Origin of the sequence: Thioclava atlantica (assembly GCF_000737065.1) — a bacterium.
In the GTDB taxonomy this organism is placed as follows: Bacteria; Pseudomonadota; Alphaproteobacteria; order Rhodobacterales; family Rhodobacteraceae; genus Thioclava; species Thioclava atlantica.
Genome location: NZ_AQRC01000007.1, coordinates 1 through 114,338 on the forward strand (window position 1 = coordinate 1; position 114,338 = coordinate 114,338).

A 114,338-nucleotide genomic window follows, 5' to 3' on the forward strand; every position below is an offset into this window, starting at 1 on the left:
GATATCCGGAACACCTGACCGGATGTTGTCGGAATGCCCGACCGGATGCGTCGGTGTGCGCAGTTGGACACACGCCTGCCTCGCTCGACGCTGCGATCCGGGCGGCGAAATCCGAAGCTAGGCACAGTGGCCGAATGCTCGATGCACCGATGCTGCGGACGTTTCTGGGGCATGGGGAAGAGACATCGGGAGACCTGAAGCGTATCGCCATGCACGAGGCTGGGCACGCTGTTGTCGCCGAACTTCTTCGTCCCGGCTCAGTTCGCAGGGTCCAAGTTTCGCCACTTCATGGCTTTATCGAGCGTGCGCCCGCCCCCGTTTCGATGCTGCTTGCTGACATCGAAGACCAAGTCGTAGCACTCCTTGCCGGCCGAGCCGCAGAGCACGTCCTTCTCGGCACAGTGTCGAACGGATCCGGAGGTGGGGATCGATCTGACCTCGCGCATGCAACCGAACTCTGCATGGCTATCGAGCATAGATACGGAATGGGAAGCGACGGCTTACTGTGGAGCCCTGAAGACGTTCTCACCGTTGGGAGCCCGCGCGCGCTTCGTTCGCACGTCCGAAAGCGGCTGGACACCGCATGGCAACGCGCATGCGATTTGGTTCGTGAGAATGTCCTAGCGGTGGAGAGGGTAGGAAATGCGCTTATCGGCGAACGCGAGCTTTGCGGCGAAACCCTTCACGAGCTCACTACTGAAACAAGCGAGCCAGACAGACCAGAGCGCAAACAGGCTCGGCCTGGTGTTGAATAGTCAGCGATCACCCAGAATGGGAAAGGTTGCCTAACAAGGCCGAGGCCGGGTGGGACCCGTCCTATTTTTTGACCGGTTCGGCCCGAAAGAGACATTGATCCCAAGGCGGACCGCTACGGCGCAGCGTCACCGAACCGGTCATCTGCCCTTTGCTCAGCAAACCGGTTCCGGCGGAGGTCAGCTGAGCGGACGCCACTGCCGTTCGCCTCTACCGCCTTGATGCTCGCTACCTGCGCATTTCCGCGTTTGGGCGCGTGGCCGGATCTGGGCGCGTTCGCGAACAATCCCGTTACACCAACCGACGTCGTGGAACTCCGCTGTGGGACCGCCTCAAAGTTGACATCGTGCAACAAGAACTGCACCCTCGAAAGTTGAAATGGGCCGACGAGGAGCCATGCATGTCGGATGTTTCGGTTCGGATGGCAGAAGATCCTGGTGATTTCGAAGTTGCCCAGAGGTTGTGCCGGGAATGGCTGGATTGGCATTGGCGCCACTACCCGAGCGATTGGCCGCGCGGGGCCGACAACCCGATGGACCCCATGAAATTCGAGGCGATTGTGCAGAGATTGCCAACGCTCCATGAGCGGCCCGGTGGCGGCATCATCATCGGGTCGGTGGATGGGCAAGCCGTTGGGTGCGTGATGTATCGTGAAGCGACAAAGGAAGCAGGCCTCGCAGAGTTCAATCGGATGTTCGTGAGCGAGAGCGGCCGGGGCCACGGACTTGGGCAGAAGATGCTGGAGCACATGTTTGAGCAGCTAATAGCAGACGGCTACCGCAAGGTATTTTTTTCCTCTGCAAATTGGCTGACTCACGCGAGAGCGATGTATGAAGCGGCCGGCTTCTCGGATATTCCGCATCCTACGGGTTTTCCGGACACATGGCGAAACCATGTCTACTTCATGGAGCGCACCCTCATTTAGCAGCTGCAGACCGGTCATTCGACGCTGACCAGTCATCTGTGCGTTTCATCTGGATGTCCGCAAGGTCCCAAACCACCTGTTCATACCATCCGCAGCATTTGTCACTCTGGGCTTCTGCCTAGCGCCGCATTTTTTCCGCCGTTGTTCCGGCAGAGAAGGACCAACGGGGCAGAGAAGCCCGCCGCGCGGCGAAGATAGCAGGCGGACCTTTTTCTCCGAAGGTTCAGACCGCTTGAAATCGAGGCTACTGGTCGAACCGGGATGGCCGACGGCAGAGCGCAGGGGCGGGGTTTATCCTTGATGAGCTGGGTAAGCACGACGAAGACGCGTCCTCGGGCGCTGCGCGGGCTCAGTCGATCTGGATCGGCACCCGGAGTGTCACGCGATAGCCCGGGGCCGCATCGCCGGTGCTCATGGAGGCGCCGAGCTGGCCGACGAGGCCGTCGATGATGCGGGTGCCCAAGCCCTGTTCGGTGTCCTCGGCCTTGCCCGTGCCATTGTCGGCGACGTTGAGGACCAGATCGCCGTCTTCCAAGGTCGTCACCACCTCGATCACCCCGTCCGAACGCCCCGCGAGCCCGTGCTTGATCGCGTTAGTTGCCAATTCATTCACGATCAGGGCGAGCGGGATGGCCTTGTCGGCGGGCAGGTCGACCGCGACCGGATTGCTTCGGACTTCCACGCCGGCGCTCCCGGCATCGCCTTCCGCGAGGTGGTCGCATAGCTGCTGCAGGTAGTTCCCGAAGGCGACAGTCGATAACGCGTTCGAACGGTAGAGCATCTCATGCACGGAAGTGACCGCATAGACCCTGCGCGCCGCCCCTTCAAGCCGGGCGCGAACCTCGCCTTCTCCGGCCCTGCGGGCGTCCGTATTGAGAATGCTCGCCACCAGTTGGAGGCTATTCTTGATACGGTGATTCACCTCGCCCAGCAGAGCTTCCATCTGCGCGAGCAACCGATCTCGGTGCTCCAGTGTCTCGGTCAGCTTTTCCTCCCGCTCCTTCGAGATGGAGACGTCGAGGCTGACAACCAGGAAGCGCGGCAGCGCATCGCGATGATCCCGCACGAGTTCGCCATGCGCGGCCAGCCAGCGCGTCGTGCCGTCCTCGAGGACCAGGCGGTGCGTGAACGACACGGAGGTATGGTCCGGGGCGTCGATTTCCCGCTCGAGGGTCGCGCGCACATCGGCGCGGTCATCGGGGTGGACACGTGCGAAGAATTCAGGCGCTGGTAGGGTGCCTTCGCGTTCCGGAAGCCCGAGCAGGGTTGAGAATGCCCGCGACATGTAGATCGTCTCGGTCTTGGGGTCGTATTCCCAGAACGCGAGATCGTTGACCCGCTGGGCCGACCGAAGTCGGATCGCCTGATCGCGGCGGAGGGTCACCTCTTCGGTGACGTCCCGGACATGATGGATGAGCGCCACGACCTCGCCGTCGCGCAGGACAGGCGTGTTCAACGGCTTCCAATAATGCTCCTCGAAGCCGCCCCGGCCATCTCGAAGCTGAATGTCATATTTCTGAACCGCCATCGCGTGCGGGCGGCCGGTCGAGCGCGCGGTTTCCAGCGACGCGCGCAGGTTGCGCACCCCGTCGGCGGTCGGATCCTCGGGATTGTCGGGAAACGCGTCGAACAGGGGGACGCCGACGAGGTCCTCCCGCCGGTTGCGGGTCAGGTTCAGGTATTCCTGATTGACGTCGATGATGTTGAATTGCGGGTCGAGGATCAGATACCCGTGCGGGGCGGCCTCGAACACGGCATCGCGCAGAAACTCGGTTCTCAGCTCTTCCGAAGTCTCAGTCATATCGTCCCCCAATGCATGCCTTGCGAATATTGGACGCTGTTCTCCGGACCTCTTTAGAGGCGCCGCTTTAATAACTTTCAGGCGAGGGGCATGCTTTCGCATGCGCTCCGCCGAAGCTCGCAAATCTGTCCGCCTGCATCTGAAGCAGCCCCTCCCGTTGCGCGAGCTATGATCGCAGCATACAGCCTACCACGTGTGCGGCAACCGCAGAGCGATACTCAGCGACAAGGTCGGGCACCGGCATCTCTCCGGTGAGCGCCTCGCAGGCTTGAACACCTCCAAGCGGCAACTCTGCAAGACTTGCGATCTCTTCCTAGCTTAGGTTGGCTGCGTCGCGCAGAACACCGAGTTCCATCGCGAGATCGATCTTGACCGGAAACTCAGCCTCGCGCTCCGCGATCTCCGGGCGCACCTCTAGCATTTTTTCGCGAAAGTTCTCCATCTGTCTCTCAGAGCATGGTTCGGGTATTTGTGGGAGCTTCGAGTTGTCAGGCTTGGGGGCGATCGGCCCAGAGCTGCCGCTGAAGTTGACGCCAAATGCTGCGATGCAGCTTCCCCAAAGTGGACGTCCACCACTTAAGCCAAGGCGCGTTGGTTCAGGGCAACCATGATGGGTCGCAATATCGTAACCGTCATTCCCGCTTATCGGTTGCTAGACTGAGTACAGGTGAACGTGACTCGTAGGAGTATCGGGACAAACAACAGTCCTGCGGGCGCTCATTCGCCGTCGACGATATTATGCTCCTCCGGTAGATTTCCCGGTTTCCGACCTCCTTCGAAAACCGAATGATGGATGCACGAGCCTGAAGGGATGCGCCGAGGTTCCATTCTCGGAATGATCCACCCAAAGACGTCACGCCTCTTGGAGTCCGAAGGCTTTCTCCGCGGAACGAATTCCAGCAGACGCCAGCCAACGCTCATGGAGTCATGCTCGTCCGAGGTCGGATCCGGACCAACGTATTGTCCGTGATCGGCCTTTCCGAGAACCAGTTCATTTACGGTTCGTGTCTTGTAAAGCAGGCCAAAGTCTTTCGTTTCTTCGATCATCCAATGTAGGGGGATCTTGGCCAACCCAGCCTCCTCCTCCGGATACCCGCCTCCGATATCGCCGTGAACACCGGCAAACCACACTTCCTTGAAATCTTGCGGCGTTCCGTCAGTATCATCAAATCTGTTCGCGCTGAATGTTTGACCCTCGCTCCAAAGCTGAGGCCTGAACATCGTTCGTCGATCGGAAATAGCCACGGCATGACGCACTGCCTCAACGGAGGAATTGTTGCGGGTATGGGCATGGCTGCGCAGGCGAGGCAGAGTGCGACCGCTCTCGATGACAGATGCGACAGTATCAAAAAGTCCGAGCAGTCGTACGGGTGGACGGTCCGGTCGCATGATCCTCTCGAACAGACGCATTTCGGCGAAGGCATCCTCGCCGCTGGAGCCAATGCGCTTGTAGGCCCTGTAAGCGTAGTCGAGAAGATTAAGGTTCCTCGCTTCCATCAAACCGAACGTGTGAATGAAACCCGACAGGACGCGGGCCGAGTACGCACCGCGCGAGAACCCGAAAATGTAAATCCTATCGCGCTCCCCGCCATCGTTGCGCTCGTAGTTCTCGACAAGAAATTGATAGGCTTCCTTCACATTGGCATCGAGCCCCCACCCCGTTGCCATTCCCCAGATCTCAACCGCCTTTCGCCAAAGATGAGACCAGGCCCCTTCAGCGCCGAAGGTTCCCACGCCTGGATCATAGTAAACGAGCTGCTCTTCGTTCTTCTTCAGCGTCCCATATAACCGAAGGATGTTGGTCCGATCAGCTGATATTTCATTTGATGTGCCGTCGAGCAGAATGACGATATTCTTTGGCATATGCGTTCCTCATACTACCGCTTCGAGCCGTTCTTGAAACTCGCGCATCCAGGACTGCGCCATGGCGGAGTAGGGCTGATCTTCGGCACACATCTCTATCAGCTCGACAAGCGTTCGGTCCCCGAACCCGTCCACCTGCACCCCCGCGCGTTTGATGTCCGGGTCTGCACTCCCCTTCAACTTTTCAGCCAGGAGTTTCAGATCGATTGCGAGATCGGCCAGAAATTCCAGCCGACGAAGAAGGCGCGTGCGGGCTTGTACGAGCCTCAGACGATTGAGGCCATAGACATGAACCGACGTGGCACCCTTCGAACTCAAGCCGTCCGCACCCGTAAAGTCCGGATCGCCGGCGAGTTCATTGGCTAGGACGAAGGAGACAGGCCTCTCTCTGTCAAAGAAGTATCTGATATGAAGTTTCGGGTCGTCCTCGCACGGGTTCAACAGAAGCGCCTTCTCGGCCGTTATCTGGTCGGTGCGCTTCGAAGCACGAACGCCCGTCTCTGCGAGCGGAAAACTGTCCTTCTTTCCTGATCCGACGGTGGCCGATGCCGAATACCCAGCCGTTTCCTCCAGCAGTCGCACTTGGGACGTATCCCCTTTAGGGGTGACCTGGTTCCGCTTTCGATTGCAATCGATGCAACTTGGAAGCAGGTTCTCCCACACCATCGCCAGCCACCAGTAGCCCCTGTGGTCGCTTTCGCCAGCCACGGCGCCCTTGGGACGGAAGTGTTCAACGTCGAGCGGCTGAGAACTCGCATAGAAGGTTTCACAGTAGGCACACTTGCCATGAAACATCTTTTCGAGCGCGTCTTTGACAGACTTGAGCTTGTAGCGCTTGAAGTCAAAGCTCTCTGGGTTTGCAGGATTGCCTTCGAAGTGCGTAATCGCATCAAGAAGCTCCTGACCGCCCTTCTCACTCAGATCCTCGGGCGCAGCTTCTGTTCGATCGACCTTTCTCATCCGACGCTCCGCAAGGCTTCGAGAATGGATTGGCGGGTTTCGTCTCGCAGCTGCCGCAACTTTTCGTCGCTGGCGTCGCGACGCTCACGCAGGAAAGTCGCTATCGCCTCCTGGACCAGTCTCTGGACTTCCGTGTGGCCAATCGGCAGATCAGCAGAGAGTTCCGTAAGATAAGCAGACAGCTCCGGATCATCCGAAGGTTTGGTACCCTTGGCCAAACGGTCCTCCATTTCCGCCGCGCGCCGTTCCGCGGCGAGGCTTTCTGTTGTTCGCATCTGGAAGAAATCGGCGGTCAAAAGCTGCTCCACTGTCCAGTTCTCGTTGTCGGGCAGATCGACGAGGCTATGTGTAAATACTGGAAGGTCGGTGCGGGCCTGATCGCCGGATATCCGCTCCAGCACCATAACTTCGCCTTTCTTCATACCTCTAAGACAAAGCGGATCATGCGACGTCGCAATGAATGTGACACCCGGCAACGCCTTTCTCAAACCGGTCATGATCGACATTTTCCAGCGAGGATGAAGGTGGGCCTCGACCTCGTCGACCAAGACGAGTGCCGTCGCTCCATCGAGGGACTCAAAGCCCGGGTTCACCCGCGGGTCCATCAATCCCTGCATGATGTCGCAGAGCATGGCGAGCACGGCGCGAAATCCGGATGACACCAGCTCAATGGGTGTTCTGAGGGGACTTTCCTGCTCCTTGCCGGACGGCTCTGCGACGACGAAAATCTTACCATCACTTCGCTCAAGGACTTCGAACGCACCCTCGATACTGAAGACCTCTCGCAGGGCACGTACCACCATATCGAAGTTCGCATCATCCAATTTGAGCAACCAACGTTCCGGATTGGAGAGGAGCTCGTCTGAATGAAAGAGCGACCTCACGTGCTTGTGGACCGCGAAGTTGCGCTCGCCTTTCAGGAATTGCCTGTAGGCGCCGTACGCAAAAATGGGTAGATGAACTGAGCCGCTTTGCGTCATGTGGCCGCCCTCTCCGCGCGACAACATGAGCGATATGGGCGGTTGCTCAGTAAACTCTGCCGATATCTCGGCATTGGGCGGCGCCGCCTGATCGGGTGCCCCAAGATATTTTGGATCGAGCACGGCGTTCGAGACTGGAAAACGCATTCTTGTCCGCGCAGCCGCCGGCATGATCGCTAGGGCAACAGCTTCCAGAATTGTGCTCTTGCCCGTAGCATTCTCGCCCAGAATCAGCAGTGCCGGTGCAGGCTGATTTGGTTCCGATGGCGGCAGATCGAAGTCAATTTGTTCGAGTGACTTGAAATTGCGTATCGACACCGATCGCAGCGATGCCGGTTTACCACGAAGTTCGAACAATGGGGCCGCAGCCTCTTCGTTGTCCCCACGCGTGTCGATGCTTTCAATCGCAGCACGGAACCGATGGATTCCGTCGTCCGTTCGAGCAAGCGCTGCGATCTGACCGCGCCGGTCGCGGGACGCACGACGGCCCAACGCTTCATGAAGAACCTCGCGTAGGAACAGATCACAGGCGCCCTCGTGTCCAAAATCTGTCGGATCTGGCCTTTCGGTCTCGCGCCGTAACTGGAGTTCTGTTTGTTGGATCGAGTGTCTAATTGCGCGTTCGCGGCTTTCTTGGAGCTCAGTCCGATCGAGTCGGAAATGCCGGATTGTCTCGTGACCGCGTCGACTGAGACCAACGACCTCGCCGGTTGAGCGAAAAAATAGACTTCTCCAAAGTTGTTTGTCCTTGCAGGGATCGAGAAGCACGTGTCGTTCTTCCAACGGATAGTCCGGCCAACGCCCATCGTTGCGCTCGACAAAGCTCTCCAGCATCTGAAGGTCAGGTATGTTTGTCCGTCGCCCATTTACCGGAAAGAAGCTTGGGTTCTCTGGCCTACAGCCATGGCAAATAGGGTAAAGGTTTTCCCAGGCTTCCGCGAGCCAAGCATAATACAGGTGAGACGCGCTGGCATCTTCGACCGGTTCGGCATTTGCACTTGGTCGAAAACGATAGATCAAGGGCTCGGTGAGAGGTCTTTCGCAGAACGCACATCTGCTCTTGAAAAGTGTCTCCAAAGCATTCCGAACATCCTCACTTGTGCTCGGCCCCTTGGGATCAAGAACAGATTCGAGGCGCGTTTGATGCAATTTTCGGACATCCTGGCGGAACATTTCCAACAAATTGCGACGTGCTTCATGTGCGGTTGGGCGAGAGAACGCTGCCGGGACAGAGATGGCATTACGATCGACAAACCTCACATTGAAATCCTTTCGGCGTGCGGGGTCCTGGAGCAGCTCCTGACCGGACAGAACGAGTGCGTCGAATGCCAGTGTCGGTAATTGGCATGCGTTGAACCAGCAAAAAAATAGTTTCTGAAGACGCGCGTAGCTTCACATCTGCAAGTCACACTGTCAAAATCGGTCCTGACCAAGTCCGAAGATGTTCCACTCCGGCGGATTGGACGGCCTGGTTGCCGTTCGCGTGTGCCATTTCGCATACGCAAATTGAGGTGCCCCTAGATTTGTAGACACTTTGCTCGCTAACTTTGAGGCAAGAAGGCCGACAGCCTCGTCTTCCAACGCATGATTGCGATCGCGCTTGGGTAAATCATCGAACGACTTCATCTCATATCATCTACCCGTTCCGCTAACGGTGCGCAGAGGCCTGCCGTCTTCTATGTGCTACATATCATTCGAAATTTTGATGCGAAGGTATCAACAACGAATGACTCCGTTGAGGCTAAGACTTGTGAATGTGTACTATTCTTGGCCGCGAGCGAGTACCCTGGCTGGACCACAAAGATCTCGAATTGGTATTCGAGCTGGTTTCGCTGCGAGCGCAGGGCCTTCAAATCGTCAACTCCGCCTTCTTCGAAGCGACTTGGGTTGCCAGCTCGCAGACGATCACCTTCACGCCTAAGCAACCGATCGATCAACCTCTGTGGTCGTTCGCACCTTCGAACTGACCGTTGGGCTTGACCACACACCTCGTAGAGGTCGCCGACCCTCGCACCAGGCGCATCCGAAGACGAATATTTGCAGTGATACAATCGCACCGTGACGTGATTGCCATCTTGCTCGAAAGCCACGACATCAGCGACCTCACCGGTCCCATCATCATTAAATATGATGTGGCTTCCCGTAGCTGAGCGAACCTGCTCGATTGTCCTCGCTTGAACACTATCGGCCCGCCGCTCAAGTCCGAGCGATTCAACGCGGATATCCACTCCGGTCCAATCCCAGACCTCGAAATGGTCATCTGGGAAGTACGGCACTTCCGTATCGGGAAGTGGAAAGAGTTCATCCGCCACAAGGGAATCACCGTCGGCGAAGTAGATCGTCGGGGGATACTCATGAAACCAGCGTGACAACGGGACAGGCGCCGCACTCTTTTCGGCTGACGCAGATTGACCTTCCTTCAACGCGTACCGCACGCCTTCGTCGTTGATCGTCATCGTAAACTCTGCACGCGCAGTACCTGCCACTATCGAGAACTCGATGCGGTTCTGTGCGTCATGCGACGAAAGTTCCAGTTCGCAGTCATAAATGGAGCGTTGTTCGCCGTTGATTGTGAAAACCCAACTATCTTCATCAAGGACAGACATCCCCTCATACCAATCGACAGCGACTGGAGACTTTTGGGGAACCTCCGAGACAAGCTCGGGCTGAATGAGGCGATCAATGATGCCGGCCGTCGAGATCGTCTCATCGAGAAGTGAACGACCAAGGTCGTGGCACCAGTCCATCCAGCGTCCGAAATCATTGGTACGCTCTTGCGCCCAGATCTTTCCCTTTCGCGAACAGCCGAGCGACACCCTACCATCGTCAGTGAAGCCGACAACCATCAGGTTTGTCTTGCTGCGCGTCCTGTTCCCACTTCGGCTTCGCAATTCATCAGCAATATCGCTGCCTTGATATTGCGAATAACGTATCTTGCGGCGACGCGTTTCACTCAAGCCCAACGTATTCAGCACCGGACGCCGCAAAGGATCGAGCGCCCGAAAGATATCTTCGCCCCGAATTCGTTCTGCATCGTCGCCGCATAGCGCTTTGGCCAAATCGTCCAAGCGATCATCATGCGAAGCCGAGACATAAAGCAGACCGGCCTCTTGATCCCAATGCACCATGAAGAGATCGTAGGTAACATCGGCGATGCCTTTGAAGCGGCTCCATTTCGGTAGGTCGGCGCGTTCGGTGATGAAGATTGCCAGCGCGTCGTGGTGGTTAATGTGTGGACCATCGACGATCAGCTGTCGGTGGTCGAACCTTTCAATGCCACCAATTGGGTCCCAAGGCGATTGGGTTGTCTTGTAGACAATCGTCCCCAAGGTCGGGCGCAATGTTTCCAAAGGTATCTCTGCATCAATTCCCCCAAAGCCCTCGAACACCTCTTCGCGTCGGACGGCACGCTCGGTTGCTTTTGAACCAATCTGATTGATGAGCTTGTTCCAATCCGCATCCTCAGCAAACAAACTTGCCAAGGGGCTTCCTTCATCTCGCGTCACCGCAGCGATAACTGTTGCCTCACCCAGATCGTCGCGAGTGCGCGTGAAACGACCAACGAACTGCAGCGTCACGGCCTCTGACTTCTTCGGATCATGCAATCCCGCTATCTTGAGCTCGGGCAGATCAAAACCCTCACCGAGCATATCGACACAAACGACGATGCGATGCTTGCCTGCTCGTAATTTCGTGATCGCATCAGCTTGCTCAGATGCGCTCAAACCGCTGTGTAGAAGAACTGGATTGTATTGAGGCCAACGACGCCGATACTTCTCATGCAACTCTTCCGCTCGGGTCCGCTTGTTTCCCCGCGCCATCGCAAGGTGGCGATATCCGTTCGCCTCGTCCGCTTCGAGAGCTTCACCGACTTTCTCAATGATTTGTTCGTCGATATCGTCGCGGTCGAGCCCATCGACGGGCTGATAGTCGATTTTTCTGAAATAGCCCTCCGCTTGAGCCAGTCCCAGCGGGTAAACAAAAATGAACTTGCCATCGACCCGCATTCCATCATTGCGGAACGGCGTTGCTGTGAATTGAACGATCTTGACGTTACCGAACGCTTCCCTGAATTCGCGCCAGGTTCTCGCAGCCACGTGGTGAGCCTCATCGATGAATAGATGCGACGTACACTCAGCCATTGCCGCTTGAATTTCTGACGACACACCAGCGGCGATAGACATCGTTGTGATAACGACGTTCGAGATGGCGAACAGACCACGTGCTTCCTCGACACTCGTTGGTCGCTTGCGCAGCAACGATACCACTGGGTATTGCGCGCCTTCATCAATCAAGCCAGCTTTAGGCAGTATACCCAGTTGCTCGAACGCATTTGCAATCTGTGTTCTGAGCGCGTCGCTTGGCACGATCACCAGAATGCAATTTGCCCGTTCTTGAAGACCTGCTGCAATCATCGTCTCCGTCTTACCGGTTCCCGTCGGCATAACGACCGTGGCGATCTTCGCGGACACAGTCCAATGGGCTTGCAAAGCGTGTAGAGCGCCAATCTGAGGTGAGCGGAAACCTGGTTTGATGACCTGATCGCCATCCGTTTGCTCGCTTGCGAAAGAAACGCCATTAGTCCAGCTGGAACCGATCTCATTGCAAAGCTTCGAAATTTCGTCAGCATCTTTTTTCGGGTTCAGCGGCAACGGCGCTAGAAGGGTGAGTGGTGCATCAGAGGCCCTCGTGACGAAGGTCTCGACGTCAACTGCCGTGGGGCACACATACACTTTGTCGAACGGAACAGATGAGGTTGTCTTACGCGGAAGAAACAGGATTTCGTGTCCGTCCTGATCTTCGCCGACGACACCGACGAGATGTCGTTGTGAAAACGGTCTTATTCTAAGCCGCCGGGTAATGGCCGGTTCTGCAATTGCCTCAATACTAGCGCCAAACTGCGCTCCAAAAACGGCTAGCCTGCGATCAAACTCGATATCGATCTCGGGCGCGGATTCATCTATATCGAAGAGCGTGCCGACATTATTTCTTCTACCCGTCAATCCCCTTACGCCTTTTCTGCTTCTTTATGCTTAAGAGCTTCAGTATACGAACGACCTGCTTTGGACTATGCCGGTTTAGATAACGCGATTCCGGAAGCCCGGTTACAGTCTCCCTCTTGCTGTACCAATTTCTCTGCCGAATGTCTGCTTTTGCAGGAAGCCGTCCCATACCATGCTATAGCAGCGAAGGTCCGCTTCTCTAATTGGGTGTCTGGGTCAAGCTCGTTTTCCTTCTTATGAGGGATCGCGTATCCGGGTCACGCTTCTCTTCGCAGTCTGGTTTGGCGTTCGAAGGGCGCCGCTGCATGCATGTGTCGGATTGGTAGTGGAGAGCCCCGCTTTCCGGCGCGCTTCAAGTTGCGCAGCAGACATTTTCGGCTTCATCCACACACCTCGTCCGGATGGACGATCCCGTTCAGGTTAGGTGGTGGGCTATTGGGTCATGCCTGGCCTCCCACTTTTTCCTGACGGAACTCTGTGCCGTCGATCCACATCCGATGTAAAAGGACGGCCAGTTTGCGAGCCACCGCGACGACGGCACGGCGGCGGCCTTTGGTGCGCATGAGGCGCATGCCCCAAGACTTGATCTGCGATCCGGCCATCGTTCGCATAAGCAACGCATTTGCGGCAGCGTAGAGCGTCGCTCGGACATTCTGATCACCGGCTTTGGAGATGCGACCTGGGTTGTCGTGTTCGCCGGACTGGTATCGCCTCGGCGTGAGACCAAAGTGCGCGGCTACTGTGCGAGACCGTTTGAACCGATTGGGATCATCGACCGCTGCTTTGAAAGTCAGAGCAGCGATCGGGCCTACACCAGGCACCGTCATCATCCGCATGCAGACCTCGTCTTGCGACGCCGCACGCTTCACCCGTCGATCCAGTTCAAGATAATGCTGGAACAGGACGGCACGTGCATCGAGCAACGGAATGACCGCGTGCGCGAGAACTTCATCCATCTCGATCATGGGCCTCACGAGACCGTCGAAGCTACCGTGCTTGACGGTCCGGGGAAGGCGAACACCGAATATCTTCAGCAATCCACGCACTTCGTTTGCCAAGTCCATTGTTTTCTTCAGCAAGGCCTTTCTGGTGCTCAGCAGGGCCCGTAGCCCGTGCGCCTCCCGGCTCTTCATATGCACCGGGCTGAACCAACCCGTCCGCAAAATCTGGGCAATGCCCTTGGCGTCCGTCTTGTCTGTCTTGTTCCGCATCGCTGAAAGTGCGGCACTGACCTGGCGAGCTTCCATGCACACGATCTCGAAACCCATGTTTTGCAGGCCGAAGAAAAGGTGCTGGCTCAGCGCGCCAGCCTCAAAGCCGATCCGCACGATTGGGGCGCCGAACGCATTCAGGAAGTTGGCGATTTCGTCGACCTCACACGGGAGCTCTCGCTCCATGCAAACCTTGCCACGACCGTCCACAATGCAAAGCGCGCAAGACCGAAGCGACACATCCAAACCAACGAAGTATTCCATTTTCTGTCTCCCTATTCTCACAGCAATGCTGAGATATTATCGGGAGCTCGACCTTAGAGCAGGGTCAGCCCAATTACGCATGCTTCCCGCCCCTAGTGTAACTTCCAACCTCAAGGTGAACTAAGAACACTTGGTGAACTTGGCTAGGCGACCCCTTCTGTCAAGCCGAGCGACTTATCGGCTTGATCACGTGAGCGGACTACCGAAAATGCCTTGCCGCGCCGAATTCGAACACCTATCCTCGGGGACATCCAAATGTGGCAACAACCACGGATCTACGCAGAAAAGTCTTAACGACTTCAACACCTTAAGACTGAAGACAAGATAGCTCCGTTCCCTACCGCCGGAGCCAAATCCCCCTGATAAATCAGAGATTTGCGAGCAAGCCCCTTCGGGGGCTTTTCTCGTTTCCTCCCTAGGGTAACAACTGGGGTAACGAAAATGCCGCCAAGTTTTCAGCATGGCGGCGGGCGCTCTAGGTTGTCTTGCCGTGGTCATTGATCTCTTCTCGCGTCGTGTCGTCGGCTGGGCAATGCAGAGCCGCCAGACGACAGACGTTGTCCTGCAAGCGCTGCTCATGGCGACATGGCGGAGAAAACCCCGGGCAAAGGTTCTGATCCACTCGGACCAGGGCAGCCAATTCACCGGCATGGACTGGGCTGCGTTCCTTCGGGCCCACAACCTGGAGCACTCGATGAGCCGCCGTGGAAACTGCCATGACAACGCGGTCGCTGAGAGCTTCTTTAACCTGCTGAAGCGTGAGCGGATCAGACGACGGACCTACCGAACGCGCGAAGAAGCCAGGCAGGATATGTTCGACTACATCGAGATGTTCTACAATCCAAAGAGCAAGCACGCCCAGAACGGAATGCTGTCGCCCGTCGACTTCGAGCGACAGCAGAGACTGAGACAAGACGGCGTCTAAGAAATGCGGGGCTATTCAGTGCTTCATGTCGACGCCGCCGGCCTGCATGCATCCGGGCATGACTTCTTTCAGTCTGACAACGGCGTCTGGCTCGTCGATGAAGTGCAGACGGGGTACTTCTCTCTGTAACTGCCAACTCGGCCCGCGCTTTCATGCACGCGGGCCCAGGCGCCAGCTTTCGAGAGAAGCTCTGGATGGGCTTTTGTCGTGAGCCGGTGGCTGCATCTATCGCACCCGCACTGCATCTATTTTGCATCTACACTGAGCGATACTTGCCGAAAATCAGCGATATTTCACGACACTTGCATGATATTGTATGCAGCCCTTAATACCTCAAGGCATTGTTTTTACTTAATTACCCGATCCGGTAGTTCGGGCTCTCGCGGGTGATCTGCACGTCGTGGACGTGGCTTTCCTTGAGCCCCGCCCCGGTGATGCGCACGAAATTGCAGTTTCCGCGCATCGCGGTCACGGTCGGATGGCCCGTATAGCCCATCGCCGCGCGCAACCCGCCCACGAGCTGGTGGATCACCGCGCCGGCCGGGCCCTTGTAGGGCACCTGCCCCTCGATCCCCTCGGGCACGAGCTTGTCGGACGCCGCGTCCTTCTGGAAGTAGCGGTCAGCCGAGCCGCGCGCCATCGCGCCGAGCGACCCCATGCCGCGATAGGATTTGTAGGAGCGCCCCTGATAGAGGATGACCTCGCCCGGGCTCTCGTCGGTGCCCGCGATGGCCGAGCCGACCATGGCGCAGCTTGCGCCCGCCGCGATCGCCTTCGCGAAATCGCCCGAGAACTTGATCCCGCCATCGGCGATGATCGGGATGTCGCCGGCCGCGCTGGCCGCGTCCATGATCGCGGTGAGCTGGGGCACGCCGACGCCCGCCACGACCCGCGTGGTGCAGATCGAGCCAGGACCGATGCCGACCTTGACCGCATCCGCGCCCGCGCCGATCAATGCGCGCGTCGCCTCGGCGGTCGCGACGTTGCCCGCCACGACCTGCACGTCCGAGCGGAACGCCTTCACGCGCTCGACGGCTTTCGCGACGCCCTCGGAATGGCCATGCGCGGTGTCGATCACGATCAGGTCGCAGCCCGCCTCGATCAGCGCCACCGAGCGCTCATAGCCCGCATCGCCCACGGTCGAGGCGGCAGCGACCCGCAGCCGCCCCTTGTCGTCCTTGCAGGCGAGCGGATGGAGCACGGCCTTCTCGGTATCCTTGAGCGTCAGGAGCCCGGTCAGCTTGCCCTTGCCGTCGGTGACCAGCAGCTTCTCGATCCGGCGCTCCTTCATCAGGGCGCGGGCCTCGTCGCGGTCGGCGGGCTCGGTCAGGATCGCGAGATTGTCCTTGGTCATCATCGCCGAAATCGGCGTCTTGTCGTCCGAGGCGAAGCGCATGTCGCGATTGGTCACGATGCCGACGAGCTTGCCCGCCGCGTCCACCACCGGGAAGCCGGTGAAATTGTAGCGTTCGATCAGAGCCTTGGCATCGGCAAGGGTCTGGTCGGGGCGCAGGGTGATCGGGTTGTAGACGATCCCGCTCTCGAAGCGCTTCACCCGGCTGACCTCGGAGGCCTGCTGCTCGGTGGTGAGGTTGCGGTGGATCACGCCCATGCCGCCCGCCTGCGCCATCGCGATCGCCATGCGCGCCTCGGTCACCGTATCCATCGCCGAGGACAGAAGCGGGATATTGAGCCGGATGGTTTTCGTCACATGGGTCGAGACATCCGCGTCCGAGGGCAGCACCGAAGAGGCTGCGGGAACAAGAAGGACGTCGTCGAAGGTGAGCGCCTCGCGAATCTGCATGGGGGGATCTCCGGGACCAGATGCGTTTGGCAGTTCCCTGTTTCACGCAATGGACCCGAAGGCAACCCCCTAGCGCGGCAGGCGCATCTGTGCGTGCCCGCTCAGGCGATCGCGGCGTTCGTCTTGAGCGCGAGCTGCCCCTTCGCCCAGAGCTGGAGTACCTTCACCGCGATCGGGATCACGATCACAGTCGCGGCGATCAGCACCACCGCACCGGGTATCGTCCAGTCGCCGCCCTGCGCCAGGAAACACCCCGCCGCGGCCGTCGCCGGGAAGGTGAACGCGCCCCAGAGCGGCGAGAATCCCGCGGCGGTGAGCCAGCGCACCGAAAGCAGCAGAACCAGAAGATAGGCCGCGGCCAGCCCGGCCATCACCGCCGCGATCCCCGAGGCCTCGAAACCCGTGGCGACGGTTCCCAGAAGGGCCGCGGGCGCGAGATGGATCGCGAGCAGCGGCCGCAGAGGCGCGGGCACCCTTTCGCGCGCGAATTGCCCGATCGAGATCACCCAGATCGCCGAGGCCGAGATCAGCGCGACCCAGAACATCACCAGCGCGGGCGTCGTCAGCCCGAGCGCGAGCCCCGCGATCGCGCCCACGATCCAGCCCGAGAAGGTGAGCTGCCAGACCGGATTGACCCGGCGCTGCTCGGCCGGGCCGGTGGCGAAGACGCGGATCACCGTGGCGATCAGCGCCAGGTGCAGAAGAGCGGCACCCCAGAAGATCCCCTGCGCGAAGCCGCCATAGGGCCCGAGCGCCGCGGCAACGAGGTAGAGCGTGAGCACCGCCGCCGCCAGCCCCGCCCGCCCCGGCAGGATCCGCAGATCCTCGATCACCACGCCGGGCCGGCGCGCGATCTTCACCCCATAGGCGAGAAGCGCGAAGAGCGCGATCAGGGTCACCCCTCCGAGAAAGAGCTCGACGGCACCGGAAGGCAGCGCGAAGGCGCCGACGCCGCGCCGCCAGGCGATCCCGAGCCCCATCAGACCGAGGATCGGCGGAAAGATCGCCGGAGGCGTGCGGCGAAACAATCCCTTGGGCGTGGGCTTCGAGGGGGCGAAGGTCATGTCGGGCTCTCCTGCATAGAGTTCTGACACCCCCGTGATAGCCGCGACAGACAGGCGCTTGCAATCGCGCGCGCGCCGCGAAAAGCTGCCCTGGGCTGCGGCACTTTGTACGAGGGGGGCTTATGGCGGGACATGGCTACGAGACCGGGCGGCTGAACCTGCCCTTCGTGGGGATCGCGACCTTCGGCAAACGCCCCCTCGTCACGGATTGGGACGCGATCGAGGCCGATGTCGCCGTGATGGGCGCGCCGTTCGATTTCGGAACCCAGTTCCGGGCCGGTGCCCGCTTCGGTCCGCGCGCGGTACGCGAGGCCTCGACGCTGTTCTCCTTCGGCCATGCCGGGGCCTATGACCACGAGGATGACGCGACCTATCTCGGGCCCGAGGTAAGCATCGTCGATATCGGCGACGCGGATATCGTGCATACCGACACGGCCAGATCCCATGCCAATATCGAGACCGGAGTGCGGGCGATGCTCGCGCGCGGCGCGCTGCCGGTGGTGATCGGCGGCGATCATTCGGTCAACATCCCCTGCATCCGCGCCTTCGCCGAGGATTGCGCCGAGAAAGGCCCGCTCCACATCCTGCAGATCGACGCCCATCTCGATTTCGTCGACGAGCGCCACGGAGTCACCGAAGGCCACGGCAATCCGATGCGCCGCGCGGCCGAACGCGATTACGTCTCGGGCATCACCGCGCTCGGCATCCGCAACGTCTCCTCCACCGCGAAGGACGGTTACGAAGCGGCGCGGAAGATGGGCGACGATTTCCTCTCGGTGCGCCAGGTGCGCAAACTCGGCACGCAGGGCGTGCTCGACCGGATCCCCGAAGGTGCGCGGCTCTATGTGACGATCGACATCGACGGTTTCGACCCCTCGATCGCGCCCGGCACCGGCACCCCGAGCCATGGCGGCTTCCTTTATTACGAGGTGCTCGAGATCCTGCAGGGCGTGGCACGGCGCAACGAGATCGTCGGCATCGATCTGGTGGAGGTCGCCCCCGATTACGACCCGACCGGCGCGACACCGATCCTCGCCGCCCAGATCCTGCTCAACTTCCTCGGCTTCATCTTTCACGCCCGCGAGAACGGGCGCGTGTGAATCTTCGGCTCCCGGCAGGAAACGGCGCCGGGTCTCCGGAAGAAGGCGATTTTTGCCTGCAAATTCGTCGGGTTCTGAACTCTTCAGTTCAAAAGTTGACGTTAACGTCAAAAAGCGTGACCCGCAGGCCACAAGAGCCCCGGCCTCGCCGCGATGCGACGTCACGTAAGCGCAACGTAACGATTGATTTACACCCTTCGGCTGATAGCGTCGCGTCAGGGAACCAGCTTCGGCACGTTAGGGAAGAGGACTAGCATGAAACGTGTTTTGACATCTGCGGCAGTTCTGGCGCTTTGCGCCGGCGCCGCGCAGGCGGGCGGCGTCGAGCGTTCGAGCCAGTCGGTCGGCATTCTGTTCGAAAAAGGCAATTACGCCGAATTCAGCATCGGCGGCTTCAATCCGGATGTTTCGGGGACTTTCCCCACGAACGGCGCGCAATCGGGTGACATGGCCCCGGGCTACGGCACGTTCAGCCTTGGCTACAAGCAGGCGCTTAGTGACAAACTGGATCTCGCAGTGATTGTGGACCAGCCGCTCGGCGCGAATGTCCATTACCCCAGTGGGACCGGCTATCCGTTTGCCGGGTCGACCGCAAAAATCAAATCGACTGCGATCACAGCACTCCTGCGCCATAAGCTCGAAAATAACGTCTCGATCTATGGGGGCATCCGTTCGCAGACGGTATCCGGCAAGGCGGATCTGAGCGTCTACTCGACCGCGGCAATGGGATACGTCCCCTATAAGCTCGACACCTCCACCGAGACTGATTTCGGCTACGTTGTCGGTGTCGCATGGGAAAAGCCCGAGATCGCGGCACGCGTGGCCCTGACCTACAACTCGAAAATCACGCACAACTTCAGTGCCACGGAAGTGCTACCGACCACGGCGACTCTGAACTCGACCTTCGAGACCGTTTCGCCTGAATCTGTCAACCTTGAGTTCCAGACCGGCATCGCTGCGGATACTCTTCTTCTGGGCTCCGTTCGCTGGGTACACTGGACCCAGTTCCAGATCGCTCCCGACGGCTATCGTGCGACACTGGGCGGTGGTGCCGCCGGCAAAGACGGCGCGCTCGTGTCTTATGACGACAACACCATCACCTACAATCTCGGCGTCGGGCGCAAGTTTACCGATCAATGGTCGGGTGCCGTGATCTTCGGCTACGAGAAGCACACCGGAAAGCCGACGGGCAACCTCGGGCCGACCGATGGTTACAAATCCGTGTCGCTCGCGGCGAGCTACCAGGCCACCGACAATATCAAGGTCACCGGCGGTCTGCGCTATGTCGATATCGGCGATGCGACCACGAAGAGCATCAACGGCGACTTCTCCGGCAACTCCGGTTGGGGCGCGGGCCTGCGGGTCGGCATCAGCTTCTGATCCAACGCGTATCAGATCTCCGGAAAAGCCCTGCCCCTGCGGCGGGGCTTTTTCATGCGTGATCCGCAAGTTCCGGGTGGCGCGGGTCCCTCGGCGGCAGTAACGCTCATCCCATGAAAAACGCGCCCGCCCCCCTCTCGCTCTCGCCCCTCGCCTGGTCCCTGCTGGGCGGGCTCGCCTTGATCTGGGGCTCGTCCTTCCTGTCGAACCGCGCGGCCCTCGAGGGCGCGGGCGTCTTCACCGTCGTCTTCGTGCGGGTTCTGGGCGGCGCGCTCCTGCTCTGGCTCTGGGTGGCGCTGCGCCGCCTGCCCGTTCCGCGCGCGCCGCGCTATCTGGGGCATTTCCTGATCATGGGATTTCTCAACAACGCGATCCCCTTCTCGCTCATCGTCTGGGGCCAGCAGCATATCGAGTCCGGCCTCGCCTCGATCCTGAACGCCTCGACCGCGATCTTCGGCGCGCTGGTCGCGGCGCTGGTCTTTACCGACGAACGGCTGAGCGCACGCAAGCTCGCCGGGATCTCGGTCGGCTTCGCGGGCGTCGTGCTGGCGATCGGGCCCGATGCGCTCAAGGGGTTCGATCCGACCTCGGCCGGGCAGCTCGCGATCCTCGGCGCCTCGCTCAGCTATGGCTTCGCCGGGGCCTATGCGCGCTTTGCCGTCAAGGGGTTGCGGCCCGAAGTTGCAGCGGCCGGGATGCTGACCGGGGGCGTCGTCTGGATGACCCCGATCCTGCTTGCGACCGAGGGGCTCCCGCGTCTCGACTACGCGCCCTCGGTCTGGGCGGCGATGCTCTGGCTCGGTTTCGGCTGCTCGGCGCTCGCCTATCTGCTCTATTACCGGATCCTCGCACTGGCGGGCGCGGCGAACCTCGCGCTGGTGACGCTGCTGATCCCGCCGGTGGCGATCGTCGCGGGCTGGGCGGTCTATGGCGAACGTCTGGGCGCGGCCGAGCTGGCCGGCTTTGCGCTGCTGGCCCTCGGACTGGTCATCCTCAACCGCCGCCCCGCCGCAAAACCCCGTGACGCGCGCGCCCGGCCAAGCTAAACCGGGGCGACAGGACAAGGGGGACCGATGATCTATTCCAATCGTGCAGAATGGCTGGCGGCACCGAAGAAACGCGTGCTGCTCTTCGGCATGTCGGGTCTGGGCAAGACCTGGGCTGCGAACCTGCTGCGCGAGGCGGGCTGGTTCCACTACTCGGTCGATTACCGGATCGGCACCCGCTACATGGGCGAGTTCATCTCCGACAACTTCAAGCGCGAGGCGATGAAGAACCCCTTTCTTGCCGAGCTGCTTCTGTCGGACTCGGTCTATATCGCGTCGAACATCACCTTCGACAATCTCGCGCCGCTCTCGACCTATCTGGGCAAGCCGGGCGATCCGGCCAAGGGCGGGTTGCCCTTCGAGGAATACATGCGCCGCCAGCGCCAGCACCGCGAGGCGGAAACCGCGGCGCTGCTCGATACCGCGCATTTCATCGACCGCGCCGAGGATATCTACGGGATCGAGAATTTCGTCTGCGATTCCGGGGGGTCGATCTGCGAGGTCGTCGATCCCGAAGACCCGGAAGATCCGATCCTAACGGCGCTGTCGCACAACCTGCTGATGGTCTGGATCGAGGGTTCGGACGCCCATACGGCAGAACTGGTGCGCCGCTTCGACCGGGCGCCGAAGCCGATGTATTACCAGCCCGAATTCCTCGCCGAGAAATGGGCCGAGTATCGCGATCTGAAGGGGCTGGACGAAGAGGCTGTCGATCCCGATGATTTCGTGCGCTGGACCTATGCGAAGGCGCTTGCCCATCGCCAGCCGCGCTATGCGGCGATGGCACGCAACTGGGGTGTGAAGATCCGCGCCGAGGATCTCTATCTTGTCCGCGACCTCGAAGGGTTTACATCGCTGATCGCGGAGGCCCTTCCCGCCTGAGAGCGCAAAGCTCGCTCATCACTTGAAGAACAAACCATAAGAGACTGAAAACAATGCCGATCAAGCTGCCAGAAAACCTCCCCGCCTTCGACATCCTGTCGCGGGAAGGCGTGATGGTGATGTCGCCCGAACGCGCGATGCGGCAGGAAATCCGTCCGATCCGGATCGGTCTTCTCAACCTGATGCCGAAGAAGATCCAGACCGAGAACCAGTTCGCCCGGCTGATCGGCGCGACGCCGTTGCAGATCGACTTCCAGCTGATCCGGATGAGCGAGCACCAGACCAAGAACACCGCCGCCGAGCATATGGAGGAATTCTATCGCTCCTTCGCCGAGGTCGAGGCGACGGGCGAGAAATTCGACGGCCTCGTCATCACCGGCGCCCCGGTCGAGCAGTTGCCTTTCGAGGAGGTGACTTACTGGGACGAACTCACCCGGATCTTCGAGTGGACGCAGAGCCACGTCTTTTCCACCTTCGGCGTGTGCTGGGGCGGGATGGCGATGGCCTATCACTTCCACGGCGTCGACAAGCACATGCTCGATCACAAGGCCTTCGGATGCTTCCGGCATCGCAATTGCGCCCCCGCCTCGCCCTATCTGCGCGGCTTCTCGGATGACCTGCTGATCCCGGTGAGCCGCTGGACCGAAATGAAGCGCGACGAGCTGGAGGCGGCCGGGATGGTGACGCTGATCCATTCCGACGAGACCGGGCCCTGCCTGGTGGAGGACCGCGCCCATCGCGCGCTCTACATCTTCAACCATCTCGAATATGACAGCGGGACCCTGAAGGAAGAATACGACCGCGACGTCGCGGCCGGAAAGCCGATCAACGTGCCGAGGAACTACTATCCCGACGACGATCCGAGCCGCGCGCCGAGCAATCGCTGGAAGAGCCACGCGCATCTGCTCTACGGCAACTGGATCAACGAGATCTACCAGGAAACCCCCTATGATCTGGCCGAGATTGGTCGCTAGCCTGCTGCTCTTCGCGCTGGTCCTCAGCGCGGCGACTTGGGGGCTGGCGTTGTGGCGCGCGCGCAAGGCCGAGGCGCGCTACCCGCCCGACGGGATCTTCGTCGAGGTGGATGGCCAGAGGGTGCATCTGGTGGTGATGGGCGATCGCGGCCCCGATGTCGTGCTGATCCACGGCGCGTCGGGGTCGGCGCGCGCTCTGACCTTCGATCTCGCTCCCGAGCTTGCGAAACGCTACCGGGTCTTCGTGCCCGACCGGCCGGGCTTCGGCTGGTCGGATCCGCTCGAGACGGACACGATCGCGGCGCAGGCCGCGCATCTGCAAGAAGCGGTGCACCGGGCGGGCGCGCGCGATCCCATCGTGCTGGGCCATTCCTATGGCGGCGCGGTCGCGATCGCCTGGGCGGTGACACGGCCCGGAACGCTGTCGGGACTGGTCCCGGTCTCGGCGCCCTCGCATAGCTGGGACGCGCCCCTGCCTGCCCTCTATCAGATCACCGCGCCGCCGCTCGGCCAGGCGCTCGCCGTGCCGCTGATCTCGGCCTGGACGCCTCCCGCGACGCTGCATGGCGAGGTGGCGGCGGTCTTCGCCCCGCAGGAGATGCCCACGGGCTATGCGGAGTGGTTCGGCCCGGGCATGACCCTGCGGGCCCGGACCATGCGCATCAATGCCCGCCAGCGCGCGGAGCTCAAGCCGCAGATCGAGGCGCTGATCCCGCATTACGCCCGGCTCGACCTACCCGTGGTCTCGCTGCACGGCACCGCCGACACCATCGTCGCGCGGCAGATCCACGCCCTGCCCTTCACCGAGACCGTGGCGGAGGCCGAACTGGTCACGCTCGCCGGGCTGGGACATATGGTTCCCCATGTCGCACTCGAGGAGACGGTCGCGGCGGTGGACCGGGTGGCCCTGCGCGCGGGCCGGTTCTGACCCGCCGTCGCGAACCGGGGCCGGCGGGCGCTTGCGCGCTCATCGGGTGCGCCGCATACTGCGCGAAAAGAGGAGGCAGGGATGGCCAAGGACAAGTCCGACACCCCGTTCGAGATCCCCTTCGTGGGCGACATCACCAAATATCTTCGCGACGAGGCGCCGTCGGAGATCCGCAAGGCCATCGAGGGCGCGGACAAGGACGAGATCCTCGCCGCCTCCTATCCCTATGACGAGGAAATGAAGCGCAAGGCCTATGACCGCCACATGGAGGCGCTCCAGGTCGAGCTGGTGAAGATGTTCTGGGACGTCAAGGAGACCGGCAAGCGGCTGGTGGTGCTCTTCGAGGGGCGCGACGCGGCCGGCAAGGGCGGCACGATCGGTCGGATGCGGCAGAATCTCAATCCGCGCTCGGCCTATGTCGTGGCGCTGCCCAAGCCGACCGAGACCGAGGTCACGCAATGGTATTTCCAGCGCTACGTGGACTGGCTGCCCGCGGCAGGCCAGATCGCGATGTTCGACCGCTCGTGGTACAATCGCGGCGTCGTCGAGCATGTCTTCGACTTCTGCACGCCCCAGCAGCGCGAACATTTCTTCTGCCAGCTTCCCGATTTCGAGAAGATGCTGATCGATGACGGGATCATCCTGGTCAAGCTCTGGCTCAATGTGGACCGCGCCGAACAGCTGCGCCGCTTCCTCGCGCGCGAAAACGACCCGCTCAAGCAATGGAAGCTGAGCTGGATCGATGTCGAGGGGCTGAAGCGGTGGGATGCCTATTCCGAGGCGATCCAGGAAACGCTGGAACGCTCGGACAGCGCGCAGGCGCCCTGGACCGTGATCCGATCCGACGACAAGAAACGCGCGCGGATCGCGGCGATCCAGACCGTGCTGCATGCGGTCGATTACGCGCGCAAGGACCCCAAGGCGATCGGCGCGGTCGACGAGAAGATTTGCGGCGGCATCGACGTATTGAATGTCTAAGCAAGGCTATCACCACGGCAATCTGCGCCAGGCGCTGGTCGCCTCGGCGCTCGCGCTGATCGAGGAGAAGGGTCCCACGGGCTTCACCCTCTCCGAGGCGGCCAAGCGCGCGGGCGTCACCCCGGCCGCCGTCTATCGCCATTTCGAGGGGCGCGAGGACCTGATCGCGGAATGCGCGCGGCAGGGCTATCTGATCTTCGGCGATCTGCTCGATCACGCCTGGAACGGGGGCAAGCCCTCGGCGCTCGCCGCCTTCTCGGCGGTGGGGCGCGCCTATCTTGCCTTCGCGCGCAAATATCCCGGCCATTACATGGCGATGTTCGAAAGCGGCATCTCGCCCAACCGGTCGCCGGAGCTGGCCGCGGTGGCGGCGCGCTCGAATGCGGCGATGGAACGGGCGACCCAGGCGCTGATGGAGCATGTGCCTCCCGAGAAGCGCCCGCCGGTCGCGATGGTGGCAGCCCATGTCTGGGCGATGAGCCACGGCGTCGTCGAGCTTTACGCGCGCGAGGGCAACCGTGCCCCCTTCGCGCCCGCGGACCTGCTCGAGAGCGGGATCGGGGTCTATCTGCGCGGGCTCGGCCTGATCGCGCCCGACTGAAACGAAAACGGGCGGAGGCCATCGGCCCCCGCCCGCGATTTTCGCGACAGTCCGTGCGATCAGAACTTGTAGGACGCGGTGAGGTTCAGCGTCGTGGTGTCCAGGTCGCTGCCGGTGCTGTCGAAGTCGTTACCCTTGCGGTAATCGAGCTCGCCACCGACCGACCAGTTGTTGCCGATCGCCTTCTTCATGCCGAGGCCGACCATCGGCACGGTGTCGGTGTAGCTGGCACCGCCGATTTCGGCTTTCATGTGCGACGCGCCGAGAGCACCGTAGAACAGCATGTCCTGATAGGGCACACCGCCGATGAACTTGAGGTCGGTCATGTTCTTGACGCGGTCACCGGTGGCGTCGTCCTTCACGTCGGCGCCGCTATAGGCCAGCTCGCCACCCGCGACGAAGTTGCCGAAGTCGTTGAGGTAACCGAGGTGCACACCACCCACGGCGCCGTCGCCGCTGATGGCGCCGTCGGCATTGCCGTAGCCGATCTGGGCACCGCCGTAGAAGCCGCTCCAGTTGAAGTTCGCGGGCGCGGTCATGACCGGGGCCGGGGCGACTTCGGGAGCGGGCTGGGGCGCGGTGTAACCGCCGGCCAGCGCCGCGGTGCCGGTGAGGGCGAGAATGCTCGTGGTAGCGATAATGCGTTTCATTGTTTCTCTCTCCTGTCCTGGGGGCTCATCCCCCGTTTGACATTTCGGATCAGATCCGTGGCCCGGACCTATGCCTGTTTAAGTCCTCGTCAAAGCACTTGGTTCCATGCCTCGGCAGGGAGTTGCCGAAACGTGATCGCGACCGGCGAAATAGCGCGCGCGAAACCCGTTGCGGCATCTGGACAAAGCGCCCCCGCACAGGGCTTAATGAACGAGTGTTCATTTAGGGAGGATCACATGGAGTTGACGGCGCTTCGGGCCGTGGTGACCGGCGGAGCCTCGGGCTTGGGCGCGGCCACGGCGCAATACCTCGCCGGGTCGGGGACGCAGGTGACGATCTTCGATCGCGACCGCGCGACGGGCGAGGCCCTGGCGGCGCAGATCGGCGCGCAATTCGCCGAGGTCGATGTGACCTCGGAGGAAAGCGTGGCCGCGGGGATCGAGACCGCGCTTACCGCGATGGGCGGGATCAACGCGCTGGTGAATTGCGCGGGGATCGCGACGGGCGAGCGGATCGTGGGGCGCGAGGGCCCGCACCGGCTCGAAAGCTTCCGGCGCACCATCGACATCAACCTGATCGGCTCGTTCAACGTGCTGCGGCTGGTCGCGGCCGAGATGGCGAAGAACGAGGGGCCCGAACGCGGCGCGATCATCAACACCGCCTCGATCGCGGCCTTCGACGGGCAGAAAGGTCAGGCAGCCTATTCCGCCTCCAAGGGCGGGATCGTCGGGATGACCCTGCCGCTCGCACGCGATCTGGCCAGCCAGGGCGTCCGGGTCTGCGCCATCGCGCCGGGGATCTTCGCGACCCCGATGATGAAGGGGCTGCCGCAGGACGTGCAGGACAGCCTCGCCGCGGAAGTGACCTTTCCCAAGCGGCTCGGCGAGCCCGAGGAATATGCGAAACTGGCCGCTTTCATCCTCCAGTCGCCCTATCTGAACGGCGAGGTAATCCGCCTCGACGGCGCGCTGCGAATGCGCTGAAACGGGCGCCCCCGCACGCGCTGCGGGGGCGCCGAAAAATTTTGTGAAAAACGGGTTGCAAGCCACCGCGCGGAGCGATAAATCCCGCCCTACCAAAGCGACCACCGATGCGGAGAGGTGCCGGAGCGGTCGAACGGGGCGGTCTCGAAAACCGTTGTGGGTGCAAGCCCACCCAGGGTTCGAATCCCTGTCTCTCCGCCAGATTTCCCCAGTGTGAAATCGGCATTTATCAAGCAAAAACAAGATGATATGGAAATCCGCCGCCCGGCGGGTCCGCTATTATGGCTTGATTTGCTACACATTTTGCCGCACAAATCGCAGCACGGGGCAAAACCGGGAGTCCGGCCATGACCATTATGAAGCGCGGCAGCACATACCACCTGCGGAAGCGGGTTCCGACGCGATACCAGCGGGTTGAAGACCGCAAGAGCGTCTGGATCAGCTTGCACACTGATTCCGAAACCATTGCCAAACAGAAGGCCCCTATCGCGTGGCAACATCTGGTGGAAGCATGGGAAGCCCGGCTGGCGGGCGACACGGCAGACGCGGAACGGCGCTTTGACGCGGCCAAGGAATTGGCGGCGGTGCGGGGCTTCCGATACCTTCCGGCGGTCCGCGTGGCCGATCTGCCCCGTGAAGACCTTCTGGCCCGCGTGGAGGCCGTCACAGGGCGCGACGGTGAGCCGGACACGCGCGAGGCGGCGGCGGTGCTGGGCGGCGTCCCCGAGCCGCAAATCACGGTCTCTCGGGCGCTTGATCTCTATTGGGGCTTGGCCGCCGATAAGACCCTCGGCAAGAGCGATGACCAGCTTCGGCGCTGGAAAAACCCGCGCAAGAAAGCCGTGCGCAATTTCATAGAGGTGGTCGGGGACAAGGCCCTGCCCGACATTACGGGCGACGACATGCTGGATTTCCGGGGCTGGTGGCTTGAGAAGCTGGAGTCCGACAACCTCACCCCGAACAGCGCCAACAAGGACCTGATTCACCTCGGGGACGTGTTTAAGACGGTCAATAAGATGAAGCGCCTCGGGCTGGTGCTGCCCCTGTCCGATCTTTCCTTCAAGGAAGGCGAAGCGCGCCAGCGTCCGCCCTTCTCGGAAAGCTGGATCAAGGACCACCTGTTGAAGCCCGGCGCGCTGGACGGGCTGAACAAGGACGCCCGGTGCATCCTCTTGGCGATGGTCAACACGGGCGCGCGGCCCAGCGAACTGGCGTCCCTGACGGGCGCGCAAATCCATCTGGACGCCCCGGTGCCCCATATCTCCATTGAGCCGGTCGACAGGCAGTTGAAGACCCGCAACGCCCGCCGCGTCATTCCGCTGGTGGGCGTGTCGCTGGACGCCTTCAAAGCCTGCCCCAAGGGCTTCCCCAAATACCGCACCACATCCGCCAGCCTGTCCGCGACGGTGAACAAATACCTTCGCGCCAATGGTCTCATGGAGACGCCGGGACATTCTCTCTACGGGTTGCGGCATAGCTTTGAAGATCGACTCTTGGCGGCGGGCATAGATGAGCGGATCAGGCGCGACCTTTTCGGCCACGCCCTTGATCGTGAGCGTTACGGCAAGGGGGCTTCGCTGGCCCACGTTCGGGACCTGATTCAGCGGGTGGCACTTTGAGCGGCAACCGCGCGAGCGCGGGCCACCACGTCATTCGCCAGCAAGGCTTCCTCTTGCGCGATTTCGGCCTCTAGGCGGCTGAAAATCGGCGCATAGACGGGATCGGCCACCACCAGCTTGGCAACGGTCTCAAGAGCCGCCCGAAGGCGCTCCAAGTCCGTTTGCATGGTGGTGGCCGCCCGCATCGTCTTAGCCGTTCAGACGCACGTTGACGGTGCCCGACGGGTTCCCGGCGGCGGTCACGGCAAGGCCGATCAGTTCATTGTTGCCCGTGTCGTCATCGGCGGTCGCCAGCTTGGCGGTATCGTCCCAATAGACGAAATCGCCCACGGCCAGCACGTCGGTCGAGACTTTCGGCATGTCGAAAACACCGACGGTCACAAGGTCGAGGGAGTCCCCGATTTCGGCATTCCCGGCAGCAATGCCAAAGAGGTTGCCGACAAGGACGCCTTGGCCGGACGTGGCGGCGGCGGTCGCGGTGATGGTGATATTCTCACCGGGTTGGACGTAGTTCTTCATGGGTCAGATTCCCTTGCTCATATTGAAGTGGATCGTGGAGGCGGGCCGGGCCGTCTGGGCGGCGATTTCCGCATCAAGAGCGGCCAGCGCGCGGGCCATCTCGGAGTCGGAGCGGTATTCTACTTCCTCCCCGTTCTGGTCCCGGAAGCGCCGGACGCCGCCAGCGCGAGCGGCCAAGAGGTCCGCCCGCATTTTCTGAAGTTCGGCCACGGTCGCCATATTACGCGCCTTCGTTGAAGTAAGCGCCGCGCCAGTCAGCCCAGCCCGTGCCGAAGTCGAGGAACGCGCGATACTGCATCCCGAGCGTGGTCCACGCTTCCTGACGCTGAATCTGAACGCCCTGCGCCGACGACAGATAGGCGAACTGAAGCGACGGGACCGCCGCCGGATCGGCCATGACATACCAGCCGGTGCCCGTGATCCGGGGTTCCACCACCAGCTTCAGCTTGATCGGCTGCACGTCATCCGTGGTCGCGGCGTAGATCGCGGCCAACAGCTTTTCGGCCTTGGTTTCGAGTTCCGGCCCGATCACCAGATAGCGCGGGGTCACGCCGATGATGGTCTTGCCGTCGAGACCCTTCACGCCGCGCATGGCGAGCCGGGCCGCGTCCAGCGACGTTTCGGTGATGTCAGCACCCGCCGCCGCCATGTTGCCGCGCCCAGTGGCGAAAACAGCCGTGCCGTCGGACAGGTCGGGGTTGCCGATGAAGGTAGCCACCAGTTCTTCGGCTTCGGTCTGGGCCGCCGCCGCACCAATGGCCGCCGTCATGTCGCCCAGCATGTTCAGATCATCGTCGATCAACAGTTTGCGGCTGACATTGATCGCCCGCCCGAAGGTCTTCAGGGCCATCTTCTCGCCCGCTTCGGCGCGGCTGGTCGCTTTGAACTCGCCGTGTTCCGTCATTTCTTCAAGGCGGCCCATCTCACCCAAGCGGATGGAGGTGGATTCCTTGAAGTTCGGAAGCGTCCGCTGGCGGGCCAGCGCCTTCAGCGGGCTTTCGGCGGCGCGATACGAGTCCAGGGCGACTTTGCCCATCGCATTGGAGACCAGCAGAGGGAAGTCAGACGTGCCGTGCGCGGCGGCGCGCTGGAACAGTTCATCCGCCGAAAGGCCACGGGTGGACTCGCCCGCCCGCGTCAGGGCATCGGCGGCCATATCGCGGAGCGACATATTGACGAACTCGCGCGAGGCATCGGGCAGTTCGCCCCCGGCCATGCGGAAAGCCAGCGCGTCGGCCTGACGGGTGCGCAGCGCGGCGGCGTCATCATTGGCCGGGGCGGCGGTGCGGATACGGGCCGGGGTTCGGCGCTGCATCGCCTCAAAGGCTTCGGCGCGGGCTTCGGTGATGGACAGATCACGGTCGATCATGTCATCAGCCTGTTCCGCCGTCATGCCAGCGGAGCGGCAAATCTGGCGGATAGCCGCGCGGGTTTCGGTGGTTTTGTCTTCGGTGTTCTCCACCTGAAGGTCTTCGTTTTCCATGGATTCACCTCGGAATTGGCTGCCGGGATCGGCAGGGATAGGGACGGCGGAGACTTCGGAAATAGACCACGCCGCCGCCGTCCGAACGCGAGCGCGGGAATTGGGATCGGCGGACTCGGCCCAGCGGGTCACGCGGTAGCCGATGGAAACGCCCTTGATGGTGCCTTCGCGGATACGCTCCACAATCGGGGCGGCATCGGCTGCCCCGGAAAGACGGATGGTCGCCACCAGCTTGCCGTCTTCCATGCGGTGCCCGGTAATGGTGCCGATCACGTCACGGGCAGAGCCTTGGCGGTGGCCGTCCAGAACGGGCGCACCGATCAGGCGGGACGTATCCAGCCCGGCGGGGTCCAGCCGCTCCATAAAGCCCTTGCGCTGCACCGGGGCGAAGGTCGAAATCACGGCCTCCACGGTGCCCGCATCGGCGTTGAAGGTGTCCGGGGCGAAGACCGCCCGGCGGGTCAGGAAAGCTTGCGTTTCCACGTTTCAAATTCCTTGTCTTGGGGCGTCAGCTTGCGGCCTTCTTTCGGCAGCACGATCACGGTCGCTTTCTCGGGGTTCAGGGTCAGGCGCGGCCCGGTGATTTCGTCAGATGCACCAGCGCGCTCAACCAGTTTGCGGTGATACTTCTCTCTGTCGCGCTCTTGCGGGGTCATTCGGCGGCCTCCTGTTTCGGGGCCGTCTGGCGCGGGTCGGCGGCGATTTCGGCGTCGAGGTCTTCCAAGGACCACCCGCGTTGCGCCACCAGCTTGCGGCGAGACGTGAGGCCCGCTTCGAGTTCGGCCACGTCGGCTTGAACCTGTTTGGCGGGGTCCACCTGCATGAAAGCGGGCGGCAGCCACTCGGCAGCGTATGCGCGAGGGGCGGACTCGAAATCGGGCGCGGCCAGATCACCGGACAGGACGGCGTAGGTGATGACCTGCCGCCAGATCGGCGCGAGGAACTGCGGGACCAAGACCCCGTATTGAATCTGTTCAACCCGCTGGCGGAAAGGCAGAAGCCCGGCGCGCAGGCTCGAATAGTTTGCGTTCGAGAGGTCGCCCGACAACAGATGATCCGGCAGGCCCAGACCGGCGGCCAATTGCTGCAATTGCAGGCGAAGAAAGGACCCGATTTCAGTGAGTTGGCCCGGCGTGTTGAATTTGACGTCGTAGCCGGTGGGCAAGCGTTTCATCGTGCCGGGTTCCAGCCCGGTTTCCAGAATCCCGCCTTCCCCGGTTCCATCGTAGGGTTCCCCGCCCGTGCCGTTCAAATCGACAAGGAAGGCGCTGTGCATCGCCGCGACTTTGGCACCCATCAAGAGCGCATCGGTCAACTGGTCGAAGTCAGAGGCGGAGAGGATGACCGGGGCGAGCCAAGAGACACCGCGCACCTGACCAGCCGCCAAGGGTTTCATGACGTGGATGATCTCATCCGCAGGGACCCGGACGGGCGGCGCGTGATTGGCGAATTGATCGTGCGGGCGGTGGGGCAAGACGTGATACGCCACCCGACGGCCTTCGGCATCGAACTCGACGCCCTGAACGATTACGGCCCCACCCCCGATTTCACGGGTCAGGCTTTCGTCTACCAGTTCCGGCGGCAGCAAGCGGAGACGCGGCCCGTCTTCACCCGGCAGGACGTGAAGGAAGGCTTCGCCATCAATCACCAGCCCGCGCGCCACATCCGCTTGGAGGCCGAAAAAGTCGGTGCGGCCATCGGCGTCGGCATGGTCAGCCCAAGCGCCGAAAGCGGCGGTCAGATCGGCACGGGTCGAGGCGTCGGGGTGGCGCGGCGTCGGGACAATTCCGGCCCCGACCAACGCACCAGCCCAATTTGCGACGGCTTGGGCCATCCAAGGATTGTTCGCCACCAGATAGCGAGCGCGGGACCGAAGAGTCGCGCCAGAGGCGGACACTTCCGAATTGACGCGCCCGAACGTCCCAACCCCGAAACCACGGCGGCCACCAGCGGCCCCATCAAATCGACGGACGGCTTTAGCCTTTGCGGGGCGGGTAAACAGCTTCGGAAAGGACAAAAGGGCCATATCAGTTCACCACGGGTTTGTCGCGGGTGATGTGTTCAAGGATCGGGTCCAGATCGAGGACCCAGAGCGAACGGCGTTCCCAGCTTTCGCCGGGGTTCCAGAAAGACGTGCCCACCGAATTATTGGACTCGAAATCGTAATGGCGGACGCGGGCCGTGAACTTCAGGTCACCCCGCCCGGTCGTGTTGCGGATAGTGGCGAGTTCAAAGCCGAAGTTGCGGTGGCCTTGGAGATAGCCGCGCATAACCCACGCGGCGGGGTTCGGTGCGGGCGGCTCTTGGCCGTCAAGATCATTGAGGTTCCAGCCCAAGAAATGACGCCCGGCAGCGGCCATAGGCTCACCAGTCAGGCCACATTCGGCAAGGCGGTGCAGGATCGCGGTGACAAGAATCTGTTCAGCGCGGAAAAGATAGCTGCGGCGCTTGTCAGAGCGGCGGCGTCCGTAAGGCGTCACATACCCGTCGGCAACACGATTGCGGAGAAACTTGGCGGCCTGCTTCGCGTCAAAGCCCACATGGGCGAGCGCACGGGCAGCCTGTTCAGTCGTCACCCCGAGTTCGTCGGGGGCTTCTTCAGGGATGAAGAACACACCCCCATATTCAGGATCACGGTCTTCGGTGCTGGTCATTGTCAGGGACTCCTAAGTTGGCGAATCCCTGAATATCATCTCGCAACAAGTCGTCTCAAGTGTCTATAATATCACGTCAAATTTGGTTTGACGGTCGATTAAGGGATACAGCAAATCCTTGCATCGTCTTGCAGGAAGATGGTATGGAGGATTCGTCAACACGCCAAAGGGGCGGGCGGGGTTTCGACATGGCCTCGCCCGCCCCATCCATTTCAGAAGGATCAAAGACGTGGATCGCAACACCCGGAACGCCCACAGCCTGTTTGCCCCGTTCATTGCGGGTGAGATTCATCCCAAGCGCCAAGAGGTCGCGCAGCAACTTGTCCACCAGTGGGTTCGGCGGTCGGGCGAGTTTGCCAGCCTGTCTTGGGATGACGATCAGATTTGCGAAGCGATTGACGCTGATATGGCCCGCGACACAGGCTTTACCGCCATGCTGAACAAGGTTCTGGCGTTGCGGGATGGTCGCGGGGCGCTTCCGGTCTAATCAAGCGTGGAACTAAGGGCGATTCTGTGGTCAGCTACGCGGGATATTTTTAAAGGGACTCGCGGCGATGAAAATTTGGAACAGCCTGAGCCTGTGGGCTGGCGTCTTACTCACAATTTCAACTGTTTCACCATTAAAAGCACAAGAGCGCCCTGTAACGGAGAACTGCTTTGAAGTTGTGACTGCAATGAATTTTGCCCTTCAGGGAATGCCAGATACCGGCGTCATGGGTATCTCATTGAAAAACGGCGGCGAAACAAGACTCATGATCTTCGTCGCTTTGGGAAACGCAGCGGACCAATCAAATCCAGCGAAATGGCGCATTCTTGAACGCCAGAATGAAACCCTCACATATTGTCTTATCGGGGCTGGGGATGAATTGGAAATCTTGCAGAGTCTACATGACATTCCGGGTTTCGGGGCGGAGTTCGGGCTTCCCGGCACCTCAAGACGGCGCTGCAATGACGAGTCGGATGGAGCAATGGGTAGCGTTGCTGTCCGAGCTTGGGCAAACAAAGAGCTTGGCCCAAGTCTAGTGCAGCACTTTAGCTCACCTTTTCGAGGTTCATCTTATACGGCATTGATTGCAAATGACCGCGTTCAAGGAGGTTATGCGTGGACTCTCTTAAAAAGCGACGGAAATCGGAACTGTTACTTGTCGCAAGGCGATGACAGTTCTTTTTCGCCAGATTTCGCAATGCGCCCCGAACTAGTCCAAGACCCCAATACATTGCCGCCCTTGCAATAACTCTACCTTTCCAGCCAAGCAGACTTAACAACGGTCGGGGCCTTTTTCGGCCCGTCCTTTCTGGCAAGATCGCTTTCCCGGCGTTCCATGTCCAGCCCGACAAGCTGCCGCGCGGCGTAGGAATAGGCCAAAGTGTCCAGCGCCTCGTTCCGGCGGCCCGAGATGACTTCCCAGACGCGCATGGGGCGGCCCCGGCTGAACTTTGTCACCAGCCGTTCGGCGCGTATTTGGTCGAAATAATCGCCGGACAGGTCTTCCGAAAACAGGATCGTTTCGCCGTGGGCAAGGCGCTGGTGCAAGGCCAGCTTCACGCCGTCCACCCCGATCAGAGCCAGCCGGACCTTGCGGGATGAACTGAAGGCCAGAGACGGGCGGCTGAAGCCGGACACGCCTTTGCCGGGCAAGACCCGGCGGGCCGTGCGGGGGCGGCAGAAATCATAGACTTGATCCGCCCAATTCCCGGAGTCGATCACGGCGGCGTCCACGTTCAACACGCCCCCAAGCGGGTGACGGAACTGGCGGCGCAAGGCGTCTTCCACCTCCACCCATGTTTCGGCGTCGGTCGGGTCGCCCCAAATCGGGACATGACCCAAGACGCGCATGTCCCCGTCTGCCGTCCAGCCCGTATAGGTCAGTTCCACGCGGTCCTTCTGCACGTCCCCGCCCACGGTCAGCACCAGCGAATCTTCGGGCACGGTCTCCATGTTGAAGGGCCGTTGCAAGGCCGCGAAATCGGTCGAGTCCAGGTCATCGCCTTCCCCGCGCCAAGCCTCGCCCAGCACCGTGTTCAGCCACGGTTTCAGGGTCGTGGGGCTGCGCTTGGCCTGAAGGAACTCCGCCGCCAGCTTCGGCCATGTCGCGTTCGGCAGCGTGGAGGTCAGAGAAGTCAGCTTATAGCCCCTATGCCCTTCCACATGGGGCGCAAGAGCGCGCCAGCGGCCCGCCGCGACGATCTGGGCCTTGTGGCGGTCCTCCACCCGGCCTTCGCAAGAGGGGCAGCGCCAATGGGCCGTCTCGGGCTTGTCCGCGTCCCATTTGATGTCCGCCCACAGGATTTCCGAGAACTGCCCACAATGGGGGCAAGGCACCTCAAAGACCCGTTGGTCGGATTGCTCATAGGCCCGCAAAATCCGGCTGGTCTCGGCATCAACGGGCGTGGAGGCCAGCACGATCCGGCGATTGCCGAAGGTCATGGTGCGGCGCATGGCGAGTTCTACAGGGTCGCCTTCGGTGCCAGCGGACAGTTCGTAAGCGTCGATTTCATCGGCAAACAGAATCCGGGCCGTCCGGGCGCGAAGGTTGCGGGGCGCGCGGGCGGAGACGATGGAAAGGCTGCCCCCGGCAAAACGGCGGTGAAGCATGGTGTCACGCCCGGCGGTGTCTTCGGACAGGGCAGCCCGGAGTGACGGGGACTCTTGGAAGGTCGGTTCGATCACGGAAACCATGAGGTGCCGCGCGTCCGCCTCGGCAGGCACAACGCAAAGGACCGGGCTGGGGTCATTCTCCACGAAATGCCCCAAGGTTCCCACCATGAGTTGCGTGGCCCCGACGCGGGCCGATTTGAGGATGGAAACGCGCTCCACGGTGTCGTCCCCGATGGAGTTGGCGATTTCGATCTGGGGTTTCCAAAGACGCATACGCCCCGGCTGGGCGGCAATCGAGGACGGCAGGAAGACGGACGCCTGAATCCAGTCTGCCAGCGCCAGCTTCGCGGGCGGGCGGAAGGCTTGCAGGGCGTCCCGGCGCATCTGGGCAAGGCGGGGGTCAACGGTCATCGGAAATCACCTCCATAGCGTCCCGGATTTCGGCATCCAGCGCGGCGGTCGTGGCGCGGTCCATCCCCATCCGCCCAGCCACCCGCGACGGCACGGCCAGCACGGCGGCGCGCAAATCGGTCACGATGGAGCGCCATTCGTTCGCCACCTCGCGCCCGTCCAGAAGATCGCCCCGCGCCTTCGCGTTCTGGATTTCCAGTTTCTCGGCGGTGGCCTTCGCGGCGCGCAGTTTCTCGGCGGCCAGTTCGGAATCGACGCGGCGGCCCTGCGCCCCGGCGCGGGCATGATCGCAATAGGCGCGGATCGCCTTGCGGAGCGGAAACCGCTTGTCGGGGTTCCGGGGCAAGACGCCTTCGCGGGCGAGCGCCGAAACGCGGTTGGGGGTCAGGCCCAGCCATTCCGCCAGATCGGCAGCGTTCACCAGATCGCCGTCTTCGGCCCGCGTCTCGGGCAGCCCGATCAGGTCATCAATCTCGGCAAGTTCGGTATCGGTCAAATTCTCCATGCTCATGGCCTCTCAACTGTCCCGATCATCCCGCCACAGCGGAAAACGGGTTTTCGATTTCAAAATTTTCGTGGTGGGCAATACATCGGGGCTTCGGCGCCCCCGCACCCCACCCGCCGTATAGGACCCGTAGCCCGATCAACGCGCCGCCGTGGTCAAGCCGTGACCTATGCCACCTGTGACCCTCGGCGAAGGTCACGCACAAAGCACTGACAACAAAGGACAAAACGACGTTCGTGACCCAAGTGACCCACAAAACCCCTATGTTACTCCCCCAGCCCCCGTGCTGCCCTCTCCACTGGTGGGCCGTGGCCTGTCCCTGTTCCCCAGCACTCTTGTTGAACTGATAAGGGTCACAAGGGTCACAGGACGGATTCAGCCAATGAAAACAGGGTTTTGCGAGTGACCCATAAGGGTCATCCCAAGAGTCACAATGGGTCACGCCCCGTTGATATGTTGCCGCCGTGGTCATTAAACCCGCGCCCACCGTTTCCCGACCCGCGTATGGATTTTCGCCCACCCAAGGGTGCGCAGAATATCGGCCACACGTTTCTGGTTCGCCCGCGTTTGCTGCCCGCTATTCAGGCCAAGCGCACCGCTCAACACTTCCGAAATCCGCACCTCGGTCTTCACCTCGCCAGCGGCGTCAAAATCGTCTGCGGGCTTGTCCAGCCATTCGGCCACGTCATCCGCCCAGCTATCGGCTTCGCGCGCTGCCTCTTGCACCGGGCGCGCGTGTTCCGCTTCAAAGTCCCGATCCAAACACCACGCTTCCCCGGCCTCATAGGCGGCGAAGGCTTCGGCAAAAAGCTGGTCCCGCGCGCTGGCAAGGGCTTCAAGGTCGATCTGGTGAACGGTCACGGGCCAGAAGCGCCGCCCGCCCGTCGCATCCCGCAAGAACTGGTCTTCATTGGTGGTGCCCACGAAAACACATTGCCGGGGAAACGACTCGTCAAAGCGGGCGTAGGGCAGCCGCACCCGGTCCACCGCCCCGGACAGGAACGCCTTCAGGTCTTCGGCCTCGCTCTTGCGGGACGGCGCGAGTTCGGCCAGTTCCACCAGCCACTTGCCCTGAAGGTGGCGAATAGCGTCCGTCTTGTCCCCGGCGATGCTGGGCAGCGTGTCGCTAAAATACTCCGCCCCGGCGAGGATACGGCAGGCGGTCGATTTGCCTATACCTTGCGGCCCGGACAGAACAAGGGTGTGGTCCGCCTTACATCCCGGCTCCATGACGCGGGCGACCATTTGCAAAAGGAACTTGCGCCCCACGGCCCGCGTATAGGGCGTGTCTGCCGCCCCGGTATAGCGCACCAGCCACGAGTCTAACCGCTCGCGCCCGTCATGGTGAAGGCTCCGCAACTGGTCCCGGATCGGGTGATATTGCAAATGCCGGGCCACGGTCAGGGCGGCGTCGGCCACCAGTTCCTTCCCGACGGTGCGCAAGCCGCGCCGTTCCAGCCCCGTCCGCGCCAGCGCGAGGGCCGCGTCATTCAACGGCCCGTCGCACCATTCATCGCGCCGGGTCATAAGGTTGTGCCTAAGGCCGGGAAGGATCGAGTCGAGGTTCCGCCCGAGATACACAATCGCGTTGTTCAGGTTGTTCACGGGCTTGCCCCGTTCCCGGATCACGCTGCCCCAATCCGGCCCTTCCGTGGTCGCGGGCAGGCCGATCAGGTCATCAATCTCCGCCAGTTCATCGGCGGGGATCACGTCATCAAAAGCGGACAGGTCAATCCAGCCCCGGCGCTCCGCTTCCGCGCGGATCGTGGCGAAGGTGCGAGGGTTCTTCCCGCCGCCGCCAAACGAGTCCCAGACTTCGGCGGTTTCGTCGGGGTCATAGCTGGGGTGCCGCTCGCTCCACTCATGGAACAGGGCCAGCCCGTCTTCGCTGCCGCCCGTCGCGTGATGCAGCGCCATGCCCATATGCAGCCACCAGAGGCGTTCCGCCGCGTCCGGGTTGCTCGCGTCATTGGGGATCGTCAGAAGGGCTTCCCGGACGTGCTGAAGGGCCAGCCCTTCGCCTTCGCCAGAAGCGGCCCGGCGCTCGCGCTTCACGCTGCCGCCGTCCTTGTAGATCGGGGCCAAGCCATCAACCATGTCAATCGGCTGCCCGTCCACAAGGAAGGTTTCAACCGGAGTCCCGCCCTCTACGTTGCCCGCGTAATAGGACTGCGAAAGGGTGAAGCTGGCCGGGTCCAGCGCGCCGCCCAGAATGCCGTTCAGCCGCGCCATGAGGTCTTCGCGGGCCTCGGGCGGCAACGGGCCGCTAAACGGTGCGAGAACGCGCCAGCGGGGCGCGTCCGGGCTATGGCTGGGGGTGGTGTAGACAAGCCCGGCCACGCCCGCCTTTTCCAAGGCATCGCGGGCCGCGTCGGGGGTCATGTTGCCCGCGTCATAGTCCGCTTCCAGCCCGGTCACGGTGCGGACGTTGGCATTGTGGCGAAGGCTTTTCTTCGGCGTCTTATCGGGGCCGAAGGTCGCCAGCTTGATCCACGGCAGGCCGTCTTTGCTCTCCGCCCGCTGGTCCGCAATCCAGCGCGCCAGATCGGCCAGCGAAAAGGTCAGTTCCTTTTTCTGGAAAGCGCCGCGTGTCGGGAAGCGAGTCAGCGTCAGGGGTTGCCGTGCATCGGCAGATTTCGTATTCTTATCAGGCATCTTTTGGTCTCCTATGGGCCTCTGCATGAGGGTGCACTTCTTCCACGCCCCCGGTCAGCCAGCCGGGGGCGTTTCCATTTCCGAGTTTATCGGGAATCGGTTCTATCGCCACCAGATTTTGCAACACAAGTTGCAACACATTTTGCGGCGCGTGATTTTTGTAAGTCGCTGATTTAAGGAGATAATATAGTCTGGCAAAGTCGAAACGACGGACTGTCTCTCCGCCACTTTCCCCTCGCGAAAACGAATAGCTTTCGCTTTGAGGGGCGCTTTGCGCGGTTTCGCCGACCGTCTGGCCTTCCGGCTTCCGGCTGCCAGACCGGCCCGCCCCCCCTCCTCCCCCGGCGCGAACAGCTAGAGCAGAACCCCGTTCTCCGGCTCCAGCGGCGGCGGGACGTCCTCTCCCTCCAGCGCGCCCAGCATCTCGCGCTCGATCGTGCGCCGCATCGCGGAGAGCGGCAGCGAGTTCGGCGCGAAACCGAAGGGATTCTCGAGCTGGTGGCCGAGCGCGTCGAGGCCGAAGAAGGTATAGGCCACGAGCAGAACCGGCAGCAGGGTCCACCATCCCAGGCTGCCCGCCAGCGCGAAGGGCAGCGTCAGGCAGAAGACGATCGCGGTGCGCTGCAGGAGCAGCGAATAGGCGAAGGGCACCGGCGTCCCGGCGATCCGCTCGCAGCCGCCCTGAACCTGCGCCAGCTTGGTCAGCTGCGTCTCGAGCACGGAATAATGGATCGGGTCCAGCCTGCCCGCCTGCATCAGCGACAGGCAGCGCCGCCCGACCCCGGTCAGCACCGTGTTGGTCGGATTGGGATCGCAGGCCGCCGACCCCGCGGGGCACCACTGGCGGATCGCCTCCGCCTCGTCGGTCCCGCGCAGCCGCGCCGACAGACCGGCGCAGAAGCCGCATACCCCGTAGGCAAGCGCGCGCCGGTCCTCCTCGGGCAATGTCGAGATCTGGCGCGCGAAGGAGCGGCAGGCAACGATCAGCTCGCCCCAGAGCTGGCGCCCCTCCCACCAGCGGACATAGCAGGTGTTGTTGCGAAAGCTCATGAAGACGGAGAGCGAGATCCCGATCAGCGTGAAGGGGATTGCGCCGATCGCCTCGAAAATCCCGGGGTGACGCTTGGCGACGAGAACCGAGGCGATGCTGACCAGCGCGATGGCCAGAAGCCGCGGCCAGATCCTGGGCAGGATCGACCCGTTCACCGCGAAGAGGATGTCGCGCAGCGAGGGTTGCGAGCGTACGATCACCGGGCGCTCCCCCGGTATCCCGCCCTGCGGCGGCACGCGTCGGCCTCGGACCGTCCGGGCAGCTGGCCCGGCGTGAAGGGAAATGGGGACGGCATCGGCTCTCTCGCGTTGCTGTGGAACGGTGCTCCTCCGCGCCGGGCAAACCGGCCGGGCGCGCAGGATCCGCGTGTTCCCACGCGCTGCGCCGGACACGGAACGAGCGCCCCTTGTGGTAGCCCAAAGCCCTGTGGCGTCAACGAAATTCCTGATAACTCCCGCTTATCACGCCATTCGGCATTGGAATTTCCAATCGCCTCTCCGGGCGCATAGCTAGTGCCATGACCTCCCACCGGGGCAAGAGCAGGACCGCAGACCGCGCGCCCGGAGAGACCGGGCACCGAGAAAGCGGAGCGGGGCCAGCGCAACGCGCCGAGACCGGAAGGACGGAGATGCCGGGTTTCCCGGCGCCGCCCGCCCTCTCCCCCTCCTCGCGGCGCCTTTCGCCCGCTCACCCCGCCCGGAGGCGCGGCTTGATGCGCCAGCCGCCGTCCCCCGGCCGGCCGCGGCGCGGATCCCCGTGGAGAGCGTTTCAATCGGGCAGCCCCGCGGGGTTGCGATAGACAAGCGCGCCGCGACGTATCGATCCGCGGCGCCGGAAAGCGGAGAGGCCGAGATGGCGGACGAAAAACCCCGGTACAAGACCTACGAACACCCGGCCGGTGGCTGGGGCGCGGCGGCGGCCACGGCCAAGGTACTGATGGAGCAGAGCGTGCTGAGCAAGGGCTCGCGCGCGCTCTTGGCGATGAACCAGCCCGGCGGTTTCAAATGCTCGAGCTGCGCCTTTCCCGATGCCGACGAGCGCAAGCGGCTCGAGTTTTGCGAAAATGGCGCCAAGGCGCTCGCGGTCGAGGCGACCAAGCGGCGCGTGCGCGCGGATTTCTTCGCCCGGCATACCGTGACCGAGCTGATGGAGAAATCCGATTACTGGCTGGAGATGCAGGGCCGCCTGACCGAGCCGATGCGCTACGATGCGGCACAGGACAAATATGTCCCGTGCAGCTGGGACGATGCCTATGAGATGATCGGACGCCACCTGCGCGCCCTCGACAGCCCCGACCAGGCGGAATTCTACACTTCGGGGCGGACGCCGAACGAGGCGGCGTTCCTCTATGCGATCTTCGTGCGCGCCTTCGGCACCAACAACTTCCCCGACTGTTCGAACATGTGCCACGAGCCCACCAGCCGCGGCCTACCCCCCGCGATCGGCGTGGGCAAGGGCACCATCGTGCTCGACGATTTCGAGAAGGCGGAGGCGATCTTCATCATCGGCCAGAACACCGGGACCAACTCGCCCCGGATGATGTCCAACCTCGTCGAGGCCCGCAAGCGCGGGGTACCGATCATCGCGATCAATCCGATGCCCGAGCGCGCGCTGGTGCGGTTCACCGAACCGCAGGATGCGGTGCAGATGGCGACTTTCGGCTCCACCGAGATCGCGAGCGAATTCGTTCCGGTCCGGATCGGTGGCGACCTCGCGCTTTTCAAGGGCATGATGAAGATCATGTTCGAACGCGAGGCGGCAGGTGAGGACGTTCTCGACCGCGATTTCATCGCAGAGCATACCGCCGGGATCGAGGCGCTGCGCGAGGATGCGCTGGCACAGAGCTGGGCGGATATCGTCGCGATCTCGGGCGTGCCGGAAGAGCAGATCCGCCGGATCACCGAGGTCTATATCCGCTCAAGCGCGACGGTGATGTGCTACGGCATGGGCGTGACCCAGCACCAGCAGGGGACGGGCCTTGTGCAGCAGGTGGCGAACCTGTTGCTGCTGCGGGGCAATTTCGGCAAGCCGGGCGCAGGCATCGCGCCGATCCGCGGCCATTCCAACGTGCAGGGCGACCGCACCGTCGGGATCGACGAACGCCCGAGCGCGGACTATCTCGACCGGGTGCATGAGGTGTTCGGCTTCGCCCCGCCCCGCGAACACGGCCATCACGCGGTGGAATCGGTCGAGGCGATGCTCGCCGGCACCGCCAAGGTCTTCATCGGCATGGGCGGCAATTTCGTGCGCGCGATCTCGGATACCGACCGCGCCTATGAGGCGATGCGCCGGCTCTCACTGACCGTGGGGATCGCGACCAAGCTGAACCGCGGCCACCTCGTGCATGGCCGGGATGCGCTGATCCTGCCGGTGGTCGCGCGCTCGGAACGCATCGTGACCGCCGCGGGCGAGCAGTTCATCACGATCGAGGACGCGATGTCGAACGTCACCGCCTCGCGCGGGGTGCTGGAGCCCGCGAGCCCCGACCTGCGCCCCGAGGTCGAGATCGTCTGCCGCATGGCGATGGCCACGCTGCCCGACAGCCCCCTGCCCTGGGCCGAATTCATCGAGGATTACGGGCTGATCCGCGACAGGATCGCCGAGGTCTATCCCCATCTCTACCACGATTTCGCCGAGCGCATCCAAGCGCCGCACGGTTTTCACCTCGACATTCCGCCGCGGCGGCGCGAGTGGCGCACGCCGAACGGGCGGGCGAACTTCCTGGTTCTGCCGGGGCTGGAGGCAAACGCGCCGGTCGACGATCCGACCATGTTGCGGCTGGCCACGGTGCGCTCGCACGACCAGTTCAACACGACGATCTACAGCAATAACGACCGCTATCGCGGGGTCTACAACGACCGGATGGTGCTGTTCATGAACGCGCTCGACCGGGACGCGCGGGGGCTCGAACCGGGCGCGAAGGTCGCGCTCGAGACGATCTCGGGAGACGGGATCCGGCGGCGGGTCGAGGGGCTGACCGTGCTCGACTATCCGATGCCGCGCGGCTCGATCGCGGGCTATTATCCCGAACTCAACCCGCTGTTGCCGCTCGACTATTACGACCGCTCGAGCGGGACGCCCGCGGCCAAATCGATCCCGGTGCGGGTGGTCACGCTCTGAGCGGCCCGCCCGGCGGCCCGGCCCGGGCCGGGCCCTGCCCGCCGCCCCAAGGGTCGTCGAGCAGCGCCTGAAGATCGAGATTGCCCGCGATCCGCCAGGCGGCGTCGGACAGCGTCGTCTGCTCCTCACGCTTGCGGCGCACGAGGCTGACATCCTCGGCATGGGCGGGCGTGATCGGATGCGCCACGAGACCGACTGCCGCCTCGGGCGGGACCGCGCTGAGCGGCATGACGGTGAAGGCCCGGCCGCTGCGGCATTCCGCCAGCAGGACGCGCAGGGCGTTGGTTTCCAGCACCACGTCCGGCACCAGTCCTTGGGCGGCGAAGACACGGTCCAGCACCTGACGGTTCCACATGCCGCGCGACAGCAGGCATAATGGAAGCTCGGCGACCTCGCCCCAGCTCAGGCCGTGCGGAAGGCTGGCCTCGGCCTCGGCGATCAGCACATAGCGTTCCGAGAACAGCGGCAGGACATCGTATTTCTCGCCCGTGACCGACTGGTCATAGAGCATCGCCAGATGCAGTTCGCCATCCTCGAGCAGATGCAGGATCTCGGGCGTACTGAGCGAGCGCACGTCGAGCGTGATGCGCGAGGCGATCTCGCGGTATTCCGCGGCCAGCAGCGAGGCCGCGTGAACGGCGGTCGGCACCACCCCGATCGCCAGATGGCCGCTCGGGACCGCGCGCACCAGATCGGCCTCCTGGCGCAATGCCTCGAGCGAGGCGAGCGTCCTGCGCGCCCAGAGGATCACGCGCTCGCCCTCCGGGGTGATGCCCTGGAAGGCGCGGTTGCGGCGGATGATGGTGATGCCCAGCTCGCGCTCCAGCTCGCGGATGCCGTTCGACAGCGCGGGCTGCGAGACGTGGCAGCTTTCGGCCGCCCGCCCGAAATGGCGATGCTTGTTGAGGGCCAGGAGATAGGTGAGTTGCCGGATGAACATGGCCGAACTATCCGCCATCGCGGCGCCGCTGGCAATCGCGCCCGAGCGGCGGGCCGGATCACATCCGACCCGCCCGACCGGGAAGGCGCAGTCTACCCGCCCCTACTCCTCCTTCACGATCGTCAGGTGCACATTCGCGTACCAGTCGGAGACCGCGCGGATCTCCTCGTCGCTCAGGCCCGCGGCGATTTCCGACATGATCTCGTGCTTGCGCTGGCCGAGGCGGAAGGCCTTGAGCTGGGTCACGATATAGGTCGTCGCTTCACCGGCGAGGTTCGGGGCGTTGAGCGCGACCGAGATGCCGTCGGCCCCGTGGCACGACACGCAGGCGGAGGGGGCATCCTCCGCGCTGACCCCATCGGCAAGCTCGGCACTGGCGGTGTGCGAAGCATACCAGGCCGCGACATCCGAGATTTGCTGGGCCGAAAGGCTCGCCGCCACGACCGTCATCATTTCGTGTTCGCGCGCGCCTGTCTTGAATGCCATGAGCTGAGCCTCGAGATAGTCCTTCGGCTCACCTCCGATATTGGGCGCGAGCGGGATCCGCGCCAGCCCGTCGATCCCGTGACAGGTCTGGCACATCCGCGCGACCTTCTGTCCCTCGACCGGGTCACCGGCCATCGCCGGGGTGATCCCGGCGAGCATGAGCCCGCCGAGGATCGTGAGTGTGGCAAGCCTCATTGAGACATCCCGGACTTGTAGGAGATCCGCCAGATCGCGCCGGCGAAATCGTCCGAAACCAGCATCGAGCCGTCGGGCAGGAAGGCGATGTCCATCGGGCGGCCGCGATATTCGCCGGTCTCCCCGTTCAGCCAGCCATCGGCGAACACCTCGGTGCCCGCGGCATTGCCCTCTTCATCGAGCGTGGTGAACATCACGCGGGCGCCGACCGGAGTGGTGCGGTTCCACGAGCCATGCTGCGCCGAGAAGATCCCGCCGTGATATTTCTCGGGGAACGAACCCTTGGTGTAGAAGCGCATCCCCAGATCGGCGGCATGGGCATCCATGTTCACCTGCGGCTCGACGAATTCGACACCTTCGGGCCGCGCGACCTCCTTATAGGCCGGAATATCGACCCCGCCATTCGTCCAGGGGAAGCCGAAATGCTGACCCGCGGAGGTCTGGCGATTCAGCTCGCCCGGCGGAATGTCGTCGCCCATCCCGTCCACCTGATTGTCGGTGAACCACAATTCGCCATTGGCCGGGTTGAAGTCATGCCCGACCGAGTTGCGGATCCCGCGGGTATAGACCTCGCGGCCCGAACCGTCGGTATTCATCCGGATGATGCCGCCGATGCCGATCTTGTCATACATCTCGTGCTTCTCGACCGGCTGCACGTTATGCGGCTGTCCGAGCGAGATGTAGAGCTTGCCGTCCGGCCCGACGCGGCAGACACGGGCGGTGTGGTTGAAGCTCTCTTCCTCCGCCGGGATCAGCTTGCCCTGGGCCACCACCTCGCCGACGGCCGGATCGGGTCCTTCGAAGAAGAACTCGGCCGCCGGGAAGGTCAGGACCCGGTTGCGCTCCGCGATGAAGAGGAAACCGTCGGGCGAGAAACAGGGGCCGTTCGGAATGTCGAAGGTGACCGAAGGGGCGAAATCCTTCACCTCGTCGGCGATGCGGTCGCGATCGCGGTCGACGACCGACCAGACCTTGTCCTTGCGGGTGCCCACGAAGGTCACGGTTCCCTGCGGCGCGACGGCCATCGAGCGCGCATCCGGCACGACGGCGTAGAGACTCACCTCGAAGCCGTCGGGAACCTTGATATGCGGGACGATGGCCTTTAAGGCGTCGGCGCGTTCTCCGCTCTGCTCCACATAGGTGAAGGTCGCGTCGGTTCGTTGCATCTTGGAAAGCTTGTCCATGTTTTCCTGCGCAAACGCAGGAACAGCAAAGACGGCCCCGAGCACGACGCTCGGGATGAGTGCTTTGATAGTCATGTGGTCCTCCCCAGGTTAGCGGACCGGCGCGCCTATGCATTTCTCCCTGAAGTTGCGCAGGCCCATCATCGAGTGTGGGAAGATCATCGTCATTCTGTCAACATTTTCGTGATACCGCTGTGATCGACCCATTTCTGCGCCCGCGAAATCCGTTTCGTCCTTCGCATCATCCGGCCGCTCACGCAGCGTCCCTGTGGCGCTCCGCCCGGCGTCGCGGACCCGGGCGGAGCGCCGATGAACCCCCAGGCCAGTCGTTCTTTTCGCTCTGGCTCCCTGCCCCGCCCCGCGCTAGCGTCGACGAAATCCGGGAGGGAGCGATGAAAGACCAGACAGTCGTGACAGGTGCTGCGCGTGCAAAGGCGCAGCCGATAGAGCTCACGCGCCCCGTCATTGGAGAGTGCTGAGATGATCGACCTGGTGATCTTCGACTGCGACGGGGTTCTCATCGATTCCGAGATCATTTCCGCACAGATGCTGGTCGAGGAACTGGCCAAGCTGCAGGTGCGGATCGATCTCGATTACGTCGCGCGCCATTTCCTCGGCCGCTCCTACCCGACCGTGATGAACCAGATCCGCGACGCGTTCGGGCTCGATCTGCCCGAGAGCTTCGAGGCGCAGTACCGGGCGCGGCTTCTCGACGCGTTCGAAGCGGATCTGGAGGTGATGCCGGGCGTGGCCGAGGTGCTCGACCAGATCGCCACGCCGTGGTGCGTCGCCACCTCCTCGAGCCGCCCGCGCGCCGAGCGATCGCTGGCGATCGCGGGCCTTGCCGAACGCGTCGGCGACCGGCTCTTCACCGCAAGCCAGGTCACGCATGGCAAGCCCGCCCCCGATCTTTTCCAGCTCGCCGCCCGCGAGATGGGCGCGGAGCCTGCGCGCTGCCTCGTCATCGAAGACAGCCTCAACGGTCTGCGCGCGGGTCGCGCCGCCGGCATGAAGGTCTGGCGTTTCACCGGCGGGAGCCACCTCGCGGGACGCGATCTCACGGCGCCCGAGGAGGCCCGGCCCGATCACGAATTTGCCTCTTTCGCCGATTTCTTTCACAGTGTCCCCGATCTCAGGAGGAAATCGTGAACCGGATGACCGAGTTCGAGAGCAGCCGGGAAGACGAGGCCGCCCGGGCGGGCTGGCTCTACTATGTCGGCGGCATGACGCAGGACCAGATCGCGAACGAGCTGGGCGTGTCGCGCCAGCGCGCGCAGCGCCTGGTGAGCCGCGCGGTGTCCGAGGGTCTCGTGCGCGTGCGCATCGAACACAAGATCGGGGCCTGTCTCGAACTCGAAGCGGAACTGGTGCGCCGCTTCGGCCTGCAAACCGCCCGTGTGGCACCCTCTCTGGGGGAGGCTGGAGACAGCGCGCGCGCGACCGCCCCGCTTGCCGCGACGCTTCTCGAACGGATCCTCGCGCGGCCCGACCCGCAGGTCATCGCCTTCGGCACCGGGCGCTCGCTCTCGGCGATGGTCGGCGAGGTGATGCAGCGCCCCGCGACCGAACACAAGATCGTCTCGCTGATCGGCAATATCGCCCCGGACGGCTCGGCCTCGTTCTACGACGTGATCATGCGGATGGCCGACAAGCTGCGGCTGCCGCATTACCCGATGCTGGCCCCCGTAATCTCGGAAACCGCCGAGGAACGGGCGCTGTTCGACCACCTCAAGCCGGTTCAGGCAGTCAAGAAACTTGCCTCCGCAGCCGATGCGACCTTCGTCGGGATCGGCCAGATGAACGACGACGCGCCGATCTACAAGGACCGGTTCATCAGCCTCGAGGAGTTGCGGGAGCTGCAAGGCGCGGGCGCGGTGGGCGAGATCGTCGGGTCGTTCTTCAACGACGAGGGGCAGCCCGTCGAGACGCCCCTGACCGCGCGGATCGGCAGCTACCGGATCGAAGGCGGGCGCGAGGCCCCCATCATCGGCATCGCCGCGGGCACGAACAAGCTGGCCGCGATTCGCGGAGCGCTGAGCGGAAAACTCGTGAATGCGCTCGTCACCGACGAACCGACTGCCCGCGCCCTGCTCGGCTAACCCCCTGAAAGCCTTGGCCTGACGCCCGCCTTTCGCGGGCAGCACACGTGATCGCGAACATTTCGCGATTGACAGACGCCATCGCGTGACTGAGTATTTTCTCACTGGTTGGGCATTTGCTCATTCCGTAAGGGAGGAAATCAATGACTATCTCGATCCGGGCGCTTCTCGGCGCCTGCGCTCTTGGTGCGCTCGCGACTGCGGCCGCCGCCGAGACCACCATCACCGTCGCCACCGTGAACAATGGCGACATGGTCCGCATGCAAGGCCTGATGGATGATTTCAACAAGCTGCATCCCGACATCAAGGTCGAGTGGGTGACGCTGGAGGAGAACGTCCTGCGCCAGAAGGTAACCACCGATATCGCCACGAAGGGCGGGCAGTTCGACGTCCTCACGATCGGCACCTACGAGGTCCCGATCTGGGGCAAGCAGGGCTGGCTGGTGCCGCTCGACGACATGCCCGACAGCTATGACGTGAACGACCTGCTGCCCGCGATCCGCAAGGGCCTCACGGTCGACGGCAAGCTCTATGCCGCGCCCTTCTATGGCGAGAGCTCCTTCGTCATGTATCGCAAGGACCTGATGGAAAAGGCCGGGATGGAAATGCCCGAGAAGCCCACCTGGTCCGATATCGAGAAAGCCGCCGCCGCGATGACCGACAAGGAGAACGGAATCTACGGCATCTGCCTGCGCGGCAAGGCCGGCTGGGGCGAGAACGCCGCCTTCCTGACCACTATGGACAACTCGATGGGCGGGCGCTGGTTCGACATGGACTGGAAGCCGCAATTCGACACTGCGCCGTGGAAGGAAACGATCACCCGTTACCTCGACTTGATGAACAACTACGGGCCGCCCGGCGCCTCGTCGAACGGCTTCAACGAGAATCTCGCGCTGTTCCAGCAGGGCAAATGCGGCATGTGGATCGACGCCACGGTCGCGGCCTCCTTCGTGACCAACCCGAAGGATTCGACCGTGGCCGACAAGGTCGGCTTCGCGCTCGCGCCGAACAAGGAAGGCGTGGACAAGCGCGCGAACTGGCTCTGGGCCTGGTCGCTGGCGATCCCGGCGGGCACCCAGAAGGAAGAGGCCGCGAAGACCTTCATCGAATGGGCGACCTCGAAGCACTATACCGAACTGGTGGCCGAGAAAGAGGGCTGGGCGAATGTGCCGCCGGGCACCCGCACCTCGCTCTACGAGAACCCGAAATATCTCGAGGCGGCGCCTTTCGCCAAACTCACGCTCGACTCGATCAACGCGGCCGATCCGACGCATCCGGCCGTCGAGGACGTCCCCTATACCGGCGTCCAGTTCGTCGCGATCCCCGAGTTCCAGGCGATCGGCACCGCGGTCGGCCAGCAGTTCTCGGCCGCCCTCGCGGGGCAGATCTCGGGCGAGCAGGCCCTTCAGAACGCGCAGAGCCTGACCGAGCGCGAGATGAAGAAGGCCGGTTACATCAAGTAACCGACCTCCTCCCGGTCGGGGCGGCCAATGGGTCTGGCCGCCCCGATTCCCCCCCTCAACACCTGACTGCCGGAGCCGGACCGATGTCCACGCAAGCCTCGCGCGCAGCCGCGCGCCTGATGATTTCGCCCTCCGTCATCCTTCTTCTTTTGTGGATGGCCGTTCCCCTGGGCATGACGCTGTGGTTCTCGTTCCAGCGCTACAACCTGCTGATGCCCGGCCAGGGCGGTTTCACGGGCTGGGACAACTACTATTACTTCCTCACCGACCCGGCCTTCTTCACCGCGCTCAAGAACACGCTCGTTCTGGTCGGGGGCGTGTTGTTGATCACGGTGGTCGGGGGGATCCTGCTCGCGCTTCTGCTCGATCAGCAGATCTTCGGTCAGGGCATCGTGCGCGTGCTGGTGATCGCGCCCTTCTTCGTGATGCCGACCGTCTCGGCGCTGGTGTGGAAGAACATGTTCTTCAATCCGGTGAACGGGATCTTCGCCCATATCGCGCAGGCGATCGGCCTGCCGCCCTTCGATTTCCTCGCCCAGGCGCCGATGCTCTCGATCACGCTGATCGTCGCCTGGCAATGGTTGCCCTTCGCGACTCTGATCCTGCTCACCGCGCTGCAATCTCTCGATAGCGAGCAGCTCGAGGCCGCCGAGATGGATGGCGCCGGGGCATTCTCGCGCTTCTTCTACATCATGCTGCCCCATCTGGCGCGCGCCGCGACCGTGGTGATCCTGATCCAGACGATCTTCCTGCTCTCGACCTTCGCCGAGATCCTCGTGACCACCAATGGCGGCCCCGGCAACGCGTCGACCACGCTGACCTATCTCGTCTATGTCCAGTCGCTGCTGCAATTCGACGTGGGCGGCGGAGCGGCGGGCGGCATCATCGCGGTCATCCTCGCAAATATCGTGGCGATCTTCCTGATGCGGATGATCGGCAAGAACCTGGAGGCCTGAGGCATGGCACGCAAAGTCTCGACCCGCCGCAAGGCCATCATGACCGCCATCGCCTGGGTGATCGCCTTCCTGATCTTCTTCCCGATCCTCTGGACGATCATCCTGTCGTTCAAATCCGAGGGCGACGCGATCAAGTCGCCGCTGCAGGTGCTCACCTCGCATTGGAGCTTCGAGAGCTATTTCGTGGTGCAGGAGCGTTCGGACTATTTCCGGCACTTCTGGAACTCGGTGGTGATCTCGCTCGGCTCGACGCTGATCGCTCTGGTGATCGCGATCCCCGCGGCCTGGGCGATGGCCTTCGTGCCGGGCAAGCGCACCAAGGACGTGCTGATGTGGATGCTGTCGACGAAGATGATGCCCGCGGTGGGCGTGCTCGTCCCGATCTACCTGATGTTTCGCGACTGGGGGCTTCTGGATACCCGGATCGGGCTCGTCGCGGTGCTGTGCCTGATGAACCTGCCGATCGTGATCTGGATGCTCTACACCTATTTCAAGGAGATCCCGAACGACATCCTCGAAGCCGCGCGGATGGACGGGGCGACGCTCTCGAGCGAGATCCTCTATGTCCTGACGCCGATGGCCGTGCCCGGCATCGCCTCGACGCTGCTCCTGAACGTGATCCTCGCCTGGAACGAGGCGTTCTGGACGCTCAACCTCACCGCGGCGAAAGCCGCGCCGCTGACCGCCTTCATCGCCGCCTATTCCAGCCCCGAGGGGCTCTTCTACGCCAAACTCTCCGCCGCCTCGACGCTGGCCATCGCACCGATCCTGATCCTGGGCTGGTTCAGCCAGAAACAGCTGGTGCGCGGCCTGACCTTCGGCGCCGTGAAATAAGGAGCAAATCCAATGGGACAGATTACCCTCAAGGGCGTCCGCAAAGCCTTCGGCGATGTCGAGGTCATCCCGCCGCTGGACCTGCATATCAACGAGGGCGAGTTCGTCGTCTTCGTCGGTCCCTCGGGCTGCGGCAAATCCACCCTTCTGCGCCTGATCGCCGGTCTCGAGGATGTCTCGGGCGGCGAGATCGAGATCGACGGCCAGCCCTCGACCGACCTGCCCCCCGCCAGGCGCGGCCTCGCGATGGTGTTCCAGTCCTACGCCCTCTATCCGCATATGTCGGTGAAGAAGAACATCGCCTTCCCGCTGAAGATGGCGAAGGCCGATCAGGCGACGATCGACCGCAAGGTCGAGAATGCCGCGCGCATCCTCAACCTCACCGATTATCTCGACCGCCGCCCCGGACAGCTCTCGGGCGGGCAGCGTCAGCGGGTCGCGATCGGCCGCGCCATCGTGCGCGAACCGGCGGCGTTCCTGTTCGACGAGCCGCTCTCGAACCTCGACGCGGCGCTGCGGGTGAACATGCGCCTCGAGATCTCCGAGCTGCACCAGAAGCTCAAGACCACGATGATCTACGTCACCCACGATCAGGTCGAGGCGATGACCATGGCCGACAAGATCGTGGTGCTGCAAGCGGGGCGGATCGAGCAGGTCGGCTCGCCGCTGGAGCTTTATCGGAGCCCGCGCAACAGGTTCGTCGCGGGCTTCATCGGTTCGCCGAAGATGAACTTCATCGGCGGAGAGGAGGCTGCGAAACATGGCGCCGACACCATCGGTATCCGCCCCGAACATATCGCGATCTCGACCAGCGAGGGCGCGTGGAAAGGCACTGTCGGCGTCTCGGAGCATCTGGGCTCGGACACCTTCCTGCATGTCGAGACCGACCACGGCGTGATCAATGTGCGCGGCGATGGCGAGGTGAGCCTGCATGCGGGCGACGCGGTCTTCCTGACCCCCGATCTCAACCAGCTCCACAAATTCGACGCGGAAGGACTGGCGATCTGATGCGGCTGCAGGGCAAACGGGCGCTCATCACCGGGGCCGCGCGCGGCATCGGAAGGGCCTTCGCGGAAAAATATATCGCCGAGGGCGCCGAGGTGGTGATCGGCGATATCGACATCGCGCGCGCCGAGGACACCGCCGCAGAGATCGGCGCCTCCGCGCTGCGCCTCGACGTGACCGATCAGGACAGCATCGACGCGACGATGGCCGCGATGCGCGCCTCGGGCGGGATCGACATCCTGATCAACAACGCCGCGATCTTCACCGCCGCGCCCCTCGTCGAGATTACCCGCGCCGATTACGAGCGGGTGTTCCGAATCAATGTCGAGGGCACGCTCTTCATGATGCAGGCGGCCGCGCGCGAAATGATCGCGCAGGGCGGTGGGGGGCGCATCATCAACATGGCCTCTCAGGCCGGTCGTCGCGGCGAGGCGCTGGTCGCGGTCTATTGCGCCTCCAAGGCCGCGGTGATCTCGCTGACCCAATCGGCCGGCCTGAACCTGATCTCACACGGCATCAACGTGAACGCGATCGCGCCCGGCGTGGTCGATGGCGAGCACTGGGACGGTGTCGATGCCTTCTTCGCCAGATACGAGAACAAGCCCCTGGGACAGAAGAAGAAAGAGGTCGGCAAGGCCGTGCCTTTCGGGCGCATGGGCACCGCGGACGACCTGACCGGCATGGCCGTTTTCCTCGCCTCGGACGAGGCCGAATACATCGTCGCCCAGACCTACAATGTCGATGGCGGAAACTGGATGAGCTGATATGAAACTCTCGAACGCGACCCTTCCCGAACTCCCCGCCGAGGTGGCCCGTCCGACCTATGACCGCGCCGCGCTCACCCCCGGCATCGTCCATATCGGCTGCGGCAATTTCCACCGCGCGCATCAGGCGGTCTATCTCGACGACCTGTTCAATCTCGGCGAAGGCCATGACTGGGCGATCCTCGGCGCGGGCGTGCGCGAGGGCGACGCGAAGATGCGCGCGGCGCTTCTGGCGCAGGACGGGCTGTCGAGCGTGATCGAGCTGGACCCGGGCGCCAAATCGGCGCGGGTGATCGGCGCGATGACGGGCTTCGTCGAGGTCGCCGGGGGCAACGCCCCGCTGATCGCCGCGATGGCGGATCCCGGCGTGCGGATCGTCTCGCTCACCGTGACCGAGGGCGGCTATTACATCGACCCGAAGACCGGCACCTTCTCGCCCTCGCATCCCGACATTCAGGCCGACGCCGCGCATCCCGAGACGCCCGACACCGCCTTCGGCGCGATCATCGCCGCCTTGAAGACGCGCCGCACCGCCGGGATCGCGCCCTTCGCCGTCATGTGCTGCGACAACGTTCCCCATAACGGCCATGTCACGCGCGACGCTGTCTGTGGTCTGGCCGCGCTGTCCGATCCCGAACTCAGCGCCTGGATCCGCGACAACGTCGCCTTCCCGAACTCGATGGTCGACCGGATCACCCCCGCGACCGGCCCGCGCGAGCGCGCGCTGACCGAGAGCTTCGGGATCGAGGACGCCGCCCCGGTCACCTGCGAGCCGTTCCGCCAATGGGTGATGGAGGACGATTTCCCCGCCGGGCGCCCTGCCCTCGAGAAGGTCGGCGTGACCTTCACCGACGCGGTGGACCGGTTCGAGACGATGAAGATCCGCATCCTCAATGGCGGCCACGCGATCATCGCCTATGCGGCGGGTTTGCGCGATATCGAATATGTCCACGAGGCGATGGCCGACAGCCGGATCCGCGCCTTCCTCGACAAGATCGAGACCGACGAGATCCTGCCGATCCTGCCGCCGGTGCCCGATACCGATCTGACCGCCTACAAGGCCAAGATCCTCGAGCGGTTCTCGAACCCCGAGGTCGCCGACACGATCCGGCGCCTGTGTTTCGACGGCTCCAACCGGCAGCCGAAATTCATCCTGCCCTCGATCCTCGACCGGATCGCGGCGGGCGGGTCCTGCGCGGGGCTCCTGCTCGAGAGCGCGCTCTGGTGCCGCTATTGCTACGGGGTGAGCGAGACCGGCAGCACGATCGCGCCGAACGATCCGAACTGGGATCGCCTCGTGGCGCAGGCGACGCTGGCGAAGGACCGTCCCGCCGCCTGGCTCGAGATGTCCGATATCTATGGCGACCTGGCGGCGAACCCGGAGATCGTGGCGCAATTCACCCGGACCCTCGATGAAATCTGGGCGCGCGGCTCGCAGGCGGTGATCGCGGACTATCTCGCGGGCTGAGCCCGGCTGCCTCGCGTCCCGCGCCGTCCCCCTACCCTCGGCAGGTCTCGAGGATCACCTGGCGCAGCCAGCGATGCATGGCCGAGGCATTCGTGCGCGCGGTCCAGACCACCGAGAGGTCGAAACTGCCGCGAAACGGGCTTTCGCCGAGCACGAGCCGCCCCGACATCGTCTGGCCCAGCCGGCGCGGCATCGTCGCGACGAGATCGGAATTGGCCAGCAACGTGCCGAGCCCGGCGGGGCTGGGGACGGTGATCGTGGGCGAAAGCGTATGGCCCGCGGCCTCGAGCTCATGCACATAGGCCGATTTCCAGCTTCCACCGTAATTGATGTAGACATGCTTGAGCGCGAGATAACTTTCGACATCGAGGGTCTTTCCCGCCAGAGGGTGCTCCGGATCCATGAAGCAGGCATATTCCTCGGTATAGAGGCGGCGCGAGTGAAAGCCCGATTCCGTGCGCCCGAAAGGCCCGACCAGGACATCCGCCTCGCGCCGAAGCAGCCGCAGATGGCCGTCGCCGAGCGCGTTGATCACCTCCACCGACAGCCGGGGCGCCTGCCTGCGCAGCGCGGAGACGATCTTGGGGATCATCAGGATGCGCTCGTAGTAATTGCAGGCGATCGTGACCTTCTGATCCGAGAGTTTCGGGTCGAACGCCTCGGGCTGGGCGATGTCGTCGAGCATGTCGAGGATCTCGACCACCTGCCCCAGAATGTGTTCGCAGCGATCGGTGGGCACCTGCCGCCCGCCCTCGCGCACGAAGAGCGGATCGTGGAAATGCCGGCGCAGCTTGGCGATCGTGTAGCTCACCGCCGACTGGTTGACGTCGAGCGTCTCGGCCGCGGCGGTGAAGGAGCCGAGCTGATGCACGAGCCGCAGCGTTTCCAGCGCCGCGAAATCGAGCCTGCCGGCGTCTGCGCTGGCATTCTTCGGCATGACCGCCCCCATCAAATCTGTTGATGATATATACTAGATTCATCTTATTGTTACACGGGCCGCCCTCCTCTAGTCAAAATGGCAGGGAGATTATTTGGGGGGAGGACACATGGCGCTCGCACCGCTTGACGAGGAAATCACACTCGAGCAACTCAACGCGGATCCCTATCCGATCTACCGGCGGCTGCGCGCGCAAAGCCCGGTCCTGCGGGTCGCGTCGGCCGGACGCACCTTCCTGACCAAGGCCGCGCTGACCAAGGAGGTCAAGGACAATCCGGAGCTGTTCAGCAGCGACGATCCGAACACGCCGATGAAACCCGCCTTCCGCGCACATACGCTGATGCGCAAGGATGGCGAAGAGCATCTGCGCGAGCGCAAGGCGATGATGCCGGCGCTGACGCCGAAGAAGATCCAGTCCGACTGGGGGCCGCTCTACGAGAAGCTGGCCGCGGAATATGTCTCGCGCCTGCCGCGCGGCGAGACGGTGGATCTGTTCACCGAGCTGTGCGGCCCGCTCGCGGCGCGGATCCTCGCCCATGTGCTCGGCATCCCGGAGGCCAGCGACGAAGAGATGCAGCGCTGGTCGCAGCGTCTGATCGACGGCGCGGGCAATTTCGGCTGGAAACCCGAGCCCTTCGCCGCCTCGGACGAGGCCAATGACGAGATGGACCTGCTGTTCGGCCAGTTGTGCGACAAGCGCAGGGCGGAACCGGACGGCTCGGCCTATTCGGTCATGCTCAACGCCGACGATCCGATCCCGATGAGCCAGATCTACGCCAATATCAAGATCGCCATCGGCGGCGGCATCAACGAGCCGCGCGATGCGCTGGCCACGATCGTCTACGGGCTGCTCACCAATCCCGACCAGCTCGCCGAGGTGCGTGCCCAGCAGGCCTGGGGCAAGGCTTTCGAGGAAGGCGTCCGCTGGGTCGCTCCGATCCAGGCCAGTTCGCGCCTGGTCACCGAGGATACGCAGCTCGGCGGTTTCGACATCCCCAAGGGCGACACGGTGATGACGATCCAGGCCTCGGCGAACCGCGACGAGGATCTGTTCGAGAACGGCGAGGAGTTCTTCGTCTTCCGCGACAAGAACCCGCATCAGGCATTCGGCAACGGCCCGCATCACTGCGCGGGCGCCCATATCGCGCGCCGGACCGTGGGCAAGATCATCCTGCCGATGCTCTTCGACCGCTTTCCCCAGATGCGCCTGCCCGATCCCGGTGCGGTCATCTGGCGCGGTTTCGGGTTCCGCGGACCGATCAATCTGCCGGTCGTGTTGAACTGACCTGCGCGCGGCGGATCAGACAGATTTGAGGAGGCTAACGAATGGTGAAGGTAACCTATGTCGCGCATGACGGCACGCAAACGACGGTCGAGGCCGAGGATGGCGACAGCGTCATGCATGCCGCCGTCTCGAACGATGTCGACGGGATCGTCGGAGAATGCGGTGGCTCGATGATGTGCGCGACCTGCCATTGCTATGTCGACGAGGCATGGCAGGACCGTGTCGGCCCGCGCAGCGACGGCGAGGAGGACATGCTCGAAGGCGCGGCCTGCGAGGTCAATGACCGCTCGCGCCTGTCGTGCCAGATCAAACTCGGCGCCGATCTCGACGGGCTCGTCGTTCATCTGCCCGAGGAACAGTTTTGAGCCGCGAGAGCGTCGTCATAATCGGGGCCGGCCAGGGCGGGCTGCAGGCGGCGATCAGCCTGCGCCAGAACGGGTTCGCGGGTGCGATCACGCTGATCGGCGACGAGCCGGGGCTGCCCTATCAGCGCCCGCCGCTCTCGAAGGCCTATCTGCATGACGGCAATGCGGAGGCGCTGCGCCTGCGCCCCGATAGCTTCTTCACCTCCAAGGAGGTCGACTATCTGCCCGAGACGCGGGTCGAGCAGATCGACCGCGCCGCGCAGGAGATCGTCATCGCAGGCGCAAGCGGGAAACGGCGCCTGGGCTACGACCACCTGATCCTGGCGACCGGCACGCGCAACCTTCGCCCGCCAATCGCCGGGGTCGAACGCAGCTGCGATCTGCGCACCCTGCGCGACGCGGAGATCCTGCGCGCGCGCCTGTCGCAGCCGCAGCGTATCGCGGTGATCGGCGGTGGCTTCATCGGGCTCGAATTCGCCGCGGTGGCGCGCAAGCTGGGCCATGAGGTGAGCGTGATCGAGGCCGCGCCGCGACTGATGGCCCGTGCCGTATCGTCCTGGATGTCGGACCATTTCGCCGCGCTCCATCGCGACTGGGGCACCGCGCTCCATCTCGGAGAGGCCGCGGTCGCGGTCCAGGGGGACGGCGTGACGCTGGCGAACGGGACCACCATTCCCGCCGAATTCGTGTTGCTCGCCGCAGGCGTGCGCCCCAATACCGAGCTTGCCGAGGCGGCCGGGCTCGAGATCGAGAACGGGGTGAAGGTCGATGCCTGTCTGCTCAGCTCCGATCCGGCAATCTCTGCGCTTGGCGATTGCGCCTGTTTCCCCGACCCGCGCACCGGACGGCCGGTCCGGCTCGAGAGCGTGCAGGCCGCGACCGATCACGCGCGGCTGATCGCGGCCCGGATCGCGAAGGGCGAGAGCGCGGCCTATTCCGCCCTGCCCTGGTTCTGGTCGGATCAGGGCGACAGGAAACTGCAGATCGCGGGCTATGCCGACCCCGACGCGACGGAGGAGGCCGTCGCCGAGGGGATCGTGGCGCGGTTCGACGCGCAGGGCCTCGCCGCGGTTGAGACCGTGAACAACGCCCGCGTCCACATGAAGGCGCGGCGGCTTCTGGCAAGCGGCGCACCGGTTGCGCTTGACGATCTGGGAGAGATCGTCGCCGCATGAACGGGAGAGCATTTCGTCGAACCTTTTGACAGGTTCATCAAAGGTCCAAGGGAGGAGAGACCATGAAGATCACGTCATTCACCGTCGGGGCGGCGCTCGCGGCATCCACGGCCGCGAGCGCTGGTGCGCAGGAGCTGAAATATGCCAACTGGGCCCCGCCGACCCACACGATCAACGCGGCCCAGATCGAGCCGCTCGCCAAGGCGCTCGCGGAGGGCACCGACGGTGCCGTCACCCTGCGCGGCTTTCACGGCGGCGAACTGGGGGCCGGCCCGGCCGACCAATATGTCCGCGTGCTCCAGGGCACGGCCGATATGGGTTGGGGCCTGCAGGGCTATACCTCGTCGCAATTTCCCAAGAGCCTGATCGCGGAACTGCCGGGCGCCCTGCCGCTCGACGCGCCGGGCTACAAGGCGCTGTGGAACGCGTTCGACGGCAATCTCAAGGGCGAATACCCGCAGACCGAGGTGATCGCGCTCTGGGGCTCGGAACCCAACGTGCTGATGATGCGCGACAAGGAGGTTCATTCGCCCGCAGACCTCAAGGGGCTGAAGATCCGCGTCGCCGGCTCGATTTCGGCCGCCGCGATGGAAGCGCTCGGCGCGACGCCGGTGCAGATCCCGATGACGCAGGTCTATAACGGGCTGCAGACCGGGCTGATCGACGGGGTGGTGAGCGGTGCCTCCGTGCTCTCCGATTTCAAGCTCAACGAGGTCGTGGGCAGCGTGACCACCGGTCCGAACCTCGGCCGTCTGGCCTTCTTCACGGTGATGAACAAATCCGCCTATGACGGGCTGTCCGACAAGGGCAAGGCGGCGCTCGACGCGATCAAGGGCGAGAAGATCTCGAAGATGACCGAGGAGGCCTGGATCGCGACCGCGAATGCCGCTCTGGACGCGGCGCGCAAATCCGACGGCACGACGGTGATCGACCTCGACGCGGCCGGCAGCAAGCCCTTCGACGACGCGCTCGCGGGTGTCACCGACGCCTATGTGAGCAAGGTCGGCGGCGAAGCCACGCTCGCCGCGATGCGGGGCGAGTGATGCTCGCGCGGCTGCAGAAACTGACGGACAGGCTGATCGGCCTGTCCGCGATCATCGGCACGACGGGGCTCCTCTTCGTCGTCGCCGTGATCGTGATCGACGTGATCGGGCGCAATTTCGGCATGCCGCTCTATGGCTCGCAGGATCTGATCACGATGACCATGGTGCTGATCGTCTTCGGCGGCATGGCGCTGTGCGATCGCAATGACGGCCATATCGTCGTCGACATCTTCGAGAGTTCCTTCTCTCCGGCGCTGAACCGGGCGATCGACATCCTCTCGGCCCTGCTCGGGGTGACGATCTTCGTTCTCATCGCCTATACCGTCTTCAAGTCGGCCCAGCTCAGCCAGATGCTGAACCTCTCGACCAATCTGCTGAACCTGCCGACGGCCTGGTTCCAATTCGCGCTCTGCGTGCTGTCGCTGGTCGGCGCGCTCGCGATGTTGCTCCGCGCGGTGACGCTGGTGCTCACCCCCGGCTACGAACATCACCCCGAAAAGGAAATGCTATGAGCCCCGTTCTCGTCGGCACGCTCGGCCTTGCGCTGCTTCTGGCCATGCTCCTGATGCGCGTCCCCGTGGCTTTCAGCATGTTCGCGGTCGGCTTCGTCGGGATCTGGATCCTGAACGGATTGCAGGCCGCGACCGGGCTTCTCGCCTCCGAGACCTTCTCGCTCGCGTCGAATTCCGAGCTGATCGTGGTGCCCCTCTTCATCCTGATGGGCAATGTCGCCAGCGTCACAGGGATGAGCCGACGCCTCTACGATGCCGCCTATGCGACGATCGGGCAGGTCCGTGGCGGGCTCGCGCTGGCCACCGTGATCGGCTGCGGCGGGTTCGCCGCGCTCTCGGGCTCGTCGGTCGCCTCGGCGCTGACCATGGGCCGCACCGCGCTGGCCGAGATGGACCGCTATGATTACAGCCCGCGCCTCTCCACCGGGGTCGTGGCCGCGGGCGGCACGCTGGGCATCCTGATCCCGCCCTCGACGGGCTTTGTCATCTACGCGATCCTGACGCAGCAAAGCATCGGGCGGCTCTTCATGGCCGGGATCCTGCCCGGTCTCTTGCTGCTGAGCGCCTTCGTCCTGACCATCGCCCTCCTCTGCGCCGTCCATGCCGAGATGGGCCCGAAGGGGCCGTCGACCAGCACCGCCGAGAAAGGCCGCGCCTTCCTGGGCGCGATTCCGATCCTTCTGGTCATCTTCATCACCATCGGCGGCATCTATTCGGGATATTTCTCTCCCACGGAGGCCGCCGGGATCGGTGCCGCGCTCGTCATCGCGATCGGGGCGGTCAGCGGAAACCTCACCCTGCGCAGCTTCTGGGAGGCGGCGCGCAGCAGCATCGTCACCACCGCGTCGGTGATGCTGATCCTGATCGCGGCGCATCTGGTGAACCCGTTCGTCGCGCTGAGCCACCTGCCCGCCGAAGTCAGCAATCTTCTGGTCGCCCTCGATCTGGGCCGCTACGGCACGCTGATCCTGATCCTCGCGATCTATCTCGTGCTCGGCTGCTTTCTCGAAGGGCTCGCGATGCTGGTCCTGACCCTGCCGATCTTCCTGCCCGTCATCCTCGATCTCGGGATCGACCCGATCTGGTTCGGCGTGCTGGTGGTGCTGACGCTGGAGATGGGCCTGATCTCGCCGCCCGTCGGAATCAACGTCTTCATCGTGAAATCGGTCGCGAAGGATGTGCCGCTGATCGAGATCTTCCGCGGGGTGGCGCCGTTCTGGATTGCCATGCTCGTGACGCTGGCGATCCTCGTGGCCGCGCCGCAGATCTCGCTCTGGCTGCCGGGCATGATGTGACGAACAGCGCCGGCGCCCCGTGCCGCACGCGGCCGGGGCCCGCCTCCGCTTGTCGATGCCGGCGCGACAGGGTCTAAAGGGACCTTTCACCACCGGACTTGACGAATCTTTCGCAAGACCTGCCGGCTGCGTTCTTTCCTTCCTCATTGAGCCTCCGGAACGGAGTTTTCTGCCTTCTGGCGCGAGAAAGCGCCCAAAGTTTGGGCATTTTGCCCTGCCGCCTCGAAAACCTCGATTTGAAGGGCATTAAACATTGACAGGTGCGTGAACCTTTTCCCGAATGGTCCGTGAGCCAATCGGGAATTGATCCGCACCCATGTCCGCCGACGCCCAGAACGCCCTCGCCCAGTTGCGCCACCTGATCACCTCGAGCGATCTCGGCGAGGGAGGACAATTGCCGACCGAGCGGGCTCTGGCCGAGGAGCTCGGGGTGTCGCGCCGCGCGCTGAGAGCCGCGCTCGAGGTGCTCGAGGAGGAAGGGCTCGTCTGGCGCCGCCAGGGCAAGGGCACCTTCATCGGCCAGCCGCCCGATCCGCACGGAAAGATCGCGGCCGATATCGTGCAGGTGGTCGATGCGCAGGCGATCATGGAGGCGCGGCTTTGCGTCGAGCCGGCGCTGGCCGAGCTTGCGGCCGCCCGCGCGACGCCGGCGGATGTCGAGCAGATGCGCCGGCTCGTCGATCATATCGGCCTGTCGCCCGCGACCGAGACGGCGGAGTTGTGGGACGGCGCGCTGCACCGGATGATCGCGCGGGTCGCGGGCAATCCGATCCTGTTGACCGCCTTCCAGCTGATCGACGAGCTCCGTATCCGCGAGGACTGGCAGGCGCTGCGCGAACGTGCGCGCTCGGCCGCCTCGATGGCGAAATCCGATCACGAACACCGCACGATGATCGACGCGATCGAGGCCGGGGACGGCGCGAAGGCCCGACGCTGCATGGAGACCCACCTGACCCGTCTCGCAGGCACGCTCGTCACCTCGAACACCAAAGCGGAGGCCGCGTCATGAGCGACACCGCCCTTCTGACCGTGCGCGACCTCGCGATCCGCATCCGGGGCGCGCAGCGCAACCTCGTCGAGGAGGTCTCCTTCTCGGTCGCCCCCGGCGAGACGCTCTGCCTCGTGGGCGAGTCGGGCTGCGGCAAGAGCCTGACCGCGCTCGCGCTGATGGGCCTGCTCGCCAGCCCTCCGCTCGAGATCGCCGAGGGCGCGGCGGAATTCGAGGGACAGGATCTGCTGACCCTGCCCCGCACCGAGCGCGCGAAGCTCAGCGGCAACCGGATGGCGATGATCTTCCAGGAGCCGATGAGCGCGCTCAACCCGGCGATCCGCATCGGCGAGCAGATCGCGGAATCGGTGCGCCGCCATCAGGGGCTCGGGCATCGCGAGGCCGAGGCGCGCGCGCTCGAGATGCTGCGCCGGGTGCGGATCCCCGCGCCGGAAAAACGCCTGCGCGAATTCCCGCACCAGCTCTCGGGCGGGATGCGCCAGCGCGCGATGATCGCGATGGCGCTCGCCAACGACCCGGCCCTGATCATCGCGGACGAACCCACGACCGCGCTCGACGTGACGATCCAGGCCCAGATCCTCGACCTGATGCGGGCGCTGCGCGACGAGGCGGGCACGGCGCTCATCATGATCACCCACGATCTGGGCGTGGTCGCCGAGATGGCCGACAAGGTGGCGGTGATGTATGCGGGCCGGGTGGTCGAGGCGGGCCCGATGGCCGAGATCTTCGCAAATCCGCAGCACCCCTACACGATCGGTCTGATGAGCTCGATGCCCTCTTTCGGGGCACGCACCGAGCGGCTGGTCACGATCCCCGGCATGGTCCCTCCGATCGCGACGATGGCGCCCGGATGCCGATTTGCGAGCCGCTGCCCCTTCCGCGCGGCGCAATGCGCGCAGGTGCCGCCGCTCACCGCGCTGGACGGCCATTCCGTCGCCTGCTGGCGCGCCCCGCTCGAACGTCTGGAGGAGCCCGCATGAACAGGGTCATCCTCGAAGCGATCGCTCTCGAGCGCCGCTTCACCACCGACAACCCGATGTTCGGCACCCCGACCGTGGTGCATGCGGTCAACGGGGTGAACCTGAAGGTGCGCCAGGGCGAGACCTTCGCGATCGTGGGCGAATCCGGCTGTGGCAAATCCACCCTCGCGCGCGTGCTGACCCGGCTGATCCCGGCCTCGGGCGGCGCGGTGCATTTCGCCGGGCGCGATCTGTCCCTGCTCAAGCCCGCCGAGGTGCGCGCGCTGCGCCGCGAGATCCAGTTCATCTTCCAGGACCCGTTCTCCTCGCTCAATCCGCGCATGACCGTGGGCGCGCTGATCGAGGAACCGATGCGGGTGCACAAGATCGGCACCCGGGCCGAGCGCCGCGCGCGCGTCGGCCAGCTTCTCGAACGCGTGGGCCTGCCCGCGCAGGCCGCGAGCCGCTTCCCGCATGAATTCTCGGGCGGCCAGCGCCAGCGTATCGGGATCGCGCGGGCGCTCGCTTCCGAGCCGACGGTGGTGATCGGCGACGAGCCGGTCTCGGCGCTCGATGTCTCGATCCAGGCGCAGGTGGTGAACCTACTCGCGGATCTGAAGGAGGAATTCGGACTGACGCTGGTGGTGATCGCGCATGATCTGGCGGTGATCCGGCACATGGCCGACCGGGTGGCGGTGATGTATCTGGGCGAGATCGTCGAGCTTGCCCCGGCCGAGGCGCTCTTCGAGACCCCGCGCCATCCCTATACCGAGGCGCTCGTCGCCGCGATCCCCCTGCCCGACCCTGCGATGCGCCGGGCCGAGGCGCGTGTCGCGGGCGAATTGCCCAACCCGATCGCGCCGCCTCCGGGCTGCAAGTTCCACCCGCGCTGCCCCTATGCGGTCGAGCGCTGCGCCCGCGAGCGTCCCGCATTGTCGCCCGCCGATGCGCAGGGCCGCCAGGTCGCCTGCCACCGCGCCGCCGACCTGTCGCTCTCCGGTCTCGCCGAGACCGAGACCGTGCGCAGCCCCGCCGCGCAGCGCCGCTTCGATCTTTACGCCAAGGCCCGCGCGGCCGAGGCGACCACCGAATAACCGCCCACAGAAGGCGGCAAGCCCCAGCAAGGAGACAAGGAAGATGAAGAACCCAGGAAAGACACTGGCCCTCGCCGCCGCGATGGCGATGATGGCGCATTTCGCCCATGCGACAGATCTGCGCATCGGGCTTCAGGAAGATCCCGATGTGCTCGACCCCGATCAGTCGCGCACCTTCGTCGGGCGGATCGTCTACGCCTCGATGTGCGACAAGCTCGTCGACATCACCCCCGATCTGAAGATCGTGCCGATGCTCGCGACCGGGTGGAAATGGTCCGATGACGGCAAGGCGCTGACGATGACCCTGCGCGACGGCGTCACCTTCCAGGACGGCACGCCCTTCGACGCCGAGGCGGTGAAGTACAATATCGAGCGGTCGAAGACTTTCGAGCTCTCGCGCCGCAAATCCGAGGTGAAGTCGATCGAGTCGGTGGACGTGGTCGATCCCCACACCGTCACCTTCAACCTCGCGGCGCCCGACGCCACCCTTCTTGCGCAATTCGCCGACCGCTCGGGGATGATGCTTTCGCCCACCGCGGCCGAGAAGGAAGGCGCCGATTTCGGCCTGCACCCGGTCTGCGCGGGGCCGTTCAAATTCGCCGAGCGCGTCCAGCAGGACAAGATCGTGCTGGAGAAATATGACGGCTATTACGATGCCGACAAGATCCACTTCGACAAGGTGATCTTCCGTCCGATCCCCGACACGACCGTACGCCTGGCGAACCTGCGCGCGGGCGATCTCGACATGATCGAGCGCCTCGCCCCGACCGACCTGGCCTCGGTCAAGGCCGATGACAAGCTCGCGACCGCCTCGGCCGTCTCGATCGGCTATCAGGGGATTACGATCAACACCGCCAATACCGACCGCGCCAAGAACCCGCTGGGCGAAAGCAAGCTGGTGCGCCAGGCGCTCTCGCTCGCGATCGACCGCGACGCGCTCAACCAGGTGGTGTTCAACGGCGCCTTCGCGCCGGGCAACCAGCCCTTCCCGCCGACCTCGCCCTGGTATGACAAGGACTTCCCGCTCCAGCCGCGCGACGTCGAGAAGGCCAAGGCGCTTCTGAAGGAAGCCGGCTATGACAAGGTGAGCGTCGAGATGCAGACCTCGCCTTCGCCGCAGACCCAGCAGGTCGCGCAGGTGATCCAGGCGATGGCCGCCGAGGCCGGGATCGACATCAAGATCGTGACCAAGGAATTCGCCACCATGCTCAAGGATCAGACCGCGGGCGATTTCCAGTCCACCCAGGTCGGCTGGTCGGGCCGCGTCGATCCCGATGGCAACATCTACGGCTTCGTCGTCACCGGCGCGGGCCTCAATGACGGCCATTACTCGAACCCCGAGGTGGACAAGGCGCTCTCGGATGCGCGGCTCTCGACCGATCCCGAGACGCGCAAGAAATCCTATGACGCGGCGCAGGCGATCCTGATGGACGAGCTGCCGATCATCTACCTCTACCACCCCGTCTGGCTCTGGGCCTACAGCGCGAAGCTGAAGGGCTACACCCCCTATGCCGACGGCATGATCAGGCTCCAGAACGTTTCGCTGGAGAACTGATCCCTGCGGCCCGGCGCCTCCCCTCGGCGCCGGGCCAATTTGGAAAGCTGAGCCATGTTCGAATTCATCCTCCGCCGCCTGCTGATCGCGATCCCGACGATCCTGCTGATCTCGATGTTCGTCTTCGGGATGCAGAAGCTCCTGCCCGGCGATCCGGTGCTCGCGATGGCGGGCGAGGAGCGCGATCCCGCGACGATCGAGATGCTGCGCGAGAAATACCATCTCAACGACCCGATCCCGCAGCAGTACCTTTACTGGATCACCTCGGCCGCGCGCGGAGATCTCGGGATCTCGCTGCGCACCCAGGAACCGGTGACCGATCTGATCGGACAGAAGCTGCCGGTGACGATCCAGCTCGCGGTGATGGCGCTGATCGTGGCGCTGGTGATCGGGATCCCGGCGGGCGTGCTCTCGGCCTACAAGAAGAACACCTGGATCGACTGGTTGTCGAACATCGTCGCGCTGTCGGGCCTCTCGATCCCCAATTTCTGGCTCGGGATCATGCTGATCCTGCTGGTCTCGGTCCGGCTCGGCTGGCTGCCGGCCTCGGGCTATGTCTCACCGTGGGAAGACCCCCTGCGCTCGTTCCAGACCATGCTGATGCCCGCCGTCGTGCTGGGCACCGGACTGGCCGCGGCGCTGATGCGCCATACCCGCTCGGCGATGCTCGGCGTGCTGAAATCCGATTACGTCCGTACCGCGCGGGCCAAGGGCCTGTCGGAACGCGTGGTGCTGATCAAGCATGCGCTGCGCAATGCGCTGGTGCCCGTCGTGACCGTCGCCACGCTGATCTTCGGCGAGCTTCTGGGCGGCGCGGTCCTGACCGAACAGATCTTCACCATCCCCGGCTTCGGCAAGCTCGTCGTCGATGCGGTCTTCAGCCGCGATTACGCCGTGGTGCAGGGGATCGTCCTGTGCACCGCGATCGCCTTCATCGCGATGAACCTTCTCGCCGACATCGCCTATCGCCTGCTCAATCCGCGCATGAGGAACCAATGACCGCAGCCGCCGATCCCGTTCTCCTGCCGCCCCGCAGCCGGTCGCGCGCCTGGGCCAAGCTCCGGGCCAACCCGGCGGCGCTTCTGGGCGCGGTGCTGGTGCTGTTCTTCGTGCTGGTCGCGCTCGCCGCCCCGATCCTGCCGATCGACGACCCGACCAAGACCAGCTGGACCGCCGTGCGCAAGGCGCCCTCGGCGGCGCATTGGCTGGGCACCGACGAGATCGGGCGCGACCTGCTGAGCCGGATGATCTGGGGCGCGCGCGCCTCGCTGATGGCCGGCGTGGTCTCGGTCGCGATCGCGGTCGCGATCGGCGTGCCGCTGGGTGTGCTCGCGGGCTATCTGCGCGGCTGGACCGATGCGGCGATCAGCCGGATGACCGAGGCGCTGCTGGCCGCGCCCTTCCTGATCCTCGCGATCGCGCTCGCGGCCTTTCTCGGCCCGTCGCTCAGCAATGCGATGATCGCGATCGGCCTCTCGGCAATGCCGGTCTTCATCCGCCTCTCGCGCGCCCAGACGATGGACGTCCTGACCGAGGATTACGTCGAGAGCGCCCATGCGATCGGGGTGCCGCCGCTGGCGCTCCTGTGGCGCTACGTGCTGCCCAACATCTTCCCGCCGATCCTCGTGCAGGCGACGCTGACCGTCGCCACCGCGATCATCGCCGAGGCCTCGCTGAGCTTTCTCGGCCTCGGCCAGCAGCCGCCCGCGCCCTCCTGGGGCTCGATGCTGAACACCGCGAAGAACTTCCTCGAACAAGCCCCGTGGATGGCGATGTGGCCCGGCCTCGCGATCTTCCTCGTGGTGCTCGGCTTCAACCTCGTCGGCGACGGGTTGCGCGACGCGCTCGACCCGCGCGACATATGACTTTCCCAGTGATCAGGACCCTTCCATGAGTTTCACAACCCGCCCCGAAATCCTCGGCACCTTCGGCGTCGCCGCCTCGACCCACTGGATCGCGACCTCGGTCGGCATGGCGATCCTCGAAAAGGGCGGCAACGCCTTCGACGCCGGCGCCGCGATGGGCTTCGTGCTGCAGGTCGTCGAGCCCCATCTCAACGGCCCGATGGGCGATCTGCCCGCGCTGATCTGGCCTGCGGGCGAGGAGCGCCCGACCGTGATCTGCGCCCAGGGCGTCGCCCCCGCGGGCGCCACGATCGAACATTACAAGGCCGAGGGCCTGTCGATGATCCCGGGCTCGGGGCTGCTGGCGACCGTGGTGCCCGGCGCTTTCGACGGCTGGATGCTGATGCTGCGCGATCACGGCTCGCTGCCGCTGCGCGACGTTCTCGAACCCGCGATCCATTACGCCCGTGCGGGCCATCCGACGCTGGCGCGGGTCTCCAACACGATTGCGGGGCTTGCCGAGTTCTTCCGCGACGAATGGCCGACCTCCTACACGACATGGCTGCCCGGCGGCGAGGCTCCCGCGCCGGAGAGCCTCTTTGCCAATCCCGATCTCGCCGACACATGGGAGCGGATCCTGCGCGAGGCCGAGAGCGCCTCGGGCCGCGTCGCGCAGATCGACGCCGCCCGCGCCGCGTTTTCCAAGGGCTTCGTCGCCGAGGCGGTCGACAAGTGGATCGCCGAGGCCTGCGTGATGGATGCGGCCGGCGCGCGGCGCAAGGGCGTGCTGACCGGCGAGGACATGGCGAGTTGGGAGGCGAGCTACGAGGCCCCGGTCTCGGTCGATTACAACGGCGCGGAAGTGTTCAAATGCGGGCCGTGGTCGCAGGGACCGAGCTTCCTGCAATCGCTGCGCACCCTCGAGGCCGCGGGCCTGGACGGGATGGACCTCTCGAGCGCCGAATTCGTCCATACCGTGACCGAGGCGATGAAACTCAGCTTCGCCGATCGCGAGGCCTATTACGGTGATCCCGATTTCTCCGATATCCCGCTCGAGACGCTGCTCTCGCGCGACTATGCCGCGACCCGTGCCGCACAGATCTCCGGTTCGGCCTCGCTCGACCAGCGCCCCGGCCAGATCGCGGGCTACGAGGCCTGGGCCAAGGCCGCGATCGAGCGTGCGGGCCGCGAGACCGAGGCGGCCGGCGTGGGCGCGGGCGAACCGACGATGGCGCATCTGGTCAAGAAGCACCCGACCGAGAAACGCGGCGACACCGTCCATATCGACGTGATCGACCGCTGGGGCAACATGGTCTCGGCCACGCCTTCGGGCGGCTGGCTGCAAAGCTCTCCGGTGGTGCCGGGTCTCGGGATGCCGCTCAATTCGCGCGCCCAGATGTTCTGGCTCGAGGAAGGCGTCGCCACCTCGCTGATGCCCGGCGCGCGGCCGCGCACGACGCTCACCCCCTCGATGGCGGTGCGCCCGGACGGCGCGAAGATGGCCTTCGGCACGCCCGGCGGCGACCAGCAGGACCAGTGGCAGCTGATCTTCTTCCTGCGGCTGATGCATTCGGGCGCGAACCTGCAAGAGGCGATCGACGCGCCGCTCTTCCACACTGCGCATTTCCAGGCCTCGTTCTACCCGCGTGGCGTGCGGCCCGGTCACCTGATGGTCGAGCCCTCGCTGGGCGAGGCGGCGATCGCCGATCTGCGCGCGCGCGGCCACCGGCTGGAGGTAGCCGAGCCCTGGACCGTGGGGCGGCTGACGGCGGCGCAGCGCGACCCCTCGGGGCTGATGCGCGCCGCCGCCACCCCGCGCCTCATGCAGGCCTATGCGGTGGGGCGCTGAGATGGCGGACAAGCTCACCACCGGGGATATCGCGGCCGCGGAACCCCTGTTCGGGATCAGCTACACCGAGACCGAGCGCGCCCAGATCTGCGAGGGGATCGAGCACCAGATCCTCTCGGCCGTCGCGCGGCGCGAGCTGGTCTTCGCCAATCACGAACCGCCCGCGTTGCGCTTCGATCCGCGCCTCGCCGGGTTCGAGATGCCCGCCGAGACCGGGCTGCGTTTCTCCGCCGACGATCCCGGCCCCCTGCCCGAGACATCTGAGGATATCGCCTACGCGCCCCTGCCCGCGCTCGCCCACTGGATCGCCACGCGCCAGATCACCGGCCGTGCGCTGACCGAGATCTATCTCGCGCGGATCGAGGCGCTGAACCCGCGCCTCTATTGCTTTGCGACGCTCTGCCCCGAACGCGCGCGGGCCGAGGCCGACCGGACCGACAAGCTTCTGGCCGAGGGCACGCATCTCGGGCCGCTGCACGGCATCCCCTACGCGCTCAAGGATATCTGCGACACCAAGGATATCGCGACCGCCTGGGGGGCCGAACCCTATCGCGACCGGATCCCCACGCGCGATGCGGCTGTGGCCGAGCGGCTTTCGGCGGCGGGCGCGGTGCTGCTGGGCAAATCCGCCGTGGGCGCGCTCGCGCTCGGCGATGTCTGGTATGGCGGCACGACCCGCAACCCGTGGAACCTCAACGAAGGCTCGGGCGGTTCCTCGGCGGGCTCGGCCTCGGCCACGGCGGCGGGCCTGTGCGGTTTCGCGATCGGCACCGAGACGCTGGGCTCGATCACCAACCCCTCGCAGCGCTGCGGCACGACCGGGCTGCGCCCGACCCACGGCCGGGTCTCGCGGCGCGGCTGCATGGCGCTCTGCCCCTCGCTCGACAAGATCGGGCCGATCTGCCGGGGCGTCGAGGATACGGCGATGGTTCTCGCGGCACTCAACGGCGCCGATCCCGGCGATCGCGGCTCGATCGAGGCCCCGTTCTCCTTCGATGCGGGCGCGGGGATCGCGGGGCTGCGCGTGGGCTACCTGCCCGAGGCCTTCGGCGAGGGCGCGACCGAGGTCGATCATGCGGCCCTGCAGGCGGTGCGCGATCTCGGGCTCGCACCGGTCGAGGTGGCCCTGCCCGACCTGCCCTATACCGCGCTCTACGATCTCCTGCATGCCGAGGCCGCCGCGCAATTCGAGGATCTGACGCTTTCGGACGAGGACGACCGGCTCACCCGGCAGGACCCGGCGGCCTGGCCCAACCGGTTCCGGATGGCGCGCTTCCTCTCGGCGGTGGATCACGTCCAGCTCGACCGGCTGCGCTACCGGGTGATGACCGCGCTCGATGCGCTGTTCTCCGAGATCGACGTGCTGATCGGACCGTTCAATACCGGCCCGATGCTGGTCGCGTCGAATTTCACCGGCCATCCCTGCCTGCATCTGCGCGCGGGGTTCGTGCAGTCGGGCACAAGGCCGCGCGGGGTGCTGGGATCGCAGGCGCAGATGATCGCGCCGGGGCCGCGCTTCCGGGTGCCGCACGGGATCTCGCTCTGGGGGCGGCTCTTCGACGAGGGCACGATCCTGCGGCTCGGGCTCGCGCTCGAACAGGTCTTCGGCGTGGCGGGCGAGCGTCCGACCTTCGCCGAGTGAGCGCCGCAGATCAGCCCTGATAGGCGCGCAGGAATTCCGTCAGCGCGTCTACCGCCTGCCCCATGTCTTCCGCGCTCGCATATTCGGCGGGGTTGTGGCTGATCCCGCCGCGGCAGCGCACGAAGAGCATCGCGACCGGGCAGAGATCGACCATCGCCGAGGCGTCATGCGTCGCCCCCGAGGGCAACACCACCGGCGCGCGTCCCGAAACCGCCTCGACCGCGCGCGCGAGCCCCGCGCGCAGCGCCTCGTCGCAGGCTTGCGCAGCCTGGGCATAGGTCTTCTCACGCGTGATTTCGGTGCCGGTACGCGCGGCGATCGCCTCGTAGATCGGACCGAGCGCGGCGGCCGCCTTGGCGCGCGCGGTATCCTCGGCCGCGCGGATCTCGATGGTCAGATCGACCCGCGCGGGGATCGCGTTGACCACATTGGGGCTGACATCGAGCGCGCCCACCGTCGCGCGGATATCATGCTCGCAGGCCAGATCATGCACCGCGCGCACCAGATCGGCCGCGCCCAGCAGAGCGTCATGGCGCAGCCCCATCGGCACGGTGCCGGCATGGCCCGCCTCGCCTATCACCGCGACCTTGTGGCGTTCGATCCCCGAGATCGCGCTCACCACCCCGAGCGCGGCCTCCTCCGCCTCGAGCACGGGGCCCTGTTCGATATGCAGCTCCAGATAGCCCGCCACCTGCGCCGGATCGCGCGCAAGGCCCATCGCACCCGCCGCATCGCCACCGATCCCGGCCAGCGCATCCGCGAGCCGCACCCCCGCCCCGTCCCGCATCTCGAAGACGGCCGGGTCGAGCGTGCCCGCCAGCGCGCGCGGCCCGATCAGCGCGGTGGGAAAACGCACCCCCTCTTCGTCCGCGAAGGCGAGGATCTCGACCGCGACCGGCAGTGCCGCATCGCCCAGAGCCTCGAGCGCAAGGCAGCCGAGCGCCACCCCCATGATCCCGTCGAAGGCCCCGCCATGGCGCACGCTGTCCTGATGCGAGCCGATCAGCAGCGTGGGGGCGCCGGGAGGCCCCTCGCGCCGCCCGATCAGCGTGCCGGCCGCGTCGAGATGCGTCGCGCAGCCCGCCGCGTGCATCCAGCCCTCGATGATCCCGAGCGCTTCGCGGTGCTGGGAGGTGAAGGGCAGACGCGTGACGCCCGGCCCTTCCTCGGATGCCTGCGCGATACGCTCCAGCCGGGCGCGCGCGATTTCTCCCCAATCGGACATCGGACCCTCTTTATTTATCATGATAATTTGTCTCTACTCTTTCGCACCGCTATGGTCTAGGACGAAAACACCGCCCCCCTTCGACGACAGGACGATGACGCGCAGAGCCAGCTCCGAACCCAAACGCCGCCGCCCCGCACTGGTCGCCGACCAGATCAAGGACTGGGTCGTGGCGCAGCGCCTGAAGAAAGGCGACCGTCTGCCCGGCGAGGCCGAGCTGATCGAGCGGTTCGGGATGTCCAAGGGCACGATCCGCGAGGCGATGCGGCTTCTCGAGGCGCAGGGCCTCGTCGCGACGCGCACCGGACCGGGAGGCGGCTCCTTCGTCGGCGAGGTGAGCGAAGAGCGCGCCCGCGCGCTTCTGGGCAACTACTTCTATTTCAAGGATCTCACGGTCGCCGATATCTACCAGATCCGACGCGCGCTGGAGCCGGAAGTGGCGGCGAGCCTGGCCGGAAAGCTCTCCGAGGCCGATCTGGCCGAGCTCGAGGAACTGATCTCGCATTACGCCGCCCCCGCCGCCGACCCCGAGGAAGAGCGCGAACAGCATGTGGAATCGCTCAAGTTCCATGCCGTGCTTGCGCGTCACTCGGGCAATCCGCTGCTGTCCTTCCTGATCCGCTTCATGGCGCAGATCCTGTCGGACCTCACGGTCTACCGGAAACTCTACGCGCCGCCGAACCGCGAGCTGTGGGAGACCGGGCGCAACCACCAGATCGCGCTGATCGCGGCCCTGCGCGAGGGCCGCGCCGGTGACGCCCGCGCGATCATGGCCGATCACATGGAAACCGCCCAACGCCTGATGGAGGCGCAGGAGGCGCAGGTGATGAAACGCTTCATGGCCGAGTGAGCGAGAGCGCAGGAGCCCTCAGCGGAGGTCCTGCCGAATGGTTCTGCAGGCTGCCCGCGCCGCTCGGGTCGAACCGATGGGAAACCTGCCCCTCAATTCAGCCTCAAGACCCGGCACCGCTTCAGGTTCCAGAACTTCGCGGTGCCGTTCTCGCGCATCGCGGCGACGACCTCCCCGTTCAGGAATGTCGCGTCGGAAAGTGCTGGATCCCGCCACAAAGCCGGACTCTCCAGGGCGTTCGGCGCGACGACAATATCGTCATCCTCGATTGCTCTTGTGAGCGGCAATAACCATGTCTGCGGAGACCATTTGTCGGCGCGAAGGTGACGACAGGCCTCTGGCGCCAGGGCTTCAAAGGCCTCTCTTCGAAGAATGATGCGGTATCCCAGCTCAGAAAAATCTCCGTCTTTCGATCATGTTTGAAAATCCGCAACGGCAAAACCAATGTGCGCCCGAGATCGAATTTCAGAAGGGGTGCGGCAAGTTCACCAGAAATGACAATGCCACCTGCACCAATAAACAGTGAAGGCAAGCGTTTGATTGGGCCGTCTTCGTATTTTTCAAATGCAACAATCGGAAGGTCTTCGGAACGCGGCTCACCCCCGGACAAAATCGCCTTTCGCGCGGGTTCGTCGCGATCAAAATCAAGATCAGTTACGACATTGGTTCCATCACGGTGCAGATCGGCGATCCAGACGCTTTCGGTTTTCATCCGCAATCCTGAGACTGAAATAACTTCTGTCGAAAAGGGCGGTCCGGCGCGCTGATGGCGCGCCGGGGCGATAGTCGGCAATCAAACCTGTGAAGTCAAAGCCCCGTTGCGACGGGCGCTCTCTTACTCCGTCCCGGTCTCGGGCAGCGGCAGCGCCTCGGGTTCGACCAGATCGGGGGCGCGATGGGGATCGTCCAGCGTCGGCACGACGCGGGTCCAGCCGTAATAGGGTTCGGCCCGGGCGGCCGCGAGCAGATCGGCGAGATCCTCGAGCGGTTTGGCGGAGCGGTCGATGCGCAGGGTCAGCGGCGCGGCACTGCGCGAGACCACGAGAAGCGCCGCCGAGAGCAAGCCCCGGCTGTCGCCCCCGGCTTGCGCGCCCGCCACAAGCGCCGCCATCAGCCGGTCGTGCAGCGCGCCCGCGCCGGCGAGATAGGTATCGCGCACCGCCCGGATCACCGCCCAATCGGCGAGCATATTGCCCGAGACCACGACGCCCGGCCCTTCCAGCGCGCCACAGACCGGCACGCTTTCCGCGCCGGTGAAATGGCCGCTGCGCCCCGCCGGATCGAGCGCGGCGAGCTGACGATGGGCTCGGCCGGTATCGGGCGCGGTCACTTCGGCCACCGCCTCCGCCGCGGGCTCGCCCGCCTTCATCCGCGCCAGCACCTCCTCGCCCCAGAGCGTCGAGGGCGCGGTGCCCTGCGAGGCGGACAATCCCGATTCGGCCGTCCCCCGCAGCACCCAGCCGCCCACGCAGAGGCTGCCGGTCATGGCCGCGCCGCCCAGGCTGCCTGTTTTTTCGTCATATGCGAGGATCGATACCGTCACGGCGCGTCTCCGTTCAGCTGCCTCTTGCATTTATCATGATAATTTGCCCTCATGCAATTATCATAAAAAATATCAGCCAAGCTGAACAAAGCTGAACAGGAGAGGTACTATGGCGAAATTTTCTCTCACGCGGCGCGCGCTTCTGATCTCGGGCGTGGCGACGGGCGTGCTGGCGGGCACGGGCCTGCCCTCGATGGCAGCGACACCGCCGGGCGTTCTGGTCGTGGGCCAGATCGCGGAACCCAAGGCGCTCGACCCGGCCGCGGTCACCGCGGTCAACGACTTCCGCATCCTGATGAACATCTATGACGGGCTGGTGCGCTACAAGTCCGGCACGCTCGAGGTCGAACCCGCCCTGGCCGAGAGCTGGACGATCTCGGAGGACGGCAAGACCTACGTGTTCAAGCTGCGCCCGGGCGTGAAATTCCATGACGGAACCCCGCTCGACGCGGAGGCGGTGAAGTTCAACTTCGACCGGATGCTCGACGAGAACCACCCCTATCACCATACCGGCCCCTTCCCGCTCGCCTTCTTCTTCTCGAGCGTGGACACGGTCGAGGCGTCCGACGCCTCAACCGTCACCTTCACCCTCAAGGAGCCCTACGCGCCCTTCCTGTCGAACCTCGCCTATCCGACGGGGCTGATCGTGTCGCCCGAGGCGGTGAAGACATCCGACAAGGATTTCGGGCGCAACCCGGTCGGCACCGGCCCCTTCACCTTCAAGGAATGGCGTCCGAACGAGGCCGTGGTCGTCGAGGGCAATCCCGATTACTGGGACGGCGCGACGAGCCTCAAGGCGGTGATCTTCCGCCCGATCACCGACGCCAATACCCGCGTGGCCGAGATGCTTTCGGGCGGGATCGACCTGATGGTCGAGGTGCCGCCCGTCGCGCTCAAGGAATTCCAGAACGACAAGTATCACCTCGTCGAGCAGGCGGGCCCGCATCTGTGGTTCCTGATCCTCGATTGCGCCAAGGGGCCGTTCAAGGACAAGCGCGTCCGTCAGGCCGCCAATTACGCGATCAACAAGGAGGCGATCGTCAACGACGTGCTCGAGGGCACCGCGACCGTGGCCAATGGTCCGACGCCCGCCGCCTTCGCCTGGGCGCATGACGATCAGCTAAAGCCCTACCCCTACGATCCCGAAAAGGCCAAGGCGCTGATCAAGGAAGCCGGTGTCGAGGGGCAGGAGGTCACCTTCTACGTCACCGATGGCGGCTCGGGCATGCTCGACCCGGTGCCGATGGCCACCGCGATCCAGGCCGATCTGAAGGCCGTGGGGCTCAACGCCAAGATCGAGACCTTCGAGTGGAACACCTTCCTGGGCAAGGTGAACCCGGGCCTCGACGCGAAGGGCCAGCATGTCGACATGGCCGAGATGGCCTGGATGACGAACGATCCCGACACCCTGCCCTATCTCGCGCTGCGCACCGATGCCTGGCCCGACAAGGGCGGCTTCAACTCGGGCTATTACTCGAACCCCGAGGTCGACAAGCTGCTGGAGGAGGCCCGCACCGCGACCGACCAGTCCAAGCGCGCCGAGCTTTACAAGAAGATGCAGCAGATCGTGCATGACGACGCGCCCTGGGTCTTCGTGGCGAACTGGAAGCAGAATGCGGTCACCAATGACAAGGTCTCCGATTTCACGCTGCAGCCGTCGTTCTTCCTGCTCCTCAAGGACGTGAAGAAGGCCTGATCCTTCAAGGAAAGGGGCGAGCCCGGTGACAGGCTCGCCCCTTTTTCCTGTGCTATTGTCGAGACCACGCGAACCTTCGGAGCTTCGATGGGCGGATACATCCTCAAACGCCTCGCCTTGGCGGTGCCGGTGATCCTCGGGATCACGGTGATCGTCTTCCTGATCATGGCGATGATCCCGGGCGATCCGGCGACCGCGATCCTCGGCTCCTACGCGACGCCCGAGAACGTGGCCAAGCTCAACCGCGATCTCGGCCTCGATCAGCCGCTGGTCGCGCGCTATTTCATCTGGCTGTGGAACATGTTGCACGGCGATTTCGGGCAGAGCTTCTCGCTGAACCGCCCGGTGATCGACGAGGTGCTCGAGCGGTTCAACAACACGCTGATCCTCGCCGGCAGCTCCTTCGTGCTGTGCTCGGTCCTCGGCATCCTCGCCGGTGTCGTCTCGGCGGCGCGCCAATACGGGTTCGCCGACAAGGCGATCACCTTCGCGGTGCTGCTGGGGATCTCGATCCCGTCGTTCTTCCTCGGGATGATGATGATCCTGATCTTCGCGGTGGACCTGCAATGGCTGCCGGTTTCGGGGATGTATGCGATCTATGGCGGCGGCGATCTGCCCGACCTGATCCATCACCTCACGATGCCCGCGCTCGCGCTCGCGGTGGTGGCGACGGGGGTGATCGCGCGGCTGTCGCGTTCGGCCATGCTCGAGGTGCTGCGGCAGGATTTCATCCGCACCGCGCGGGCCAAGGGGGTGCATGAGCGGCGCGTGATCTGTGGCCATGCCCTGCGCGCGGCGATGGTCTCGATCATCCCGGTGCTCGGTATCCAGGCGGGCTTCGTACTCTCGGGCGCGGTCTATATCGAGATCGTCTTCCAGTGGCCCGGCATCGGTCGGATGCTGGTCGATGCGATCTTGCAGCGCGACATCCTTCTCGTGCAGGGCGGCGTCGTCTTCGTCGCGGCCTGCTACGTCATCTTCAACATCATCGTCGATGTGGCGCAGAGCCTGCTCGATCCGAGGATCAAGACATGAGCGCCTTTCTCAAGCTTCTCGCCCGCAACCGGCTCGCGCTTGGCGGTCTGATCGTGATGGGGCTCGTGGTGGCGCTGGCCCTGATCACGCCGCTCCTGCCGCTGGCCGATCCGGACGTGACCAACACCGCCGATCGCTACCTGCGCCCGCTCTCCGACGGCCATCTCCTGGGCACCGACCAGCTCGGGCGCGACCTGCTCTCGCGGCTCCTGTGGGGGACGCGGCTTTCGCTGGGCGTGGGGGCGGCGGCGGCCATCTTCGCAGCCGTCTCGGGTGCCGCGGTGGGTATCGTCGCGGGCTATTTCGGCGGGCGCACCGACAACCTGCTGATGCGCGGCGTCGACATGCTGATGGCCTTTCCCTACATCCTGCTCGCGCTCGCGATCGTGGCCGCGCTCGGGCCCGGCCTCGTGAACGCGCTGATCGCGGTGGCGGTCGTGAACATCCCCTTCTTCGCGCGCAATATCCGCGGCATCACGGTGGGGCTCGCGCATAAGGAATTCGTCGATGCCGCCAAGCTCGCGGGGATGTCGCATGCGCGCATCATCCTCTCCGAGATCCTGCCCAACGTGGTCCCGGTGATCGTGATCGCGATGTCCACCACGATCGGCTGGATGATCCTCGAGACGGCAGGGCTGAGCTTCCTCGGCCTCGGGAGCCAGCCGCCGCAGGCGGATCTGGGGTCGATGCTGGGCGAGGCCCGCTCGGCGCTGATCACCAACCCCCATGTCTCGGTCATTCCCGGGTTCATGATCCTGGTGATCGTGATGAGCATCAACCTGCTGGGCGACGGGGTGCGCGACGCGCTCGATCCGCGGCTGAAATCGGGCGCGCTGAGCCGTCCGATGGCGGCGACCCGCGTCGACCGGCGCACGCGGCCCGACCGCGAGATCCCGACCGAGGGGCTCCTCAGCCTCGAAGATCTCCACACCCAGTTCCACGTCAAGAACCGCGTCTACAAGGCCGTCTCGGGCGTCTCGCTCTCGGTGAAGCCCGGCGAATGCCTCGGCGTGATCGGCGAGAGCGGCTCGGGAAAGTCGGTCACCGCGCTATCCATCATGGGGCTCGTCGCCTCGCCTCCGGGCGTGATCACCGGCGGCGCCGCGCGGCTCGAGGGGCGCGACATGATCGGCGCGCCCTATCCCGAGCTGCGATCGCTCAGGGGTCGGCGCGTGGCCTATATCTTTCAGGACCCGCTCGCGACCCTGCATCCGCTCTACAAGGTCGGTGACCAGCTGATCGAGGCGATCTCGTGCCACCGGCCGATCTCGAAGGCGGAGGGCCGCGCCAAGGCGATCGAGCTTCTCAAATCGGTGCGGATCCCGAATGCGGAAAGCCGGATCGACAGTTACCCGCACGAGATGTCGGGCGGCATGCGCCAGCGGGTCGGCATCGCGATGGCGCTCGCCAACGATCCCGACGTCATCATCGCCGACGAACCCACCACCGCGCTCGACGTGACCGTGCAGGCGCAGATCCTGTCGCTGCTCGACGATCTGCGGCGCGAACGCGGCCTCGCGATCGTCTTCATCACCCATGATTTCGGCGTCGTGGGACAGCTCTGCGACCGGGTCGCGGTGATGTATGCGGGCCGGATCGTCGAGCAGGGCCCGACCCGCCCGGTACTCGACGCGCCCGCCCATCCCTATACCGCGCGGCTGATCGCCTGCGTGCCCGAACTGGGCGAAGGCAAGCGCAAGCTCGAGGCGATCCCCGGCCTGCCGCCCTCGGTGGATGACCTTCCCAAGGGCTGCGCCTTCGCTGATCGCTGCGTGAAGGTCCAGGCCGGCTGCATGGTCAACGACATACCGCTTGAGCGGGCGGGCGCGCGCGCCGTGCGCTGCCTGCATCCCGAGACCGAGATCGCGGAGGAAACCGCATGAGCATCGCCCTGCAAGTGACCGATCTGTCGAAGACTTTTCCGGTCGGGAAGAAACTCTTCGGGGGCGCGAGGGGCTCGGTGAAGGCGGTTCATCCGATGACGCTGTCGGTCGAGACCGGCGAGACGCTGGGGATCGTCGGCGAGTCGGGCTGCGGCAAGTCCACGCTGGCGCGGATGCTGGTGGGGCTCTTGCCGCCCACGACCGGCACGATCGAGATCGAGGGCGCGGCGCTCGACACTGCCGATCCGGCCGCGTTCGGCAAGCGCATCCAATATGTCTTTCAGGACCCGATCAGTTCGCTCAACCCGCGCAAGACGATCCGGCAGATCATGGAGGCGCCCCTGCGCCTGCTGCACGGAATGGACAGGGCCGCGCGGGAAGAACGCATCCGCGAGATCTTCGACAGCGTGAACCTGCGCGCCGATTTCCTCGACCGCTACCCGCATGAGTTCTCGGGCGGTCAGGCGCAGCGCATCGGCATCGCCCGCGCGCTCGCCGCGCAGGCGCGCATCCTGATCCTCGACGAGCCGGTCTCGGCGCTCGATGTCTCGGTGCAGGCGCAGGTTCTGAACCTGCTCGCCGATCTGAAACGCGAATTCGGCCTGACCTACCTGTTCATCAGCCACGATCTCGCTGTGGTCGAGGCGGTCTCGGACCGGATCGCGGTCCTTTATTTCGGCTCCGTGGTCGAGGAAGGACGCGCCGAGGAGATCTTCGCGCATCCCCGTCACCCCTATACCAAGCTGCTGGCCGACAGTGCCCCGGTCGTGGGCCGTCCGCTGCGCGATCCCGAGACCGGGCAGGCGGAACTGCCCAATCCGCTCGATCCGCCGCCCGGCTGCGCCTTCGCCAAGCGCTGCCCCTACGCGACCGAGAAATGCCGCGCGACCGCCCCCGTGCTCGAACAGATCGGTCCCGATCAGCGCGTCGCCTGTTTCCACCCCCTGCCCGCGCGCTGAGCCGCTCAGACCAGCCGCACTCGCGCCTCCGAAAGGCCCGCCACGCCGGCCTCGACGCGGAAGGTGCAGCCCTGGGCCGGGTCGCTCTCGCCCTCTTGCGCGGAGGTCACGAAAAGGCTCTCGAGATCGGGTCCGCCGAAGGCCGGACAGGTGCTGAACCGCCCCGGCACCGCGATCGCGCGATCGAACCGGCCCTCGCGGTCATAGCGCGCGACACGCCCCGCGCTCCATTGCGCATTCCACAATCCCCCCTCGATATCGAGCACCGCGCCATCGGGCTTGAGCCCCTCTTCCTTCAGGTCCACGAAGATCTCCGGAGCCTCCGCAGGCCAGCCCTGGGCATCGAGGGCGACCGTCAGGATCCGGCTCGTCGGCGTGTCGGCGAAATAGGCGCGCCGCCCGTCCGGGGTGAAGCAGATCGCGTTAGGCACGGTGATATCGCGAAAGAGCGGCTCCACCACGCCCTCAAAATAGCGGTAGATCGACCCGGCCCCGCGTTCGAGCGCCTTGCCCATCGTCGAGACCCAGAACCCGCCCATCGGATCGGCCCGCCCGTCATTCGAGCGGGTCACCGTGTTGCGGTCCTCGATCCGCACCAGCGGCTCATGCGCGCCCGTCGCGATGTCGAACCGGCGCAGCCCGGTCTCGGTCGAGATCACGAGCGTCTGCGCATCGACCCAGCCCGCGGCCGAGGCCATCTCCCCGATTTCCCAGACGCGCGGGCCTTCGCCGTCACGGCTGAGCATCTTCGCGCCGAGGATGTCGAACCAGAAGAGCTGGCCGCGTTCGGGATGCCAGAGCGGTCCCTCGCCCAGAAGACAGCGGCGGTCGTCAAAGATCTCGGCACTCATCGCCTTCGCTCCTCCTCGTGGCGCGCATTCGCGGGCCAGATTAGCCTGCTTGCGCGCAGAGACCAGAGGCGGCGGGCATATCTTGCCCGCCGAAAAGCAAAGAAGGCGGCCCGAGCCGCCTTCTTCTTTCGTCCCCGCGCCCCGCATGTCGCGAGGTCCCACCGCGGGAACCGCAGGACGCAGGTCACCCGATGGCGCCCTGCTCTTCGCCTTGCCCTCAGGCGACCCGTTCGAGCCGCGCCGGCAGGCCCTGGCGCACCGCCGTGCCCGAGACCGGATCGACCCAGACACCGGGCTTGGCGCGCGTCGGGTCGATGATGCCCAGATCGTTGAGCAACACACCCGCAGCGAGCCGCGGATCGGCGGGCCAGGTCTCGTCGTCGATGACGATATCCTCGGCCCCGAAGGCGCGGTGGCCGAAGCCATGCTCGATCGCCACCGTGTCGGGCGCGATCCCTTCGCGCACCACCGCGACGCTTTCGAGCGCACCGCCCGGGGTCGTCAGCCGCACCCGGTCGCCGGTCTTGATGCCGTGCGCCCGGGCCAGCTCTCCGCCGATCTGCACCGGGTTCGAGGCGACGATGCGCAGCAATGCCTTCGCCCCCACCGAGTAGGAGTTCTGCAGCGGCGACTTGTAGCTGACCACATGCACCGGCCAGTCGGCCTTGGGATAGTGCTCCGCGACCTTGCTGCCATCGGCGAATTCCGCCTCGCGCCAGGCCGGCGTTCCGGGCAGGCAGGTGCCGGTCGTGGCGCGGCGGAAGGTGCCGAGCCCCTCGTTATAGACCAGCATCGGCTTGCCGAAGGCATGGGTCGCCTTGTCGCCCTTGTAGCTGTGCTCGATATTCTCGTAGCGCCCGCCCTTGGCGAAGATCGTCGCCGCGCGGCGCCACTCCCCGGGTTTGAGCGTCGCTTCGAGATCGGCGCGGATGCGCGAGACCCCCGAGACCTCGAGATCGTCGTCGCTCGCTTCCGGCACCGGCTTTCCGATCGTCGCGACATTGGCCGCGCCGCGCAGATACCAGTCCTCGGCCCGGTTGAGCGGGTGCAGATTGCCATCCGCATCCGGGATCGCCTTGTCGCCGAAGCCCGGCAGCCCCATCCGTTTCGCCGTGGCGATCAGGAAGGTTTCGAGCCCGATGCGCTCGCCCTCGGCATTCTTCTCCATCTTCGGATCGATCACCGGCCAGCGCGCGGTGGTCGTCTTGGTGGCGACGCCGCCCCAGGGTTTGGTGAAGCCCCAGGTCTCGTACATCACCGAGTCCGGGATCACGTAATCGGAGATCGCCGTGCTCTCGTTGATGAAGGGATCGACCGAGATGATCAGCGGGATCACCTTCGGATCCTTCATCTTCTCGACCAGATGCGAGATGCCGGGGATGCCGTAGACCGGGTTGGTGTTGCGGAAGATCAGCGCCTCGACCGGATAGGGATAGCCGTTGACCATCGAGGAGATCCACTCGGTCGCGAGTCCGGGTGCGTTCGGATACCAAGGCGCGTCGGCCGGATAGGGCTTGCCCGCGGCCTTCTTCGCCTTGAATTCCGAGGTCTTCTCATAGGGCACGTTGCGCCCGATCGGCAGGCCCTTGGGCTTCACCGCGCCGGGGAATTTCGCGAGATCGTAGGCCGGCCCGTTATTGTCGGGGAACCAGCCGCCGGCGATCATCGTGCCGCCCTTCCAGTTCAGGTTGCCGATCAGCGTGTTGAGCATCATCAGCGCATAGGCGTTGTAGAAGCCCGACCCGTTCATCATCCCGCCATGGCTGTTCACCGCGGCCTTGCGGCCATGGCTGGTGAACTCGCGTGCGAGCGAGACCAGCGTGTCTGCCGGAATGCCGCAATCGGCCGAGTACTCCTCGAGCGTCTTGGCCATCGCCTCCTCGCGCAGGAGCGTGAGCGAGGTTTTGACCGCCACCGGGCCGCCCGAGGTCTCCGCCACGCCGTCGAAGAAGAGCGGCGCGGCGGAGGGTCCGGCAGGGACGGCACCGGATTGGGATGCGACCATGTGAGGGTCGGCGTCGGAATAGCGGTCGCCCGCGATCTCGAGACCGAGATCGGAGCCGCGCAGGAAATGGCCCAAGCGCGGATGGTCGGGATCGACGATCACCAGATGGGTCGCGTTGGTCCAGTTCGCCTCGCCCGCGGCCTCGGCCGCGGCCTTGGAGGGCTGGGCGAGATAATCGGAGTTGATGCGGTCGTTCTCGAACATCCAGCGGATCATCGCCATCGCCATCGCACCATCGGTGCCCGGACGGATCGGGACCCAGCGAGAGCGATCGCCCGAGGGGCCGTTCTGCGAATTGTTGAGCACCGGATCGACGACGACATATTTCAGGTTGCCGTCCGAGCGCGCCTTCGCGATGAGCGTGCCGATCCGCTTGAACGGGTTGCCCGCATTGCCGGGCGCGGTGCCCGCGAAGATGATGAACTCGGCGTTCAGGAAATCGGGTTTGGCATGCGGCATCTTCTTGAAATCGCCGAACAGCGCGCCCGAGCCCGAGCGGTAGGCCCCGCCGCAATAGGAGCCGTGGCGGGTGAAGTTGGTCGAGCCGAAGCTCTGCTTGAGCCAGCGCAGCACGAGGTTGTCGCGCCCGTCATCGACGCAGTTCATCAGCACCAGGCCGTTCGCGCGCGGTCCGAATTCCGGGGCGCCCTTCACGATCGGGGTCTCGAGATCGCGGATCTCGCTCAGGCCCGCCACCTTGCCCTCGCCGAAGAGATCGCCGCCCTCGACGACTTCCTTGACGAGCTGCTCGAAGCTGATCGTCTCCCATTTGCCCGAACCGCGCGGGCCGACCCGCTTGAGCGGCTTGAGGACGCGGCGCGGGTTGTCCACCTGCTGGAGCACCGCATTGCCGCGGCCGCAGGCGGTGGAACGGTTCGCGAGACCCTGATCCGGCCCGAGTTGCGAGAGCGCCTTGAAGCTGTCGCGCACCGGGGTCTCGTAGGCGATGAAGGGATCGGTGCTCATCGGGCTGTAGGGGTTGCCCGCGACGCGCAGGACCTTGTTATTGGCCTTGTCGACGCGCACCCGGACCCCGCACATCGTGGTGCAGCCGATGCACATCGTGTAGCTCATCGCCTGATCGGGGTTGAGAACGACATCTCCGGTCTCGGGATCGATGCGGAACTCGGGATCGGGGGCGAAGCCGGTGAGGCGCTTGTCGGGCGCCTCCCCCGACCATTTGCCCTTCGCGAGCTTCTTGACGGTGCCGGCATAGCCCGCTCCGAAGGTGCCGAGCGCACCGGCGGCGGCTGCGCCTTTGAGAATGTTGCGACGCGTGGTCATCATTATCTCTCCTCAGACAGAGCGTGCAGGACGGGCGGGCGTGTCGGGGGTATCCCCTTCGGGCAACTGCGCCTCGTCCCAAGGCATGAAGGTGGTGTAGGCGATGAACAGGAAGAGCCAGAGGCCGAAGGTCCCGATCACCCCCATCAGGCCGGTGAGCCCGGTGGGCATCATCGCGTCATAGAGACCCGAGCCCACTTTCGGCACGGCCTGCCCGCCCATGAACACGGTCCAGCGGAACATCCAGGCGGCGTGGATCGCGATCAGCCCGGTGATCCAGCCCGACCGGCGCGGCGCGAGCAGAGCCAGCGCGAAGGGGATCGCGACGGCAAGCCCGGCCCAGTAGACGATCCGGTGCCAGACCGGGAAGCCTGCGACCGAGGCGAGGGCCTGGGTGTGGCGCGGGCTGATCCCCGAGATCGCGACGCCATACCAGGCGATACCGAGCGCCCCGACCACCGCGAGAGCGACCGCGAGCAGCCGGTTGAGCCGGGCTTCGAGCGCGACGTTGCGGATCAGGCTGCGTTCGAGCACGAGCATCACGCCCAGCGCGCCGACGAAGCCGGTGGCGGCGAATTGCAGCGGCAGGAACGGCGTGTTCCAGAGCGGACGCGCCCGCACCACCATCACCTCGGTGCCGGTATAGGTCAGGATGCCGATCGCGGCGATCCCCGCGGCAATCCCCAGCGGGCGGGCGAAGGCGTTCGACTCGCCGCCCAGGCTCAGCCAGCGGAACAGCCGCGCATAGCGCCACTCGCCGCGCCCCAGCGCCGCGAAGCCGGGCCGATGCACCGCCCAGGCGAAAGCGAGGGTCAGTCCGACATAGGACGGCACGATCCAGGCGCCCCAGGCCATCCAAGAGGTCTTGTGGGTGTAGACGAAGAATTCCCAGAAGCGGAACGGCTGGTGCAGGTCCGCCAGAAGCGCGATCGGCGCGGTGATCCCGGTGGTGACCGCGGTCATCAGCGCGAGCCGCCCCTGCGCCACCATGTCCTCGCGACCGAAGGCGAAGGCCGGCAGCGACAGCAGCAGCGCGGTCACGGAGATCGCGACGAGAAAGAAATACTGAACCGCCCAGGGCAGCCAAGCTGCCTCATGCACGGCCCCGACCAATTCGTGAACCTGGACGCCCATTCAAAGGCCCTCCCCGTGATGCGTGACCTCGGCGGGCATCTCGGGGTGATAGGCGGCTTCGCCCGCCACACGACCCTGAAGCACGTCATCGAGACCGATGTAATAAACGTTGGGATTGGTATGCATCTCGGGGCGCAGCACCGAGACTTCGTTCTCGCGCAGAAGCGTCGCGACCTCGCTCCCGGGATCGTTCAGATCGCCGAAGTTGCGCGCGCCGCCGACGCAGGTTTCGACACAGGCCGGCAACAGCCCCGACTGCGTGCGGTGGAAGCAGAAGGTGCATTTGTCGGCCGTCTGCGTCTCGTGATTGATGAACCGCGCGTCATAGGGGCAGGCCTGAACGCAATAGGCGCAGCCCACGCATTTGTCGGCATCGACCAGGACCTCGCCATTCTCCGCCTTGAAGGTCGCCTCGACCGGGCAGACCGGGATGCAGGGCGGATCGTCGCAATGGTTGCACAGGCGCGGCAGCATGACCATCGCGGGGTCGTGGCCGTCCTTGACGAGTTCATAAACCGAAACATGGGTGCGGAAGGCGTCTTCCGGAACATGGTTCTCCATGATGCAGGCAACCGTGCAGGCTTGGCAGCCGATGCATTTTCTCAGATCGACCACCATGCCCCAATGCGGGACATGGCCGTCCTCCGAGGCGGCTTCGGCCGCGCTGGTCGCACCCGCGACGGTCGCCGCAGCACCGATGGTCACCTGTCCGATGGCTCCGAAAAACCCGCGGCGAGTCGTGTCCATTTGGCTGATCCTTTCTATGTGGGTCAGCCGGAGACTAGGACTTTGAGATCAGGGCCGGAATCCGAGGAAACCCGAATCCGCTAGGGGTTAACCCCTAGGTTTCGGACCAGCCCCCCGCGACAAGCAGCCGCACCAGTTCGGCCGCGGAGCCCGCGCCCATCTTTTCCATCACGTGATGGCGGTGGATTTCCACCGTCTTCAGGCTGATCCCGAGATCGGCCGCGATCTGCTTGTTCTGCCGCCCGGCGAGAACGGCGCGGGCCACCTCGGCCTCGCGCGCGGTGAGGCTGTCGATCCGGCGCCGCAGCTGGACGGCCCCCTGCTCCGCCTCGGCGCGGGTATGGCTCTCGGCGAGGGCCTCGCGGAGCCGCTCGATCAGCGCCATGCCGTTCACCGGTTTCTCGAAGAAGTCGATCGCGCCCGAGCGCATCGCGCGCACCGCCATCGGGACATCCCCGTGACCGGTGACCATGATCACCGGCAGCGGGCACTCGATCCGGGCCAGTTCGTCGAGCAGGTCGAGCCCGGTTATGCCCGGCATCCGCACATCGGCGATGATGCATCCCTCGCGTTGTGTCCCCAGTTTCGCCAGCAGGGCGGTGGCGCTGGAGTGCAGTTCGATCTCGAGACCCAGCGAGGACAGCAGGAACCCCAGCCCCTCGCGCGCCGCACGGTCGTCATCGACGATATGGATGATGCCCTCTGCGCTCATGCGCTCTCCCCTTCCGGCAGCCAGACGATGACCCTCAGCCCCACGCCGTCCTCGGGACGCTCCGCGCGCATCCATCCGCCATGCGCCTCGACGATCGAACGGCTCAGGGCAAGGCCGAGGCCGATCCCTTCGGACTTGGTCGTATAGAAGGCCTCCGCGAAATGGTCCATCGCGGCATCGCTCATCCCGTATCCGCGATCGCGCACCGAGATCCGCACCCCCTTGCCGCGCATCAGGTCGGCATGGGGCACCACCCTCAGCTTGAGCCAGCGGTTCTCGGGCGGCTCCTCGCCCATCGCGTCGATGGCGTTCTGTACGAGGTTCAGGATGACCTGCTGCAACTGCACCCCGTCGGCGATGATCTCGGGCAGCACGGGCGCGATATCGGTGACCACCTCGACCCCGGCGCGGCGGGCCGAACCGGAATAGATCGCGCTGCAATCCTCGATCAGGGCGGGAAGCGCCACCCGGTCGAGACGGCGCTCGCGCTTGCCGACGAAGGCGCGGATGCGCTTGATCACGGTCGCGGCCCGTTCGGCCTGATCGGCCATCTCCTGCGTTGCGCGCTGCATGTCGGCCTCGGTGAACCGGCCCACCCGCATCCGCAACAGGCAGCCCTGCGCATAGTTCGAGATCGCGCTCAGGGGCTGGTTGAGCTCATGGGCGATCGAGGTCGCCATCTCGCCCAGAATCGACAGGCGCGCGACATGTTCGAGTTCGCGGCGATGGCGGCGATCGGCCTCTTCCGCGCGCTTGCGCTCGGCGATTTCGCGGGTCAGCGCCGCATTCGCCTCGTCGAGGGACCGCGTCCGGCGGCGCACCAGCGTCTCGATGCGCACCGAGTAGATCCCCCAGAACATCAGCGCGATCCCGAAGGCGATGATCCAGTCGCGGTAATCGGAGACGAAGGCGCGCAGCGAAACCGGGCCGGTGCGGGCATAGGGCCCGATCTGGAGCGTGCGCATCAATGCGTGGACCGGCTGGTAATCGAGCGGCACGGTCCAGAAATTCCCCTCCTGCATCTGCATCAGGGCGATCGCGACACGCTTGGCGAGAACCGGCGAGGTGCCGCGCGCCTTGGCGAAGGGCCAGCCGGGGTAGATCGGCGTCGACAACGCGCATCCCGCCTCGGCGCTGGCCTGTTCGTTCTCGGCGAAAGCGTGCAGCCTGCCATAGCGCGCGGGCGCATCGCGCCGGAGTTGCTCGAGCATGCAGCCACGCAACACCGCCGCATCGGCGCTGCCGTCGAGAACCGCTTCGGCCGCCTTCTGCATCGGGTAGCCGGTGACCTCGAGCTTGACCCGCCGCGGCAGCCCCGCATCGGCGGATGCCATTTCCAGCCAGACCGTCTGGAACCCGCCGAAAGCCTCGGGCGAAACGATCGCGAGGCGCTTTCCCGCCAGATCCTTCAGGGTGGCAATGTCGCTCGTCGTCACCAGGGTCGAGGCCACCGGTGCATCGTCCTCGGCGGTCGCGATCCGGCTTACATGGTAGCGCTGCTCGATCTCGGCGTAATTGCCCGGATTGGTGATCACGAAGTCGATCTGGTTTTCGCGCAGCGCGGTCTCGAGCTGCGACAGGTCGAGCGCGACGATCTCGAAGCGGTGATCGGGCAGCGCCGCTGCAAGCGCGGCCCGGGTCGGCTCCCAGTGATCGCGCGAATGCTCGGCCCCCGCATAATCGAGAACGCCGATCTTCAGCAGATCCCTCGCTTGCGCCGCGCCAGGCATGAAGGCGAGCGAGAGCGCAAACCATAGAAGGAGAGCGCCGGAACCGCGGCTCTGCCTCGCCGGAGGGTCGCCTGCCGACCTGCGCGCCCGGAACCACCTCACGTCGCTCTCATCCTTCCGCTCGTCTCGCGCCGCCCAGGATGGCGCGTGGGTTCGAATTCGCAAGTTCCGCCGCCCGCGTCAAACGATCTGTCGGAGCGCAACGGAAAAGACCGGCCGCGCAACCGTGCTGATCCGCGTCGCTCCCCCCTTTCCGGCACGCGCGGGAAAGGAGGGGCACGCAATGCTGCCTCTGCAAGGACGGGCGCAGAAGTTTCGGCTTGCATGCTTTCGGGTTTCATCCTTTGTTCCGAGGTATTCCGGATATCGAGGGATAGAAATGAGCAGTTGGCCCGCGCCGTTTTCAGCCACAGGGAAATTCGTCTCTCTGGTTCCGCTCTCGCAGGCTCACCGCGACGATCTGGCTGAAGCGACGGCCGACGGCGCGTTGCATGAATTGTGGTACACGACGATCCCGGACGCCGAGGGCATGGCAGACGAAATCGACCGCAGGCTCGCGCTTTCGGCGATGCTGCCCTTCGCCGTTATCGACAATTCGACGGGCCAAGCCGTTGGAATGACGAGCTACATGAACATTGATCCGGCGAATAAACGGCTCGAAATCGGCTCGACCTGGTATCGGAAATCCGTTCAGAGAACCCCCTTGAACACGGAGTGCAAGCTGCTGTTGCTGCGCCATGCCTTCGAGGAACTGAACTGCATCTGTGTCGAGTTCAGGACGCATGTCCTGAATATGCAAAGCCGCCGCGCAATAGAGCGTCTGGGGGCAAAACTCGACGGTGTGTTGCGGTCCCAGATGATCATGAAAAACGGCACGATCCGCGACACGACCGCCTATTCCATCATTGCCAGCGAGTGGCCGATGGTGAAGGCCAATCTCTCTTGGAAACTGGCGAGCCGGCCGGGCTGAGAATGGCCGCTTGGCCGCGTTACGGGCCAATCCGAGCGACGCCCCCACGGAAAAAGGGCGGCCAAACGACCGCCCTTCCCGTCCTGCTCCTGCCTGCGATCACGCGCCCCGCGCGAGCGCGATGGCGTCTTTCAGGGTCTGCTCGTCGACCGCGCCGGGATAGATGTCGCGGCCGATGATATAGGCCGGGGTGCCCTGCAGCCCGATGCCGACCGCCTGACCGTAATTGCGCGACAAAAGCGCGTCGATCTTCTTCTGGTCGGCCTTGTAGCCTGCCTGGGCCTTCTTGGGATCGACGCCGCCGGCGCTCAGCGTGTCGTCGATCAGCTCGTTGCTGAGCTTGCCCTTGGTGGCCATCAGCGCCTCGAGACCCTTCTCGTACCCGCCGAAGGATTGCGCGCCGAGCACGAGTTGCGAGGCGTAGACCGAGGGCGGCCCGAAGATCGGCCAGTCCTTCATCACGACGCGCAGATTGCCGTCCTCCTTCATCACCTTCTCGACGACGGGGTGATTGCTTTTGCAGAAGGGGCACTGGTAGTCGAAATACTCGACCAGCGTCACGTCGCCATCGGGATTGCCGAGCGCGGGCGCATCGGGATCATGGAAGACCGCCTGCGGGCTGATGTCCTCTGCCCGCGCGAAGCTGGGAAGGACGAGGGCGCTGCCCGCGGCCACGAGCAGGGTTCTGCGGTTCATCATGTCATGTCTCCTGTGTTGTTGGATTGGCCGGAAAGTCTTCCGGGCGATAGTCCACCGGCGGCAGGGGCTGGCCCGGAGGCACCGTGCCCTTGCCGCTCTGCGCGCGGGTGAGCACGACGACATGCGTGCCCGAACGCACCCGCTCCGCGAGGTCGATGATGTCCTGGTTGAAGAGGCGGATGCAGCCCGCCGAGGTCGCCTTGCCGATGCTGGAATCGTCCATCGTGCCGTGAATGCGATAGAGCGTATCCTTGCCGCCCCGGTGCAGATAGAGCGCGCGCGCGCCCAGCGGGTTCTCGAGCCCGCCCTCCAGCCCGTCCTTGACCGGGCCGTAAAGCTCGGGATCTTCCGCGATCATGTTCTGTGTGGGCGTCCAGCTCGGCCACTCGCGCTGATAGGGAATATGCGCCTCGCCCGAGAAACCGCGCCCGTCCTCGCCCACCGCGACGGTGTAGCGGAGCGCGCGGTTGTTCTCCTTCACGAGGTAGAGCCGGCGCGCCCAGGGGTCGACGACGATGGTGCCGGGTTTCTCGTCGGTCCAGTAATCGACCTCCTGCCGGGCTTTCGCGTCGGAGAGAAACTTCGGATCGACCGCGGGGATCACCCGGCCGTCATCCTCTTCCGCGCCATACATCGCGAGCACCTCGGGGCTCGGCATCGGGGTAGCGGCGGTCTCCGGCGCGGTCCCCTCGGCGGGGGGCGTCGCGGCATCGGGCCGGGGCGCGCAGGCCGCCAGCAGCAGAAGCAGCGCGGTCGCGGCGGGTTTGGTGAACGACATCTGCATCAGTTCTCGACCTCCTTGAGTGCGGCGGCAAGTTCACTGGCGCTCACCTCGCCCACGAGACGCGAGCCGGACCGCTCACCATGATCGGCACCGAGGAAGATCATCGTGGGCGGGCCGACAACGCCGAGATCCTTGAGGAGTTCCTGTTGCGGCGCCCCGGTCTTGGTCACGTCGACCGCGATCGGGGTCACGCCGGCCAGCGCCGCCTGCACCGCCGGGTCGGGAAGCACCTCGTGTTCGAGGGTCTTGCACGAGGTGCACCATTCCGCCGTCACCAGCAGCATCGCCGGTCGCCCCGAAGCGTTGGCGAGCGCCGATTTCAGTTCGGCGGGGGTCTCGACATGGACGAAAGCCGCTTCGGCCGGGCGCGGCGCGGCGCCCGACCCCTCGCGGGCCACCAGCGGGCCCAGAGGGTTGAGCGGATCGCGCGCGCCGGTCGCGGCGCCGACGCCCTGAAGGATGCCGGCGAGAAGCGCGACGATCCCGAGCGCCGCCAGAAGCCGCTTCGAATTGGGGGCATCGGCGGGGATCTGGTCGCGCGCACCGAGCCAGACGCCCGCGCCGATCAGCAGAAGCGCCCAGAGCCCCAGCACCACCGGCCCCGGCACGACCCGGCCCAGAAGCCAGATCGCCACGCCGAGGAAGACGACGCCGAAGGCACGGTTGATGCCGACCATCCAGCCGCCCATGCGCGGCAGCACCGCCGAGCCGAAAAGACCCACTGCCAGAAGCGGCACACCCTGCCCCAGCCCGAGCGCGAAGAGCGCGGAGGCGCCGAGCCCCGCATCGCCCGTCTGCGCGATATAGAGGAACGCCCCGGCCAGCGGCGCGGTGACGCAAGGCCCCACGATCAGCGCCGAGGTGAAGCCCAGAAGCGCCGCCCCGGCCAGGGTCCCGCGCGGGCCGCGCACCGCGCCGACCCGCGAGGTCACCGCCTCGGGCAGGCGCAGCTCGAACAGGCCGAAGGAGGACAGCGCAAGCACCACGAACAGTGCCGCGAGCGCGGCGATGGTGGCGGGCGCCTGAAGCACGAATTGCAGGTTCTGCCCCGACCAAGCGGCGACGATCCCGAGCGCCCCGAAAGCGGCCGCCATCGCGACGACATAGGCGCCGGTGAGGCTCAGCCCGCGCAAGGCGGTCAGTTTCTCGCCCTGCGCCCCGAGCATCCCCGCGACGATCGGCACCATCGGCAGAACGCAGGGGTGAAGGCCAGCAGCAGGCCGAAGCCGAAGAAGGCCAGCACCACGAGCGCGGCCCCGCCCTTTTCCGCAAGCCCCGCGACCAGCCCGGAATTCGTGTCGAGCGTGAGGCCGGTCCCGGTCGCGCCGCCCGGGGCCGCAGCGGGCTGATCTGCCGACTGCATGCTCTCTGGCGCAGAGGTCTCGGGCGCGGTCTCGGGGGACGGGGCCGCGCCTTGAAGCGTCTCGGCACGCGCCGACGCCGTGACCCAGCCGTCGGGCGGCACCAGCTCGCGGCTTTGCGGCGGGTAGCACAGCCCCTTTTCCTCGCAGCCCTGCCAGGTCAGCGTGAAGGGGCCGGTGATCTGGCTCACCTCGGCCGTCGTGTGATCGTGCCAGACCTCGATGCGCCCGAAATTCGGGTCGTCCTTCATCACCCCGGGGGCGGAGGAGACCTTCGGCGGCGCGCCATCGGCGGCGGAGGCCGTGAGCCGTTCGCGATAGAGGTAATAGCCCGGCGCGATGTCGATCGAGACATCCAGCTTGCCATCGTCGCCCCATTCGGTGTGGACCTGAAAGGCCTCATCGGGGCTGAGCGGCTTTTGCCCGCCGGGCTTGAGCAGTTCGAATCCCTGCGCCGCGGTCAGACCGGGCGCGAGAGAAAGCAGAACAAACCCAGCCATGGCCAGGGCGCGAAGAAGACGGGGGAGGAGAGCTTTTCCGATCATGGCGGCTGGATCACCGCCGAATCTTAAGTCAGTCTTAAGCTTCGCGGCCGACACTGCGGCAAAAGGAGAGAACATGCGGCTGTTGGTCGTCGAAGATGATGAAGTGCTTGCGGACGGGTTGCAGGTGGGCCTCCGGATGGCGGGGTTCACCCCTGACACGGTGGGCACGCTCGAGGATGCGCGCGCAGCCCTTGCGGGCACCGAATACGGCGCGATCGTGCTCGACCTGATGCTGCCCGACGGCTCCGGGCTCGACCTGCTGGCCGAGCTGCGCCGCGAGGGGCGGCGCGAGCCGATCTTGCTTCTGACCGCCCGCGACGGGGTGAGCGACCGGATCGCGGGGCTCGATGCGGGGGCGGACGACTATCTCGGCAAACCCTTCGATCTCGACGAACTGGCCGCGCGCCTGCGCGCATTGGCGCGGCGCGCCGAGGGCCGGGCCGAGGCGGTGATCACCGTCAACGGGCTCAGCGTCGATCCCGGCGCGCGCAGGGCGACGTTCGACGGCCGCGACCTGAACCTGTCGCGGCGCGAATTCTCGGTCCTTCTGGCGCTGGTGGAGCGCCCGGGCCGGGTGCTCGCCAAATCCGATATCGAGGAGCGGCTCTACGGCTGGGGCGAGGAAATCGAGAGCAACGCGATCGAGGTCCATATCCATCACCTGCGCTCCAAGCTGGGCCGGGACTTCATCGAAACCCTGCGCGGCATCGGCTACCGCATCCGCCCGAAGGAGGCTTTGCCATCTCGATCCGTCTCCGCCTCTTCCTGATCCTGATCAGCGCCACGCTGGCCGTCTGGCTTTCGGCGGTGCTCTGGATCGAGCATTCGACGCGCGCGCAGGTGACTCGGGTGCTCGACGCCCGGCTGATCGAGGCCGCGCGGATGGTCTCGTCGCTGGTCTCGAAGAACCAGATCTCGCTCAACACGCATGATCCCGCGCAGATCTCGCTTCCCGCCGATGCGCAATACCAGCATCAGCAATTCTGCCAGATCTGGTCCTTCTCGGGCGAGCTCGTCGGCCGCTCGCAAGGGGCGCCGGCCGAGCGGCTGCTGCCTGCGGAAGATACCGGGTTTCGCAACATCACCCAGAACGGAGAAAGGCTGCGCGTCTTCGCGATCGTCAACCGCGACCTTGGCGGGCAGGTCATGGTGGGAGACAGCCTCGCGATGCGCGACAAGCTGGTGCATGACGTTGTCGCGGGGTTCCTCTGGCCCGCGCTGGTGATCCTGCCGGTGATGGCCGCGCTGATCTGGTTCGCGACCGCGCGCGGTCTCGCCCCGCTCGATCAGCTCGCGCGCCAGCTCGAGGGCCGCAAGGTGAGCGATCTGGGCGCCCTGCCCGAAGGCCCATCGCCGCCGCGCGAGATCCGGCCCGTCACCCGCGCCCTCAATGACCTGCTGCACCGCCTCGCCATCGCGCGCAGCCGCGAGCGCGACTTCATCAGCTACGCCGCGCATGAGCTCAAGACCCCGCTTGCGGGGCTGAAGATGCAGGCCCATGTGGCGCGCCGCGCCGAGGACGATGCGACGCGCGATCATGCGCTTGCGGCGATCGAGCGTTCGGTCACCCGGACCGACCGGATGGTGCGCCAGCTTCTCGATCTCGCCCGGGTGGAGCAGCGCAAGGGCGAGACGGCGGGCACCGATCCCGGCGCGGTCGCACGCCAGACGCTCGCGGACCTCACCGATCTTGCGGACCGGCGCGGCGTCGCACTCGGTCTCGACCTGCCCGAGGAGCGGCACGAGATCGCGAGTGACGAGTTCCTGCTGACGCTGGCGCTTCGCAACCTGATCGAGAACGCGATCCAGGCGACGCCGAGCGGCGGCGAGGTGCGCCTTGCGCTGAGCCTCGACGGGTCGCGCTGCACTTTCGACCTGCGCGACGGCGGCACCGGCCTGCCCGAGGCGATCCGTGCGCGCGCGACGGAGAAATTCGTCAAGGGCACGCAATTCGACGATTCCGGAAGCGGGCTCGGGCTGGCGATCGCCACGGATGCGCTCGAGACGCTCGGCGGCGAGCTGCGCTTCGAGATGCTCCCCGACGGCCACCATACGCGGATCGCCCTGCCCGTCTGAGCGCTCGTCGCACTCTGTCGCGAAACCGCCCGATCGCTACGCGCCCGACCTTCGCGCCGCGGCATTTCTGCGCAATTTTTCAGCACTGGACATTTTCACCGCTGGAAAAATCCTTTCGCCTTTTCGCAGTATTAGAAATTCTTCTTTCATAGCTGCGACGACACCAATCCGGGAGATTCGCAGCCGTGTCACAAATCGCCTCGAGGGCACGTATCTGGAGCCTGCGGCTCAACCGGGTGGTCGAGATCGCGTGCGTGACGCTGCTCGCGCTTCTCGTGCTCGATGTCTGGCTGGGCGTGCTCGCGCGCTATGTCATCCCGCTTCCGGTCACCTTCACCGAAGAACTGGCACGTTACCTGATGATCTGGATGGCGTTGCTCGCGGTCTCCTCGGGCATCGTCTATCGCGAGCATATCGGGGTCGAGTTCGTCTTCACCCGCCTGCCCGGACCGGTTCGGCGCTGGCTCGCGGTGAGCTTCGACCTGATCGCCTTCACCTTCTTCCTGCTCTTGTTCCTTTACGGGATCGGCTTCACGCTGCGCGGCTTCTCGCGGCTGACGATGATCTACGCGATCCCGAAGGGCTATCCCTTCGCGGGCGTTCCGCTTGCCGCGCTGATGGCCTGCCTGCAACTGGCGCTGATCGGCATTCATGATTTCTTCAGCGACCGCGATCCCGACCGCACCGGGGCCGCCACCGTCATCGCAGGAGAGGAATGATGGGGATCGTCTTCGTCACCGTCGCCTTCTTCGGCCTGCTCGCGCTCGGGATGCCGGTGGGCTTCTCGATCGGCGTGGCCGGGATGATCGGGATCTTCGACATGGGGCCGCGCTTTTTGTCGATGGCGCCCGACCGGGTCTTCGCCGGGCTCGACCTCTTTCCCTTCCTCGCGATGCCCTTCTTCATCCTCGCCGGCGAGATCATGAACCGTTCGGGGATCACGCAGGGGCTGGTGCGGCTCGCCGATGCGCTGGTGGGCTGGATGCGCGGCGGCATGGCCCATTCCAACATGGTCGCGAGCGTGATGTTCGCGGGCATTACCGGCTCGGCCACCGCCGATGCGGCGGCCTTCGGCAACACGCTGGTCCCGGCGATGCAGAAAGGCGGCTATACCCGCGCCTATGCCTGCGCGGTCACCGCGGCGGGCTCGATCATCGGGCCGACGATCCCGCCCTCGACGCTCGCGATCATCTACGGCTCGATCATGGGCGTGTCGATCGCGGGGCTGTTTGCGGCCGGGATCCTGCCGGGCCTGCTGATCTGCGCGATCTGCATGGGCGTGATCGCGCTGCACGCCAAGCGCAAGAACCTGCCCGAGGGCAAGGGCAGGCTGCAATTGCGCAACGTGACCCAGGCACTGCGCGAAGGCTTCCTCGCCGCGCTTCTGCCGATCTTCATCCTCGGCTCGATCCTCGGTGGCTGGGCCACGCCCACCGAGGCGGCGGCGGTCGCGGTGGCCTATGCGCTCTTCGTCGGCGGCGTGATCTACCGCGCGCTGAGCTGGCGCGATCTCTACGAGGTGGCGCTGCGCACGACGCGGATCACCGGGGTGATCTTCCTGATCATCGCCTCGGCCTCGATCCTCGGCTGGTGGATGACCTTCAACCGCATCCCGCAGGCGATCGCGTCGGGGCTGCTGACGGTGTCCGACAACCCCCAGGTGATCATCGGGCTGATCCTGCTTCTGCTGCTGGTGATCGGGCTGGTGATGGATATCAACGCGACGCTGATCATCCTCGCGCCCGTGCTCGCGCCGCTCACGCTGCAGATCGGGATGGAGCCGGGTCACGCCGGGATCATGATCATCCTCGCGCTCAACATCTCGCTGATGACGCCACCGGTCGGCGCCTGCCTCTTCGTGCTGGCCTCGGTCACCGGCGAGAAGGTCGAGGGGATCACGCGCGAGCTCTGGCCCTTCATCCTCGCCGAGGTCGCGGTGCTGCTGCTCATCGCCTTCTGGCCCGACCTCACGCTCTTCATACCAAGACTGCTCGGGCTATGAACCCGGCGGCGCCCCTCCCAACAGAAAAGGACAGTCCCATGAGCTTCATGAAACTTGCGGCCACGACGCTTGCCGCCGCCTGCCTGGCGCTTCAGGCCCAGGCCGCCGACATCACGATCCGGCTCGCCCATCTCAACCCCGAAGATCCCTTCGCGAGCCATTCGGGCGCGATGGGGGCGGTGTTCAAATCTCTCGTGGAGAGCAATTCGAACGGCCGGATCGAGGTGCAGCTCTTCCCCAACGGCCAGCTCGGCAAGGATAACGAGGTGATCGACCAGGTCCGCAACGGGCTGGTGGAGAGCGCGATCTCCTCCTCCGGCGGCATGGCCCAGCATTACCCGCTCGTGGGGGTGTTCGACATTCCCTTCGCCTTCCCCAATATCGGCGTGGCCTCGAAGGTGATCACCAAGGACAGCTCCTTCGGCAAGAAGTTCTGCTCCGATCTCGAGGCCAAGACCGGGCTGAAGGTGCTGGGCCTGCTCGACTCGGGCGGGTTCTTCGAATTCACCAACTCGAAGAAGCCGATCAGGACGATCGACGACATGGCCGGGCTTCGGATCCGCACGATGACGGTGCCGACCCAGCAGACGCTGGTGGACAGCCTCGGCGCGAAAGCCACGCCGATGGCCTGGTCGGAGCTCTATACCGCGCTGCAGACCGGCGTCGTCGATGGCGAGATGAACCCGGTGCCGATCGTGGCCTTCGCGAAATTCGACGAGGTGCAGAAATATCTTTCGCTCACCAACCATCTCATCACCCCCTATACCTGGACGATGAACGAGGACTTCTTCAAAAGCCTCAGCCCCGGGGACCAGTATCTCGTGAGCTGGGCCGCGGATGTGGCCACCGATGCGGGGCGCGCGATGAGCCGGGTGATCGAGGCCTCCGACAAGGGGCTGCCGGCGCTGGCGAAGAAGATGGAAGTCAACACCGTCGCCCCCGAGGAACTCAAGAAATTCGCCGACGCGTCGCAACCCGCGGTGCGCAAACTGATCGAAGAGAAGTTCGGCGATGAGGGCGCGCAGATGCTCGATGCACTGATGACCTCGATCGACGAGGAAAAGACCGACTTCTGAGCGTTGACTGGTCCGGCCGCCCCGCCCCTCGGGTGGCCGGACGCTTTTCTCGGGGTCGCCCGGCGGGTTTCCGCTCAACCGGGGCGTGAATGCCACAGATCCTTCCCCAGGGGCATCCGCGTCCAATTTCTGCCTCAATCTCCCTGCCTTTTTCTGCTAGGGATACGGAAAAACAAGAGGCAGACATGATACGGGCACTCCTTGCAGCGGGATTGTTCCTCATGCCTTTCCCTGCCCTCGCGGCACAACCGGGGATCGGTGCATGGGAGAATTCGAACTACACGATGCTGAGCTGGATCGAGGAAGGCTCCTCCTTCAGCTGGTATTACAACTGGCGCCCCGACCAGCTTTGGGAAAAACGGCGCCGCTCGCGCACGGTCGAGTTCGTGCCGATGATCCACAACCCCTCCGACGTGAACAAGAAGATCGTCTCGGACCTGCCGGTGAGCACGCTTCTGGGCTTCAACGAGCCCGATGCCGGCGCGAGCAAGGGGCGCGGTCTGCCGGTCGAGAAGGCAATCGCGCTCTGGCCCAAGCTCGAGGCGCGCGGGCTCCGGCTCGGCAGTCCCGCCACGATGCAAAGCGGAACGCTGGGCAAGAATTCCTGGCAGCGCCGCTTCATGGATCAGGTCGAGGCCAAGGGGCTGCGCGTCGATTTCATGGCGGTGCATTACTACTCGACCAATGGCAGCGTGCGCGATTTCGAGAAATGGCTGCGCAAGGTCCATGCCGAATACAAGCGCCCGATCTGGGTGACCGAATTCGCCTATATCGACTGGTCGCGCCCGCAATCGGTCTCCTATGCGCAAAACGCCACCTTCGCCCAGGCTGCGATCCAGATGATGGAGCGCCTGCCCTTCGTCGAGCGCCACGCCTGGTTCGCCGCCAATCCCGATGTCGAGAACGGACGCCACCCGAAGATCAACCTCGTCGATGACAAGCTGCGCCCGACCCCGATCGGCACGGCCTATGAACGGGCGGTCTCGCGGATCACCGGGCGCCAGGCTTCGCTTCGTTCGGAGCCGCGCTGAGGCTCAGCGGAGGCGGTAGATCAGGTAGTTCGAGGTATCCTCGACCTTCTCGGCATTCTGGTCGAGATAGGCGAGCACGCCCGCGTGATGCTCGACGAAGAGCCGCTTCTTCCAGTCTTTCGCGTTCTTGGTCACCGCGAACCAGCGCGCGCCCTCGTTTCGCAGCTTCTCGAGCTGGGTGATCGCGGTGGCGTTGTCCTCGACGAAGACCGACCATGTCTTGTCGCCGCCCCCGGGCGGGAAGACCCAGCCGTGACGCCGCGAATAGTAGATCGCGATCGGATCGCCCACCTCGGGGCTGATCGCGATCACCAGATCGTCCGGCGCGGCGAGCTGATCGAGGCGCTGGCCCATCAGCCGCGCCTCCTCGCCCTGCGGGTCCTTCAGGCGCGGCACCAGCGGCACCAGCGACAGCGCGACGACTGCAATCACCATCACCGCCAGCCGCGCGATCCCGAGCAAGGACGACAACGCCACGCCGCCGATCTCCGCCAGCGCGATCAGGCCGCGCCCGCAGAAGATCGCGACCGGCACATGGAGCACATGCAGGTTCCAGGGGTTGTTGCTGATCTCGCGCGCCGCGACGAGATAGACGATGCTCCCCGCGAGCAGCCAGATATAGGGCACGGCGACGAGGGCCGGATCCGCCTCCGCATCCGCTGCGGCGCCGAATTTGCGCACACCCACCCACAGGCCCACGCCGAACAGCACGATCATCGGGTAGCCGTAGAACCACCACCAGGCCATGTCCCAGATGTCGTCGAGATAGAAATTCTCGGCCGCGAAGCGCGCGAGCCCGTAATCCCAGATATAGCCGCTGCCGGCGACGTGATAGGGAGGATAGCTCCGCCCCAGATAGACCGCCCAGGAATAATAACCCGCGATCACCACGAGCCCGAGCGCCGTCGCCAGCAACGTGTGACCCACCACTCGCCAGCGTTCGCGCATGACGGCGTGCCCCAGAAGCCAGAGAATGACGAGCCCGACCCCGAGGCCGGGGAGCTTGGAGAGCGCTCCGAGCGTGAAGGCCGCGGTCGCGAGGATCGGGTAACCCTTGCCGCCCTCGACCCAATAAGCGACGTAGCGCCAGACCCCCAGCGTGATCATCGCCAGCATCACCGGGTCGGGCAGGAAGGAACTGTCGATCACGATCGCGCCCGGCATCACCGCGTAGCTCAGCGCCGCCGCATGGGCGTGGCGCTCGTTCCAGACCAGCGCCACGAGCCGGTGCAGCGAGAAGACCGTGACCAAGCTGAACAGCACCGCGACCAGCCGTCCGAACCAGTCATGCCAGCCGAAGATCGCCTGCAGGATCGCGACGATATAGGCGAACAGCTCGAATTCGCGGCCCTGATAGCTGGGGCCCGGCCCGGTCCAGCTGACCTCGGGAAAGAAGATGTTCCAGCCGTGCAGCCGGAAATTGTCGGCCATCATCGCGGTGCTGGCCTCGCGCCAGCTGAACACGTCGACAAGCGGCTGGGTGACATGAACGAAGCGCAGCGCCGCCGCGATCAGGAAGATCGCAGCAAGAAGCATCTGGTCGCCGAACTGAACCGGAAGAACGCTTTGCAGGGACCACGACTTCCAGCGCGGTGCGGGCAAGGTTTGCTCAGGCTGGCTCATTCAACTCTCCCTCGAGCAGCGGATCGCGCTGGAAATTCACCAGCCGGCGCACCGCATAGGGCTTGCGCCTGCCCTGGCTGTAATAGACCCGCGCCAGCACCTCGCCGAGAATGCCGAGGCTGAGCATCTGCACCCCCGCGAGTCCCGCCATCACCGTGAGCAGCAGGAACGGGTTGCCGGTCATGTCGACCCCGCCGAAGAGTTTCATGGTGACGGTCACCAGCCCCGCGACACCCGCGAGCGCGAAGCCCGCAAGGCCCAGACCGCCGAAGACCAGCATCGGATGGGCGGCGTTGCTGAGCAGAAATTTCACCGTCAGCAGATCGAGCACGACGACCAGCGTGCGGCCGATCCCGTATTTCGTCTCGCCCGCGATGCGCGCGCGGTGATTGGTCTCCACCTCGACGCAGCGCGCCCCGCGCTGGAACAGCAGGATCGGGATGAAGCGGTGCATGTCGCCGTAAAGCTCGATCTCCGAGACCAGCTCGCGCCGCACCGCCTTGAGCGTGCAGCCCAGATCGTGGATCGGAAAGCCGGTGCTCCACGAGATCAGACGGTTTGCGATCAGAGAGGGCAGCTTGCGGCTGACGAACGCGTCCTTGCGGTGCCGCCGCCAGCCATGGACGAGATCGTAGCCCTCCTCGAGCTTGGCCACCATCGCCGCGATATCGGCCGGGTCGTTCTGCAGATCCCCGTCGAGGGTCACCACCACATCCATCGAGGCGTGGTCGATGCCGGCCTTCAGCGCGGCAGTCTGGCCGTAATTGCGCCGGAACTGCACGCAGCGCAGATGCGGATCGGCGCCCGCCATCTCGCTCGCGGCTTCGCGGCTGCCATCGGTCGAGCCGTCATCGACGAGGATGATCTCGTAAGGCTTGCCGATCGCCTCCAGCGCGGCGGTCAGTTCCTCATGCAAGCGCGGAAGGTTGCCGATTTCGTTGAAAACCGGGATGACGACCGACAGTCCTTCGACCGCGTACCGCGGCAGGTTTGGCGCCTTGTTCATGACCCGATGGTGCTCAATTTCCCGTGATCTGTCGAGAAAATCTTGAGCACACCCCCCTGTTTTCAGGGGCTTGGGTGGAAAAATACCGGGGAATTCACACGCCTGAGGCGAAAAGAGCCGCGCGACCGACTGGCTGCGCGGCTCGTCACTTCAGGGACGCTCGCAGTTGTGGCGAAACGCGGTGGCTCAGATCCGGCCCAGTTTCTTCAGGCGGTTCTCGCGCAGCCGCTCGAAATCATCGCCCGCGTGATAGCTCGAACGGGTGAGCGGCGTCGCGGAGACCATCAGGAAGCCCTTGCCATAGGCCGCGCGCTCGTAGTCGCGGAATTCCTCGGGCGTGACGAAGCGCATCACCGCATGGTGCTTTGACGTCGGCTGGAGATACTGGCCGATGGTGAGGAAATCGACATCGGCCGAGCGCATGTCATCCATGATCTGGCGCACTTCCTGCGCCTCCTCGCCCAGCCCCACCATGATGCCCGACTTGGTGAACATCGTGGGATCGAGTTCCTTCACCCGCTGCAGCAGCCGCAGCGAATGGAAATAGCGCGCGCCGGGACGCACGCTCGGATAGAGGCCCGGCACGGTCTCGAGATTGTGGTTGAACACGTCCGGCCTCGCCTCGACGACCTTCTCGAGCGCGGCAGGATCGCATTTCAGGAAATCCGGGGTCAGGACCTCGATCGTGGTCTCGGGCGAGCGGTGGCGCACGGCCCGGATGGTCTGCGCGAAATGCTCGGCGCCGCCATCCTCGAGATCGTCCCGGTCGACGCTGGTGATCACGACATGCTTGAGGCCGAGCGTCTCGACCGCATGGGCGACGCGCCCCGGTTCGAACACGTCGAGCGCATCGGGCTTGCCCGTCGCGACGTTGCAGAACGAACAGCCGCGGGTGCAGATCTCGCCCATGATCATCATCGTGGCGTGGCCCTGCGACCAGCATTCCCCGACATTCGGGCACCCCGCCTCTTCGCAGACCGTGACCAGCTTGTTGGTCTTGAGGATGTCGCGCGTCTGCTTGTAGCCCTCCGAGACCGGCGCCTTGACGCGGATCCAATCGGGTTTCTTGGGCTGGGCGTTATCGGCGCGATGCGCCTTTTCGGGGTGGCGTTCACCGGGGATCTTGAGATCGCGCATCGGATATCCTTTCCGATTGGGGTTGCGCTTCACATAAGCCGAAAGCCGCGCGGATGCAAATTCCGCGTGACGGCGGCTCAGAACCGCCTGCGGGCCTGCGAAACCAGCCCCTCGCCCGCCCGCGACAGCACCTGCGCGATCGGTTCGAACCAGGTATCCGCATCGGAGGCCTCTTGCGCGCGCACCAGCCGCACCTGCCGGGCGGGCTCCTCGGCAAAGCGGATCAGCCCCAGCGTCGGGAAGGCCCGGCTCTCCTGCACGGCGGCGATCTCGGGCACCAGCGTCAGCCCCATCCCCTGCGCCGCGAGGGCGCATAGCGTGCTGAGCGAAGAGGCCCCGAGATCGACGCGTTGCGCCGCCCGCGTCAACCCGCACAGCGCCAGCACCTGATCGGCCAGGCAATGCCCCTCGTCGAGCAGGAGAAGCTGATCGGGATCGAGTGCCTGGGGGGCGAGGCCGCGATTGAGAGTGAGTTGATCGGGCGTACCCGCGAGCAGGAAGCGATCCTCGAAAAGCGGCGCGCTGTGCAGATCGGGCGCGGGCGTGGCGATGATCGCGGCATCGAGCCGGCCCTGTGCGATCTCGGAGAGCAGATGCTCGGTCGGCGCCTCGCGCAGCCGCAGCGAGCCCTGCGCCCGCAGCCCCGGAAGGGCTGCGGGCAGAAGATAGGGCGCGATCGTGGGAATGACCCCGAGATTGATCTGTCCGAGCCCGCGCCGCGCCTCCGCCTCGAGCGCACGCAACTCGCCCGCGATCCGCTCGGCCGCCTCGAGCACCCGCCGCCCGGCCCGCGTCAGGCGCACGTCGCGCGGGCGGCGCTCGACCAGCGGCTGGCCGATCTGATCCTCGAGCTCGCGGATCTGGACCGAAAGCGCGGGCTGGGAGACATGGACGATTTCGGCGGCGCGCGAAAAGGACCGCGTCTGACCGAGCGCGCGCAGGTAGGTGAGCTGGCGAAGCGTGATCTTCATAACCGAAAGCTATTCCGAAGCAGTGGGGCTACAGTCTTTCCCTATAGCCCGCCGTGGCGCTTGTCTGCCCCAAACTGGCTTTCCCGCGCCGAATTCACGCTCGCCGTGACGGCTCAGCCGATCATCGGGCTCGCCCCGCCATAGGTGTCGTCGTAATGGCGCTTGAGCCGCTGGAGCGCGATGCGCAGCACGATCTTGCCCGAGCGCGCCGACCAACCCAACCGCTTCTCCGCCGTCTCGAGCCCCTCGAGAAAACAGCAGCAGCGCAGGACCATGTCGCCCAGGCCCGGCCCGAGATCGCGCAGCGCCAGAGCCACCCGTTCGCGGGCGCTTTCCGAGCCCCCGCCCTGGGTCAGTTCGGGACGATACTGGCCGCGCCCTCCGCCGCCGGTGAGGAAACGCTCCCAGTTCTGCCCGACGCGCGGCCCCATCTGCGCCAGTTCGAAATCCTCGCGCAGACGCTCGCCCGCCGCCACCAGATCGGCGCCGAGAAAAGGCACGCCCGACTTGTCGCGCCGCCGTGCGAGCACCGCAAGCGGGCTTTCCGAAAGATTGGCGCGCAGGCGGCGGCGTTGGCCGTTCGGCCCCTCCTCCTCGCGCGTCTCGAAACTGCCGTGCTGCGCGGCGAAGGGATCGACCGCCTCCTCGCCGCGCGCGGCCAGATCCTCCTCGAGAATGCGCTTGAGCGCGGCGCGTCCCGCCTGCGTCACCCGGTAGCTGGTCACACGGCCCGCATGCGCGACCTCGATCCAGTCCTTGAGCGCGAAAGCCTGCGCGACCGAGCGTTCAAGCACCGCGGTGCGCACGGTGCCGCGCAGCACCACCGCCTTCTCCATCTCGGTCGAGACGATCAGCAGCGCGCCGGGCTCTGACAGCCGGCGCAGGATCCGGCGCGCTTCGGCAACGAGCCTGGTTTCATCGGCGGGAATCTCTTTGGTGCGGAAAGGCGCGGTCATGGCATATGTGTCCTTGTAAAACACGGCCGTTCCCGGAGCGCGCAGGACATTGGCGGCCTCCGGCCCGGTCACTCGACCGAGCCTGTCGAGCGCCTCATCGACCAGCGGATCGTCCCGCCGCGCCTCGATCCGGCGCACGCGGCGCAGGATGGTCGAGGCGGCACAGCCCTCGGCGCGTGCCAGGGCCCGGATCGGCACCCCCTCTTCCACATGACGCAGATAGAGGCGGGCATGGTCCGGCAGCCAGGCGGGCAGCTCCGCCGGGACTGGTGCGATCGAATTCATAATGTCCCCCAGATGGCGCCGCACGGGGCGGCGAGTCTGTCCGAGTTACAACCGTGGGTTGCTTTGGTTACCCGTTCGTTAAGAAACGGGACGCAGGCAAGCTTTCCTTAAACTTCCTAAACAAAGCTTTGCAGCGCGTGCGCAGGACCGCGGCGCCGCGCAACACCCTTATCGGGTGAGGCATCCTTCGGCCGTTCTTTCATGACGGAGGTATTGATGTCCAACCCGCAACCGCTCCCGCCCTGCCCCGATCTCTCCGGACTGACCCGGCCGCGCCTGCTGGTGCGCGCCGCGCGTTTCGGGCTGCGCGACTACAATCGCCGACGCGACCTGAAGCGGCTGATGCGGCTGGCGGACCCGCCGCATCCCGAGGCCGCGCTGCGCCAGCTGATGGCCGAAGAAGACGCGCTGGAACAGGCGCGCCGCGCGGGCGAGGCCACCTACAGCTTCGCGCGCCATATCGAGTTGCTGATCGCGGTGATGGCCGAGGCGCGACTGCTGCCGCGCCCCGCTCTCAGCGAGACTTGAAGAGCGAGCCCAGAACGCCCCGAACCAGCGCCTGCCCGGTCTTCGTGCCGAGCTGGCGCGCCAGGCTCTTGCCGAAGGTCTCGACGATCGAATCCGACCGGCTGGAGCGCGAGGAGGTCTTGCGCCGCGTCTTGGCGGCGGGCTCGTAACGGCGGGCCTTGTTGAACCCGTCGAAGCTGTCCTCGAGCTCCGAACGGCCGCGCGACACTTTCGCGGCCTTCTCGCGCGCCTCGGCCTCCGCTGCTTCGCGCGCGGCGAGCTCGGCCCGCGCGGCGAGGATTTCCTGTGCCGACTCCCGGTTGACGGACTTGTCGTATTTCCCGCCGAGCCCGGTCTGCGCAATCACCGCCGCGCGCTCGGTCACCGTGAGCGGCCCGAGACGCGATTGCGGCGGGCGCACGAGGGTCCGCTCGACCACGCCCGGCACGCCCTTGGCCTGCAGGAAGGAGGTCACCGCCTCGCCCGTGCCGACCTCCTTGATCGCGATCTCGGTGTCGAAGCGGGGATTGGCGCGATAATTCTCGGCCGCTCGGCGCAGGTCCTTCTGATCGCGCGCGGTGAAGGCGCGCAGCGCGTGCTGCACGCGGTTGCCGAGCTGGCTGAGAATGCCGTCGGGCACATCGGCCGGGTTCTGCGTGATGAAATAGACCCCGACCCCCTTCGAACGGATCAGCCGCGCCACCTGCTCGACCTTGTCGACCAGCGCCTTCGGGGCATCGTCGAAGAGAAGATGCGCCTCGTCGAAGAAGAAGACGAGCTTGGGCTTGTCGGGATTGCCGACCTCGGGCAGTTCATCGAACAACTCGGACAGCAGCCAGAGCAGGAAGGTCGCATAGAGGCGCGGGCTCGCCATCAGCTTGTCGGCCGCGAGGATGTTGATCTGCCCCATGCCCTCCGCATCGGTGCGGATCAGGTCCGACAGCTCCAGCGCGGGTTCGCCGAAGAACTTGTCCCCGCCCTGGTTCTCGAGCACGAGCAGCTGGCGCTGGATCGCCCCGATCGACCGGGTGTCGACATTGCCGTATTCAAGCTCGATCTCGTCGGCCCGCTCGCCGACATGGCGCAGCATCGCGCGTAGATCGTCGAGGTCGAGGAGCGCGAGTCCCTCCTCGTCGGCCAGATGGAAGGCGATGTTGAGCACGCCCTCCTGCGCATCCGAAAGCCCCATCAGGCGCGACAGCAAGAGCGGCCCCATTTCCGAAACGGTGGTGCGCACCGGGTGGCCCTGCTCGCCGAACATGTCCCAGAACACGGTCGGATAGGCGCGGTAGCTCAGATCGAAGCCGATCGTCTCGGAGCGTTCCATGAACGGCTTGTGCAGTTTCGCGGCTTCCGAGCCGGAGGTGGCGATCCCCGAGAGATCCCCTTTCACATCGGCCATGAAGACCGGCACGCCCGCGGTGCTGAACCCCTCGGCGAGGATCTGCAGCGTGACGGTCTTGCCGGTGCCGGTCGCGCCTGCGATCAGGCCGTGGCGATTGCCGAACTTGAGCAGCAATTCCTGCGGCGTCCCATATCCCTCGCCGCCGCCGCCGACGAACACGCCCTCTTCAGTCAGAACTCCCGTCATACCGCCTCCCGCAGAATTGTTCCCCTCAGACAATACTATCTTAACCAGTTCGCGCCAGTCTGAACCTGCCCCGCCAAGCGCTTCGTCCGCACGGTGGGGCGTTTCCTCCCTGTCAGACTGGCCGCGCCCCGACGGGCGCGGTCTTTTTTGTTTCGTCAAAAGGGCTTGGGCTGCTCTCAAACCTGTTCAATTTTGCCTGTTGACCTGTGAAAGAAACCGCAATAGCGTGCCCATCAATGATGAAGTCGGCCAGTCCGACAGGGGGAAGTAGGAAGGGGTTCCTTACGGGGCCCCTTTCGCTTTGAGAACGCCCGCATCCCCTTCACGAAACTGTGGCAGCATGCCGCCGATCCGTGATAAACGCGCCGGTTTTCCCGACTGACACCGGCCCCGGCGCATGTTAAGCGTTCAGCCGAACTGTTTCAGGAGAAGAGTTATCATGTCTCAGCTGACGAAACCGCTCGCACTCGTTCTGGCCTTCGGCCTTGCGCAGGGTGCCTGGGCGCAGGACAGCTCCGCCACCGACGCCGCGACGCCGACTCCGGCCGCCGATGCGGCGACGACCGACACGCCCGCGCCCGCAGCCCCCGCAGCCGATGCCGCGCAAGCGGCTCCCGCGACGGGCGATCAGGCCGCCACTGGCGAGGCTGCGCAACAGCAGCAGACCTACACCAAGGCCACCTATGGCGATTGGGAGCTTCAGTGCATCAAGTCGCCCGACGGCAAGGACCCGTGCCAGATCTACCAGGTGATCAAGGACAAGAACGGCGGCAACCTCGCCGATATCTCGCTCTTCGGTCTGCCCAAGGGTTCGAAGGCTGCGGCGGGCGCGACGATCATGGTCCCGCTCGACACGCTGCTGACGCAGAACCTGCTGGTGGCCGTCGATGGCGGCCAGCCCAAGGTCTACCCCTTCACCTTCTGCCAGCCGATGGGCTGCTTTGCGCGGATCGGCCTGCTGCCGGAAGAGCTCGACGCCTTCAAGAAGGGCTCGAAGGCGACCATCACCATCGTTCCGCTCGCGGCCCCGAACCAGAAGGTCTCGGCCGACATTTCGCTCAACGGCTTCACCAAGGCCTATGAGGAAGTGGTCAAGACGAACGAGGAGAGCGGCGCGGTCAAGTGATCGCCCGCGCGCCCTGCCCCGCGCGGGCCGGGTGCCGCCGGAATCTCGAAACGCCGCGCCCGCAAGCGCGGCGTTTTTTCTTCGACGAGCCCTTCAGATAGCGCGGAGCGCCAGAACCGCGTTGAGCCCGCCGAAGGCGAAGGCGTTCGACAGCGCGGCGCCGACCTGCGCGCGCCGCGCCGCGTTGGGAACGTAATCGAGATCGCAATCGGGATCGGGCGTCGCGTAATTGATCGTGGGCGCGATCACGCCTTGCCGCAGCGCCATCAGGCAGGCGACGAGCTCCACCGCCCCCGTGCCGCCGATGCAATGACCATGCATCGCCTTGGTCGCGCTGACCGGCACGTTGTCGGCCGCAGCGCCGAAGGTCTTGCGGATCGCGGCGGTCTCGATCCGGTCATTGGCCGCCGTGCCGGTCCCGTGGGCGTTGATATAGCCCACCTCCCCGGGCGCCATGCCCGCATCGTCGAGCGCGCCCGCGATTGCCGCCGCCGCCCCGTCGAGCGAAGGCATCACCACGTCGCTCGCATCGGAATTCATCGCGAAGCCCGCGATCTCGGCCAGCGGGAGCGCGCCGCGCGCCTGGGCGCTCTCGAGCGTCTCGATCACGAAAACACCCGCGCCCTCGCCCTGCACCATGCCGTTGCGATCCGCGCTGAACGGCCGGCAGCCATCGGGCGACATCACGCGCAGACCTTCCCAGGCCTTGAGCCCGCCGAAATTCAGCATCGCCTCAGCACCACCGGCCAGCATCCCCTCGGCCATGCCCGAGCGCACCATCTGAAAGGCGAGCCCGATCGCATGGTTCGAGCTGGCACAGGCGGTGGCGACGGCGAAACTCGGGCCCTGCAGACCGAAACGGATCGAGAGATGCGAGGGCGCGGCATTGCCCATCAGCTTCGGGACGGTGAAGGGGTGGACGCGGTTCTTGCCCTCGGCGAAGACCGCGCGATAGGCGTTGTTTGCGGTCGTGTGCCCGCCGCCCGCCGTCCCGATGATGCAGCCCCAGCGGGCCGGATCTGGCGCGCGCTCGAGCCCCGCCTGCGCCATCGCCTCCTCGCCCGCGACCAGCGCATATTGGGTGAAGGGATCGTAGAGCGCGAGCTGCGAAGCGCTGAAGCGCCGGGTCGCGTCGAAATCGTGGATCTGCGCGCCGATGCGGATGCTCAGCCGTTCCGAGTCCCGGAATGCGAGCGGGCCGATTCCCGTACGGCCCTGCGCCATCGCGGCCTGCGTCGCCTCCACCCCCTCGGCCAGCGCATTGATCGTGCCCGCCCCGGAGATGACAACCCTTCGCATCACGCGACGGCGGCCGAGGGGCTGGCGCCGGTGACCAGGTGCTCCACCGCGCGCACGATCGCGCCGACAGAGGAGATGTCGAACTGTGCGCTCGAGGGTTCGTTCGCGTTGAAGGGGACCGAGACGTCGAAGGTCTCTTCGATGGCGAAGATCACCTCGACGAGACCGAGGCTGTCGAGCCCCAGCTCCTCGAGAGTCATCTCGGGGGTCAGTTCGGACGGATCGCGAAGGGCTTCGCGGGCGATGATCGAGAAAACCTGTTCCTGCACGTCGGGCCTCATTGTGGCGTTACTCCGTGCTTCCCTTCTGCTTGAGCTTCGTAACAGTTTCTCGAAGTTCTGCGAATTGTCCAAACAATCTTGGCAGGCGGCGCAGGGATTTGTTGATCTCGAGCTGTGTTTCCATCTTTACCGCCGGGCTGCCCCAGACCGTCCGGCCCTTGGGCACATTGGTGTAGATGTCCGTTCCGCCCGCCGCGATCACGTCATCGCCGACGATGATATTGTCCGAAACCCCGCATTGGCCCGCCAGCACCACCCGGTCGCCGATCTTCGTCGAGCCCGCGACCCCCACCTGCCCGCAGAGCAGGCAATCTTCGCCCACCTGCACGTTGTGACCGATCTGAACCTGGTTATCGAGCTTGCTGCCCGAGCCGATCGTGGTAGCGCGCACCGTGCCGCGGTCGATACAGGCATTCGCGCCGATCTCGACATCATCGCCGATCTCGACCGTGCCGAGACTGTGGATGCGCACCCAGTGCTGTTCGCGGATCTCCTCGCGTTGCCCGAGCGTCGAGCGGATTTCCTCGACGCCGGAGGTCTCGGGCGTGACGAAGGAAAAGCCGTCAGCACCGATCACCGCGCCGGGCTGGCAGATGAAGCGATCGCCGATCACCACCCGCGCCCCGATCCGCACGCCGGAATGGATCAGCGCATCCGCCCCGATCCGCGTCTCTTCCGCGATCGTCACCTGGCTTGCGATCCGCGCGTTCGGGCCGATCCTCACACCGCGTCCGATCACGGTGAAGGGACCGATCGAGGCGCCCGCGCCGATCTCGGCGCTCGGATCGACCACGCAGCTTTCATGGATGCCGGAGGCGATCTCGATACCGGGATCGAAGGCCTTCGAGAGCCCCGCCATCGCCAGCCGTGGCCGGGTGACGAAGATCGCCGCCTCGAGCCCGTAGGCGCGCCAGTCCGCCCCTTCCCACAAAAGCGCCGCGCGCGCGCCGCCCGCCCGGAGCCCTTCGGCATATTTCTCGTTCATCGCGAGCGCGATCTGCTCGGGGCCCGCCGCAGCGGGTTCGGCGGCGCCCGTCACCGTGATCGACAGGTCGCCCTCGGCCTGCGCGTCCAGCGCGCGTGCGATTTGCTCGATGGTCTGGGACATGTCCGGTTCTCTCGTGGCAGCGGGCCCGCAGGCCCCGTTTCGCCAGAGATTTAGCTGCCCCGGGCCTCCAATTCCACCCCGGCCTTCGCCAGAGCGTCGAAAAGCGTCGCGTCACGCCCATAGACGTCGCGGCGATATTCGACATGACCATCGGCGCGCGGCCAGGCGGTGAAATAGACCAGATGCACGGGAACATGTTTCTTGAGCGGCACCGTCGTTTCCCGACCGGAGTTCAGGATGCGCTGGAATTCGCCTTGCGGATCGTCGCTCTGCGCGCCGAGCAGCACATAGGCCAGATCGAAGGGCTGGCCGACACGGATGCAGCCATGGCTGAACGCCCGCGACTCCTTCTGGAAGAGTGATTTCGACGGCGTGTCGTGCAGATAGATGTTCCACGGGTTCGGGAAGAGGAATTTCACCAGCCCGAGCGCATTGCGCGTCGAGGGCGGCTCCTTCATCGCAAAGGGGAAGTTCTTCGCGTTATAGGCCGAGAAATCGACCGCCGAACGCGGCACGACCTGCCCGCGCGAGTCGATCAGCTGAAGCTGGCTCGCGGCATTCGGGTTGCGCTTGAGCTGCGGCAGATATTCCTTGGTCACGATCGAGCGCGGCACATGCCAGGCCGGGTTGATGACCATCATCTCCATCTCGTCGGAGAATTCGGGCGAGCGCCGGTCGGAGGAATTCTGACCGACCACGGTTTTCGAGCGGAAGGTCGTCTTGCCGTCGTCGATCACACTGACCGAGTAATCGGCGATATTGACCCAGACATAGCGGCCCGAGAAATCGGTGCCGTTCATCCAGCGCAGCCGCTCCATCGCGACGAGGATGGATTTCAGGCGTTCGCTCGGAGAGCGGTTGAGTTCGGCCAGCGTGCCCTGCCCCACGATCCCGTCCGTGGCCAGCCCCTGGTCGGACTGGAAGGCCTGCACGGCCTTCTGGATCTCGGCATCGTAGACCGCGGTGGCGGAGCGGCCGAGATAGCCCAGTTTCTGGAGCCGGTCGCGCAGCGCGATCACCGCCGGGCCCTGATCGCCGGGCTCGAGCTTCTTCGCCTCGACCGTCGGGCCGTAGCCGCCTGCCGCGATCTGCGCCTCGAGATCGAGACGCGCCCGGACCAGTTGCGCATATTGCGGCATCGCGGGCGCCAGGCCCCGCAGAAAGAGCGCGGGATTTCCGCTTGCGGCGAAGGCGCTCAGCCGTGCCTGAGGATCGGCGCGCATCGGCGTGCGCTTGATGTCGGAAATGACCTCGCGCGGTTTGAGGATGCCGTGCGAGAGATCATGCGCGTAATCGAGAAAGACCTTCGACATCGCCACTTCGAGTTCGCCGCGCTGACGCTCGGATCGCACGGAGGCGAAGCGCGCGCGCAAACCGTCCGCATCATAGCGGCTCTGCGGCAAGCCCTGCAGCCCCGAGAGGTCCAGCGCGCGGAAGAAGGCGGCGCGACGATCGGCATCGGCCTCGGCGGTCCAGATCGGGCGATAATCGCGCGCGGAATAGAAAGCCGCGATGCCGGGATCCGACGCGGCCGCCTCGGCGATTGCCTGCGTGAACCCGCTCAGCTCGACCCCGGTGATCGGCGAAATCGCCCCCTGGGCCGCGATCTGCGCGGTCCCCTGGGCCTGCGCGCCAATCGCGAGACCAGAAATCGACATCGCCAGCCCAATGGTCCGGAGAATACCCGTCATCGCCTACCTGCTCGCTTTGGATGCTCGTTATCTCAAGCTCTCACAGACTTGCCGCGCCCTGTCCAGAAAAGCTTGTGGCTTTCGGCAGGATGACGCGCGGCACCCCCCAAAAGATGCACCATCGCAACAGGATTTCAGAGAATGCGCCTCGGCGGATTTCAACATGGAACCAGCAATTTTTCGCCGATTTCCCGAGTGTCACAAAGATGAGGCAAATCGTTTCTTTATTGGCCTTAAGGTCTATGCCATAAAGCTCGTGACTTTGGGGCAACCATTCGATCAGCCGTCCGATGACAGGGCGGAACAAAATCGAGAGACAGGCGAACACAGGATTTTAGCGATGACGACGATCTCCCGGCGTGGCCTTCTGGGTGTATTTGCTGCGACCATGGTGACTGCGGCTCCCACGATGAGCAATGCCTTCGGTCTACTGAAAGGTGCAGGCGATATCCGGCGCATCCGGATGTACAACGGCCGCACCGGCGAAAGCCTCGACACCGTTTACTGGATCGAGGGCGAATATATCCCCGATGCGCTCAAGGAGATCACCTATTTCGCCCGCGACTGGCGCACCAACCAGCTCAAGAACATCGATCCGCGCACGATCGACATCGCGGCGGCCGCCCACAACCTGATGGAAATCCGCGAACCCTACTTGCTGCTCTCGGGCTACCGCTCGCCCAAGACGAATGCGATGCTCCGCTCGCGCTCGAAAGGCGTCGCGAAGAACTCTCTGCACATGAAGGGTCAGGCCACCGACCTGCGGCTCAAGTCGCGTTCGGTCAGCCAGATGTACAAGGCGGCGCTGGCCTGCCATGCGGGCGGCGTCGGCAAGTATTCGCGCTCGAACTTCGTGCATATGGATTGCGGACCGGTCCGCACCTGGGGCGCCTGACGCCCCGCCCGATC

At 64.8% G+C, this 114,338-nt stretch carries 100 protein-coding genes, 1 tRNA gene and 1 pseudogene; 54 read left to right on the forward strand and 48 right to left on the reverse strand.

The annotated features are described in order from the left end of the window. Positions 1–209: 209 nt before the first annotated feature. Positions 210–755 carry an ATP-dependent metallopeptidase FtsH/Yme1/Tma family protein gene (locus DW2_RS20385; RefSeq protein WP_420340837.1) on the forward strand — a complete coding sequence of 182 codons (546 nt, stop codon included), beginning with the start codon at positions 210–212 and terminating at the stop codon, positions 753–755. A 398-nt stretch (positions 756–1,153) separates the two neighbouring features. Beyond that, positions 1,154–1,678 carry a GNAT family N-acetyltransferase gene (locus DW2_RS09880; RefSeq protein ID WP_038145963.1) on the forward strand — a complete coding sequence of 175 codons (525 nt, stop codon included), beginning with the start codon at positions 1,154–1,156 and terminating at the stop codon, positions 1,676–1,678. A gap of 349 nt (positions 1,679–2,027) precedes the next feature. Here the strand turns inward: DW2_RS09880 and DW2_RS19065 are convergent, their stop codons facing one another. From DW2_RS19065 to DW2_RS09915, 7 genes are all read right to left on the reverse strand, one after another. After that, a complete protein-coding gene (locus DW2_RS19065; RefSeq protein WP_051855817.1) occupies positions 2,028–3,491 on the reverse strand; it encodes a sensor histidine kinase in 1,464 nt (487 codons plus the stop codon). Positions 3,492–3,792: 301 nt separating this feature from the next. Further along, complete coding sequence (locus DW2_RS20300; protein ID WP_272944423.1) at positions 3,793–3,921, reverse strand: hypothetical protein; 129 nt, start codon at positions 3,919–3,921, stop codon at positions 3,793–3,795. A 275-nt stretch (positions 3,922–4,196) separates the two neighbouring features. Next, positions 4,197–5,342, reverse strand: coding sequence for a DUF2235 domain-containing protein (locus DW2_RS09890; protein WP_038145966.1), 1,146 nt, complete (start codon positions 5,340–5,342; stop codon positions 4,197–4,199). A 9-nt stretch (positions 5,343–5,351) separates the two neighbouring features. Further along, the gene (locus DW2_RS09895; protein WP_051855820.1) at positions 5,352–6,302 is read right to left on the reverse strand and encodes an HNH endonuclease family protein; all 951 of its coding nucleotides are present in this window, start codon (positions 6,300–6,302) and stop codon (positions 5,352–5,354) included. Continuing rightward, the gene (locus DW2_RS19380) at positions 6,299–8,542 is read right to left on the reverse strand and encodes an AAA family ATPase (protein ID WP_156102939.1); all 2,244 of its coding nucleotides are present in this window, start codon (positions 8,540–8,542) and stop codon (positions 6,299–6,301) included. Before DW2_RS19380 ends, DW2_RS09895 begins: the two co-directional genes overlap by 4 nt. 416 nt (positions 8,543–8,958) lie before the next feature. After that, positions 8,959–12,285 (reverse strand): DEAD/DEAH box helicase, encoded by a 3,327-nt coding sequence (locus DW2_RS09910; RefSeq protein ID WP_081874942.1) that lies wholly within the window; start codon positions 12,283–12,285, stop codon positions 8,959–8,961. A 440-nt stretch (positions 12,286–12,725) separates the two neighbouring features. Next, positions 12,726–13,760 (reverse strand): IS110 family RNA-guided transposase, encoded by a 1,035-nt coding sequence (locus DW2_RS09915; protein WP_038145969.1) that lies wholly within the window; start codon positions 13,758–13,760, stop codon positions 12,726–12,728. A 484-nt stretch (positions 13,761–14,244) separates the two neighbouring features. On the opposite strand from DW2_RS09915, the pseudogene DW2_RS09920 reads away from it, so the two are divergent. After that, positions 14,245–14,685: pseudogene (locus DW2_RS09920) on the forward strand (IS3 family transposase); the annotation flags it as partial. 355 nt (positions 14,686–15,040) lie between these two features. Here the strand turns inward: DW2_RS09920 and guaB are convergent. Beyond that, a complete protein-coding gene (gene guaB, locus DW2_RS09925) occupies positions 15,041–16,489 on the reverse strand; it encodes an IMP dehydrogenase (RefSeq protein WP_038145971.1) in 1,449 nt (482 codons plus the stop codon). A 101-nt stretch (positions 16,490–16,590) separates the two neighbouring features. After that, on the reverse strand, positions 16,591–17,553 hold the full coding sequence (locus DW2_RS09930) for a TDT family transporter (RefSeq protein ID WP_038145972.1): 963 nt from the start codon (positions 17,551–17,553) through the stop codon (positions 16,591–16,593). A gap of 122 nt (positions 17,554–17,675) precedes the next feature. Between DW2_RS09930 and speB the strand changes: the two genes are divergently transcribed. From speB to DW2_RS09970, 8 genes are all read left to right on the forward strand, one after another. Then, the gene (gene speB, locus DW2_RS09935; RefSeq protein ID WP_038145973.1) at positions 17,676–18,653 is read left to right on the forward strand and encodes an agmatinase; all 978 of its coding nucleotides are present in this window, start codon (positions 17,676–17,678) and stop codon (positions 18,651–18,653) included. Between the two features lie 255 nt (positions 18,654–18,908). Further along, positions 18,909–20,033: an OmpP1/FadL family transporter gene (locus tag DW2_RS09940; RefSeq protein WP_038145975.1), complete on the forward strand. Its 1,125-nt coding sequence runs from the start codon at positions 18,909–18,911 to the stop codon at positions 20,031–20,033. Positions 20,034–20,146: 113 nt separating this feature from the next. Next, complete coding sequence (locus DW2_RS09945; protein WP_038145976.1) at positions 20,147–21,079, forward strand: DMT family transporter; 933 nt, start codon at positions 20,147–20,149, stop codon at positions 21,077–21,079. A gap of 27 nt (positions 21,080–21,106) precedes the next feature. Continuing rightward, entirely contained in the window at positions 21,107–21,961 is an 855-nt protein-coding gene (locus DW2_RS09950; protein ID WP_038145977.1) for a hypothetical protein, read from the forward strand. A 53-nt stretch (positions 21,962–22,014) separates the two neighbouring features. After that, positions 22,015–22,935 (forward strand): homoserine O-succinyltransferase, encoded by a 921-nt coding sequence (locus DW2_RS09955; protein WP_038145979.1) that lies wholly within the window; start codon positions 22,015–22,017, stop codon positions 22,933–22,935. After that, positions 22,910–23,863 carry an alpha/beta fold hydrolase gene (locus tag DW2_RS09960; RefSeq protein WP_038145981.1) on the forward strand — a complete coding sequence of 318 codons (954 nt, stop codon included), beginning with the start codon at positions 22,910–22,912 and terminating at the stop codon, positions 23,861–23,863. Before DW2_RS09955 ends, DW2_RS09960 begins: the two co-directional genes overlap by 26 nt. Positions 23,864–23,944: 81 nt before the next feature. Further along, on the forward strand, positions 23,945–24,841 hold the full coding sequence (gene ppk2 / locus DW2_RS09965) for a polyphosphate kinase 2 (RefSeq protein ID WP_038145983.1): 897 nt from the start codon (positions 23,945–23,947) through the stop codon (positions 24,839–24,841). Continuing rightward, positions 24,834–25,442, forward strand: coding sequence for a TetR/AcrR family transcriptional regulator (locus tag DW2_RS09970; protein WP_038145984.1), 609 nt, complete (start codon positions 24,834–24,836; stop codon positions 25,440–25,442). Before ppk2 ends, DW2_RS09970 begins: the two co-directional genes overlap by 8 nt. A gap of 59 nt (positions 25,443–25,501) precedes the next feature. Here DW2_RS09970 and DW2_RS09975 read toward each other — a convergent pair whose 3' ends face one another. Continuing rightward, positions 25,502–26,092 (reverse strand): outer membrane protein, encoded by a 591-nt coding sequence (locus tag DW2_RS09975; protein WP_038145986.1) that lies wholly within the window; start codon positions 26,090–26,092, stop codon positions 25,502–25,504. A 237-nt stretch (positions 26,093–26,329) separates the two neighbouring features. On the opposite strand from DW2_RS09975, the gene DW2_RS09980 reads away from it, so the two are divergent. The 3 genes from DW2_RS09980 (at position 26,330) to DW2_RS09990 (ending at position 28,695) form a co-directional block, all read left to right on the forward strand. Next, the gene (locus DW2_RS09980; RefSeq protein ID WP_038145987.1) at positions 26,330–27,076 is read left to right on the forward strand and encodes an SDR family NAD(P)-dependent oxidoreductase; all 747 of its coding nucleotides are present in this window, start codon (positions 26,330–26,332) and stop codon (positions 27,074–27,076) included. A gap of 111 nt (positions 27,077–27,187) precedes the next feature. After that, a tRNA-Ser gene (locus DW2_RS09985) sits at positions 27,188–27,277 on the forward strand. A gap of 146 nt (positions 27,278–27,423) precedes the next feature. Then, positions 27,424–28,695, forward strand: a complete 1,272-nt coding sequence (locus DW2_RS09990) for a DUF6538 domain-containing protein (protein ID WP_038145990.1) — start codon at positions 27,424–27,426, stop codon at positions 28,693–28,695. Here DW2_RS09990 and DW2_RS09995 read toward each other — a convergent pair. Genes DW2_RS09995 through DW2_RS10025 form a run of 7 tightly spaced genes read right to left on the reverse strand, consistent with a single transcriptional unit; the run spans position 28,677 to position 33,351 of the window. Beyond that, positions 28,677–28,880, reverse strand: a complete 204-nt coding sequence (locus DW2_RS09995; protein ID WP_038145992.1) for a hypothetical protein — start codon at positions 28,878–28,880, stop codon at positions 28,677–28,679. The two genes, DW2_RS09990 and DW2_RS09995, sit on opposite strands and share 19 nt — an antisense overlap. A gap of 4 nt (positions 28,881–28,884) precedes the next feature. After that, on the reverse strand, positions 28,885–29,214 hold the full coding sequence (locus DW2_RS10000) for a DUF2190 family protein (protein WP_038145993.1): 330 nt from the start codon (positions 29,212–29,214) through the stop codon (positions 28,885–28,887). A gap of 3 nt (positions 29,215–29,217) precedes the next feature. Next, entirely contained in the window at positions 29,218–29,433 is a 216-nt protein-coding gene (locus tag DW2_RS10005; protein WP_038145994.1) for a phage head-tail joining protein, read from the reverse strand. A 1-nt stretch (position 29,434) separates the two neighbouring features. Further along, on the reverse strand, positions 29,435–31,180 hold the full coding sequence (locus DW2_RS10010; protein WP_202900109.1) for a prohead protease/major capsid protein fusion protein: 1,746 nt from the start codon (positions 31,178–31,180) through the stop codon (positions 29,435–29,437). Further along, a complete protein-coding gene (locus DW2_RS10015) occupies positions 31,159–31,353 on the reverse strand; it encodes a hypothetical protein (protein WP_038145996.1) in 195 nt (64 codons plus the stop codon). Before DW2_RS10015 ends, DW2_RS10010 begins: the two co-directional genes overlap by 22 nt. Further along, entirely contained in the window at positions 31,350–32,723 is a 1,374-nt protein-coding gene (locus DW2_RS10020; protein ID WP_038145997.1) for a phage portal protein, read from the reverse strand. The genes DW2_RS10015 and DW2_RS10020 overlap by 4 nt, the downstream gene beginning before the upstream one ends. A gap of 1 nt (position 32,724) precedes the next feature. Continuing rightward, positions 32,725–33,351 carry a hypothetical protein gene (locus DW2_RS10025; RefSeq protein WP_038145998.1) on the reverse strand — a complete coding sequence of 209 codons (627 nt, stop codon included), beginning with the start codon at positions 33,349–33,351 and terminating at the stop codon, positions 32,725–32,727. Between the two features lie 229 nt (positions 33,352–33,580). Here DW2_RS10025 and DW2_RS10030 point away from each other — a divergent pair, with 229 nt between their 5' ends. Further along, positions 33,581–33,838: a hypothetical protein gene (locus DW2_RS10030; protein WP_038146000.1), complete on the forward strand. Its 258-nt coding sequence runs from the start codon at positions 33,581–33,583 to the stop codon at positions 33,836–33,838. Between the two features lie 67 nt (positions 33,839–33,905). Next, positions 33,906–34,586 carry a hypothetical protein gene (locus tag DW2_RS19740; RefSeq protein WP_156102940.1) on the forward strand — a complete coding sequence of 227 codons (681 nt, stop codon included), beginning with the start codon at positions 33,906–33,908 and terminating at the stop codon, positions 34,584–34,586. A 2-nt stretch (positions 34,587–34,588) separates the two neighbouring features. On the opposite strand, the gene DW2_RS10035 is transcribed toward DW2_RS19740, so the two are convergent. The 4 genes from DW2_RS10035 to DW2_RS10050 all read right to left on the reverse strand — a co-directional run bounded on the left by DW2_RS10035 (position 34,589) and on the right by DW2_RS10050 (position 40,772). Continuing rightward, positions 34,589–36,361 (reverse strand): phage terminase large subunit family protein, encoded by a 1,773-nt coding sequence (locus DW2_RS10035; RefSeq protein WP_038146002.1) that lies wholly within the window; start codon positions 36,359–36,361, stop codon positions 34,589–34,591. After that, on the reverse strand, positions 36,351–36,866 hold the full coding sequence (locus DW2_RS10040; protein WP_156102941.1) for a hypothetical protein: 516 nt from the start codon (positions 36,864–36,866) through the stop codon (positions 36,351–36,353). The genes DW2_RS10035 and DW2_RS10040 overlap by 11 nt, the downstream gene beginning before the upstream one ends. 471 nt (positions 36,867–37,337) lie before the next feature. After that, positions 37,338–39,521: a virulence-associated E family protein gene (locus DW2_RS19070; protein WP_051855826.1), complete on the reverse strand. Its 2,184-nt coding sequence runs from the start codon at positions 39,519–39,521 to the stop codon at positions 37,338–37,340. A 354-nt stretch (positions 39,522–39,875) separates the two neighbouring features. Continuing rightward, positions 39,876–40,772 (reverse strand): bestrophin family protein, encoded by an 897-nt coding sequence (locus tag DW2_RS10050; protein ID WP_038146005.1) that lies wholly within the window; start codon positions 40,770–40,772, stop codon positions 39,876–39,878. A gap of 652 nt (positions 40,773–41,424) precedes the next feature. On the opposite strand from DW2_RS10050, the gene DW2_RS10055 reads away from it, so the two are divergent. Then, complete coding sequence (locus DW2_RS10055) at positions 41,425–43,692, forward strand: FdhF/YdeP family oxidoreductase (RefSeq protein WP_038146006.1); 2,268 nt, start codon at positions 41,425–41,427, stop codon at positions 43,690–43,692. Here the strand turns inward: DW2_RS10055 and DW2_RS10060 are convergent. The 3 genes from DW2_RS10060 to DW2_RS10070 all read right to left on the reverse strand — a co-directional run bounded on the left by DW2_RS10060 (position 43,682) and on the right by DW2_RS10070 (position 46,572). After that, complete coding sequence (locus tag DW2_RS10060) at positions 43,682–44,650, reverse strand: LysR substrate-binding domain-containing protein (RefSeq protein WP_081874944.1); 969 nt, start codon at positions 44,648–44,650, stop codon at positions 43,682–43,684. The genes DW2_RS10055 and DW2_RS10060 overlap by 11 nt on opposite strands. Positions 44,651–44,734: 84 nt before the next feature. Next, positions 44,735–45,313, reverse strand: coding sequence for a c-type cytochrome (locus DW2_RS10065; protein ID WP_038146008.1), 579 nt, complete (start codon positions 45,311–45,313; stop codon positions 44,735–44,737). Next, a complete protein-coding gene (locus tag DW2_RS10070) occupies positions 45,310–46,572 on the reverse strand; it encodes a PQQ-dependent sugar dehydrogenase (protein ID WP_038146009.1) in 1,263 nt (420 codons plus the stop codon). The genes DW2_RS10065 and DW2_RS10070 overlap by 4 nt, the downstream gene beginning before the upstream one ends. A 405-nt stretch (positions 46,573–46,977) precedes the next feature. Between DW2_RS10070 and DW2_RS10075 the strand changes: the two genes are divergently transcribed. From DW2_RS10075 to DW2_RS10110, 8 genes are all read left to right on the forward strand, one after another. Then, positions 46,978–47,646: an HAD family hydrolase gene (locus DW2_RS10075; protein ID WP_038146012.1), complete on the forward strand. Its 669-nt coding sequence runs from the start codon at positions 46,978–46,980 to the stop codon at positions 47,644–47,646. Next, complete coding sequence (locus DW2_RS10080; RefSeq protein ID WP_081874952.1) at positions 47,640–48,596, forward strand: sugar-binding transcriptional regulator; 957 nt, start codon at positions 47,640–47,642, stop codon at positions 48,594–48,596. Before DW2_RS10075 ends, DW2_RS10080 begins: the two co-directional genes overlap by 7 nt. A gap of 143 nt (positions 48,597–48,739) precedes the next feature. Continuing rightward, the gene (locus tag DW2_RS10085) at positions 48,740–50,059 is read left to right on the forward strand and encodes an ABC transporter substrate-binding protein (RefSeq protein WP_038146015.1); all 1,320 of its coding nucleotides are present in this window, start codon (positions 48,740–48,742) and stop codon (positions 50,057–50,059) included. Between the two features lie 83 nt (positions 50,060–50,142). Beyond that, a complete protein-coding gene (locus DW2_RS10090) occupies positions 50,143–51,015 on the forward strand; it encodes a carbohydrate ABC transporter permease (RefSeq protein WP_038146016.1) in 873 nt (290 codons plus the stop codon). Between the two features lie 3 nt (positions 51,016–51,018). Beyond that, complete coding sequence (locus tag DW2_RS10095) at positions 51,019–51,849, forward strand: carbohydrate ABC transporter permease (RefSeq protein WP_038146017.1); 831 nt, start codon at positions 51,019–51,021, stop codon at positions 51,847–51,849. 12 nt (positions 51,850–51,861) lie between these two features. Beyond that, a complete protein-coding gene (locus DW2_RS10100; protein WP_038146019.1) occupies positions 51,862–52,857 on the forward strand; it encodes an ABC transporter ATP-binding protein in 996 nt (331 codons plus the stop codon). Next, a complete protein-coding gene (locus DW2_RS10105) occupies positions 52,854–53,618 on the forward strand; it encodes an L-iditol 2-dehydrogenase (protein WP_038146253.1) in 765 nt (254 codons plus the stop codon). The genes DW2_RS10100 and DW2_RS10105 overlap by 4 nt, the downstream gene beginning before the upstream one ends. 1 nt (position 53,619) lies before the next feature. After that, positions 53,620–55,086 (forward strand): mannitol dehydrogenase family protein, encoded by a 1,467-nt coding sequence (locus tag DW2_RS10110; RefSeq protein WP_038146020.1) that lies wholly within the window; start codon positions 53,620–53,622, stop codon positions 55,084–55,086. A 31-nt stretch (positions 55,087–55,117) separates the two neighbouring features. Here DW2_RS10110 and DW2_RS10115 read toward each other — a convergent pair whose 3' ends face one another. Continuing rightward, positions 55,118–56,023 (reverse strand): LysR family transcriptional regulator, encoded by a 906-nt coding sequence (locus tag DW2_RS10115; protein WP_038146255.1) that lies wholly within the window; start codon positions 56,021–56,023, stop codon positions 55,118–55,120. Positions 56,024–56,132: 109 nt separating this feature from the next. Here DW2_RS10115 and DW2_RS10120 point away from each other — a divergent pair, with 109 nt between their 5' ends. The 14 genes from DW2_RS10120 (at position 56,133) to DW2_RS10185 (ending at position 71,650) form a co-directional block, all read left to right on the forward strand. After that, complete coding sequence (locus DW2_RS10120; protein WP_038146021.1) at positions 56,133–57,308, forward strand: cytochrome P450; 1,176 nt, start codon at positions 56,133–56,135, stop codon at positions 57,306–57,308. 41 nt (positions 57,309–57,349) lie between these two features. Then, positions 57,350–57,673 (forward strand): 2Fe-2S iron-sulfur cluster-binding protein, encoded by a 324-nt coding sequence (locus DW2_RS10125; protein ID WP_038146024.1) that lies wholly within the window; start codon positions 57,350–57,352, stop codon positions 57,671–57,673. Beyond that, on the forward strand, positions 57,670–58,848 hold the full coding sequence (locus DW2_RS10130; protein WP_038146027.1) for an NAD(P)/FAD-dependent oxidoreductase: 1,179 nt from the start codon (positions 57,670–57,672) through the stop codon (positions 58,846–58,848). Before DW2_RS10125 ends, DW2_RS10130 begins: the two co-directional genes overlap by 4 nt. Before the next feature lie 62 nt (positions 58,849–58,910). After that, positions 58,911–59,891: a TRAP transporter substrate-binding protein gene (locus DW2_RS10135; RefSeq protein ID WP_038146029.1), complete on the forward strand. Its 981-nt coding sequence runs from the start codon at positions 58,911–58,913 to the stop codon at positions 59,889–59,891. Then, positions 59,891–60,403 (forward strand): TRAP transporter small permease, encoded by a 513-nt coding sequence (locus DW2_RS10140; protein WP_051855832.1) that lies wholly within the window; start codon positions 59,891–59,893, stop codon positions 60,401–60,403. The genes DW2_RS10135 and DW2_RS10140 overlap by 1 nt, the downstream gene beginning before the upstream one ends. Then, positions 60,400–61,698, forward strand: a complete 1,299-nt coding sequence (locus tag DW2_RS10145; protein ID WP_038146032.1) for a TRAP transporter large permease — start codon at positions 60,400–60,402, stop codon at positions 61,696–61,698. The genes DW2_RS10140 and DW2_RS10145 overlap by 4 nt, the downstream gene beginning before the upstream one ends. Positions 61,699–62,014: 316 nt before the next feature. Then, a complete protein-coding gene (locus DW2_RS10150; RefSeq protein ID WP_038146034.1) occupies positions 62,015–62,707 on the forward strand; it encodes a FadR/GntR family transcriptional regulator in 693 nt (230 codons plus the stop codon). Beyond that, a complete protein-coding gene (locus tag DW2_RS10155; RefSeq protein ID WP_038146037.1) occupies positions 62,704–63,687 on the forward strand; it encodes an ABC transporter ATP-binding protein in 984 nt (327 codons plus the stop codon). The genes DW2_RS10150 and DW2_RS10155 overlap by 4 nt, the downstream gene beginning before the upstream one ends. Beyond that, the gene (locus DW2_RS10160; RefSeq protein WP_038146040.1) at positions 63,684–64,760 is read left to right on the forward strand and encodes an ABC transporter ATP-binding protein; all 1,077 of its coding nucleotides are present in this window, start codon (positions 63,684–63,686) and stop codon (positions 64,758–64,760) included. Before DW2_RS10155 ends, DW2_RS10160 begins: the two co-directional genes overlap by 4 nt. A gap of 43 nt (positions 64,761–64,803) precedes the next feature. Beyond that, positions 64,804–66,315 (forward strand): ABC transporter substrate-binding protein, encoded by a 1,512-nt coding sequence (locus DW2_RS10165; RefSeq protein ID WP_038146042.1) that lies wholly within the window; start codon positions 64,804–64,806, stop codon positions 66,313–66,315. A 54-nt stretch (positions 66,316–66,369) separates the two neighbouring features. After that, the gene (locus DW2_RS10170; protein WP_038146044.1) at positions 66,370–67,314 is read left to right on the forward strand and encodes an ABC transporter permease; all 945 of its coding nucleotides are present in this window, start codon (positions 66,370–66,372) and stop codon (positions 67,312–67,314) included. Beyond that, positions 67,311–68,180 (forward strand): ABC transporter permease, encoded by an 870-nt coding sequence (locus tag DW2_RS10175; RefSeq protein ID WP_038146046.1) that lies wholly within the window; start codon positions 67,311–67,313, stop codon positions 68,178–68,180. The genes DW2_RS10170 and DW2_RS10175 overlap by 4 nt, the downstream gene beginning before the upstream one ends. Before the next feature lie 25 nt (positions 68,181–68,205). Next, the gene (locus DW2_RS10180; protein ID WP_038146048.1) at positions 68,206–70,008 is read left to right on the forward strand and encodes a gamma-glutamyltransferase family protein; all 1,803 of its coding nucleotides are present in this window, start codon (positions 68,206–68,208) and stop codon (positions 70,006–70,008) included. 1 nt (position 70,009) lies between these two features. Next, positions 70,010–71,650: an amidase gene (locus DW2_RS10185; protein WP_038146260.1), complete on the forward strand. Its 1,641-nt coding sequence runs from the start codon at positions 70,010–70,012 to the stop codon at positions 71,648–71,650. A gap of 10 nt (positions 71,651–71,660) precedes the next feature. Here the strand turns inward: DW2_RS10185 and DW2_RS10190 are convergent, their stop codons facing one another. After that, positions 71,661–72,875, reverse strand: a complete 1,215-nt coding sequence (locus DW2_RS10190; RefSeq protein WP_038146051.1) for a M20 family metallo-hydrolase — start codon at positions 72,873–72,875, stop codon at positions 71,661–71,663. A gap of 94 nt (positions 72,876–72,969) precedes the next feature. Here DW2_RS10190 and DW2_RS10195 point away from each other — a divergent pair, with 94 nt between their 5' ends. Beyond that, entirely contained in the window at positions 72,970–73,725 is a 756-nt protein-coding gene (locus tag DW2_RS10195) for a FadR/GntR family transcriptional regulator (RefSeq protein ID WP_038146053.1), read from the forward strand. A 178-nt stretch (positions 73,726–73,903) separates the two neighbouring features. Here the strand turns inward: DW2_RS10195 and DW2_RS19745 are convergent, their stop codons facing one another. Together DW2_RS19745 and DW2_RS10205 are read right to left on the reverse strand one after the other, a co-directional pair. Next, complete coding sequence (locus DW2_RS19745; protein ID WP_156102942.1) at positions 73,904–74,437, reverse strand: hypothetical protein; 534 nt, start codon at positions 74,435–74,437, stop codon at positions 73,904–73,906. 123 nt (positions 74,438–74,560) lie between these two features. Further along, positions 74,561–75,298: a DUF1028 domain-containing protein gene (locus tag DW2_RS10205; RefSeq protein ID WP_272944424.1), complete on the reverse strand. Its 738-nt coding sequence runs from the start codon at positions 75,296–75,298 to the stop codon at positions 74,561–74,563. A 79-nt stretch (positions 75,299–75,377) separates the two neighbouring features. Here DW2_RS10205 and DW2_RS10210 point away from each other — a divergent pair, with 79 nt between their 5' ends. From DW2_RS10210 to DW2_RS10225, 4 genes are all read left to right on the forward strand, one after another. Continuing rightward, positions 75,378–76,964 carry an ABC transporter substrate-binding protein gene (locus tag DW2_RS10210; protein ID WP_038146059.1) on the forward strand — a complete coding sequence of 529 codons (1,587 nt, stop codon included), beginning with the start codon at positions 75,378–75,380 and terminating at the stop codon, positions 76,962–76,964. Between the two features lie 87 nt (positions 76,965–77,051). Beyond that, positions 77,052–77,999: an ABC transporter permease gene (locus DW2_RS10215; protein WP_038146061.1), complete on the forward strand. Its 948-nt coding sequence runs from the start codon at positions 77,052–77,054 to the stop codon at positions 77,997–77,999. After that, positions 77,996–79,882, forward strand: a complete 1,887-nt coding sequence (locus DW2_RS10220; RefSeq protein ID WP_038146063.1) for a dipeptide/oligopeptide/nickel ABC transporter permease/ATP-binding protein — start codon at positions 77,996–77,998, stop codon at positions 79,880–79,882. Before DW2_RS10215 ends, DW2_RS10220 begins: the two co-directional genes overlap by 4 nt. Beyond that, positions 79,879–80,841: an ABC transporter ATP-binding protein gene (locus DW2_RS10225; protein WP_038146064.1), complete on the forward strand. Its 963-nt coding sequence runs from the start codon at positions 79,879–79,881 to the stop codon at positions 80,839–80,841. The genes DW2_RS10220 and DW2_RS10225 overlap by 4 nt, the downstream gene beginning before the upstream one ends. 5 nt (positions 80,842–80,846) lie before the next feature. Here DW2_RS10225 and DW2_RS10230 read toward each other — a convergent pair whose 3' ends face one another. From DW2_RS10230 to DW2_RS10255, 6 genes are all read right to left on the reverse strand, one after another. After that, complete coding sequence (locus DW2_RS10230) at positions 80,847–81,692, reverse strand: SMP-30/gluconolactonase/LRE family protein (protein WP_038146065.1); 846 nt, start codon at positions 81,690–81,692, stop codon at positions 80,847–80,849. A 217-nt stretch (positions 81,693–81,909) separates the two neighbouring features. Further along, positions 81,910–84,981 (reverse strand): molybdopterin dinucleotide binding domain-containing protein, encoded by a 3,072-nt coding sequence (locus DW2_RS10235; RefSeq protein ID WP_156102943.1) that lies wholly within the window; start codon positions 84,979–84,981, stop codon positions 81,910–81,912. 12 nt (positions 84,982–84,993) lie between these two features. Next, complete coding sequence (nrfD, locus tag DW2_RS10240; protein WP_051855835.1) at positions 84,994–86,115, reverse strand: NrfD/PsrC family molybdoenzyme membrane anchor subunit; 1,122 nt, start codon at positions 86,113–86,115, stop codon at positions 84,994–84,996. Next, positions 86,116–86,862 (reverse strand): sulfate reduction electron transfer complex DsrMKJOP subunit DsrO, encoded by a 747-nt coding sequence (dsrO, locus tag DW2_RS10245; RefSeq protein WP_051855837.1) that lies wholly within the window; start codon positions 86,860–86,862, stop codon positions 86,116–86,118. A 94-nt stretch (positions 86,863–86,956) separates the two neighbouring features. Then, positions 86,957–87,574, reverse strand: coding sequence for a response regulator transcription factor (locus tag DW2_RS10250; RefSeq protein WP_038146069.1), 618 nt, complete (start codon positions 87,572–87,574; stop codon positions 86,957–86,959). Further along, a complete protein-coding gene (locus DW2_RS10255; RefSeq protein WP_051855839.1) occupies positions 87,571–89,304 on the reverse strand; it encodes a sensor histidine kinase in 1,734 nt (577 codons plus the stop codon). The genes DW2_RS10250 and DW2_RS10255 overlap by 4 nt, the downstream gene beginning before the upstream one ends. Before the next feature lie 379 nt (positions 89,305–89,683). Between DW2_RS10255 and DW2_RS10260 the strand changes: the two genes are divergently transcribed. Beyond that, a complete protein-coding gene (locus DW2_RS10260; RefSeq protein WP_038146071.1) occupies positions 89,684–90,274 on the forward strand; it encodes a GNAT family N-acetyltransferase in 591 nt (196 codons plus the stop codon). Between the two features lie 99 nt (positions 90,275–90,373). Here DW2_RS10260 and DW2_RS10265 read toward each other — a convergent pair whose 3' ends face one another. The 4 genes from DW2_RS10265 to DW2_RS19980 are packed head-to-tail and all read right to left on the reverse strand — an operon-like array spanning position 90,374 to position 93,618. Further along, positions 90,374–90,973 (reverse strand): DsbA family protein, encoded by a 600-nt coding sequence (locus DW2_RS10265; RefSeq protein ID WP_038146072.1) that lies wholly within the window; start codon positions 90,971–90,973, stop codon positions 90,374–90,376. A gap of 1 nt (position 90,974) precedes the next feature. Then, entirely contained in the window at positions 90,975–91,757 is a 783-nt protein-coding gene (locus DW2_RS10270; protein WP_051855841.1) for a L,D-transpeptidase, read from the reverse strand. Next, entirely contained in the window at positions 91,757–92,944 is a 1,188-nt protein-coding gene (gene dsbD / locus DW2_RS19385) for a protein-disulfide reductase DsbD (protein ID WP_051855844.1), read from the reverse strand. The genes DW2_RS10270 and dsbD overlap by 1 nt, the downstream gene beginning before the upstream one ends. Then, entirely contained in the window at positions 92,896–93,618 is a 723-nt protein-coding gene (locus DW2_RS19980; protein ID WP_051855846.1) for a protein-disulfide reductase DsbD domain-containing protein, read from the reverse strand. The genes dsbD and DW2_RS19980 overlap by 49 nt, the downstream gene beginning before the upstream one ends. A gap of 118 nt (positions 93,619–93,736) precedes the next feature. Here DW2_RS19980 and DW2_RS10280 point away from each other — a divergent pair, with 118 nt between their 5' ends. The 6 genes from DW2_RS10280 to DW2_RS10305 all read left to right on the forward strand — a co-directional run bounded on the left by DW2_RS10280 (position 93,737) and on the right by DW2_RS10305 (position 99,848). Further along, positions 93,737–94,432, forward strand: a complete 696-nt coding sequence (locus DW2_RS10280; protein WP_051855848.1) for a response regulator — start codon at positions 93,737–93,739, stop codon at positions 94,430–94,432. A 17-nt stretch (positions 94,433–94,449) separates the two neighbouring features. Beyond that, the gene (locus DW2_RS10285; protein ID WP_272944426.1) at positions 94,450–95,739 is read left to right on the forward strand and encodes a sensor histidine kinase; all 1,290 of its coding nucleotides are present in this window, start codon (positions 94,450–94,452) and stop codon (positions 95,737–95,739) included. Between the two features lie 185 nt (positions 95,740–95,924). Then, entirely contained in the window at positions 95,925–96,458 is a 534-nt protein-coding gene (locus DW2_RS10290; protein WP_051855853.1) for a TRAP transporter small permease, read from the forward strand. Then, positions 96,455–97,741 (forward strand): TRAP transporter large permease, encoded by a 1,287-nt coding sequence (locus DW2_RS10295; protein WP_238321307.1) that lies wholly within the window; start codon positions 96,455–96,457, stop codon positions 97,739–97,741. The genes DW2_RS10290 and DW2_RS10295 overlap by 4 nt, the downstream gene beginning before the upstream one ends. Positions 97,742–97,779: 38 nt before the next feature. Further along, positions 97,780–98,817 carry a TRAP transporter substrate-binding protein gene (locus tag DW2_RS10300; protein WP_051855855.1) on the forward strand — a complete coding sequence of 346 codons (1,038 nt, stop codon included), beginning with the start codon at positions 97,780–97,782 and terminating at the stop codon, positions 98,815–98,817. Between the two features lie 221 nt (positions 98,818–99,038). Next, positions 99,039–99,848 (forward strand): glycosyl hydrolase, encoded by an 810-nt coding sequence (locus DW2_RS10305; protein ID WP_238321308.1) that lies wholly within the window; start codon positions 99,039–99,041, stop codon positions 99,846–99,848. A gap of 3 nt (positions 99,849–99,851) precedes the next feature. Here DW2_RS10305 and DW2_RS10310 read toward each other — a convergent pair whose 3' ends face one another. From DW2_RS10310 to DW2_RS10330, 5 genes are all read right to left on the reverse strand, one after another. Beyond that, a complete protein-coding gene (locus tag DW2_RS10310) occupies positions 99,852–101,471 on the reverse strand; it encodes an ArnT family glycosyltransferase (protein WP_038146078.1) in 1,620 nt (539 codons plus the stop codon). Further along, positions 101,458–102,477, reverse strand: a complete 1,020-nt coding sequence (locus tag DW2_RS10315; protein WP_051855860.1) for a glycosyltransferase family 2 protein — start codon at positions 102,475–102,477, stop codon at positions 101,458–101,460. Before DW2_RS10315 ends, DW2_RS10310 begins: the two co-directional genes overlap by 14 nt. Before the next feature lie 186 nt (positions 102,478–102,663). After that, a complete protein-coding gene (lipA, locus tag DW2_RS10320; protein WP_038146080.1) occupies positions 102,664–103,614 on the reverse strand; it encodes a lipoyl synthase in 951 nt (316 codons plus the stop codon). A 77-nt stretch (positions 103,615–103,691) separates the two neighbouring features. Beyond that, positions 103,692–104,585 (reverse strand): LysR substrate-binding domain-containing protein, encoded by an 894-nt coding sequence (locus tag DW2_RS10325; protein WP_038146082.1) that lies wholly within the window; start codon positions 104,583–104,585, stop codon positions 103,692–103,694. 113 nt (positions 104,586–104,698) lie between these two features. Next, a complete protein-coding gene (locus tag DW2_RS10330; protein WP_038146083.1) occupies positions 104,699–105,826 on the reverse strand; it encodes a DUF6456 domain-containing protein in 1,128 nt (375 codons plus the stop codon). A gap of 216 nt (positions 105,827–106,042) precedes the next feature. On the opposite strand from DW2_RS10330, the gene DW2_RS10335 reads away from it, so the two are divergent. Continuing rightward, positions 106,043–106,354 (forward strand): DUF6477 family protein, encoded by a 312-nt coding sequence (locus tag DW2_RS10335; RefSeq protein ID WP_038146084.1) that lies wholly within the window; start codon positions 106,043–106,045, stop codon positions 106,352–106,354. On the opposite strand, the gene DW2_RS10340 is transcribed toward DW2_RS10335, so the two are convergent. Beyond that, entirely contained in the window at positions 106,341–107,924 is a 1,584-nt protein-coding gene (locus DW2_RS10340) for a helicase HerA-like domain-containing protein (RefSeq protein ID WP_038146086.1), read from the reverse strand. The two genes, DW2_RS10335 and DW2_RS10340, sit on opposite strands and share 14 nt — an antisense overlap. A 439-nt stretch (positions 107,925–108,363) precedes the next feature. Here DW2_RS10340 and DW2_RS10345 point away from each other — a divergent pair, with 439 nt between their 5' ends. Next, a complete protein-coding gene (locus DW2_RS10345; RefSeq protein ID WP_081874945.1) occupies positions 108,364–109,050 on the forward strand; it encodes an invasion associated locus B family protein in 687 nt (228 codons plus the stop codon). Positions 109,051–109,143: 93 nt separating this feature from the next. On the opposite strand, the gene DW2_RS10350 is transcribed toward DW2_RS10345, so the two are convergent. Genes DW2_RS10350 through DW2_RS10365 form a run of 4 tightly spaced genes read right to left on the reverse strand, consistent with a single transcriptional unit; the run spans position 109,144 to position 113,429 of the window. Beyond that, the gene (locus DW2_RS10350; RefSeq protein WP_038146087.1) at positions 109,144–110,349 is read right to left on the reverse strand and encodes a beta-ketoacyl-[acyl-carrier-protein] synthase family protein; all 1,206 of its coding nucleotides are present in this window, start codon (positions 110,347–110,349) and stop codon (positions 109,144–109,146) included. Beyond that, positions 110,349–110,630 carry an acyl carrier protein gene (locus tag DW2_RS10355; protein WP_038146094.1) on the reverse strand — a complete coding sequence of 94 codons (282 nt, stop codon included), beginning with the start codon at positions 110,628–110,630 and terminating at the stop codon, positions 110,349–110,351. The genes DW2_RS10350 and DW2_RS10355 overlap by 1 nt, the downstream gene beginning before the upstream one ends. A gap of 7 nt (positions 110,631–110,637) precedes the next feature. Then, positions 110,638–111,738, reverse strand: coding sequence for a UDP-3-O-(3-hydroxymyristoyl)glucosamine N-acyltransferase (gene lpxD / locus DW2_RS10360; protein ID WP_038146095.1), 1,101 nt, complete (start codon positions 111,736–111,738; stop codon positions 110,638–110,640). A gap of 50 nt (positions 111,739–111,788) precedes the next feature. Beyond that, a complete protein-coding gene (locus DW2_RS10365; RefSeq protein ID WP_051855863.1) occupies positions 111,789–113,429 on the reverse strand; it encodes a L,D-transpeptidase family protein in 1,641 nt (546 codons plus the stop codon). 340 nt (positions 113,430–113,769) lie between these two features. Between DW2_RS10365 and mepK the strand changes: the two genes are divergently transcribed. Further along, positions 113,770–114,324, forward strand: coding sequence for a peptidoglycan L,D-endopeptidase MepK (gene mepK, locus DW2_RS10370; RefSeq protein WP_038146096.1), 555 nt, complete (start codon positions 113,770–113,772; stop codon positions 114,322–114,324). Positions 114,325–114,338: the final 14 nt, after the last annotated feature.

What these genes read in the sequence shown, in the direction of transcription:
- DW2_RS10300 (WP_051855855.1), top strand. Translation starts at nt 97,780, where the DNA reads ATGAGCTTCATGAAACTTGCGGCCACGACGCTTGCCGCCGCCTGCCTG.
- DW2_RS10250 (WP_038146069.1), bottom strand. Translation starts at nt 87,574, where the DNA reads ATGAGCGCAGAGGGCATCATCCATATCGTCGATGACGACCGTGCGGCG.
- DW2_RS10070 (WP_038146009.1), bottom strand. Translation starts at nt 46,572, where the DNA reads ATGACTATCAAAGCACTCATCCCGAGCGTCGTGCTCGGGGCCGTCTTT.
- dsbD (WP_051855844.1), bottom strand. Translation starts at nt 92,944, where the DNA reads ATGGTGCCGATCGTCGCGGGGATGCTCGGGGCGCAGGGCGAGAAACTG.
- DW2_RS09955 (WP_038145979.1), top strand. Translation starts at nt 22,015, where the DNA reads ATGCCGATCAAGCTGCCAGAAAACCTCCCCGCCTTCGACATCCTGTCG.
- DW2_RS09880 (WP_038145963.1), top strand. Translation starts at nt 1,154, where the DNA reads ATGTCGGATGTTTCGGTTCGGATGGCAGAAGATCCTGGTGATTTCGAA.
- DW2_RS10315 (WP_051855860.1), bottom strand. Translation starts at nt 102,477, where the DNA reads ATGAACAAGGCGCCAAACCTGCCGCGGTACGCGGTCGAAGGACTGTCG.
- DW2_RS09975 (WP_038145986.1), bottom strand. Translation starts at nt 26,092, where the DNA reads ATGAAACGCATTATCGCTACCACGAGCATTCTCGCCCTCACCGGCACC.
- DW2_RS10165 (WP_038146042.1), top strand. Translation starts at nt 64,804, where the DNA reads ATGAAGAACCCAGGAAAGACACTGGCCCTCGCCGCCGCGATGGCGATG.
- DW2_RS10135 (WP_038146029.1), top strand. Translation starts at nt 58,911, where the DNA reads ATGAAGATCACGTCATTCACCGTCGGGGCGGCGCTCGCGGCATCCACG.
- DW2_RS09915 (WP_038145969.1), bottom strand. Translation starts at nt 13,760, where the DNA reads ATGGAATACTTCGTTGGTTTGGATGTGTCGCTTCGGTCTTGCGCGCTT.
- DW2_RS10000 (WP_038145993.1), bottom strand. Translation starts at nt 29,214, where the DNA reads ATGAAGAACTACGTCCAACCCGGTGAGAATATCACCATCACCGCGACC.
- mepK (WP_038146096.1), top strand. Translation starts at nt 113,770, where the DNA reads ATGACGACGATCTCCCGGCGTGGCCTTCTGGGTGTATTTGCTGCGACC.
- DW2_RS10260 (WP_038146071.1), top strand. Translation starts at nt 89,684, where the DNA reads ATGAGCAGTTGGCCCGCGCCGTTTTCAGCCACAGGGAAATTCGTCTCT.
- DW2_RS10145 (WP_038146032.1), top strand. Translation starts at nt 60,400, where the DNA reads ATGAGCCCCGTTCTCGTCGGCACGCTCGGCCTTGCGCTGCTTCTGGCC.
- DW2_RS10140 (WP_051855832.1), top strand. Translation starts at nt 59,891, where the DNA reads ATGCTCGCGCGGCTGCAGAAACTGACGGACAGGCTGATCGGCCTGTCC.
- DW2_RS09950 (WP_038145977.1), top strand. Translation starts at nt 21,107, where the DNA reads ATGATCTATTCCAATCGTGCAGAATGGCTGGCGGCACCGAAGAAACGC.
- DW2_RS10190 (WP_038146051.1), bottom strand. Translation starts at nt 72,875, where the DNA reads ATGTCCGATTGGGGAGAAATCGCGCGCGCCCGGCTGGAGCGTATCGCG.
- DW2_RS10235 (WP_156102943.1), bottom strand. Translation starts at nt 84,981, where the DNA reads ATGACCACGCGTCGCAACATTCTCAAAGGCGCAGCCGCCGCCGGTGCG.
- lpxD (WP_038146095.1), bottom strand. Translation starts at nt 111,738, where the DNA reads ATGTCCCAGACCATCGAGCAAATCGCACGCGCGCTGGACGCGCAGGCC.
- DW2_RS09930 (WP_038145972.1), bottom strand. Translation starts at nt 17,553, where the DNA reads ATGACCTTCGCCCCCTCGAAGCCCACGCCCAAGGGATTGTTTCGCCGC.
- DW2_RS09895 (WP_051855820.1), bottom strand. Translation starts at nt 6,302, where the DNA reads ATGAGAAAGGTCGATCGAACAGAAGCTGCGCCCGAGGATCTGAGTGAG.
- DW2_RS19740 (WP_156102940.1), top strand. Translation starts at nt 33,906, where the DNA reads ATGAAAATTTGGAACAGCCTGAGCCTGTGGGCTGGCGTCTTACTCACA.
- DW2_RS10040 (WP_156102941.1), bottom strand. Translation starts at nt 36,866, where the DNA reads ATGGAGAATTTGACCGATACCGAACTTGCCGAGATTGATGACCTGATC.
- DW2_RS10015 (WP_038145996.1), bottom strand. Translation starts at nt 31,353, where the DNA reads ATGACCCCGCAAGAGCGCGACAGAGAGAAGTATCACCGCAAACTGGTT.
- DW2_RS09990 (WP_038145990.1), top strand. Translation starts at nt 27,424, where the DNA reads ATGACCATTATGAAGCGCGGCAGCACATACCACCTGCGGAAGCGGGTT.
- DW2_RS09940 (WP_038145975.1), top strand. Translation starts at nt 18,909, where the DNA reads ATGAAACGTGTTTTGACATCTGCGGCAGTTCTGGCGCTTTGCGCCGGC.
- nrfD (WP_051855835.1), bottom strand. Translation starts at nt 86,115, where the DNA reads ATGGGCGTCCAGGTTCACGAATTGGTCGGGGCCGTGCATGAGGCAGCT.
- DW2_RS10230 (WP_038146065.1), bottom strand. Translation starts at nt 81,692, where the DNA reads ATGAGTGCCGAGATCTTTGACGACCGCCGCTGTCTTCTGGGCGAGGGA.
- DW2_RS10255 (WP_051855839.1), bottom strand. Translation starts at nt 89,304, where the DNA reads ATGCCTGGCGCGGCGCAAGCGAGGGATCTGCTGAAGATCGGCGTTCTC.
- DW2_RS10075 (WP_038146012.1), top strand. Translation starts at nt 46,978, where the DNA reads ATGATCGACCTGGTGATCTTCGACTGCGACGGGGTTCTCATCGATTCC.
- DW2_RS10340 (WP_038146086.1), bottom strand. Translation starts at nt 107,924, where the DNA reads ATGACGGGAGTTCTGACTGAAGAGGGCGTGTTCGTCGGCGGCGGCGGC.
- DW2_RS10330 (WP_038146083.1), bottom strand. Translation starts at nt 105,826, where the DNA reads ATGAATTCGATCGCACCAGTCCCGGCGGAGCTGCCCGCCTGGCTGCCG.
- DW2_RS10115 (WP_038146255.1), bottom strand. Translation starts at nt 56,023, where the DNA reads ATGCCGAAGAATGCCAGCGCAGACGCCGGCAGGCTCGATTTCGCGGCG.
- DW2_RS10160 (WP_038146040.1), top strand. Translation starts at nt 63,684, where the DNA reads ATGAACAGGGTCATCCTCGAAGCGATCGCTCTCGAGCGCCGCTTCACC.
- DW2_RS10305 (WP_238321308.1), top strand. Translation starts at nt 99,039, where the DNA reads ATGCCTTTCCCTGCCCTCGCGGCACAACCGGGGATCGGTGCATGGGAG.
- DW2_RS10310 (WP_038146078.1), bottom strand. Translation starts at nt 101,471, where the DNA reads ATGAGCCAGCCTGAGCAAACCTTGCCCGCACCGCGCTGGAAGTCGTGG.
- DW2_RS10280 (WP_051855848.1), top strand. Translation starts at nt 93,737, where the DNA reads ATGCGGCTGTTGGTCGTCGAAGATGATGAAGTGCTTGCGGACGGGTTG.
- DW2_RS10270 (WP_051855841.1), bottom strand. Translation starts at nt 91,757, where the DNA reads ATGCAGATGTCGTTCACCAAACCCGCCGCGACCGCGCTGCTTCTGCTG.
- DW2_RS10125 (WP_038146024.1), top strand. Translation starts at nt 57,350, where the DNA reads ATGGTGAAGGTAACCTATGTCGCGCATGACGGCACGCAAACGACGGTC.
- dsrO (WP_051855837.1), bottom strand. Translation starts at nt 86,862, where the DNA reads ATGGACACGACTCGCCGCGGGTTTTTCGGAGCCATCGGACAGGTGACC.
- DW2_RS10335 (WP_038146084.1), top strand. Translation starts at nt 106,043, where the DNA reads ATGTCCAACCCGCAACCGCTCCCGCCCTGCCCCGATCTCTCCGGACTG.
- DW2_RS10195 (WP_038146053.1), top strand. Translation starts at nt 72,970, where the DNA reads ATGACGCGCAGAGCCAGCTCCGAACCCAAACGCCGCCGCCCCGCACTG.
- DW2_RS10175 (WP_038146046.1), top strand. Translation starts at nt 67,311, where the DNA reads ATGACCGCAGCCGCCGATCCCGTTCTCCTGCCGCCCCGCAGCCGGTCG.
- DW2_RS10345 (WP_081874945.1), top strand. Translation starts at nt 108,364, where the DNA reads ATGTCTCAGCTGACGAAACCGCTCGCACTCGTTCTGGCCTTCGGCCTT.
- DW2_RS10215 (WP_038146061.1), top strand. Translation starts at nt 77,052, where the DNA reads ATGGGCGGATACATCCTCAAACGCCTCGCCTTGGCGGTGCCGGTGATC.
- DW2_RS20385 (WP_420340837.1), top strand. Translation starts at nt 210, where the DNA reads ATGCACGAGGCTGGGCACGCTGTTGTCGCCGAACTTCTTCGTCCCGGC.
- DW2_RS10090 (WP_038146016.1), top strand. Translation starts at nt 50,143, where the DNA reads ATGTCCACGCAAGCCTCGCGCGCAGCCGCGCGCCTGATGATTTCGCCC.
- DW2_RS19070 (WP_051855826.1), bottom strand. Translation starts at nt 39,521, where the DNA reads ATGCCTGATAAGAATACGAAATCTGCCGATGCACGGCAACCCCTGACG.
- DW2_RS10205 (WP_272944424.1), bottom strand. Translation starts at nt 75,298, where the DNA reads ATGCAAGAGGCAGCTGAACGGAGACGCGCCGTGACGGTATCGATCCTC.
- DW2_RS10220 (WP_038146063.1), top strand. Translation starts at nt 77,996, where the DNA reads ATGAGCGCCTTTCTCAAGCTTCTCGCCCGCAACCGGCTCGCGCTTGGC.
- DW2_RS10225 (WP_038146064.1), top strand. Translation starts at nt 79,879, where the DNA reads ATGAGCATCGCCCTGCAAGTGACCGATCTGTCGAAGACTTTTCCGGTC.
- DW2_RS10025 (WP_038145998.1), bottom strand. Translation starts at nt 33,351, where the DNA reads ATGACCAGCACCGAAGACCGTGATCCTGAATATGGGGGTGTGTTCTTC.
- DW2_RS10325 (WP_038146082.1), bottom strand. Translation starts at nt 104,585, where the DNA reads ATGAAGATCACGCTTCGCCAGCTCACCTACCTGCGCGCGCTCGGTCAG.
- DW2_RS10355 (WP_038146094.1), bottom strand. Translation starts at nt 110,630, where the DNA reads ATGAGGCCCGACGTGCAGGAACAGGTTTTCTCGATCATCGCCCGCGAA.
- DW2_RS10085 (WP_038146015.1), top strand. Translation starts at nt 48,740, where the DNA reads ATGACTATCTCGATCCGGGCGCTTCTCGGCGCCTGCGCTCTTGGTGCG.
- DW2_RS10180 (WP_038146048.1), top strand. Translation starts at nt 68,206, where the DNA reads ATGAGTTTCACAACCCGCCCCGAAATCCTCGGCACCTTCGGCGTCGCC.
- DW2_RS10365 (WP_051855863.1), bottom strand. Translation starts at nt 113,429, where the DNA reads ATGACGGGTATTCTCCGGACCATTGGGCTGGCGATGTCGATTTCTGGT.
- ppk2 (WP_038145983.1), top strand. Translation starts at nt 23,945, where the DNA reads ATGGCCAAGGACAAGTCCGACACCCCGTTCGAGATCCCCTTCGTGGGC.
- DW2_RS10350 (WP_038146087.1), bottom strand. Translation starts at nt 110,349, where the DNA reads ATGCGAAGGGTTGTCATCTCCGGGGCGGGCACGATCAATGCGCTGGCC.
- DW2_RS10155 (WP_038146037.1), top strand. Translation starts at nt 62,704, where the DNA reads ATGAGCGACACCGCCCTTCTGACCGTGCGCGACCTCGCGATCCGCATC.
- speB (WP_038145973.1), top strand. Translation starts at nt 17,676, where the DNA reads ATGGCGGGACATGGCTACGAGACCGGGCGGCTGAACCTGCCCTTCGTG.
- DW2_RS10170 (WP_038146044.1), top strand. Translation starts at nt 66,370, where the DNA reads ATGTTCGAATTCATCCTCCGCCGCCTGCTGATCGCGATCCCGACGATC.
- DW2_RS09960 (WP_038145981.1), top strand. Translation starts at nt 22,910, where the DNA reads ATGATCTGGCCGAGATTGGTCGCTAGCCTGCTGCTCTTCGCGCTGGTC.
- DW2_RS20300 (WP_272944423.1), bottom strand. Translation starts at nt 3,921, where the DNA reads ATGGAGAACTTTCGCGAAAAAATGCTAGAGGTGCGCCCGGAGATCGCG.
- DW2_RS19980 (WP_051855846.1), bottom strand. Translation starts at nt 93,618, where the DNA reads ATGGCTGGGTTTGTTCTGCTTTCTCTCGCGCCCGGTCTGACCGCGGCG.
- DW2_RS09945 (WP_038145976.1), top strand. Translation starts at nt 20,147, where the DNA reads ATGAAAAACGCGCCCGCCCCCCTCTCGCTCTCGCCCCTCGCCTGGTCC.
- DW2_RS10110 (WP_038146020.1), top strand. Translation starts at nt 53,620, where the DNA reads ATGAAACTCTCGAACGCGACCCTTCCCGAACTCCCCGCCGAGGTGGCC.
- DW2_RS10060 (WP_081874944.1), bottom strand. Translation starts at nt 44,650, where the DNA reads ATGGCGGATAGTTCGGCCATGTTCATCCGGCAACTCACCTATCTCCTG.
- DW2_RS10100 (WP_038146019.1), top strand. Translation starts at nt 51,862, where the DNA reads ATGGGACAGATTACCCTCAAGGGCGTCCGCAAAGCCTTCGGCGATGTC.
- DW2_RS10020 (WP_038145997.1), bottom strand. Translation starts at nt 32,723, where the DNA reads ATGGCCCTTTTGTCCTTTCCGAAGCTGTTTACCCGCCCCGCAAAGGCT.
- DW2_RS10095 (WP_038146017.1), top strand. Translation starts at nt 51,019, where the DNA reads ATGGCACGCAAAGTCTCGACCCGCCGCAAGGCCATCATGACCGCCATC.
- DW2_RS09890 (WP_038145966.1), bottom strand. Translation starts at nt 5,342, where the DNA reads ATGCCAAAGAATATCGTCATTCTGCTCGACGGCACATCAAATGAAATA.
- DW2_RS10150 (WP_038146034.1), top strand. Translation starts at nt 62,015, where the DNA reads ATGTCCGCCGACGCCCAGAACGCCCTCGCCCAGTTGCGCCACCTGATC.
- DW2_RS19745 (WP_156102942.1), bottom strand. Translation starts at nt 74,437, where the DNA reads ATGAAAACCGAAAGCGTCTGGATCGCCGATCTGCACCGTGATGGAACC.
- DW2_RS10065 (WP_038146008.1), bottom strand. Translation starts at nt 45,313, where the DNA reads ATGAGGCTTGCCACACTCACGATCCTCGGCGGGCTCATGCTCGCCGGG.
- guaB (WP_038145971.1), bottom strand. Translation starts at nt 16,489, where the DNA reads ATGCAGATTCGCGAGGCGCTCACCTTCGACGACGTCCTTCTTGTTCCC.
- DW2_RS10265 (WP_038146072.1), bottom strand. Translation starts at nt 90,973, where the DNA reads ATGATGAACCGCAGAACCCTGCTCGTGGCCGCGGGCAGCGCCCTCGTC.
- DW2_RS09995 (WP_038145992.1), bottom strand. Translation starts at nt 28,880, where the DNA reads ATGCGGGCGGCCACCACCATGCAAACGGACTTGGAGCGCCTTCGGGCG.
- lipA (WP_038146080.1), bottom strand. Translation starts at nt 103,614, where the DNA reads ATGCGCGATCTCAAGATCCCCGGTGAACGCCACCCCGAAAAGGCGCAT.
- DW2_RS09970 (WP_038145984.1), top strand. Translation starts at nt 24,834, where the DNA reads ATGTCTAAGCAAGGCTATCACCACGGCAATCTGCGCCAGGCGCTGGTC.
- DW2_RS10295 (WP_238321307.1), top strand. Translation starts at nt 96,455, where the DNA reads ATGATGGGGATCGTCTTCGTCACCGTCGCCTTCTTCGGCCTGCTCGCG.
- DW2_RS10055 (WP_038146006.1), top strand. Translation starts at nt 41,425, where the DNA reads ATGGCGGACGAAAAACCCCGGTACAAGACCTACGAACACCCGGCCGGT.
- DW2_RS10210 (WP_038146059.1), top strand. Translation starts at nt 75,378, where the DNA reads ATGGCGAAATTTTCTCTCACGCGGCGCGCGCTTCTGATCTCGGGCGTG.
- DW2_RS10035 (WP_038146002.1), bottom strand. Translation starts at nt 36,361, where the DNA reads ATGACCGTTGACCCCCGCCTTGCCCAGATGCGCCGGGACGCCCTGCAA.
- DW2_RS10005 (WP_038145994.1), bottom strand. Translation starts at nt 29,433, where the DNA reads ATGGCGACCGTGGCCGAACTTCAGAAAATGCGGGCGGACCTCTTGGCC.
- DW2_RS10120 (WP_038146021.1), top strand. Translation starts at nt 56,133, where the DNA reads ATGGCGCTCGCACCGCTTGACGAGGAAATCACACTCGAGCAACTCAAC.
- DW2_RS09980 (WP_038145987.1), top strand. Translation starts at nt 26,330, where the DNA reads ATGGAGTTGACGGCGCTTCGGGCCGTGGTGACCGGCGGAGCCTCGGGC.
- DW2_RS10185 (WP_038146260.1), top strand. Translation starts at nt 70,010, where the DNA reads ATGGCGGACAAGCTCACCACCGGGGATATCGCGGCCGCGGAACCCCTG.